At 71.7% G+C, this 89,438-nt stretch carries 69 protein-coding genes and 1 tRNA gene (1 of these 70 cut by a window edge); 30 read left to right on the forward strand and 40 right to left on the reverse strand.

The window, feature by feature from the left end:
- The 4 genes in view from ACFYPH_RS26375 to ACFYPH_RS26390 are tightly spaced (at most 26 nt apart) and all read left to right on the forward strand, a layout consistent with a single transcriptional unit that may run on beyond the window.
- Positions 1 to 373 carry the final stretch of an SIS domain-containing protein gene (locus ACFYPH_RS26375; RefSeq protein ID WP_354858387.1) on the forward strand. The gene continues 377 nt to the left of window position 1, outside the view, so 373 of the gene's 750 nt are visible here — the last part of the coding sequence; its start codon lies beyond the left edge, outside the window; the stop codon is at positions 371 to 373.
- Between the two features lie 26 nt (positions 374 to 399).
- Positions 400 to 1,839, forward strand: coding sequence for an N-acetylglucosamine/diacetylchitobiose ABC transporter substrate-binding protein (gene ngcE / locus ACFYPH_RS26380; RefSeq protein WP_354858384.1), 1,440 nt, complete (start codon positions 400 to 402; stop codon positions 1,837 to 1,839).
- Between the two features lie 18 nt (positions 1,840 to 1,857).
- A complete protein-coding gene (locus tag ACFYPH_RS26385; RefSeq protein ID WP_354858382.1) occupies positions 1,858 to 2,766 on the forward strand; it encodes a sugar ABC transporter permease in 909 nt (302 codons plus the stop codon).
- Positions 2,766 to 3,692 (forward strand): carbohydrate ABC transporter permease, encoded by a 927-nt coding sequence (locus ACFYPH_RS26390; protein WP_354858380.1) that lies wholly within the window; start codon positions 2,766 to 2,768, stop codon positions 3,690 to 3,692. The genes ACFYPH_RS26385 and ACFYPH_RS26390 overlap by 1 nt, the downstream gene beginning before the upstream one ends.
- A gap of 4 nt (positions 3,693 to 3,696) precedes the next feature.
- On the opposite strand, the gene ACFYPH_RS26395 is transcribed toward ACFYPH_RS26390, so the two are convergent.
- On the reverse strand, positions 3,697 to 5,394 hold the full coding sequence (locus ACFYPH_RS26395; RefSeq protein WP_387185568.1) for an ABC transporter ATP-binding protein: 1,698 nt from the start codon (positions 5,392 to 5,394) through the stop codon (positions 3,697 to 3,699).
- A gap of 50 nt (positions 5,395 to 5,444) precedes the next feature.
- Complete coding sequence (locus ACFYPH_RS26400; protein WP_387185572.1) at positions 5,445 to 7,178, reverse strand: ABC transporter ATP-binding protein; 1,734 nt, start codon at positions 7,176 to 7,178, stop codon at positions 5,445 to 5,447.
- Between the two features lie 99 nt (positions 7,179 to 7,277).
- Between ACFYPH_RS26400 and ACFYPH_RS26405 the strand changes: the two genes are divergently transcribed.
- Together ACFYPH_RS26405 and ACFYPH_RS26410 are read left to right on the forward strand one after the other, a co-directional pair.
- On the forward strand, positions 7,278 to 8,987 hold the full coding sequence (locus tag ACFYPH_RS26405; protein WP_387185575.1) for a bifunctional 3'-5' exonuclease/DNA polymerase: 1,710 nt from the start codon (positions 7,278 to 7,280) through the stop codon (positions 8,985 to 8,987).
- Between the two features lie 371 nt (positions 8,988 to 9,358).
- Positions 9,359 to 9,952: an NTP transferase domain-containing protein gene (locus ACFYPH_RS26410; RefSeq protein WP_354858441.1), complete on the forward strand. Its 594-nt coding sequence runs from the start codon at positions 9,359 to 9,361 to the stop codon at positions 9,950 to 9,952.
- 158 nt (positions 9,953 to 10,110) lie between these two features.
- Here ACFYPH_RS26410 and ACFYPH_RS26415 read toward each other — a convergent pair whose 3' ends face one another.
- The 13 genes from ACFYPH_RS26415 to ACFYPH_RS26475 form a co-directional block, all read right to left on the reverse strand.
- Entirely contained in the window at positions 10,111 to 10,488 is a 378-nt protein-coding gene (locus ACFYPH_RS26415; protein WP_354858377.1) for a hypothetical protein, read from the reverse strand.
- 155 nt (positions 10,489 to 10,643) lie between these two features.
- Complete coding sequence (locus ACFYPH_RS26420) at positions 10,644 to 12,053, reverse strand: GH1 family beta-glucosidase (protein WP_387185472.1); 1,410 nt, start codon at positions 12,051 to 12,053, stop codon at positions 10,644 to 10,646.
- Entirely contained in the window at positions 12,050 to 14,290 is a 2,241-nt protein-coding gene (gene yicI / locus ACFYPH_RS26425; protein WP_355067165.1) for an alpha-xylosidase, read from the reverse strand. The genes ACFYPH_RS26420 and yicI overlap by 4 nt, the downstream gene beginning before the upstream one ends.
- The gene (locus ACFYPH_RS26430) at positions 14,287 to 15,168 is read right to left on the reverse strand and encodes a carbohydrate ABC transporter permease (RefSeq protein ID WP_355067166.1); all 882 of its coding nucleotides are present in this window, start codon (positions 15,166 to 15,168) and stop codon (positions 14,287 to 14,289) included. Before ACFYPH_RS26430 ends, yicI begins: the two co-directional genes overlap by 4 nt.
- 1 nt (position 15,169) lies before the next feature.
- Entirely contained in the window at positions 15,170 to 16,138 is a 969-nt protein-coding gene (locus ACFYPH_RS26435) for a sugar ABC transporter permease (protein WP_355067167.1), read from the reverse strand.
- Between the two features lie 67 nt (positions 16,139 to 16,205).
- Positions 16,206 to 17,510, reverse strand: a complete 1,305-nt coding sequence (locus ACFYPH_RS26440; protein ID WP_354858366.1) for an extracellular solute-binding protein — start codon at positions 17,508 to 17,510, stop codon at positions 16,206 to 16,208.
- 86 nt (positions 17,511 to 17,596) lie between these two features.
- Positions 17,597 to 18,646: a LacI family DNA-binding transcriptional regulator gene (locus tag ACFYPH_RS26445; protein WP_355067179.1), complete on the reverse strand. Its 1,050-nt coding sequence runs from the start codon at positions 18,644 to 18,646 to the stop codon at positions 17,597 to 17,599.
- A 177-nt stretch (positions 18,647 to 18,823) separates the two neighbouring features.
- Entirely contained in the window at positions 18,824 to 19,756 is a 933-nt protein-coding gene (locus ACFYPH_RS26450; protein ID WP_387185477.1) for an amidohydrolase family protein, read from the reverse strand.
- Positions 19,753 to 20,562, reverse strand: coding sequence for a metal-dependent hydrolase (locus ACFYPH_RS26455; RefSeq protein ID WP_387185480.1), 810 nt, complete (start codon positions 20,560 to 20,562; stop codon positions 19,753 to 19,755). The genes ACFYPH_RS26450 and ACFYPH_RS26455 overlap by 4 nt, the downstream gene beginning before the upstream one ends.
- A gap of 102 nt (positions 20,563 to 20,664) precedes the next feature.
- Positions 20,665 to 22,299, reverse strand: a complete 1,635-nt coding sequence (locus ACFYPH_RS26460) for a serine/threonine-protein kinase (RefSeq protein ID WP_355067170.1) — start codon at positions 22,297 to 22,299, stop codon at positions 20,665 to 20,667.
- Between the two features lie 118 nt (positions 22,300 to 22,417).
- Positions 22,418 to 24,367: a protein kinase gene (locus ACFYPH_RS26465; protein WP_387185484.1), complete on the reverse strand. Its 1,950-nt coding sequence runs from the start codon at positions 24,365 to 24,367 to the stop codon at positions 22,418 to 22,420.
- A gap of 83 nt (positions 24,368 to 24,450) precedes the next feature.
- On the reverse strand, positions 24,451 to 25,785 hold the full coding sequence (locus ACFYPH_RS26470) for a glycosyltransferase family 4 protein (protein WP_387185486.1): 1,335 nt from the start codon (positions 25,783 to 25,785) through the stop codon (positions 24,451 to 24,453).
- Positions 25,786 to 25,922: 137 nt separating this feature from the next.
- Positions 25,923 to 27,866 carry an amylo-alpha-1,6-glucosidase gene (locus ACFYPH_RS26475; protein WP_387185489.1) on the reverse strand — a complete coding sequence of 648 codons (1,944 nt, stop codon included), beginning with the start codon at positions 27,864 to 27,866 and terminating at the stop codon, positions 25,923 to 25,925.
- 42 nt (positions 27,867 to 27,908) lie between these two features.
- Between ACFYPH_RS26475 and ACFYPH_RS26480 the strand changes: the two genes are divergently transcribed.
- The 3 genes from ACFYPH_RS26480 (at position 27,909) to ACFYPH_RS26490 (ending at position 32,233) form a co-directional block, all read left to right on the forward strand.
- Positions 27,909 to 30,617: a glucosidase gene (locus ACFYPH_RS26480; RefSeq protein WP_355139412.1), complete on the forward strand. Its 2,709-nt coding sequence runs from the start codon at positions 27,909 to 27,911 to the stop codon at positions 30,615 to 30,617.
- A gap of 243 nt (positions 30,618 to 30,860) precedes the next feature.
- Complete coding sequence (locus ACFYPH_RS26485) at positions 30,861 to 31,481, forward strand: TetR/AcrR family transcriptional regulator (RefSeq protein WP_387185492.1); 621 nt, start codon at positions 30,861 to 30,863, stop codon at positions 31,479 to 31,481.
- Positions 31,482 to 31,522: 41 nt separating this feature from the next.
- On the forward strand, positions 31,523 to 32,233 hold the full coding sequence (locus ACFYPH_RS26490) for an HAD family hydrolase (protein ID WP_387185495.1): 711 nt from the start codon (positions 31,523 to 31,525) through the stop codon (positions 32,231 to 32,233).
- 366 nt (positions 32,234 to 32,599) lie between these two features.
- Here the strand turns inward: ACFYPH_RS26490 and ACFYPH_RS26495 are convergent, their stop codons facing one another.
- The 5 genes from ACFYPH_RS26495 to ACFYPH_RS26515 all read right to left on the reverse strand — a co-directional run bounded on the left by ACFYPH_RS26495 (position 32,600) and on the right by ACFYPH_RS26515 (position 34,946).
- Positions 32,600 to 32,917, reverse strand: a complete 318-nt coding sequence (locus ACFYPH_RS26495; protein ID WP_354860947.1) for a hypothetical protein — start codon at positions 32,915 to 32,917, stop codon at positions 32,600 to 32,602.
- 46 nt (positions 32,918 to 32,963) lie between these two features.
- Positions 32,964 to 33,395: a hypothetical protein gene (locus ACFYPH_RS26500; RefSeq protein ID WP_234589839.1), complete on the reverse strand. Its 432-nt coding sequence runs from the start codon at positions 33,393 to 33,395 to the stop codon at positions 32,964 to 32,966.
- A gap of 185 nt (positions 33,396 to 33,580) precedes the next feature.
- Positions 33,581 to 34,006: a VOC family protein gene (locus tag ACFYPH_RS26505; protein ID WP_387185579.1), complete on the reverse strand. Its 426-nt coding sequence runs from the start codon at positions 34,004 to 34,006 to the stop codon at positions 33,581 to 33,583.
- On the reverse strand, positions 33,970 to 34,158 hold the full coding sequence (locus tag ACFYPH_RS26510; protein ID WP_387185499.1) for a DUF397 domain-containing protein: 189 nt from the start codon (positions 34,156 to 34,158) through the stop codon (positions 33,970 to 33,972). Before ACFYPH_RS26510 ends, ACFYPH_RS26505 begins: the two co-directional genes overlap by 37 nt.
- On the reverse strand, positions 34,146 to 34,946 hold the full coding sequence (locus ACFYPH_RS26515) for a helix-turn-helix domain-containing protein (RefSeq protein WP_387185502.1): 801 nt from the start codon (positions 34,944 to 34,946) through the stop codon (positions 34,146 to 34,148). Before ACFYPH_RS26515 ends, ACFYPH_RS26510 begins: the two co-directional genes overlap by 13 nt.
- Positions 34,947 to 35,225: 279 nt before the next feature.
- Here ACFYPH_RS26515 and ACFYPH_RS26520 point away from each other — a divergent pair, with 279 nt between their 5' ends.
- The 6 genes from ACFYPH_RS26520 to malQ all read left to right on the forward strand — a co-directional run bounded on the left by ACFYPH_RS26520 (position 35,226) and on the right by malQ (position 42,196).
- Positions 35,226 to 35,480, forward strand: a complete 255-nt coding sequence (locus tag ACFYPH_RS26520) for a flavin reductase (protein WP_354860951.1) — start codon at positions 35,226 to 35,228, stop codon at positions 35,478 to 35,480.
- Between the two features lie 194 nt (positions 35,481 to 35,674).
- Positions 35,675 to 36,964, forward strand: coding sequence for an ABC transporter substrate-binding protein (locus tag ACFYPH_RS26525; protein WP_354860952.1), 1,290 nt, complete (start codon positions 35,675 to 35,677; stop codon positions 36,962 to 36,964).
- Entirely contained in the window at positions 36,961 to 37,941 is a 981-nt protein-coding gene (locus tag ACFYPH_RS26530; RefSeq protein WP_354860953.1) for a sugar ABC transporter permease, read from the forward strand. The genes ACFYPH_RS26525 and ACFYPH_RS26530 overlap by 4 nt, the downstream gene beginning before the upstream one ends.
- A 1-nt stretch (position 37,942) precedes the next feature.
- Positions 37,943 to 38,779 carry a carbohydrate ABC transporter permease gene (locus tag ACFYPH_RS26535; protein WP_354860955.1) on the forward strand — a complete coding sequence of 279 codons (837 nt, stop codon included), beginning with the start codon at positions 37,943 to 37,945 and terminating at the stop codon, positions 38,777 to 38,779.
- 10 nt (positions 38,780 to 38,789) lie between these two features.
- Positions 38,790 to 39,998: a sn-glycerol-3-phosphate ABC transporter ATP-binding protein UgpC gene (locus tag ACFYPH_RS26540; protein WP_354860957.1), complete on the forward strand. Its 1,209-nt coding sequence runs from the start codon at positions 38,790 to 38,792 to the stop codon at positions 39,996 to 39,998.
- Between the two features lie 173 nt (positions 39,999 to 40,171).
- On the forward strand, positions 40,172 to 42,196 hold the full coding sequence (malQ, locus tag ACFYPH_RS26545; RefSeq protein ID WP_354860959.1) for a 4-alpha-glucanotransferase: 2,025 nt from the start codon (positions 40,172 to 40,174) through the stop codon (positions 42,194 to 42,196).
- Here the strand turns inward: malQ and ACFYPH_RS26550 are convergent.
- Entirely contained in the window at positions 42,178 to 43,299 is a 1,122-nt protein-coding gene (locus ACFYPH_RS26550) for a winged helix DNA-binding domain-containing protein (RefSeq protein ID WP_354860961.1), read from the reverse strand. The two genes, malQ and ACFYPH_RS26550, sit on opposite strands and share 19 nt — an antisense overlap.
- Before the next feature lie 134 nt (positions 43,300 to 43,433).
- Between ACFYPH_RS26550 and ACFYPH_RS26555 the strand changes: the two genes are divergently transcribed.
- From ACFYPH_RS26555 to wrbA, 4 genes are all read left to right on the forward strand, one after another.
- Complete coding sequence (locus tag ACFYPH_RS26555) at positions 43,434 to 43,826, forward strand: hypothetical protein (protein ID WP_354860962.1); 393 nt, start codon at positions 43,434 to 43,436, stop codon at positions 43,824 to 43,826.
- Between the two features lie 76 nt (positions 43,827 to 43,902).
- The gene (locus tag ACFYPH_RS26560) at positions 43,903 to 44,661 is read left to right on the forward strand and encodes a HipA family kinase (protein WP_354860964.1); all 759 of its coding nucleotides are present in this window, start codon (positions 43,903 to 43,905) and stop codon (positions 44,659 to 44,661) included.
- Positions 44,658 to 45,026, forward strand: coding sequence for a DUF3037 domain-containing protein (locus ACFYPH_RS26565; protein ID WP_354860965.1), 369 nt, complete (start codon positions 44,658 to 44,660; stop codon positions 45,024 to 45,026). Before ACFYPH_RS26560 ends, ACFYPH_RS26565 begins: the two co-directional genes overlap by 4 nt.
- A gap of 286 nt (positions 45,027 to 45,312) precedes the next feature.
- Positions 45,313 to 45,930, forward strand: a complete 618-nt coding sequence (gene wrbA / locus ACFYPH_RS26570) for an NAD(P)H:quinone oxidoreductase (protein ID WP_354860967.1) — start codon at positions 45,313 to 45,315, stop codon at positions 45,928 to 45,930.
- Between the two features lie 113 nt (positions 45,931 to 46,043).
- Here wrbA and ACFYPH_RS26575 read toward each other — a convergent pair whose 3' ends face one another.
- Positions 46,044 to 47,975 (reverse strand): anthranilate synthase family protein, encoded by a 1,932-nt coding sequence (locus tag ACFYPH_RS26575; RefSeq protein WP_355066822.1) that lies wholly within the window; start codon positions 47,973 to 47,975, stop codon positions 46,044 to 46,046.
- A 270-nt stretch (positions 47,976 to 48,245) separates the two neighbouring features.
- Here ACFYPH_RS26575 and ACFYPH_RS26580 point away from each other — a divergent pair, with 270 nt between their 5' ends.
- The 3 genes from ACFYPH_RS26580 (at position 48,246) to ACFYPH_RS26590 (ending at position 52,713) form a co-directional block, all read left to right on the forward strand.
- On the forward strand, positions 48,246 to 49,658 hold the full coding sequence (locus ACFYPH_RS26580; protein WP_354863198.1) for an FGGY family carbohydrate kinase: 1,413 nt from the start codon (positions 48,246 to 48,248) through the stop codon (positions 49,656 to 49,658).
- Between the two features lie 95 nt (positions 49,659 to 49,753).
- Entirely contained in the window at positions 49,754 to 52,294 is a 2,541-nt protein-coding gene (locus ACFYPH_RS26585; RefSeq protein ID WP_363939538.1) for a nitrate- and nitrite sensing domain-containing protein, read from the forward strand.
- 5 nt (positions 52,295 to 52,299) lie between these two features.
- Positions 52,300 to 52,713 (forward strand): roadblock/LC7 domain-containing protein, encoded by a 414-nt coding sequence (locus ACFYPH_RS26590; protein WP_197281421.1) that lies wholly within the window; start codon positions 52,300 to 52,302, stop codon positions 52,711 to 52,713.
- 79 nt (positions 52,714 to 52,792) lie between these two features.
- Here ACFYPH_RS26590 and ACFYPH_RS26595 read toward each other — a convergent pair whose 3' ends face one another.
- Positions 52,793 to 54,136 carry a GH1 family beta-glucosidase gene (locus tag ACFYPH_RS26595; RefSeq protein ID WP_354863185.1) on the reverse strand — a complete coding sequence of 448 codons (1,344 nt, stop codon included), beginning with the start codon at positions 54,134 to 54,136 and terminating at the stop codon, positions 52,793 to 52,795.
- Between the two features lie 845 nt (positions 54,137 to 54,981).
- On the opposite strand from ACFYPH_RS26595, the gene ACFYPH_RS26600 reads away from it, so the two are divergent.
- The gene (locus ACFYPH_RS26600) at positions 54,982 to 57,888 is read left to right on the forward strand and encodes a glycoside hydrolase family 48 protein (protein ID WP_355066806.1); all 2,907 of its coding nucleotides are present in this window, start codon (positions 54,982 to 54,984) and stop codon (positions 57,886 to 57,888) included.
- A gap of 285 nt (positions 57,889 to 58,173) precedes the next feature.
- Here the strand turns inward: ACFYPH_RS26600 and ACFYPH_RS26605 are convergent, their stop codons facing one another.
- Positions 58,174 to 58,938 carry a DUF3159 domain-containing protein gene (locus ACFYPH_RS26605; protein WP_387185512.1) on the reverse strand — a complete coding sequence of 255 codons (765 nt, stop codon included), beginning with the start codon at positions 58,936 to 58,938 and terminating at the stop codon, positions 58,174 to 58,176.
- A gap of 83 nt (positions 58,939 to 59,021) precedes the next feature.
- Here ACFYPH_RS26605 and ACFYPH_RS26610 point away from each other — a divergent pair, with 83 nt between their 5' ends.
- Together ACFYPH_RS26610 and ACFYPH_RS26615 are read left to right on the forward strand one after the other, a co-directional pair.
- Entirely contained in the window at positions 59,022 to 59,909 is an 888-nt protein-coding gene (locus ACFYPH_RS26610; protein WP_354858533.1) for a phosphatase PAP2 family protein, read from the forward strand.
- A gap of 8 nt (positions 59,910 to 59,917) precedes the next feature.
- Entirely contained in the window at positions 59,918 to 60,586 is a 669-nt protein-coding gene (locus tag ACFYPH_RS26615; protein WP_387185516.1) for a maleylpyruvate isomerase N-terminal domain-containing protein, read from the forward strand.
- Between the two features lie 116 nt (positions 60,587 to 60,702).
- On the opposite strand, the gene ACFYPH_RS26620 is transcribed toward ACFYPH_RS26615, so the two are convergent.
- Both ACFYPH_RS26620 and ACFYPH_RS26625 read right to left on the reverse strand, forming a co-directional pair.
- Positions 60,703 to 61,566, reverse strand: coding sequence for a DUF1028 domain-containing protein (locus tag ACFYPH_RS26620; protein WP_387185518.1), 864 nt, complete (start codon positions 61,564 to 61,566; stop codon positions 60,703 to 60,705).
- A gap of 38 nt (positions 61,567 to 61,604) precedes the next feature.
- Positions 61,605 to 62,822: a low temperature requirement protein A gene (locus tag ACFYPH_RS26625; RefSeq protein WP_354858540.1), complete on the reverse strand. Its 1,218-nt coding sequence runs from the start codon at positions 62,820 to 62,822 to the stop codon at positions 61,605 to 61,607.
- 154 nt (positions 62,823 to 62,976) lie between these two features.
- Between ACFYPH_RS26625 and ACFYPH_RS26630 the strand changes: the two genes are divergently transcribed.
- Both ACFYPH_RS26630 and ACFYPH_RS26635 read left to right on the forward strand, forming a co-directional pair.
- The gene (locus tag ACFYPH_RS26630; protein ID WP_354858600.1) at positions 62,977 to 63,960 is read left to right on the forward strand and encodes an LLM class F420-dependent oxidoreductase; all 984 of its coding nucleotides are present in this window, start codon (positions 62,977 to 62,979) and stop codon (positions 63,958 to 63,960) included.
- The gene (locus tag ACFYPH_RS26635) at positions 63,957 to 64,748 is read left to right on the forward strand and encodes an SDR family oxidoreductase (protein ID WP_387185521.1); all 792 of its coding nucleotides are present in this window, start codon (positions 63,957 to 63,959) and stop codon (positions 64,746 to 64,748) included. Before ACFYPH_RS26630 ends, ACFYPH_RS26635 begins: the two co-directional genes overlap by 4 nt.
- 53 nt (positions 64,749 to 64,801) lie before the next feature.
- On the opposite strand, the gene ACFYPH_RS26640 is transcribed toward ACFYPH_RS26635, so the two are convergent.
- The 6 genes from ACFYPH_RS26640 to ACFYPH_RS26665 all read right to left on the reverse strand — a co-directional run bounded on the left by ACFYPH_RS26640 (position 64,802) and on the right by ACFYPH_RS26665 (position 75,974).
- Complete coding sequence (locus tag ACFYPH_RS26640) at positions 64,802 to 65,605, reverse strand: class I SAM-dependent methyltransferase (protein ID WP_387185524.1); 804 nt, start codon at positions 65,603 to 65,605, stop codon at positions 64,802 to 64,804.
- Positions 65,606 to 65,847: 242 nt separating this feature from the next.
- A complete protein-coding gene (locus tag ACFYPH_RS26645) occupies positions 65,848 to 68,328 on the reverse strand; it encodes a DUF3488 and transglutaminase-like domain-containing protein (protein ID WP_387185527.1) in 2,481 nt (826 codons plus the stop codon).
- Positions 68,325 to 69,488 carry a DUF58 domain-containing protein gene (locus ACFYPH_RS26650; protein ID WP_387185530.1) on the reverse strand — a complete coding sequence of 388 codons (1,164 nt, stop codon included), beginning with the start codon at positions 69,486 to 69,488 and terminating at the stop codon, positions 68,325 to 68,327. The genes ACFYPH_RS26645 and ACFYPH_RS26650 overlap by 4 nt, the downstream gene beginning before the upstream one ends.
- A gap of 14 nt (positions 69,489 to 69,502) precedes the next feature.
- Positions 69,503 to 70,498, reverse strand: a complete 996-nt coding sequence (locus ACFYPH_RS26655; RefSeq protein WP_354858549.1) for a MoxR family ATPase — start codon at positions 70,496 to 70,498, stop codon at positions 69,503 to 69,505.
- Between the two features lie 27 nt (positions 70,499 to 70,525).
- Entirely contained in the window at positions 70,526 to 73,150 is a 2,625-nt protein-coding gene (locus tag ACFYPH_RS26660; RefSeq protein WP_387185534.1) for a fibronectin type III domain-containing protein, read from the reverse strand.
- 208 nt (positions 73,151 to 73,358) lie between these two features.
- Entirely contained in the window at positions 73,359 to 75,974 is a 2,616-nt protein-coding gene (locus ACFYPH_RS26665; protein WP_387185537.1) for a tetratricopeptide repeat protein, read from the reverse strand.
- Between the two features lie 231 nt (positions 75,975 to 76,205).
- On the opposite strand from ACFYPH_RS26665, the gene ACFYPH_RS26670 reads away from it, so the two are divergent.
- Positions 76,206 to 76,289, forward strand: a tRNA-Leu gene (locus ACFYPH_RS26670).
- A 378-nt stretch (positions 76,290 to 76,667) separates the two neighbouring features.
- Here ACFYPH_RS26670 and ACFYPH_RS26675 read toward each other — a convergent pair.
- Positions 76,668 to 77,738, reverse strand: a complete 1,071-nt coding sequence (locus ACFYPH_RS26675; protein ID WP_363940530.1) for an integrase core domain-containing protein — start codon at positions 77,736 to 77,738, stop codon at positions 76,668 to 76,670.
- Between the two features lie 91 nt (positions 77,739 to 77,829).
- Here ACFYPH_RS26675 and ACFYPH_RS26680 point away from each other — a divergent pair, with 91 nt between their 5' ends.
- Entirely contained in the window at positions 77,830 to 78,444 is a 615-nt protein-coding gene (locus ACFYPH_RS26680; protein WP_387185540.1) for a suppressor of fused domain protein, read from the forward strand.
- A 14-nt stretch (positions 78,445 to 78,458) separates the two neighbouring features.
- Here ACFYPH_RS26680 and ACFYPH_RS26685 read toward each other — a convergent pair whose 3' ends face one another.
- The 6 genes from ACFYPH_RS26685 to ACFYPH_RS26710 form a co-directional block, all read right to left on the reverse strand.
- Positions 78,459 to 78,977, reverse strand: a complete 519-nt coding sequence (locus ACFYPH_RS26685) for a hypothetical protein (RefSeq protein WP_354858559.1) — start codon at positions 78,975 to 78,977, stop codon at positions 78,459 to 78,461.
- Between the two features lie 10 nt (positions 78,978 to 78,987).
- Complete coding sequence (locus tag ACFYPH_RS26690; RefSeq protein WP_387185543.1) at positions 78,988 to 79,746, reverse strand: ISAs1 family transposase; 759 nt, start codon at positions 79,744 to 79,746, stop codon at positions 78,988 to 78,990.
- Positions 79,747 to 80,522: 776 nt separating this feature from the next.
- Positions 80,523 to 80,738, reverse strand: coding sequence for a hypothetical protein (locus ACFYPH_RS26695; protein ID WP_355066824.1), 216 nt, complete (start codon positions 80,736 to 80,738; stop codon positions 80,523 to 80,525).
- Positions 80,684 to 81,334 carry a recombinase family protein gene (locus tag ACFYPH_RS26700; RefSeq protein ID WP_387185584.1) on the reverse strand — a complete coding sequence of 217 codons (651 nt, stop codon included), beginning with the start codon at positions 81,332 to 81,334 and terminating at the stop codon, positions 80,684 to 80,686. The genes ACFYPH_RS26695 and ACFYPH_RS26700 overlap by 55 nt, the downstream gene beginning before the upstream one ends.
- Positions 81,335 to 81,407: 73 nt before the next feature.
- Positions 81,408 to 82,358 carry a Fic family protein gene (locus tag ACFYPH_RS26705; protein ID WP_387185547.1) on the reverse strand — a complete coding sequence of 317 codons (951 nt, stop codon included), beginning with the start codon at positions 82,356 to 82,358 and terminating at the stop codon, positions 81,408 to 81,410.
- A 106-nt stretch (positions 82,359 to 82,464) separates the two neighbouring features.
- A complete protein-coding gene (locus ACFYPH_RS26710; RefSeq protein ID WP_387185550.1) occupies positions 82,465 to 83,595 on the reverse strand; it encodes a LacI family DNA-binding transcriptional regulator in 1,131 nt (376 codons plus the stop codon).
- Between the two features lie 565 nt (positions 83,596 to 84,160).
- Between ACFYPH_RS26710 and ACFYPH_RS26715 the strand changes: the two genes are divergently transcribed.
- Positions 84,161 to 86,869 (forward strand): RICIN domain-containing protein, encoded by a 2,709-nt coding sequence (locus tag ACFYPH_RS26715; RefSeq protein ID WP_387185553.1) that lies wholly within the window; start codon positions 84,161 to 84,163, stop codon positions 86,867 to 86,869.
- Positions 86,870 to 88,137: 1,268 nt separating this feature from the next.
- Here the strand turns inward: ACFYPH_RS26715 and ACFYPH_RS26720 are convergent.
- The gene (locus ACFYPH_RS26720; protein ID WP_387185556.1) at positions 88,138 to 88,635 is read right to left on the reverse strand and encodes a hypothetical protein; all 498 of its coding nucleotides are present in this window, start codon (positions 88,633 to 88,635) and stop codon (positions 88,138 to 88,140) included.
- Positions 88,636 to 89,438 lie beyond the last annotated feature (803 nt).

Consider the following 89,438-nt stretch of genomic DNA (forward strand, 5'->3'; position numbering starts at 1 on the left):
GGTCGAGCTGGCGGCGCTGGTCACCGAGCGCGGTCACCCGTTGATCGCGGTCACCTCGGTCGAGCACACCGCGCGGGTGGCGCCACGGCACCCGTCCGGTCAACGGCTCGCCGACCTCGCCGACGTCGTGCTGGACAACGGCGCGCCGTACGGTGACGCACTGCTGCCGCTCGAGGGCGGCGGCGCGGTCTGTGCGGTCTCCTCGGTCACCACCGCGCTGCTGGCGCAGTTGCTGACCGCTGAGGTCGTACGACGGTTCCATCAGGCCGGGGAGGTACCCCCTATCTACCTCTCCGCCAACGTCCCCGGCGGGGACGAGCACAACAACGCCCTCGAGTCGCGGTACGCCGGGCGTCTCCGGCGCACCGCCTGACCCGAATTCCACAAGGAGAGACGACGATGTCGATTACCCCCGAGCACCCGGCCGCACTCGACCGTCGCACGGTGCTGCGTCGCGCCGCCGCCGTGGGCATGCTCGCCACTCCGGCCATCGGCCTGCTCAGCGCCTGCGCGACGAGCAGCGGCGGTGACAAGGACAACGAGAAGGCCGCCGAAGGCACCAAGAGCGCGACCAACCCGCTGGGCGTCAAGGAGGACGCCCCCATCGAGGTGATCATCTTCAACGGCGGCTACGGCGAGAAGTACGCCACCGACGTGCACGAGCCGCTCTACAAGAAGGCGTTCCCCAAGGCGGAGATCAAGCACCAGTCCACGCAGGCCATCTCCACCGTGCTCCAGCCGCGGTTCGCGTCCGGCAACCCGCCGGAGTTCGTGAACAACTCGGGCGAGAAGCTGATGGACTTCGGCGCGCTGGTCGCCGACGGTCAGCTCCAGGACCTCACCGAGCTGTGGGACGCCCCGTCGGTCGACGACCCGGCCAAGAAGGTCCGCGACACCGTGGTGCCGGGCACCGTCGAGGCGGGCTCGTTCAACGGCAAGCCGTACGTGCTGTACTACGTCTCCACCGTCTTCGGCATCTGGTACTCGGCCAAGCTGTTCAAGGACAACGGCTGGGCGCCGGCGAAGACCTGGGACGACTTCATCAAGCTGCTCACCGCCATCAAGGCCAAGGGCATCACGCCGTACGGCTACGCCGGGGCGAACGCGGCGTACTACCAGTGGAACGTGATCCTCACCCAGGCCGCCAAGATCGGTGGCGTGGAGGTGCTGAAGAACATCGACAACCTGGAGGACGGCGCCTGGAAGCAGGACGCGGTCAAGCAGGCGGCCACGGCGTGGGCCGAGGTCGGGGCGAAGTTCAGCGACAAGAGCTTCGAGGGGCTCAAGCACACCGACGTGCAGCTGCGGCAGAACCAGTACAAGGTGGCCCTGTACCCCAGCGGTGACTGGCTGGAGGGCGAGCAGAAGCAGGACACCCCGGCCGGCTTCGACTACCAGCTCATGCCGGTGCCGAGCCTCACCGCGTCGGACAAGCTGCCGGCCACCGCGCTGCGGGCCACCGCGGGCGAGGGCTACTTCGTCTCGGCGAAGAGCAAGAACCCCAAGGGCGGCCTGGAGTACATGCGCCAGATGCTGTCCACGGCGGGCGCGAAGGGCTTCACCGAGGTGGTCAAGGCCCCGACCGTGGTCACCGCCGGCTCGGAGGGCTTCGCCTTCCCGCCCGGTGTGGCCAGCTCGCAGGCCGCGCTCAAGGCGGCCGGGCAGGACGTGTTCAACCTGTACTTCGACGGCTGGTACAAGGAGCTCGACACCGAGGCGCGCAGCGCCACGAACGAGCTGATGTTCGGCCGGATCAACGCGGACGCCTTCGTGGAGCGGATCCAGAAGCGCGCCGACGCGATCAAGAAGGACAGCTCGGTCGCCAAGTTCAAGCGCTGATCGATCGGAGCTAGGGTCATGCGGCACGGCAAGTATCCATTCGTGATCGGGTTCCTGTTCGCCCCGGTCGCGCTGTACGTGACATTCGTGATCTGGCCGTACGCCCAGGCGTTCCAGATCTCGATGACCAACTGGCGAGGGCTCTCCGCCCCGCAGTGGGTGGGCTTCGACAACTACCGGAAGCTGCTCGACGACGGCGCCTTCTGGAAGGCGGTCCAGCACCACGGCGTACTGCTGCTTGCCCTGCCGCTGATCACCATCGCCATCGCATTGTTCTTCGCCTTCCTGCTCAACGTGGGTGGCAAGAGCAGTGGCGGGCAACGCCAGGGGGTCTGGGGGGCGAAGTTCTACCGGGTGGTGTTCTTCTTCCCCCAGGTCCTGGCGGTGGCGATCATCGCGGTGCTGTTCCAGATGGTCTACCGGCCGAACGAGTCGGGTCTGATCAACGGCGTGCTGATGAAGCTCGGCCTGGATCCGATCCTCTTCCTGGTCAAGCCGAACCTGGCCCTCTGGTCGATCCTCGCGGTGCTGGTCTGGCAGGCCGTCGGCTTCTACGTGGTGCTCTTCTCGGCCGGGATGGCCTCCATCCCGGGCGAGATCTACGAGGCCGCGGAGATGGACGGGGCGAGCAGGGTGACCCTGTTCTTCCGGGTCACCCTGCCGCTGCTCTGGGACACCCTCCAGGTCGCGTGGGTCTATCTGGGCATCGCGGCGTTCGACGCGTTCGCCATCGTGGCCGTGCTCTCGGTCGACGGTGGTGGCCCGGACGGCGCCACCACCGTGCTGGCCATGGAGATCTACCGCAACGCGTTCGTCTACTCGAAGTACGGTTACGCCTCCGCAATGGGCGTGGCGCTGTTCTTCCTCACCCTCACGTTCGCGGCGCTGACGCTGCGGCTCACCAAGCGGGAAAGCGTGGAGTACTGATGAACCCGCAGTCGACGCTGCCGCCGACGCCGGCGGCCCTACCGCCGAAGACCGGCGACCCGTCGCCCTCCGGCCGACGCGGCAAGGGCCCCCGCTCGGAGGTGCGGCTCTTCGCCGGCCTGGGACACATCGCGCTCGCCGTGTGGGCGGTGATCGTGATCGTGCCGATCCTCTGGACCTTCCTCGCCGCATTCAAGAACACCAGCGAGATCTTCAGCAGCCCGTGGACGCTCCCGGCGGAGCTGCGGTGGGAGAACTTCGGCCGGGCGTGGACCAAGGCGCACGTCGGCCGGTACTTCCTCAACAGTGTCCTCGTGGTCTCGTGCAGCACCTTCGGCACCATGCTGCTCGGCTCGATGGCGGCGTACGTGCTGGCGCGGTACCGGTTCTGGGGCAACCGGGCGATCTACTACCTGTTCGTCTCGGGGCTGGCGTTCCCGGTCTTCCTGGCCCTGGTGCCGCTCTTCTTCGTGGTGAAGCAGTTGGGCATGCTGGACACCTACCAGGGCGTGGTGCTGGTCTACATCGCGTACTCGCTGCCGTTCACGATCTTCTTCCTGGCCGCGTTCTTCAAGACGCTGCCGAGTTCGGTGGCCGAGGCGGGGATGATCGACGGCTGCGGGCACACCCGGCTGTTCTTCAAGGTCATGATGCCGATGGCGAAGCCGGGTCTGATCAGCGTGGCGATCTTCAACATCATCGGGCAGTGGGCGCAGTACCAGCTCCCGTTGGTGCTGCTCTCCAACGCCAAGGACAAGTGGGTGCTCACCCAGGGCATCGCCGACATCTCGGTCAACGCCGGCTACGAGGCGGACTGGTCCGGGTTGTTCGCCGCGCTGACCATCGCCATCCTCCCGATGATCATCGTGTACGCGGTCTTCCAGCGTCAGATCCAGGCCGGCCTCACCTCCGGCGCGGTCAAGTAGGCCGTCACCTCTGGCGCTCGTCGGCGTGGGCGTGCCACGAGCGCCAGAGGGCGGCGTACGCCCCGCCGGCCGCGACGAGGTCGTCGTGACTGCCGATCTCGGTGATCCGGCCGTCCGCCAGGACGGCCACCCGGTCGGCGTCGTGGGCGGTGTTGAGCCGGTGCGCGATGGCGATGACGGTCCGCCCGACGAGCACGGCGGCCAGGGCCCGCTCGGTCCGCCGAGCGGTGCTCGGGTCGAGCGCCGCGGTCGCCTCGTCCAGGATCAGCGTGTGCGGGTCGGCGAGCAGCAGGCGGGCCAGCGCCAGTTGCTGGGCCTCGGCCGCGCCGAGCTGCCGGGCGCCGTCGCCGAGCGCGGTGTCCAGACCCTCGGGTAGCTCGTCGTACCAGTCGGCGCCCACAGTGGCCAGCGCGGCGCGCATCTGCTCGTCCGAGGCGTCCGGTGCGGCGAACGCGAGGTTGTCGCGTACCGAGCCGATGAAGACGTGGTGCTCCTGGGTGACCAGGGCGATCCGCCGCCGGCGTTCGGCCGGGTCCAGGTCGGTGACCGGGCAGCCGCCGATGCTGACGACGCCCCGCCGTGGCGCGTCGATGCCGGCCAGCAGCCGGGCCAGGGTCGACTTGCCGGCGCCCGACGGGCCGACGACCGCCAGCCGTTCGCCGGGCCGCACCTCCAGGTCGATGCCGTGCAGCACGTCGTGCCCGTCGGCGTACGAGAACCGCGCCTCGCGCACGACGAGCCGCTCGCCCCGCGAGGTGGCCGTGGTCCCCGGCGGCTCCGGTGGGACCAGCCCGACGCCGAGCACCCGGGCGTACGACGCGAAGCCGCGCTGCGCCTGCTCCGTCCACTGCAACAGCCGGTCCAGCGGGTCGATGGCCTGCTGGAGGTAGAGCGCGGCGGCGACCACCGCGCCGAGCGAGACCCGGTCGGCGGCGAACAGGTAGCCGCCGACGAGCAGGACCATGGCGACGGGCAGCGGATAGCTGGCCTCCACGACCGAGAAGAACACGGTCCGCAGCGCGAGGGTCGCCCGGCGGGCCTGCCACACCCGGGTGACGCGGGTGGTGCCGTGCCGGATCCGGTCGTCGGCCAGCCGCAGCGCCTCGACCGTGCGGGCCCCCTCGGCGGTGGTGGTCAACGCCTCGGTCAACTCGGCCGCCTGGGCACCCTCGGTGAGGTACGCGGAGCTGGCCCGACGCAGGTACCACCGGGTCACCGCCACGATCGACGGCAGCCCGGCCAGCGCCGCGACCCCGAGCAGTGGATGCAGCAGGAAGACCGCCCCGAACAGCAACGTCAACTGCACCGAGGCGATGACGATGGTGGGCACCACGTCCCGGACGGTGGTCCCGACCGTCGCCACGTCGACCGAGCTGCGAGTGGCCAGGTCCCCGGAGCCGGCGCGCTCGACGACCGACACCGGCAGCCCGAGGGTCCGGGAGACGAACTCCTCGCGCAGCTCGGCGACGGCCCGTTCACCGAAGCGGTGGCCGGCGTACTGGGCGTAGCGGGAGAGCAGGGCGCTGACCAGGACACAACCGGCGATCGCGAGTGCCAGTCGGTCCACTGTGGCCACGCCGGCGCCGGCGCTGACCCGGTCGACGATGGTGCCCAGCAGCCAGGGCGGGGCGAGGCCGGCGACCGCGGCGGCGCTGTGCAGCACCAGCACGACGCCGACGGCCCGGCGATGCCGGCTGATCATGTCCCGAAGGGCACGGCGTACGGTGCCGCGGTCCGCGATCGGCAGCCGGGTCACCGGTACGCCTCCTCGGCGTCGGCGGGCCGCTCGGCCATCGGATCGTCGCCGCCCCGGGCCACCAGGTGCCGGTAGCCCGGGTCGTGGTCGAGCATGTCCTCGTGCGTGCCGGTGGCGGTGATCCGGCCTCCGCTCAGGTGCGCGACCACGTCGGCGCGGCCAAGCAGCAGCGGCGACGTGGCGAGCACCACGGTGGTCAGCCCCGCCCGAGCCGTCCGCAGCCGCTCGGCGATCCGCGCCTCGGTGTGCGCGTCCACGGCCGAGGTCGGGTCCACGAGGACCAGCACCTCCGGCTCGGCGAGCAACGCCCGGGCCAGGCGGACCCGTTGGCGTTGACCGCCGGAGAGCGTCCGGGCCCGGGCGTCCAGCGGGGTGTCCAGCCCGGCCGGGAGGGCGTCGACGATGTCGTCGGCCGACGCGGTCCGCAGGGCGGCGCCGAGCCGTTCGTCGCCGACCCCGGGGCGCAGCACGTCACGCAGTGTCCCAGCGAAGAGGTACGAGTCGTGGTCGGCGACCAGGATCCGGGCACGGACCTCGTCCAGGGCGACCCGGGTCAGCGGGAGGCCACCCCAGGTGGTGTCGCTGACGACGTACCGGCCCAGCCGGTCGGCCAGCGCCACGGCGGCCGCCGGGTCGTCGGCGGCCACCGCGGTCAGCCGGCCGGCGCGTACGGTCAGCCCGGTCACCGGGTCGTGCAGGTCGGCGGGGCCGTTCGGCGCGGCCACCGCGTGCGGGTGGCGCGCGTCGGGCACGGCGGACGGCCACCGGCGACCCGGCCCGCCGACGTCGTCCGGGGTGAGCCGGAGCAGGTCGGTGATCCGCCGGGCGGCGACCCGACCCCGGATCAGCTGGTGGCTGCCCTCCAGGAGAAACCAGACCGGCACGATCAGGCTCGCGACGATGCCGTAGACGGCGACGAGTTCACCGACGCTGACGGTGCCGCTGACCACCATCCGGGCCGTCAACCACACCACCGCCGCCAGGAACAGGCCGGGGATGGCGACGGTCGCCGCGTCGATCCAGCTGACGACCGCGCCGACGCGGTAGCCCTCGGCGCGCAGGTCCGCAGAGCGGGCCGCGTACCGTCGGGCGAAGAGATCCCGGCCGCCCACCCCGGCCAGCACGCGCAGCCCGGCCACGATGTCGCCGGACCGGGCGGTGAGCGCGCCCTGCTGCCTCCGGTAGATCGACTCCGCCCGTTCCAGTCGGCGCAGCAGCGGCCCGACGACCAGCGCGACCGCCGGCATACCCACCAGCACGCAGAGCGCGAGCAGCGGTGAGATCGACCAGAGCACTACGGCGATGACCCCGTACGCGACGATCGCGCCGACCCCCGGCCCGGTCAGTGTCAGCACCTGCGCCGACCAGTCGATGTCGGAACCGCCCACGGTGGCGACCTCACCGGCGGCGGAACGGCGGGGCAGCGCAGCGCCGACCCGGGACAGCTGACGCAGCAGCACCTCCGCCGAGCGGGCCTTGGCGTCCTCCCGGATGAAGGTCATCGTGCGGTGTCGCATGATGCCCAGGTACGACAACGCCACCCCCGCCACGACGATCGCCACGACCCACAGGGCCAGGGCGCGGCTGTCGCGGGCGCGCAGGCCGTCGTCGACGGCGCGGGCGATCAGGTAGGGCCGGGCCGAGAGCCCGACCATCCAGGCCGTGCCGAGCAGGCTGCCGCGCAGCACCCGCCAGGGCTGGCACCGGACCAGCCACCACAGGTACCGCATCGGACCGCGGGTGTCGGGGGTGCCGGGGTCGGAGTGTGGGATCTGGGGAGGCACCTGGCCACGCTATCGAGCACCGGGCCGACGCACCGACCTGTTTTCCTGTCGGAGGGGGAAGGCAGAATCACATTCGTGCTGGTGGCGGTGGTGGCGGGCGAACGCGGTGGGGGAGAGCTGCGTCCGCTCGACGCCGCCGGCCGACCCGTCGGCCCGATCGAGACCGTCAGCGACCTCGCGGCCGCGATGGCCGCACGGGAGGCGGCCGAGCACCCACGGTGGGTCTGGGCCGCCGCGGGTGCGATCTACCCGGCGCTGCTGCGGGCCGGGGTGCGCGTCGAGCGGTGCCACGACGTGGAGTTGACCGAGGCCCTGTTGCTCGGGCAGGCCGGCCGTTGGGGTGAGCCCCGCTCGCTGGCCGCCGCCTGGGCCCGCCTGACCGGCGCTCCGGTGCCGGCCGACCCGCCGCCGCGCGCCGCCGCGCCGCCCGGGCACGGCCAGGGTGCGCTCTTCGACACGCTGCCCGGTCCGCCGGGGCCGGGCATCGAGGCACTGACCCGGGTGTACGCCGACCAGCTCGCCCGGGTCGCCACCACCGAGCACCCGGGCCGGTTCCGGCTGCTGGTGGCCGCCGAGTCGGCCGGCGCGTTGATCGCGGTGGAGATGGGCGTCGCCGGGCTGCCCTGGCGGGCCGAGGTGCACGACGCGATCCTCGCCGAGCTGCTGGGGGAGCCGTCCCCGGTCGGCGGGCCGCCGCGCCGGTTGGCCGAGTTGGCGGCCCTGATCGCCGACGCGTTCGGCGTCCGCCAGCTGCACGCCGACTCCCCGGCCGAGCTGCTCAAGGCGTTCGCCCGGGCCGGGGTGGAGCTGCCCAACACCCGGGCCTGGGTGTTGCGCGGGGTGGACCATCCGGCGGTGCCCCTGGTGCTGGAATACAAGGAGCTGTACCGGATCTGGACGGCGCACGGCTGGTCCTGGCGTGAGCAGTGGGTGCGCGACGGGCGGTTCCAGCCGGAGTACGTGCCGGGCGGGGTGGTCTCCGGCCGCTGGGCGACCCGGGGCGGTGGCGCGTTGCAGATCCCCAAGGTGATCCGCCGGGCGGTGGTGGCCGACCCGGGCTGGCGGCTGGTGGTCGCCGACGCCGGCCAGTTGGAGCCCCGCGTCCTGGCGGCGGTCTCCGGCGACGCGCGGCTGGCGGCGGCGGGCGGCGCCGGTGACCTGTACGCCGCGCTCGCCCGGGACTCGTTCGGTGGTGACCGTCCCCGGGCCAAGGTGGCCCTGCTCGGGGCCATGTACGGGCAGACCGGCGGTGCGGCGGTGCCCGCGCTGGCGGTGCTCAAACGCAGCTACCCGACGGCGTTCGGCTACGTCGAGGCGGCGGCGCGCACCGGTGAGGCGGGCGGGTTGGTGCGCTCGTGGCTGGGGCGCACCTGCCCACCCGGCTCGGTCGGCCTCGGTGACCCCGACGAGGGGCCGACCGATCCGGACGCCGCGGCCGATCGGCAGAGCCCTCGGGCGCGAGCCGCCCGGTCCCGGGGGCGCTTCACCCGTAACTTCGTCATCCAGGCCACCGCCGCGGAGTGGGCCTCGACGCTGCTGGCCACACTGCGCACCGAGTTGTCCGGCACCGACGCCGAGCTGGTCTTCTTCCAGCACGACGAGGTGATGGCGCACTGTCCGGCCGAGCAGGCCGAGGCCGTGGCGGCGGCGGTGAGCCGGGCGGGTGAGCGGGCCACCGCGCTGCTGTTCGGTGACACCCCGGTGCGCTTTCCCCTGGATCTGTCCATCGTCGACTGCTACGCCGACGCGGCCTGACCGGCTCGCACTGCGTGGCCGGTTCGGCGAGCGTGGCCGGTTCGGCGGAGGTCATCGCGTGCGATGATCAACTCCACATCGCCGACGTAGCGGCATCCAGGCACCTGGATACCCCCAGGTGGGCGACGTGGAGTCGATCGTCCACCCGGGGGTGCGCCCGTCGGTCGCCGGGCCGTCCGGTGCTGCGGCGGTCGCGGAGTACGCCATCGCAGGCCTCGCCGTCGGTGGTCCGGTGCGTAACGGTTGCACTATTTTCCCTTTTCGCCCCGCCACTCATGCGCGGCCCTCCTCGTTGCAGTGTCCGTAGGAGGGGGCCGGCCGTCACGGTCGATCCCGTGCTTGAGGGGGCGCAGCTGAACCGGATCGCAGGAATGATCATCGCCGCAGGAGGGGGACGCCGCATCGGCGGTCCCGAGGCGCTGCTGCACCAGGGAGAAAAGCCCCTGGTCAACCAGATGATCGACACGATGACCGAGGCGGGCTGCGAGCAGATCGTGGTCGTGCTGGGGGCCGCCGCGGACCAGGTCCGGGAGACCACCGACCTGGGCAAGGCGACCGTTGTGATCAACAAGGCGTGGGGCACCGGGGTCGGCTCGTCCATCCGCGCCGGTCTGGCCGCCATGGACGACGCGGGGATCGAGGCGGTGGTGGTGGTGCCCGTCGACATGCCGGGCCTGACCGCCGCGGCGGTCCGCCGGGTGGCCGCGCTGCCGTACCCGGATGTGCTGGTCTGCGCCACCTACGACGGGCTGCGCGGGTACCCGATGCTGTTCGGCCGCCGGCACTGGCCCGGCATCGCGACCCTGGCCAGCGCCGACGTGGGGGCCCGGCCGTACCTGTTGGCGCACAAGGACCAGATCGTCGACATCGCCTGCGACTCGGTGGCCGACGGCAGCCGGGTCGACAGCCCGGAGCTGATGGCGCTCTACGGGCTCACCGTCCCGCCGCAGCGCGTCGGCGTCTAACAGATCACCACCCCGCCCCGCGCCGATCTTGTAGTTTCGGTTGTGGGAATGCGTTGAATGGGCAGAGTCGGCGCTGCCAGCGACAACGCCGCCATGGAATCCTTCTTCGGACTTCTGCCGAACAACGGAGCAATTGTCAAGACCTGTGGATGGATCGCTCAGGGGACGTAGACGAGGTGCACGCGGTAGCGGTATCCGGGCCCGTGCTCGAAGACGTGGACATCGAGGACCAGGTCGCTCCTGCCTTCTTCTTCGGTCCAGAGGTCGACCAAGCAGCGCCAGTGATCGCCGTACCACAGTGCAACGGACGTGTTCCAGGATTCGTCTGGTGGGGTGATCAGCGTGACCGCGCCGTAGTCGTCGACCGCCTGGAGGCATTGTTGCGAGATTTCGGGCGGAACTGGCTCTACTGACGGCAGAGCTGCGCCGATAACGGCGTCTCGTCGCACCAGCGAGTCCACGACCGCCTTGAGCGCCGGCCGCCAGACCTCTGGAATGGGAACCTCGAGCGAGGCATCCTTCACCGGATCGCCCACCTGTGCCTCCTCTGCGATGCCCACGGATGATTGAGTGATCTTGGTTAGGCTGCGGTACGGATCTTGGCCGGGGTCGGTGCGGCGGTCAGCCCAGGGCAGGGCAGGGCGGCGCTGGGGGCGTGCGGAGCCGGGGCGCGGCGTGGGGAGGCAAGCCGTTACTCCGCGGGCTGGTCCAGCTCGCCGGTGGCGGCCAGTCGCCGGTACCAGTGCGCGCTGTCCTTCCAGATGCGGTCCTGCGTGTCGTAGTCGACCCGGATGATCCCGAACCGGCGGTCGTAGCCGTAACCCCACTCGAAGTTGTCCAACAGCGACCAGACGAAGTAGCCCCGCACGTCCACGCCCTGCTCGCGGGCGTCCGCCACGGCGGAGATGTGCCGGCGCAGATAGTCGATCCGCCGGTCGTCGTGGATCCGGCCGTCGGCCGACACGGCGTCGTCGAAGGCCGCGCCGTTCTCGGTGATCATCAGCGGCTGCCCCGGGTACTCCCGGCCCAGCCGCAGCAGCAGCTCGGTCAGGGCCGGCGGGTCGATGTTCCACCCCATCGCCGTGTACGGGCCGGGCTGCGGCAGGAAGTCGACGTCGTCGGCGCCGACCCACGGCGAGTGCGCCGACGCGCCGTGACCGTCGGCGTCCGAGCGGGCCGAGTGCCCGTCCCAGGCGCGAACCAGGGTGCTGGAGTAGTAGTTGACGCCCAGCACGTCCAGGGGAACGGCGGCCACCTTCTCGTCGCCCTGGTGCACGAACGACCAGTCGGTGACGCCCGCCGTGTCGGCCAGCAGGTCGGCCGGGTACGCCCCGTTCAGCATCGGGCCGAGGAACGCCCGGTTGGCCAGCGCGTCGATGCGGCGGGCCGCGTCGACGTCCGCCGCCGAGTCCGACGCCGGGCGGATCACGTGCAGGTTCAGCGTCACCGACAGCTCTGCGGTCGGGGCCAATTCCCGGACCACCCGGCCGGCCAGGCCGTGCGCGAGGTTCAGATGGTGCACCGCCGCCAGCGCGGCCGCCGGCTCGGTCCGTCCCGGCGCGTGCACGCCCGAGCCGTAGCCCAGGTACGCCGAGCACCACGGCTCGTTCAGCGTGGTCCAGGTGTGCACCCGGTCACCGAGCGCGGCGACGATCCCCGACGCGTACTCCTCGAAGCGCAGCGCCGTGTCCCGCACCGGCCACCCACCGGCGTCCTCCAGCTCCTGCGGCAGGTCCCAGTGGTACATGGTGGCGACCGGGCGGACGCCGCGCTCCAGCAGGCCGTCGACCAGCCGGGAGTAGAAGTCCAGGCCGGCCTGGTTGAACCGGCCGGATCCGCCCGGCTGCACCCGCGGCCAGGAGATCGAGAAGCGGTACGCGCCCAGGCCCAGCTCGGCGATGTGGTCGAGGTCCTGCGGCCAGCGCTGGTAGTGGTCGGCGGCCACGTCACCGGTGTCGCCGTTCAGCGTCCGCCCCGGGGTGTGGCTGTAGGTGTCCCAGATGGACGGCCCTCGGCCGTCCTCGGTGGCCGCGCCCTCGATCTGGTACGCCGCCGTGGCCGAACCCCAGAGGAAGCTCTCCGGAAAGGTGCGTGCCGTCATCGTCCTGCTACCTCCGTCCCGGCGACCACGCAGTGGTACGCCGACGAGTCACCCGCCACCAGTTCCGCGGTGGCCACGCCGTCGCGGAAGCTCACCTCGAACTCCGCGCCCGGCCCCTCGCCGGGCGACGGAATCCGTACCCGTTGCCGTTGCCCCTCCGCCGGAGCGTAGAGGCGCAGTTGCACACCGTCCGCCCAGTCGTAGTCGGGCCGATCGGAGCGCGATCCGAACGGGATCACCGCGCCCGGCCGGGCGAGCACCGGCAGGCTGTCGAACTCGTGCTTCTCGGTCACCCAGGCCGGGCCGGTGAGCTGCGTGCCGGTCACCAGGTGCGTCCACGTGCCGGCGGGCACGTAGAAGGTGACCTGGCCGTCGGCGCTGAGCACCGGCGCGACCAGCACGTCGGAGCCGAGCATGTACTGCCGGTCCAGGTGCGCCGCGGCCGGGTCGTCCGGGAACTCCACGATCATCGGACGCATCATGGGGATCCCGTCGCGGTGCGCCTCCTGCGCGGCGGCGGCCAGGTACGGCATCAGGCTCAGCTTGAGCCGGGTGAAGTGCCGCAGCACGTCGACGGCCTCCTCGTCGTACGCCCACGGCACCCGGTACGAGCCGGAGCCGTGCAGCCGGGAGTGCGAGGAGAGCAGGCCGAAGGCGATCCACCGCTTGAAGACGGCCGGGTCGGGGGTGCCCTCGAAGCCGCCGATGTCGTGGCTCCAGTAGCCGAAACCGGACGACGCCAGGGACAGCCCGCCGCGCAGCGACTCGGCCATCGCGACGAACGTCGACTCGCAGTCGCCGCCCCAGTGCACCGGGAACTGCTGCCCGCCGGTGGTGGCCGAGCGGGCGAACACCACCGCCTCGCCCTCGCCCCGCTCGGTCTCCAGCAGCTCGAAGACGGCCTTGTTGTAGAGGTAGGAGTAGTAGTTGTGCATCCGCTGCGGATCCGAGCCGTCGTGCCACACCACGTCGGTCGGGATGCGCTCGCCGAAGTCGGTCTTGAAGCAGTCGACGCCCATGTCCAGCAGGACCTTGAGCTTGCCGGTGAACCAGCGGACCGCGTCCGGGTTGGTGAAGTCGACGAGCGCCATGCCGGCCTGCCACTTGTCCCACTGCCAGACCGACCCGTCCGGGTTGCGGACCAGGTAACCGGCCTGGCGGCCCTCCTCGAAAAGGTACGAGCGCTGCGCGATGTACGGGTTGATCCAGACGCACACCTTCAGGTCGCGCTCGTGCAGTCGGCGCAGCATCCCCTCGGGGTCGGGGAAGGTCGCCGGGTCCCAGACGAAGTCGACCCAGTGGAACTGGCGCATCCAGAAGCAGTCGAAGTGGAACACCGACAGCGGCAGGTCCCGCTCGGCCATTCCGTCGACGAACTCGGTCACCGTCTTCTCGTCGTACGAGGTGGTGAACGACGTGGACAGCCACAACCCGTACGACCAGGCGGGCACCCGGGCCGGCCGGCCGGTCAGCGCCGTGTACCGGCGCAGCACGTCCTTGGGGGTGGGCCCGTCGATGACGTAGTAGGTGAGGGACTGGCCCTCGACGCTGAACTGGTTCTGCGCCACGACCTCCGAGCCGACCTCGAACGACACGTGCTCGGGATGGTCCACGAAGACCCCGTAGCCGGCGCTGCTCAGATAGAACGGCACGTTCTTGTACGCCTGCTCGCTGGCGGTGCCGCCGTCGTCGTTCCAGATGTCGACGGTCTGGCCGTTCTTCACGAACGGGCCGAATCGCTCGCCCAGCCCGTACACCGTCTCGCCGACGCCGAGGGCGAGCCGCTCGTGCACGTGCCGGCGGCCCTCGCCGTCGGTGACGATGCCGACGCTGCGCGCGGTGGAGGCGGTGATCAACCGGTCGCCGTGCAGGAACTCGACCCGCCAGCCGTCGATGAGCGCCACCCGGGCGGTCAGTTCGCCGGTGGTCAGCGACGCGGTGATGCCGGTGATGTCGACGGTGACCGGGTGCGCGTCGTCGGTGGCCAACCCGAAGTGCGGCTCGCGGGGCAGCCCGCCGCTGTGGTGACCGATGGTCACCCCGACGACGCCGGGGGCGGGGGAGAAGAACCGGACGGTGACGACGGGCCGGTTGAGGGTGTCGCCCCGACCGGTGATCTGACCGGCCGGCGCGAAGACGGTGAAGCCGCGCTCGTCCGGCTCGACCGATTCCACTGTGCCGGGGCGCAGCACGCTGACCCCCGGGCGCAGTTGCCAGTACCCGTCGGTGAACTTCACTTCTCGGCTCCTGCCGTGATGCCGCGCGCCAGAGTGCGCTGGAAGATGAGGAAGAAGAGGATGGCCGGCACCAGGCTGATCAACGCGCCGGCGTTGGTCGTCGGGGCGTCCATCAACCGGTCGCCCTGCAACGACGCCAGCGCGACCGGGATGGTCTGCGTCTGGTTGTCGATGAGCATGACCAGCGGGATGAGGAACTCGTTCCAGGTCCAGATGAAGAAGAAGATGAGGAGTACGGCGAGCGTGGGCCGCAGGTTGGGGAAGACCACCCGCCACAGCACCGTCCACTTGCCGGCGCCGTCGAGCGCGGCGGCCTCCAGCAGCGAGCGCGGGAACGTGCCCAGGACCGAGGCCAGCAGGTACGTGCCGAACGCGCTCTGGATCACCGTGAAGATGATGATCACCGAGAGCCGGGTGTTGTAGAGGCCGATCTCCTTCGCCACGTAGTAGAGCGGGTAGATCAGCGCCTCCTGCGGCAGCATGTTGGCCAGCAGGAACAACCCGACGATCCACAGCCGGCCGCGGACCCGGCCGATGCCCAGGGCGTACGCGTTGAGCAGGGACACGACGACGCCGAGCACCGCCACGGATCCGGCGATGAGCGCGGAGTTCCACAGCTTGAGGGGGAAGTTCACCTCGGTCCAGTACGTCCGCAGACCCTTGGTGTAGAACTCGCCCGGCCAGCTCAGCGGCCCGCCCGACGAGTAGTCGCCGGGCGACTTGAACGCGTTGAGCAGCATGAACGCGAACGGCACCAGCATGACGAGCGCGCCGAGGGTGACTCCGACGAGCACGCCCCAGCGGCTGACGCCGCGGTGGTGCCGGTCGCGGACGGGCCGGTGCGCCGGCGTGGGCACCGGCGTGAGCGTCACGGCCATGTCAGAACCCCCGGTCCCGGCGCTCGCTGCGCGCCTGCATCCAGATGAAGACCACGGCCACCACGACGATGATCAGCGTGAGCACGGTGGAGATCGCGGAGCCGTAGCCGACCTGGAGTTTCTTGAAGAACGTGTAGTACGCGAAGTACGACGGCACGTTGGTGGCGTTCTCCGGGCCACCGCGGGTCAGCGCGAAGATCGGCCCGAACACCTTCAGCGCGGCGATGGTGCAGGTCAGGGCCACCACGAAGGTCTCCGGCCGGATCTGCGGGAGGGTGATCGCCCGGAACCGGTGCACCCAGTTCGCGCCGTCGACCTCGGCCGCCTCGTACAGCTCCGGGTCGACCCGCTGCAACGCCGCCATGAAGACGACCACCGGGTAGCCGATCTGCACCCAGATCATCACCGCCATGACGGCCGGCAGGGCCGTGCCCGGGTCGCCGAGCCAGTCGTGGCGCAGCGCGCCGAGGCCGACCGCGTCGAGCAGGCTGTTGAACGCGCCGTCGGGGCGCAGGATCCAACCCCAGACGATGCCGGCCACCACCACGGGCAGCACCTGCGGCAGGTAGAACGCGGCCCGCAGCGCGGCGGCGGTACGCGGCTTGAACCGGCGCCCGATGACGTCGAAGAGCACCGAGGCGAGCAGCAGCCCGAGCAGGGTGGGCACCACCACCATCGCGACGATCATCGCCATGGTGTTGCGGAACGATGCCCAGAACACCTCGTCGTGCAGCAGGCGCTGGTAGTTGTCGAACCCCACGAAGGTGGGGTCGCCGATGCCCGACCACTTGGTCAGCGACAGGTAACCGGTGCCGACCAGGGGCGCGCCGATGACCAGGACGAACAGCACCGCTCCGGGGAGCAGGTAGAGCCAGTACGCCGCGTTGCGGCCGCGCGGTCCGCGGCGGGGCTTGCGCGGGGAGGGGGTCGCCGTCGGGTGTGGGGCGGCGACGGTCTCGGAGACTGCCATGGAAGATCCTTCCCGGCGGGGCGGGCGGGCACGCCGGTCGTGCCGGTCGTGCCCGCCGCTCGCCGTGTCACTTGCCGGTGATCTCCTTGACGCCATCGGCGTACGGCTTGGCGATCGTGTCGAGCACCTGGTCGGGGGACTTCGACCCGTTGATCAGGCCCTGGAAGCCACCGACCAGCACGTCGTAGTAGCCGGGCACCGGCCAGTCCGGGTAGAAGGCCAGGCCGTCCTGCTTGCTGACCGTGTTGAAGTCCTCGATCAGCTTGCGGTCCTTCGGGTCGCTGATCTTCGACGCGTCAGCGGCGACCGGGACGCCACCGTTGTTGCCGATCAGGTCCTGGATCTCCGGACGCAGGGTGATGTCGATGAAGTCGTACGCCAGGCTCTTGGCCTTGCTGTTCGACGGGACCACCCAGATGTTGCCCGACGAGCCGGCGTTGAGGGTGTTGCCGGGGAAGAGGAACGTGTCCCAGTTGGCCTTCATCTCGGTCTTGAACCGGCCGTACCACCAGCTGCCCGAGACGATCATCGGGGTCTTGCCGGCGATGAACGCGGTGCCCATGTCCTCGGCCTTGAGGCTCGCCGAGTTCTTGGCCACGTAGCCCTTGCGCACCCACTCGGCGAAGGTGTCCGCGCCGTACTTCAGCGGGTCGGCCTTGAAGTCGACCGGGTTCTTGTAGAGCTGGTAGTTGTCGACGAACTGCCGGTCGGCCTTGGAGAGCGCCAACTGGTAGAAGAGCTGCCCGGCCGGGTACTCCGCGCCGGCCATGCCCAGCGGCGTGACGCCCTTGCCGACGAAGGTGTCCATCGCGGCGGTCATCTCGGCCATGCTGGTCGGCACCTTGACGCCGTTGCGGTCGAACAGGTCCTTGTTGTAGTAGACCGTGACGTATTCGCCGTAGTTCGGCACGCCGAACCAGTTGCCCGACCCCATCACGCCCTTGTCGCTGTACCGGGCGGTGGTCTGGAGGCTGGGGCTGAGCTTGCCGGCCCAGCCGCGCTTGTCGGCCTCGGCGCTCAGATCGGTGAGCAGACCCTGCGACGACAGCAGGCCGGCAGTCGCGTTGCCCTTGTTGTACTCCATGATGTCCGGGCCCTCGGACGAGTTGATGATCATGCCGGCGTTCTGCTGGATCTGCTCGAACGCCTTGCGCTCGAAGCGCACCTCGACGCCCGGGTGCTCGGCCTTGAAGATCTCGATCGCCCGGTTCCAGCCGACCCCCATCGCGCTGTTCTCGCTCTCGTAGTGCCAGAGCTTGAGGGTCTTGGCCCCGCTGTCGTCCTCGCTCTCGCCGCCGCCGCACGCGGCCACGGTGGTCGTCGCGGTCGCCGCCAGGGCGATCGCCGCGACGATCCGGCGGAATCGCTGCATTGCTATCCTCCTCGTTGAGTATCGAGCCCGGTACTTCACTGGGTCCGTCGTCGCGTTGCCGCGCGGCGGCGGGCCGTTTTCGCTGGTCAGCCCCCGCCCGTCGGGGACGGTTCGGTGGTGACTCGTGCCGGCCGACGTGGCCCGGCGGTCGATCCCCGGATCTCCAGCGCGCACGGCAGCAGTTGCTGGTGGCGCTCGTGGCCGGGCCCGTCCAGGTGGCGCACCAGCGCCTCGATCGCGATCCGGCCGAGGGTCGACCCGGGCGACGTCATCGCGGTCAGCGCCGGGGTGGCCAACTCGGCGACCTGTGGCGAGGTGACCATCGAGACGACCGAGACGTCGTCGGGAACCGACAGCCCCCGTCCGGTCAGCTCGCCGAGGATGCCGAAGATCGCGGTCTCGTTCATCGCCAGCACGGCGGTCAGCTCCGGCGTCCGCGCGAACGCGGCGGCCAGGGCGGCCCGCCCACCGGCCGCGCTGTCCTCGGCCGGAATCATGACCGGCTCCAGGCCGTGCCCGGTCATCGCCGTGACGAACGCGTCCCGGGTGCGCAACGCGGGACCGTAGCCGCTGGCGAGCGTGGCGGCCGAGTGGTTGACGTAGACGATGTGGCGGTGTCCCAGGCCGACCAGGTGCGCGACGGCCTCCCGCACGGTCTGCTCGAAGTCGATGTCGACGTAGGAGAGCCCGGTGGTGTCGCCGGTGCGCCCGATCAGCACCAACGGCACGCCCGCCTCCTGGAGCACGGTGACCCGCTCGTCGGCGAGCTGCACCTCCATCAGCACGACGCCGTCGAGCATCCGCTGGCTGGCCAGCCGCCGCAGGTCGTCGAGGTTGCCCCCGCCGACCGGTGAGAGCACCAGGTGATAGCCGACGGCGCTGGCCGCGGCGGCGGCGCCGGTGACGAACGCGGTCTCGGTCGCGCCCAGGCCGCGCTCGTCCATCGGCATCAGCAGGCCCAGGATGCGGCTGCGCCGGCTGGCCAGCCCGCGGGCCATGGCGTTGGGCTGGTAGTCGAGCTCGGCCATCGCGGCGAGCACCTTGTCCCGGGTGGCCTGGGAGATCGGCCGGGTGCCGGTGAGCACGTACGACACGGTGCTGACCGAGACCTGCGCAAGGCGGGCGACGTCGTGCATCGTGGCCACCGCGCACCTCCTCCGGCCCGGCGTGGGATCGCTCCCGAATGATCGTCGAAGCGTTTCGACGAAGCGTTTCGACAGACGCTAGGCCACCTGTTACGGCGACGTCAATAGCCGATGTCGAAAACAAGTCGGGCCCACTGGCCCGGCTGGGGCGGCCCCGGCTGGGGCGCTTTACGGCAGGTCGAACAGGGTGGCGGCGTTGTTCCAGCAGACCGCGCGTAGCCAGTCGTCACCGAGGTCCAGCCGGGCCAGCCCGGTCAGCTGGTCGGCGTACGGGTAGGGGATGTTGGGGAAGTCGCTGCCCAGCAGCACCTTGCCGGCGAGGCCCAGGTCGCGCAGTCGGGGCAACTCGTCGGCGGGAAAGGGCACGAACCGGTCGAAGAACGGCGTGAACGCCATGGTGGTGTCCAGCCGGACCCGCTCGTACGCCTCGGCGAGGTCGAGGAAGGCCCGGTAGTCCGGCGCGCCGAGGTGCGCCACCACGGCGGTCAGCCGGGGGTGCCGGGCGAGCAGGTCGGCGAACGGAGCGGGCCCGGTGTGTGTCGTCCCCACCGGGGCGTGCCCGGCGTGCACGACCACCGGCACCTCGGCGTCGGCCAGCGTCCCCCACACCTCGTCCAGTGCCGGGTCGGTGGGGGAGAAGCCGCCGACCTGCACGTGCACCTTGAACAGCCGGGCTCCGTCGGCCAGCGCGGCCTCGACGTACGCGGCGGCGCCGGGCTCGGGGAAGAAGGTCGCCGAGGGCAGGCAGCCCGGGGTGTCCCGAGCGAACTGCAGCGTCCAGCGGTTGAGGTCCGCCGCCATGCCCGATCGGTGGGGGTACGCCAGCGCGCTGAACGCCCGTACCCCGAGGTGGCGCAGGTGGGCGACGCGGTCCGCGTCGCTCCACCGGTAGCGGATCGGCCACTCGGTGCCGACCAGCGGCCCGGCGGCGTCGAAGTACTCCCACACGCGGCGCAGCAGCCTCGGCGGCAGGAAGTGCACGTGCACGTCCGCCAGCCCGGGAAGTCCCAGCGCGCGCCAGAACTCCGGCACCCGCGCGTCCTCGGCCGGCGGTGACGGCGGGCTCTCCGCCGGGGGTGACGCGGGGGCGGCGTGGGTCATACGTCGATGTTGAACCGTTGCAGCACCGATGGCGCGACCAAGCCGGCGGTGGCGAGCACCGAGACCACGGTCAGCACGGCGCGCAGCACGACCACCTCGGTCTTGCTGCCGGTCCGCAGCGCGATGCTGTTGGGCAGGCCGATCATCGTCCACATGCGTCGGCGGATCGGGATCGGCCAGAGGATCGGCACCCCGGCTCTGGTGATCATGTCGCCGAGGATGTGCACGAAGCAGCCCACCCCGACGGCCGTGCCGATCAGGGGGTAGCCCCGCCCACCGGGCAGGTTGGCGAAGGTGAACCAGGCCGCGCCGGCCGACGCGAGCGTCACGATCACCCAGCCGACCCGTTCGGCCCACTCGTCGAAGAGCCCGCGCAGGGCGAGACCGAACATGAAGAACAGGATCGTGATCACCGCCCACTTGCCGTACGCGGCGCAGAGGGCGGTGGTGCCCCAGCCGACCAGCAGCGTGAACGGAAGCGTATGGGTGAGCGTCCGGTGCCCGTTGTTGCGACGCGGATCCTTGCTGAGCTTCGTCGCGTAGTAGACACCGAGCGAGATCTTCTCCATCACCTCGGCGACGAAGAGCGAGAAGACCCCGAACGTACGGGCGACGGTGGCGCCACCCTGGTTGCGGGTCACCTTGCCGGACAGGTCGAGGTCGGGAAAGAGCGCTCCGCCCGCGCACACCGCCGTGCCCACCGCCAGCGCCAGCGGCGACTGGTGGTAGTCGGCGAACTGGTCCAGCGCCCAGGACCCGGCCAGCCATACCGCCGCGCCGGACAGCGCGTGCGACGGTCCCATCATCTCGGCTCACCCTCCCCAGGGATCTTGAGCGCCAAAACTACGCCACTGTAGCCAGCGCCGGTGTCGCAGGGGCGTCAGTCATGCGGTCCACATCGGACAGTGTCAGAGGGTGGGCGTGAAGCTCTGCCGGATCATCACGAAGTATGCCGCGTTGACCTGCCAGTCGAACTCTTTTGTCAACCACGAGACGGTGTAGGCGCGCCCGGCCGAGGTGTTGGCGAGCAGTCGGATGCTGTGCACCCGCTCACCGGCGGCGTTCTCCCAACTGCACTCCCAGAGGGCCCCGCCGTCGAAGACGTCGAGCGCCGAGATGTCCACCTTGCGGTAGCCCGGCAGCGCGCCACCGGCGACGAGCCGCTTCTCCTCGGCCTTCCAGTGCGCCACCGGATCGACCTGCGGCGGCCCCGCCTCGACGCTGAGCACCCGGGCCCCGCTGGGCTCCCGGAAGCAGGTCACCGCCCCTTCGGTCCAGCGTGCCCAGGCCACCGGCGCCGCGATGCGAAAGCCGGTCGGGTCGACGTGCCAGGTCCAACCGTCCCGCAGCCCGTACCGCGCGTCGCTGGGCGGCGACGCCGACGGCACCGGGGTGGCCGTCGGCGGCGGAGGTGCCGCGCAGGCGAACGCGGCCGGTCGGGTGGCGGTCGCGCCACCTCCGGCGCCGGACGGCGGCATCCGCTCGTCCTGGTGGTTGAGCAGCGTCGCCGTGACACCCCCGGCGACGAGCAGGACGGCGGCGGTCGCCGCGCCGCTGAGTGCGATCAGCCGTCGGCGTCGGCCGTTCGGGCGGGCCGTCGGCGGGCGGATCGGCGGCGCCGCGTCGTCCGGCGGACCCGCCGGGCCGACCGGGGTGGACGCTGCCGACCGGCCCGCGCTGCGGACCGCCGCCACCGCCGAGGTGGGAGCCGGCCCGGCTGGCCGGTCGCGGTCGGCGGCCGCGGCGCGCAGCAGCTGCTCGGCCTCGATGGCGGTCAACCGCCGCCAGGGGTCGCGCTGCAACAGGCCGGTGATCACCGGACGCAACGGGCCGGCCCGGCGCATCGGGTCCGGCGGTTCGGTGGCCAGCGCGCTCAGCGTCGCCATCGCGCTGGACCGGGCGTACGGGGACTGCCCCTCGACCGTGGCGTAGAGCGTCGCGCCCAACGACCACAGGTCGGTACGCGGATCCGACACGCCCTCGCGGGCCCGCTCCGGCGCGACGAACTGCGGCGAGCCGAGCACCAGGCCCGGGCCGGTCATCGCCCCGTCCCCGCCGTCGAAGGTCGCCAGCCCGAAGTCGGTGAGCACCACCCGCCCGTCGTCGGCGACCAGCACATTGTGCGGCTTCACGTCGCGGTGCAACACGCCGGCGCTGTGCGCCGCCCGCAACGCCGCGAGCACGGCCAGCCCGATCCGGGCGGTACGTTGTGGACTCAGCGGGCCCTCGGTGTTGATGATCTGCTGCACCGACCGGGATGCCACGTACTCCATCACGATCCACGGATTTTCCCGGTCGTGCACCACGTCGTAGAGACGCACGACGTTGGGATGGTTGAGCCGGGCCGCCGTGCGGGCCTCGCGCATCGTCCGCAGTCGTAGTTCGGCGCGCTCGGCCTCGGCCAGCCAGGATGGCGGCACGACCTCCTTCACCGCCACGTCCCGGTGCAGCATCTCGTCGCGGGCCAGCCATACCCGGCCCATCCCGCCGGTGCCGACCAGGTCGAGCAGCCGGTACCGACCCGCGATCAGCAACTGCTGCACGGTCGCTCCCCCTCGGTCACCCCGAGTTACACGATAGCCACCAACGCGGCTTTTCTCATCCGCTGAGCGGCCTCGATCCACGCCGGACGGAGGGCCGAGCAGGGCCATACGGCGCAGGTCAGCGGGGTGGTCGGAAACTCTCTCGCATCGTCGTCCAGTCCGCGTCGGCGGCCGTCCAGTCCCGGTCGTCGGTGATCCAGCCCAGGGTCCAGCGCTCGTCCGGGAGGACCTCCTGCCGGGCGTGCAGCACCGGGCCGTACGGGGCCGTCCACCGGCACTCCCACTCCGCGCCGCCGCCGCCCGCGGCGAGCCGGATCTCGTCGTAGTTCGGCAGCGCCCCGACCCGGGCCGCGTCGTCGCGGGCCGACCGCAGTCGGGTCAGCGGGTCGGCCTCCGCACCCGGCGCGACGCTCAACGCCCGACCGGTGGCCGGGTCCTGGAAACAGACCACCGCGCCTTCGCGTGAGTAGTGCCAGGTCGCCGGCACGGAGACCCGGAAGCCGGTGCTGTCGGCGTGCCAGACCCAACCCGTGGGTGGCCGCAACCGCTCGCCCGGCAGGGGTGACCCGGCCGCGACCGGCGGCCCCGCGACGTCCGGATGGACGCAGGGGAACGGCGGCGGGGGCACGTCGCGGCCATTAGGCGGCGGGCCGGGCCGGCCGGGGCCACCACCGCCGTACGGCCCGCCGGGCCCGCCACCGCCGTACAGGCCGCCCCGGTCATCGCCGGAGCCCCCGTTCGTGCCGCTGGCGTCGTTCGGACGATCCGCAGGTGTCGCGGTGGACCGCCCGGCGGTGTCGGTCGGGGCGTCACCGGCGACGGCCAGCGCGGTGCCCACGCCAGCCGCGGCGGCCACGAGCAGCGCGGTGACGACCAGCGCGGCCCGCCGCGCCGTCGGCCGCTCGCTCAGTCGTCCGCCCAGTCGCTCGGACGTCGCAGGAGCGGGGGTTGTCGCATCCGCCCAGGCCCGGGCGCTCGGTTCGCCGCTCGGGCGGGCGTCGGTCGCAGCGTTTCCCGGTGGAACGGCCTCGCTGCCGCTGGTGGTGGCGGTCGGGTCGGACTCGGGCAGCGCGATGGTGACGTCCTGGTCGGCCGGTTCCCCGGAGGCGGACGCCGCCGAGGCCGAGGAGCCGGTCGCAGCCGAGGAACCGGTCGAGCCGGTCGAGGCCGAGGAGCCGGTTGGGGCCGGGGAGCCGGTCGCGGGCGAGGAGCGGGTCTGGGCGTCGGCTGCGGCTTCCCGCGAGTGCGTCGGCGGGCTGGGATGGCCGGTGGCGGCGGCGGTGAGCAGCCGGCGGGCCCCGTCGTGGTCGAGGCGGTCGCGCGGGTCGCGGCGCAGCAGCCCGGCGAGCACCGGGGCGAGCGGTCCAGCGTGCGGGGCCGGGTCGGGTGGGCCCGCGGCCAGGGCGCTGAGCGTGGCCATCGCGTTGCTGCGGGCGTACGGGGAGCGGCCCTCCACGGCGGCGTGCAGGGTGGCCCCGAGCGACCACAGGTCGGCGGCCACCGTGGACACCCCCTCGGCGGCCCGCTCCGGGGCGACGTACTGCGGGGAGCCGAGCACCAACCCGGGGCGGGTCATCGCGCCGTCCCCGCCGTCGAAGGTGGCCAGCCCGAAGTCGGCGAGCATCACCCGGCCGTCGTGGGCGACGAGCACGTTCTGCGGTTTGACGTCGCGGTGCAGCACTCCGGCCGTGTGCGCGGCCTCCAGCGCGCCGAGCAGGGCCAGGCCGATCCGGGCGGCGCGGGCCGGCTCCAGCGGCCCCTCGGCGTCGACGACGTCCTGCAGGGTGCGCGACGGGACGTACTCCATCACGATCCACGGGCTGCCCTCGACCGGGACGACGTCGTAGAGCCGGACCACGGCGGGGTGGTTGAGCCGGGCCGCGGCGCGCGCCTCCCGCAGCGTGCGCGAGCGCAGCTCGGCCCGTTCGTGGTCGGCCAGCCAACTGGGCGGTACGACCTCTTTGACCGCGACCTCGCGGTGCAGCATCTCGTCGCGGGCTCGCCACACCCGACCCATGCCCCCGCGACCCACCAGGTCGAGCAGCCGGTACCGACCGGCGATCAGCACCTGCGCACGCTCCTCCTCAGCCGCTGTCCGAGGTACACCCTAACCAGCGGATCGGAAGTCACCTATCGGTCGTCCGACTTGGCTCAGCAGGCGGCGTGGTCGGCGGCGGCGAGCAGATTGCCCTCCGGGATGGCGATCCGGTCACGCCCGCCGGCCAGTCGGGCGGCGGCCCGCCGGGCCTGGAGCGGGCCGTGTTCGCGACGGGCGGTGGCATAGGTGGCGGCGGTGCGGGCCGCGATGCTGGCCCAGCCGTACCGCTCGCCGACCATGCTGCGGGCCCGTCGGGCCACCCGCCGGGCGAAGACCTCGTCATCGAGCAGTTGGTCGACCGCGCCCGCGAGGGCCGCCGGGTCGCTGTGCGGGAACGTCACACCGGTCACGCCGGACTCGACGATCTCGGCGAGGCCGCCGGTGCGGGCCACCGCCAGCGGCGCTCCGGCCGCGGCCGCTTCCAGGGCCACCATGCCGAACGGCTCGTAGAGGCTGGGGACCACCGTCGCGTCGGTCGCGCCGAGCACCGCCGGCAGTTGGGTGGCGTCGAGGAAGCCCGTGAAGCGGACGGTCGAGCCGAGCGCCAGGCGGCGGGCCTCGGCCTCCAACTCGGGGCGGTACGGGCCGTCGCCGGCGATCACCACGCGCAGGCCGGGGTGCCGCTCGCGCAGCCGGGGCACCGCGTGCACGAGGTGCTGCACGCCCTTCTCGTACACCAGGCGTCCGGCGTACCCGACGAGGGGGCCGTCCGCGGCGAACCGTGCGCGGGCCGTGGCGACCGCGCGCGGGCGGGCCCGCCAGGCCCGGTCGTCGACCCCGTTGGGCACCACGTCGACCAGCCCGGTCGGCACGTCGAACAGCGCGCTGACCTGGTCGCGCATGTAACCCGAACAGGTGATCACCCGGGTGGAGGACCCGCTGAGCCAGTGCTCGACCCCGTGGATGGTGCGGTTCATCTCCTCGGGCAGCCAGCCCTGGTGCCGGCCCGCCTCGGTGGCGTGGATGGTGGTGACCAGCGGCAGGTCGAGGTGTTCGGCGAGGGTGGTCGCGGTGTGGGCGACGAGCCAGTCGTGGGCGTGGATGACGTCGTAGCTGCCGGCCTGGGTGGCGCGTAGGGCGGTGCGGGTGAGGGTGTGGTTGAAGGCCATGGTCCAGGCGAGCAGGGAGTTGGTGGCGAGGGGGAAGGTGACGGGGTCTTCGGGTGCGCGCAGGATGCGGACGCCGTCGGCGTATTCCTCCAGGGGTGCGCCGTCGGCGTGGCGGGTGACGACGGTGACGTCGTGGCCGGCGGCGGCGAGGGCGACGGAGAGGGCGTGCACGTGTCGGCCGAGGCCGCCGACGAGCACCGGCGGGTACTCCCACGACAGCATCAGCACCCGCAGCTGACGGGCGGGGTGGATGTCGATCACGTGGGCGTCGGGTGACATGCGGCCCCCTTTGAGTTGTCCCCGGGCGCGCGCCGACCGACACCGGAGTCGGTGTCGCCGTCGCGTCTGGATCGGGGCCAATCCTGCCGGGGCCGAGATAACCAGCGGAGACACCGCCGTTGCGGTCGTGTAAAGCGCTACTGGCCCTTGCGGCGCACCCGCAGCAGCTCGGCCACCGACCACGCCTGGAACGGGCAGCCGGTCGCGGAGTGCGGCGCGACGCCGTCGGCCGTCTCGCTTACCGAGCCTAGCCCATATTCGGTCAGATGGGACTCAATACCGATCAATACGTCATCGACTGACATCTTGCCTCGGCGGCAGGCGTCCACGTACGGCCCGAGCAGCCACGGCCACACCGTGCCCTGGTGGTAGCCGCCGTCGCGCTCGGCCGGGCCACCCCGGTGCCGACCCACGAACTCGGGCGAGTCCGGGGCGAGGCTGCGGGGCCCGAGCGGGGTGAGCAGCCCGGCCGCGATCCGGCGCAGCGTCGGCTCGTCCGGCTCCAGCGGCGCGAACGGCAACGACCAGGCCAGCAACTGGTTGGGGCGCAGGGCGTCGTCGTCGTGCAGGGCCGCCCCACCGAGTGGGTACGCCGGCGCGGGCGCGTCCAGCACGTCGTGCAGCCAGCCGGTCGGGGACGGGAAACGGTCCCGGAACGACGCGGTCGCCTGGGCGTGCCGCCGCCACAGCTCGCCGGCGTCCTGCCCGGCCAGCTCGGTCAGCTCGGCGAGACCGGCCAGCCCGTTGATCCACAACGCGTTGACCTCGACCGGCTTGCCCGTGCGCGGGGTGACCGGCACCCCGTACACGCGGGCGTCCATCCACGTCAGGGCGGTGCCCGGGGCGCCCTGGGCGAGCAGCCCGTCGGCCGGGTCGACAGCGATCCCGTAGCGGGTGCCGGCCACGTGCGCGTCGACGACCGTGCGCAGCGCCGGCAGCAGCTCGTCACCGAGATCGGTGTCGCCGGTGACCGTCACGTGCCGGCTCACCGCGTGCAGGAACCACAGCGTGCCGTCGACGGTGTTGTACTCCACCCGCCCGGTGTCGGCCGTGTTGGCGAGCATCCCCTCGGACAGCGTCGCCGCGTACGCCCGCAGCAGCTCGCGCCCCTCGGCGGCCCGGCCCGTGCAGAGGAACAACCCCTCGTACGAGATCATCGTGTCCCGCGACCAGGCGCCGAACCACGGGTACCCGGCCACCACGTCGACCGCCGCGCCGCCCGGACGGACCACGAACGCGTCGGCGGCCAGCGCGAGCGTCGCGTCCACCTCGTCGGCCGGCTTCGCCGCGGCCACCACCTGCCGGTTGCGTCGCCGGGCCGTCGCCACGATCTCGGCGGCCGGCGGCGGCTCCTCGTCCAGCCGGCCCGCCCAGGCCCGCACCGACACCGTGTCGCCGGGGCGTTCCAGCTCGCCGGCGAAGCGTCCCGCGTACCAGAGGTCCTCGTCCGGGTGCAGGCCCCGGGTGGCCTCCTCGCGGTGGTGCACGCCCAGCCACCACTGCCCCTCCGGCGTCCAGCCGGGCCCGGCGAGCCGGTACGCGCCCTCGACCACCGCGCCGTCCGCGACCGCCTCGACCTGCGGCGTCGGGCCGTCGGCCCGACGCTCGCCGTGCGCGTCGCGCCAGGTGCACGCGGCCGACAGCTCCAGCCGGACCGGACCGCCGGCGACCAGCCGGTGGACGACCGCCACGCAGGAGCGGCCGGGCAGCATGGCCAGCTCCCGCTCGATCACGACCGCGCCGATCCGCCACCGCCACCGGGGCAGCCCGTCGACCAGGTCGAAGCGCTCCAGCAGCTCGAAGCCGCGCGGGTCGACGACGCCGGAGGACCACTCGTGGGCGCCGAGCCGGACCCGGGCACCGGACGGCAGGGTGACCGCCGGGTCGAGGCTGACGAGTCCCACCTGGCGGGACGCGGGAGTTTCGCCCGGCACCACCAGCAGACCGTGGTAGCGGCGGGTCCGCAGCCCACCGACGGTGCCCATCGCGTACCCGCCGATGCCGTCGGGCACCAGCCACTCCCGGCTGGACGCGCTGGTCAGATCGCCGCAGACCTGCGGGCCGAAGTGAATGTCGATCAACTTTCCTCCACCGCCGCCGAGGTGTAACACGCCACGACGAGAATGGCCGCTGTGGTGAAGTACCTCGGCGGCGTCAAAGATGTGCACGTGATCACTGACCGATCGTCCTCCGACGCCTCGCCACCCGACGCTGAGCGGCTCCGGCTCGCCCAGGCCGACTCGGGGGAGCAGGACTGGCGTGCATGGGGTCCCTATCTGTCCGAACGGGCGTGGGGGACGGTACGGGAGGACTACAGCGAGCACGGTACGGCGTGGGACTACTTCCCGCACGACCATGCGCGGTCCAGAGCCTACCGCTGGAATGAAGACGGGATGGCCGGCGTCTGCGACGACCGACAGACCTTCGCCTTCGCCCTGGCGCTGTGGAACGGCAAGGACCCGATCCTCAAGGAGCGGATGTTCGGCCTCGGCGGCGACGGCGGCAACCACGGGGAGGACGCCAAGGAGTACTGGTGGTACGAGGACTCCACGCCCACCCACTCCTGGATGCGCTGGCGCTACCACTACCCGCAGGCCGCCTTCCCGTACGACGAGCTCGTCGCGGTGAACGCGCTGCGCGGCCGGGACGACACCGAGTACGAGCTGGTGGACACCGGGATCTTCGACGACGACCGGTACTGGGCGGTGACCGTCGACTACGCCAAGGCGTCACCGACCGACCTGTGCATGGTGGTGACCGTGGCCAACCGGGGCGATGAGGCGGCGACCCTGCACGTGCTGCCCACCCTGTGGTTCCGCAACACCTGGGCCTGGGGACTGCCCGGCGGCGACCGGATCCCCCGGCTGACCGGGGACGGCACCCGACTGGTCGGTGAGCACCGGGTGCTCGGCCAACTGCTGCTTGAGGGCGACGGCGGCCCGGTGCCGCTGCTCTGCGACAACGACACCAACGCCGAGCGGCTGTGGGGGCTGCCCGGCCGCTCGCCGTACCCGAAGGACGGCATCAACGACCACGTGGTCAACGGCGCCCCCACGGTCAACCCGGCCCGCGAGGGCACCAAGGGCGCGTTGCACTACGTGCTCGACGTGCCGGCCGGCGGTCAGCGCCAGATCCGACTGCGGCTGACCCGTACCGCGTCGCCGCCGGCCGCCGCCCCGCCGCCCCCGGCCGACCTCCGGGACGGCTTCGAGGCCGTGGTGTGGGCACGGCGGGCCGAGGCGAACCGCTTCTTCGCCGGCGTGATCCCGGAGGCCGCGACCGCGGACGAGGCGCTGGTGGCGCGGCAGGCCATCGCCGGGCTGATGTGGGGCAAGCAGTTCTACCACTTCGACGTCAAGCGCTGGCTGGACGGCGACCCGGGCTCGTCGCCCCCGCCGGCCGGGCGCCGGCACGGGCGCAACAGCGCCTGGTGGCACATGACCAGCTTCGACGTCATCTCCATGCCCGACCCCTGGGAATATCCCTGGTACGCGGCGTGGGACCTGGCCTTCCACTGCGTGAGCATCGCCCGGGTCGACCCGGGCTTCGCCAAGGAGCAGATCCTGCTCCTGCTGCGCGAGTGGTACCTGCACCCCAACGGGCAGATCCCGGCGTACGAGTGGGCGTTCGGGGACGTGAACCCGCCGGTGCACGCCTGGGCGGCGCTCAAGGTGTTCGAGATCGACGGTGGCAAGGACTTCGAGTTCCTGGGCCGGGTGATGCACAAGCTGCTGCTCAACTTCACCTGGTGGGTCAACCGCAAGGACACCGGCGGCAACAACGTCTTCGAGGGCGGCTTCCTCGGGCTGGACAACGTCGGGCCGTTCGACCGCTCGGCGGCGCTGCCGGTGGCCGGCGTGCTGGAGCAGTCCGACGGCACCGGCTGGATGGCCATGTACGCCCTCAACCTGCTCGACATGGCCATCGTGCTGGCCGAACATGACCGGACCTGGGTGGACACCGCCACGAAGTTCTTCGAGCACTTCCTCTACATCGCCGCCGCCGCGTACGAGCAGGGGCTGTGGGACGACGAGGACGCCTTCTTCTACGACGTGCTGCGCCTCGCCGACGGCACGAAGGTGCCGCTGAAGGTCCGCTCGGTGGTCGGGCTGCTGCCGCTGGCCGCCACCACCCGCCTCACCGCCAAGACCCTGCACCGGCTGCCGGAGCTGGGCGCGCGGCTGCGCTGGTTCCTCACCAACCGCCCCGAGTACGCCCAGGTGATCGGCACCCGCCGGCTCGGCCCGGACGGCCGCCAGCAGCGGCTGCTGTCCATGGTCGGCCAGGATCAGGTGGTCCGGCTGCTCGCCCGGATGCTCGACCCCGACGAGTTCCTCTCCGACTTCGGCCTGCGGACGCTGTCCCGCGCGCACCTGGACAAGCCGTTCTCGGTCACCCTCGGCGGGCAGGAGTTCTCCGTCGGCTACGAACCGGCCGAGTCGACGAGCGGCCTGTTCGGCGGCAACTCGAACTGGCGCGGGCCGATCTGGATGCCGACGAACTTCCTGCTGATCAGCGCACTACGCGACTACGCGGCGTTCTTCGGCGACGACCTCCAGGTGGAGTATCCGACCCGCTCCGGGGTGAAACGCTCGCTGGACGAGATCGCCGACGACCTGTCCGCCCGGCTGATCTCGCTCTTCACCCAGGACGACTGGGGCCGACGGCCGATCTACGGCGCCGCTCAGATGTTCCAGACCCACCCGGACTGGCGCGACCTGATCGCCTTCCCGGAGTACTTCCACGGCGACAACGGCGCCGGCCTGGGCGCCTGGCATCAGACCGGCTGGACGGCCCTGATCGCCGACCTGATCCTCACCCTGCGCCGCTGACGACGCCCCGCCCCGCCCGCCGCGCCCCGCCCGCCGCGCCCTGCGTACCGCGCATGATCGTGCTCGATCCAGGATGTAGTGGTGTCGGTGGCGTGGTGAGGCGACTCGATCCTGGATCGAGCACGATCATGGAGCGGCGCTCACTCGTGCGGCGCGGCCTCGGCTGCCGATCTGCCGAGGAGGCAACAGTCACCAATCTGTCATGAGGCGGATACGAACAGTGCTGGTCGTTACGCTCGGCCCGTGTCCGTACCTGCCGAGGAGGCAACCGAAGAGGACCGGCGACATCTCATCGTCACGGCCGCCCGCGAGCTGGCCGAGGCTGAGGGTTGGACGGGGCTGAACGGCCGACGACTCGCCGAGCGGGCCAACGTGGACGTCGGCGACCTCTACCGGCATTTCGCCGACCAGGAGGCGGTGCTGGCCGCCGTCGCGGTGCACGGCTTCGCCGAGCTGGCCGCCGCGCTGACCGCCGCCCACGCCGACAACCCCTTCCCGGAGCGGGCCTGGGCGGTGATGGCGACCGCGTACCTCGACTTCGCGTACGCCAATCCAGCTGTCTACGACGCGATGCTCGCGCTGACCCCGGACCTCGCCCTCGGCGCGGCCGGGGTGCCGGCGGCGCCGCGGGCGGTCTTCGCCGCGCTGCGGGCGGCCCTGCTCCCGCTGGCTCAGGGGCGTGATCCGGACACCCTCGCCGAGGTGGGCTGGAGCCTGCTGCACGGCGTCGTGATGCTCACCCGCGGCGGCCGGCTGCGCCCCGAGGCGCAGGAGGAGCGGGAGGCGATGATCACCGAGAGGCTGCTGTGGTGGCCCTGCCCGGCGGACGGGAACTCGCTAAGTGCCCGGGGCGGAATGCCCTAGAGTTCGCGTCCGCACGAGCATGATCGCGAGGAGGTGCCGGCATGACCGCGGACCAGGCGGCCCGTCGACGGGCACAGGTATTGATCTTCGACGCGGACGACACGTTGTGGGAGAACAACGTCGTCTTCGAGCGGGTGATCGACGACTTCCTGGCCTGGCTCGACCACCCCACCCTGGACCGTTCGGAGACCCGGGCGATCCTCGACGACATCGAGCGGGCCAACGCGGTGGCGCACGGGTACGGCAGCAAGGTCTTCCTCCGCAGCCTCGCCGAGTGCCTGGAGCGGCTGCGCGAACGGCCGGCCACCGACGCCGAGCGCCAGGAGATCGACCGGCTGGCCCTGGCGCTGGTGGAGCACCGGGTGGAGCTGATGCCCGGTGTCGCTGAGGCGCTCGACGAGTTGGCCGGCCGGCACGAACTGCTGCTGCTGACCAAGGGCGAACGGGAGGAGCAGCAGCGCAAGCTGGATGCCTGCGGGCTGCTGCACCACTTCGGCGCGGCGCACATCGTCGCCGAGAAGAACGTCGACACCTACCGGTGGCTCATCCGCGAGCACGGGTTCGAGCCGGCCGACGCGTGGATGATCGATAACTCCCCGAAGTCCGACATCCTCCCGGCGCGGGCGGCCGGGCTGAACGCGGTGTTCATTCCGAACGAGAACACCTGGGTGTTGGAGGACGACGAGCTGGACCCGACCGACACCGGCGTGCTGCGACTGGCCGCCTTCCGGGACCTGCTTCGGCACTTCTGACCGTCGAACCCGAACAGCGTCGAAGATCATGGTCGCGTTACGCGCACATGCCGCTTTTTCCCCTTGAGATCAGTCACGTCCCGGACGGTCCCGCAACGCTTGTCCGGCCCGTCGGGATCCGCCTAACCTGGGCCGGCGCTCACGGCCTTTCGGGGTGTGCCGGGGGCGCACCGGTGTCCGGCGGGTGGGCACCGTGGAGCTGAGTGCAGGGCGGCCGGACCTCCCCGCCGGGCCGCGTGGCGTCGTGCCGCGCCCACGCGCGCGGTGGGTGCCGGACCTGTCCGCTCCCCGTCGGACGGCCGGACGTCAGGACCGGGTAGTTGCGGACCCGGTCCTGACCCGGCCACTGCGATCGGTGCCGGCCCGCTAGGCGCGGTGCCGGCCGTCGCCGGTGGGGCGGGCGTCCGGCTCGTCGGACCCGCCGCGGACGATCGAGATCGCCACCCGGCAGAACTCGTCCATGTCCGGGTTGAACCCGGCCGCGATGTCGGGATGCAACCCGGAGCGGGTCTCGTCCAACAACCGCTGGCACACCTGCTCGACCGGCTCGCCGGCGTAGCCGGCGCGAATCCGGTCGGTGGCTGCCTGGAGAGCCGAGGTCAGCTGGTCCTCCAGCGGCCCGCGCAGCTTCTGCTGCACGGGATCGAGCCCGCGCGGGTCGAGCGTGACATGTGGCTCCGACATCGTGCTCCCTTCGTCGGCGTCCGCGATACCCCACCGCGGCCGTCGGTCAAACGCCGGAAGGTACGGCGGCTACCCGCACCTGGTACGAGAAGTCCTCCGCCGGCTCCTCGTGGTACGACAAGCGGCGGATCTGCCGGTCGTCGTCGTAGAGGGCGACATCCACCAGGACGCCGAGGTGCGCCAGGCCGATGGTGGAGACCCGCTTCTTGTCCTGCAGCACCGCGCAGACGCCGCCGAGCAGGGTGCTGGCGTCGGATGTCCGGTGCCCGGGCGGGCAGCGCAGAACCAGGTCCACCTCGATCGGCCCGGGCAACGGCGTCCAGCCGGTGCGCTGGGCCGCGCCCAAGGCGGCCTGGAGCAGGGTGCGGACCCTCGTCGCCTGCCGGTGTCCGGCGGCGAAGATGGACAACGCTTCGGTCTTGACCGGTGGCAGGCCGCTCACCTCGAAGGTCAGGGCGAGAGCGCGGGTGTCCTGCACGACGGCACCTCCCTCATTGGGACGATCCTGCCGAACCGGTGCAGCGGCGGTGGGACGTTCCCGCGATAACCAACCGATCGGGCAGGCTGGGCCGGCCGGAGGCGTGTCGACGTCGGCGGCGAACGCGCTGGCTGCGGCGCTACGGAAACGCTAGTCGACGCCGCCCGCGCTGGGTAGTGGGTCGTTCACCCGGTGGTGCGTGGCGGAAAGGCGCAGAACTCGTTGCCCTCCGGGTCGGCCAGCACCCACCAGCCAACCTCGCGGTCGGGTTCGCGGACCAGCCGGGCGCCGGCCGCGAGCAGCGGCGCCGGCTCCGCCCCCGCCAGCCGCGGATCCAGGTGTACGCGTGTCTCGCCGACCCGAGGCTCGGGCACCTGGTTCACCCAGATCGACTCGGCGTCCGATCGCGCGGAGCGGGGGTCGACGCGGGTGTCGTCGCCGCCCGCGTCGGCGAGCTGGCGGGCTGCAAGATCCGCGCAGTTTCGGTGATGTTGCTGCCTCCAGCGGCCCCGAAGCAGCAGTTTCCGGGATGTTGTGCGGATCTTGCGGCGCGTTGGCCCGGGAGAGTGCGTGGTCAGCGCTGTTTGGCGTAACCGATGAATGCCTTCCAGGCATTCGGGGTGACACGCAGGGTCCCGCCGTCGCGGTCCTTGGTGTCGCGCACCAGCACGACGTACGGCAGGTTGTCGGCGACCTCGACGCAGGCACCGCCGTTGCCGCCGGACCGGGTCGACTTGCGCCAGCGTGGAGTCAGGGCATCCATGACTTCGTCACTTCCTTGATCAGCTCGATTGACTGCCGGCGGGGGAGGGCCTCGTTGCGAACGATCTCCCACGTCTTCGCCAGCTTAGCGACGTCGGTCGACGTGTCGACGATCTGCGCGGTGAGCTGGTTGTCGGCGTAGGTCACCCGTTCGCCGTCCGGCATCTCGGCGATGATGAACTGGCCACCCATCCCCAGGTACATCCCCGCGTCCACCGGGACGACGTGCACCTGGATGTGCTCCTGGGCCGCCAACTCCACCAGGTGCTCGCACTGTTCGAGCATGAGGCCCGGCTGGTCGAGCACCGGCCGGCGCAACACCGCTTCGTCCAGCACGGTGATGAGCTGCGGCGGGCGCGGGCGTCGCAGGATCGCCTGCCGCTCCAGCCGTGACGCGACGATGCGGTCGACGTCCTCGGCGTCGAACCGGCCGCCGGCCAACGTGGCGCGGGCGTACCGCTCGGTCTGGAGCAGGCCCGGCACGTACGCCAACTCGAACCAGCGCAGCGTGGTCGCCTCCCGCTCGAACTCGATCCATTCGCGCAGCCAGGCCGGTTCGGCGTCGAGCCGGCCCAACCGCTCCAGCATCCGCTGGAAGCGCTCGCCGGTCCGGTGGTGGTTGTCGACCGCTCGCATGTACTCCTTCGTGGGCGGTCGCCCGCCCGTCTCGACGGAGCTGACGTGCGAGCCCGAGTAGCCGATGGCTCGGCCGAAGTCGTCCTGGCTGAGCCCTGTCTCCGCCCGGAGTAGCCGCAGTTCCTCCAGCACGTAGTCGGTGACGGTCCCCATCAATTCCCCAATCTCTGCCCAACCCGCATCGGCGTGTCGGTCCCGACCGCTCGCCTGAGTCCATGAGCTGCGCGGATGGCGCGAGCGCGTATCGAAGGTAGTCGAGTCATCGCAGACTGTCACCAATGGCGGGTTCGCTGGTGGCCGCAACGGCGGTGGCGGGCTCTGCCCCCGGGGGTCGCTCCCGTTCCCCCCTTGCGGGAGCGGCCCCTTCCCCATGCGCGAGGAGGCCGATGTGCTGAGCCCGACAGACCACCACGACGAGACACGGTGGTGGTGATGGTGGTTCGTCCGCCCACCCCGCATGTCGCCATGCGTCCGCTGTGGCGGTGCCGCAATTGCGGCCGGGAGTGGCCCTGCCAACCGGCCAAGCTCACCCTGTTGACGGAGTACCGGACCGACCGGACGGGTCTGCTGATCTACCTCGGCACCCTGATGAACGAGGCGACCCACCAGCTCACCCAACTCCACCCGGACCACCCGCCGACACGGATGACCGAACGCTTCCTCTCCTGGGCGCGAGCCCGGGGCTGACGCTTGTCGGTCGGGGCGGGGTGCTCGTCTTGCCCGTTGCGGGCAGGTTTCGCGGCGCGGGGAGTGGGGCAGTGTAGCCGCACGGAGCATCCGGGCCTGGTCATTTCCGCAGCTCATCGGCCCGGAAAGGTCTCGCCGTGCGCCGGGGCACGGATGCCCCTCCCCGGTTTCTCGCCGAAGAGAGGGGGAGAGCGATGACGGACCCCGAAACGGCTCGACACCGGCGTCGGCCGGCTGCCCGGCTTGGCGCCGCGGCCGCCGCGCTGGCGCTGGTCGCGCCGCTGGCCGCGTGCGGCGCCGACGACGGTGGCGGCGGTACGCCGACGATCAACCTGTACTACCCGCCGGAGCAGAACCTGCAGAAGGTGGTCGACGACTGCAACGCGCAGGCCCAGGGACGATACAAGATCGTTTACCGGGTGCTGCCCCGTCAGGCCGACGACCAGCGGGTGCAGATGGTGCGCCGGCTGGCCGCCGAGGACAGCGGGATGGACGTGCTCGGCCTGGACGTCACCTGGACCCAGGAGTTCGCCAGCGCCGACTGGATCCGCGAGTGGACCGGCCAGGAGAAGTCCGACGTCGAGCAGGGCACCCTTGCCGGGCCGCTGGACACTGCCCGCTACGAGGACAAGCTCTACGCCGCGCCGAAGAACACCAACGTCCAACTGCTCTGGTACCGCAAGGACCTGGTGCCGCAGCCGCCGACCACCTGGGACCAGATGATCACGGCCGCCCAGCAGCTCAAGGACCAGGGCAAGCCGTACCAGGTGCTCACCATGGGCGCCCAGTACGAGGGCCTGGTCGTCCTCTACAACACCCTGGCCGAGAGCGCCGGCGGAAAGGTCCTCTCCGACGACGGCAAGAAGGCCGTGATGGACGACGGCACGGTCCGGGCGCTGGAGCAGTTGCAGCGGTTCGCCACGTCGGGCGTGACCTCGCCGTCGTTCAGCAACGCCACCGAGGACCCGGTCCGGCTGGAGTTCCAGTCCGGCTCGGGCGCGTTCCAGGTGAACTGGCCGTTCGTCTATCCGGCGTTGCAGGAGGCCAACCCGGAGCTGGCCAAGCAGGTCGGCTGGGCGCGGGTGCCCGGCATCGACGAGAACACCCCCAGCAAGGTCACCATCGGCGGCGTGAACCTGGCGGTCAGCTCCTACTCCCGGCACCCGGAGCAGTCGTTCGAGGCGGCCCGGTGTCTGCGCAGCCCGGAGCACCAGAAGTTCTCCGCCATCAACGACGGCGTGCCACCGACCATCGAGGCGGTCTTCGACGAGCCGGAGATGACCGAGGCGTACCCCATGAAGGACACCATCCTCGAAGAGCTGAAGGAACCGGCGACCCGTCCGCTGACCCCGGCCTACCAGAGCATCTCGACCGTCATGTCGGCGATCCTGTCGCCGCCGTCGGCGATCCGTCCGCAACAGACGGCCGATGAGCTGCGCGGCGCCATCGCCGACGCCCTCCAGTCCAAGGGGGTCCTGCCGTGAGTGTCAACGCCACGCCGGCCGGCGCGCAGGTGAGCGCCGAGGCGGAACGGGCCACCACCGTCCCCACCCAGCGGGGCGGTCGTCGCCGGCCGCCGTTGAGTGAGAACAAGAAGGCCGAACGGCGACTCGGTTGGCTGCTCTGCGCGCCCGCCGCGCTGGTGATGGTCGCGGTGACCGCGTACCCGATCATCTACTCGGTCTGGCTGTCGTTGCAGCGCTACGACCTGCGCTTTCCCGACCAGCGTGAGTTCATCGGGCTGGAGAACTACGTCACCGTGCTCACCAACGAGTTCTGGTGGACGGCGTTCGGGGTGACCACGCTGATCACGGTGGTCACCGTGGCCGTCGAGCTGGTGCTCGGCATGGGGCTGGCGCTGATCATGCACCGTACGCTTGTCGGGCGCGGCCTGGTGCGGACCTCGGCGCTCATCCCGTACGGGATCGTCACGGTGGTCGCCGCGTTCTCCTGGCGGTACGCCTGGACGCCCGGCACCGGCTACCTGGCGGACGTGTTCAGCGACGGTGCGCCGCTCACCGAGCGGGCCAGCTCGCTGGCGATCATCATGCTGGCGGAGATCTGGAAGACCACGCCGTTCATGGCGCTGCTGCTGATGGCGGGGCTGGCGCTGGTCCCGGAGGACCTGCTCAAGGCCGCCTCCACCGACGGGGCGACCGCCTGGCAGAAGTTCACCAAGGTGATGCTGCCGGTGATGAAGCCGGCGATCCTGGTCGCGCTGCTGTTCCGCACCCTGGACGCGTTCCGGGTCTTCGACAACATCTTCGTGTTGACGGCCGGCGGCAACGAGACCTCGTCGGTGTCGATGCTCGCCTACAACAACCTGATCCGGGGTCTCAACCTCGGCATCGGCTCGACGATGTCGGTGCTCATCTTCATCACCGTGGCGATCATCGCGTTCGTCTTCGTGAAGCTGTTCGGCACCGCTGCCCCCGGCAGCGACGACGGGGAGAGGCGCTGACATGGCTGTCGAAACCACCACCCGGGCGAAGGTGCGCTGGGGTCTGCTCGACGTCCTCGTGGTCGTCTTCGCGATGGTCCCGGTGCTGTGGATCGCCTCGCTGTCGTTCAAGACGCCGGCCACCCTCACCGACGGGAACTTCATCCCCCGGGAGTGGACGCTGGACAACTACCGGACGATCTTCGACACCGACCAGTTCGTCCGCGCGCTGATCAACTCCATCGGCATCGCCCTGATCGCCACGCTCATCGCGGTGGTGCTCGGCGCGATGGCCGCGTACGCGATCAGCCGGCTGGACTTCCCCGGCAAGGGGTTGCTGGTCGGGGTCTCCCTGCTGATCGCGATGTTCCCGCAGGTGTCCCTCGTGTCGCCCCTGTTCGAGATCGAGCGTCAGCTCAAGATCTTCGACACCTGGCCGGGACTGATCCTGCCGTACATCACCTTCGCGCTGCCGCTGGCGATCTACACGCTGTCGGCGTTCTTCAAGCAGATCCCCTGGGACCTGGAGAAGGCGGCGAAGATGGACGGCGCCACCCAGGCACAGGCGTTCCGGCGGGTGATCGCGCCACTGGCCGCGCCCGGCCTGTTCACCACGGCGATCCTGGTCTTCATCTTCTGCTGGAACGACTTCCTGTTCGCCATCTCGCTGACCTCCACCGAGCGGTCCCGCACGGTGCCGGCCGCGCTGTCGTTCTTCACCGGCGCGTCGCAGTTCGAGGACCCCACCGGGGCGATCTGCGCCGCCGCCGTGGTGATCACCGTACCGATCATCCTGTTCGTCCTCTTCTTCCAGCGCCGCATCGTGTCCGGCCTGACCTCCGGCGCAGTCAAGGGATAGGTGAGTAGTCATGGCTGACATCGTGCTCGACAAGGTGAGCAAGAGTTTCCCGGACGGGACCGTCGCCGTGCAGGACGTCGACCTGGAGATCGCCGATGGCGAGTTCGTGATCCTGGTCGGCCCCTCGGGCTGCGGCAAGTCCACCACCCTCAACATGATCGCCGGGCTGGAGGACATCAGCTCCGGCGAGCTGCGCATCGGCGGCCAGCGGGTCAACGACAAGGCCCCCCGGGACCGGGACATCGCGATGGTGTTCCAGTCCTACGCGCTGTATCCGAACATGACGGTGCGGGAGAACATGGCGTTCCCGCTGCGGCTGGCCAAGCTGGACCGGGAGACCATCAACGCCAAGGTCGACGAGGCGGCCAAGGTGCTGGAGCTGGTGCCGCTGCTGGACCGCAAGCCGGCCAACCTCTCCGGTGGGCAGCGTCAGCGGGTGGCGATGGGCCGGGCGATCGTCCGCCAGCCCAAGGCGTTCCTGATGGACGAGCCGCTGTCCAACCTGGACGCGAAGCTGCGCGTGCAGATGCGCACGGTGGTGTCCCGGTTGCAGAAGCAGCTCGGCACCACGACCGTCTACGTCACCCACGACCAGACCGAGGCGATGACCCTCGGCGACCGGGTGGTCATCATGCGGGGTGGCGCGATCCAGCAGGTCGGGCCTCCGCAGGAGCTGTACGACCACCCCCGCAACCTCTTCGTGGCCGGCTTCATCGGCTCCCCGTCGATGAACTTCCTGCACGCCGCCGTGCAGGACGGCAGCCTGCACACCGCGCTGGGCGAGGTGCCGCTCGGCGACCGGGTCCGCCGCGAGTTGGAGGCGGCCGACGCGCCCCGCGAGCTGATCCTCGGCGTACGCCCCGAGCACTTCGAGGACGCCGAGCTGGTCGACGAGGACACCCGTCGCCGGGGTCTGGAGTTCGAGGCGCCCGTGGAGATCGTCGAGTCGATGGGCTCGGACAAGTACGTCTACTTCACGGTGGAGGGGGAGCGGGCCAGCGCCGCCGAGTTGGAGGAGCTGGCCGCCGACGCGGGCGGGGGCGACTTCGCCGGCACCGGTGGCAACCTGGTCACCCGGTTGTCGGCCGAGTCTCCGGTCGCGGAGGGACAGTCCCGCCGCGTCTGGTTCAACCTGGAGAAGATCCACCTGTTCGACCCGACCAACGGCCGCAACCTCACTCTGCACGAGGGCAGGTCGGCCGGCGCGCTCGCCGACTGACGGCCCGACCCCGCCGCCAGTCCCGCCGATCTTGCAGTCTCCGTTGTCGACCTGGGTCGAATGTCCCCTGTGCCGCGACAGGAACTGCAGGATCGGCGGGGGCAGGGTGCGCTGCGGTCGGCGGGTGGGCGTGGCAAGGTGGTCGAAGGTCGCATCGTGAGGCGGGGGGCGGGATGGACCGACGACTGGCCGCGCTGGCCAAGGCGTACGGCGTGTCCACCTGGTACGAGGACTGGCGGCACCGTCGAGTCGAGGTCGCACCAGAGAGCGTCGTGGGCGTGCTCGGCCTGCTCGGCGTGGACGCCACCAGCCCAGCCGCCGTGGCCGACGCGCTCGCCGCCGCCCGCGCGGTCGATTCGACCGCGTTGCCGGCGACGGTGGTGCTGACCCAGGGCACAACCCGGGCGCTGCCCGGCCCGGGCGTGGTGACCCTGGAGGACGGCGGCCGCCGCGACGTCGACGGCGAGTTGCCGGAGGACCTGCCGCTGGGCTGGCACCGGTTGGGCTGCGCCGGCCGCGAGACGACGCTCGTGGTGGTGCCCCGTCGGCTGCCCGTGCCGCCGCGCACCTGGGGTTGGATGCTCCAGCTCTACGCGCTCACCTCGGAACGCTCCTGGGGCATGGGCGACCTCGGCGACCTGGCCGAGTTCACCGGCTGGGCCGGTGCCACGGGCGCGGGGCTGGTGCTGCTCAACCCGCTGCACGCGGTGGGACCCGCGCACCCGGTGGCCGCCTCACCGTACTCACCCGCCAGTCGGCGCTTCGTCAACCCGCTCTACCTGCGCGTCAGTGACACCGCCGCGTACGCCGCGGCAGACCCGGCGACCCGGGCGGTGGTGGACGCGCTGCGCCCTGACCGCGGCGACCTGATCGACTACGACGAGGTGTGGAGCGCCAAGCGGCACGCCCTGGAGCTGCTGCACCCGTACGCCCAGCCGGTCGACCTGGCCGCGGACCCGGCGCTGGCCAGCTTCGCCACCTGGTGCGCGCTGGCGGAGCGGCACGGCAACGACTGGCGTGCCTGGCCGGCGGAGCTGCACCACCCGGACGCCCCGGCGGTCGCCGAGCAGCGTCGGCAGCTCGCCGACCGGGTGGCCTTCCACGCCTGGCTGCAACACCTGTGCGACGAGCAGCTCGACGCCGTCACCGCGGCGGCCCGGGCGGCCGGGATGCCGGTCGGCGTGGTGCACGACCTGGCCGTCGGCATCGACCCGGGCGGCGCGGACGGCTGGCAGCTCGCCGATGTCCTGGCCCAGGGGGTGCGGGTCGGCGCCCCACCGGACGACTTCAACCAGCTCGGCCAGGACTGGGGCCTCGCCGCATGGCGGCCGGACCGGCTCGCCGAGACCGGGTACGCGGCGTACCGGGACATGCTGCGGCGGACCCTGCGGCACGCGGGCGGCCTACGGGTCGACCACGTCGCAGGGCTGTGGCGGCTGTGGTGGGTGCCGCCGGGCGCCAGCGCCGCCGAGGGCACCTACGTCCGATACGACGCCGAGGCGATGCTCGGCATCCTCGCGCTGGAGGCCCACCGGGCCGGCGCGGTGGTGGTCGGCGAGGATCTCGGCACGGTCCAACCCGCCGTGACCCGGGGTCTGCGGGGGCGCAACATGCTCGGCTCGACCGTGCTGTGGTTCGCCCGGGACGACGACGGCACCTTCGTCCCGCCGGCCCGCTGGCCGCGTAACGCGCTGGCCAGCATCTCCACCCACGACCTGCCCACCGCGCCGGGCTTCCTGACCGGGGAGCACGTCCGTGTCCGCGACGAGTTGAAGTTGCTCGGCACCGACGTGGCGGTCGAGCGCGCCCGGGCCGCCGCCGACCGCGAGCGGCTGCTGGCGATGCTGCGCGACGAGGCGCTGCTGCCCGAGCCGGCCGACCCGGGGTCGACGCCCGGCGGCGAGCCGGGCCCACCCGACGACGACGTGGTGGTGGCAATGCACGCGGCGCTCGCGGCCAGCCCCACCCGACTGCTCGGCGTCTCCCTCTACGACGTGCTGGGTGAGGTGCGCCAGCCCAACATGCCGGGCACGGTCGACGAGTATCCGAACTGGCGGCTGCCGCTGCCGGCGACCGTGGCGCAGATCCGCGCCGACCCGAGGGTGACGCGGGTCGTCGACCTCCTCACCGCCGCGCGTCCCCGATCGACCGCCCCGCGCCGGTCCGAGACGAGCAGCCCTCAGGCCGACCAGTCGTAGCGGGCGGGCAGCCCGAGGAAGTCGGCGTACCGCCCCAGGGCCTGCTCCACCCGGGCTCGCTCGCCGGCGTCCAGCGTCGTCAGCGGCCGGATCGCCACGGTGACGGCGGCCCGGCCGAGCGTGCGCTTCCAGACGCCCACCACCCGGCCGGCGCGGACCACGGTCGCCTGGAAGATGCCGTTGTTGCCGGGCACCACGGCCGCCTGGTGCGCGGGGTCGAGCATCAGCGTGCGGTCCCGGTAGCCGAGCAGGTACTCGTCGAAGCCGGGCAGCGCCAGCACGTCGGCCTGCGGCGCGCGCGCACCGGCCAACGCCGTGTCACACAGCGCCGCGTCCACGTGCATCGGCTCGCCGTCGACGAGCACCGTGCTCAGCAGTTCGCCGGCGGCTGCCAGGCCGCGCCGCGCGTCGGTCAGGGTGAGGCCGCTCCAACCGGCGAACTCGCGGGCGGTGACCGGCCCGTGCCCGCGGACGTAGCGGTGGGCGAGCAGGGCCAACGCCTCGTCCCGATCCAGGTGGCGTTGCTCCGGCGCCCACTCGTCGAGCAGGGCGAAGGTCTGATCTGTGCCGACGTTCGGCGCCACGCAGGTCACCCCGCGCACACTCGCGTACCAGAGCAGGTGGTAGCCGCGCTGGCCGTCCGTCGACAGGCCCGCCGCGCGAAGGGCCGCCAGGCACTCCGCCCGCGTGAGCCGGCGCCCGCCGACCAGCGCGGCGCCGAGCACGTCCAGCGCCCGGTCCGCGTCGGCCTCGGTGAGCCCGAGTTGCGTTCGACGGGTCGCGGCGCCGGCCAGCGAGCGGACGCCGGTCAGCTCCAGCATCCAGCGGGTGTCGGCGGGAGGAACGAGGTGCACGGTGCCCCGCATCGGCCAGGTGCGCAGAGCTTCGCGGCGCTCCAGCGCCGCCTGCACGTCGGACCTGGTCCACCCCGGCAACCGGGCGCCCAGCGACCACAGCCCGCTCGCCAGATCCTGCGCCTGCATCGCGCCGAACCACTCGACCACCTCGGCCACCGCGCCGGGCCGGATGCTCGGGTGCGGTCGCAGCAGGAGGCTCGTCATCCGCAGACCGAGCGCCTCGGACGCGGTGAGTTCCGTGGTCATCGGACTCCCTTTCCCGGAGGTGGCTGCGTCAGGGTAGGGCACCCGGCCGACAGTGCCTCGTGTGCATAACCACCTGAGCAGCGGGAAGGCGGCCCCCCGGAAGTACGCGAGCCGCGCGTACGGAGGGGAGTCTCATGACTGCCGCAAGCGAGCCGGCCCGGGGTGCCGGCGTACCGGCCGGGTCTCGGAGCCACCGGGGGGAAGCCAACGCGAAGACCAGTGCGGCCGCCACCTTCGCTCTGGTGTTCGGCGTCGCCGGCCTGTTCAGCGTGTTGACCGCCATCCTCGCGTGGCTGGGGCTGGTGCTCGGCATCATCGGAATCATCCTCGGCATCGTCGGGCTCAAGATGGCGCAACGACCCGGGGTGACCGGCCGCGGGGTGTCGATCGGCGGTCTGGTGCTGAGCATCCTGGCGGTGCTGATCGGCCTCGGCCTCGCCGCGGGCATCACCACCTTCGTCAACAACGAGAACGCGGTGGACCGCCTCCAGACGCAGGTCAACAAGCTGCGCGACAAGCTCGACTGACGCGGGCCGCCCCGACGGGGAGCACGTTCGACGACGCGGGGCGGGTCGCGACCCGGGCCCCAGTAGGGTGGGCGACGTGCTCCGCCAGGTCAACGCCATCCGCTACGTCACGCCGCTGCGCGAGGGTGGCTCGCTGCCGGGCGTCGTGGAGGCCGACGACCTCGGCACGTACGTGGCGAAGTTCTCCGGCGCCGGGCAGGGGCCCAAGGCGCTCATCGCCGAGGTGATCTGCGGTGAGCTGGCCCGCCGGCTGGAGTTGCGGGTGCCGCCGCTGGTGGTGCTCGACATCGACCCGGTGATCGGGCGGGCCGAGCCCGACCAGGAGGTGCAGGAGCTGCTGCGCAACAGCGGCGGCGCCAACCTGGGGATGGACTTCCTCCCGGGAGCGCTCGGCTTCGACCCGGTCGCACACCCGGTCGATGCCGTGCTGGCGTCCCGGGTGCTCTGGTTCGACGCGTACGTGGAGAACGTCGACCGGAGCTGGCGCAACCCGAACCTGCTGGTCTGGCACCGGGAGCTGTGGCTCATCGACCACGGCGCCGCGCTGTACTTCCACCACAACTGGCCGCGCGCCGACGCCGCCGTGCACCGGGCCTACCGCGCGGACGATCACGTGCTGGAGCCGTACGCGTCGCGGCTGGCCGAGGCCGACGCGGAGCTGGCGCCCCGGGTCACCCCGGAGCTGCTGCGGGAGGTGCTGGCGCTGGTGCCGGCCCAGTGGCTGACCGCCGCCGACTTCGACTCGGCCGACGCGGCGCGGGAGGCGTACGTGGCGCACCTGTCGCGGCGGGTCGCCCGCCCGACGGACTGGCTACCGGCGGGGAGCGTGGCGTGAGGCATCCCTTCGAGTACGCCCTCATCCGGCTGGTGCCCCGCATCGAGCGCGGCGAGCAGATCAACGTCGGGGTGCTGCTCTACTGCCAGCAGCGCGACTTCCTGGCCGCGCGGACGCACCTGGACGCCGACCGGGTCCGCGCGCTGGCATCCGACGTCGATCTGCCGGCCGTGGCCGCGGTGCTCGACTCCCTGGACCGGACCTGCTCCGGTGACGGGCCGGCGACCCGGATGCGGCTCGGTGAGCGGTTCCACTGGCTGGCCGCGCCCCGCAGCACGATGATCCAGGCGGGCCCGGTGCACACCGGTCTCACCGCTGACCCGGCCGGCGAGTTGGACCGGCTGATGGCGGCGCTGGTCCACTGAGCGCACCGGCCGGGAGGTTCGGGAAGAGCCCCTGATCGCGCTGCGCCAGCGTCGTTGCCAGCGGAGCGCGATCCCCCGTTCAGGCGCCCGGTGCCATCCGGCGGCAGGATCGCGCCGGCACCGATGGCATCAGGATGGCCGCCCGCGCGGGCGGCCGGGCCGCAACGACCGGGAACTTGCGGAAAACTTGAGCCCGGACGACCGGAAGGCCGCTGTCGGCGTCGTTTGTCACCGCACCTGGGGGGTAGTCGCGGGAGCTGACCCGAGACGAGAAGGGGACAATCTGATGGCTGCCCAGACCAAGGTAGCGGTGATCTATTACAGCGCCACCGGCATCACGTACCAGATGGCGCAGGCCACGTGCGAGGCCGCCGGGGAGGCCGGCGCCGACGTGCGCCTGCGCAAGGTGCGGGAGCTGGCGCCGGACGAGGCGATCCGCTCCAACTCCGGCTGGCAGGCGCACCACCTGGAGACCCAGGACGTGCCCGAGGCGATGATCGACGACCTGGCCTGGGCCGACGTGGCGATCTTCGGATCCCCCACCCGGTACGGCATGATCGCCGCCCAGCTGAAGCAGTTCATCGACACCACCGGTCCGCTGTGGGCGCAGGGCGCGTTGGCCAACAAGGTCTACGCGGGCTTCACCTCGACGGCGACCTCGCACGGAGGGCAGGAGACCACCCTGACCTCGCTCTTCAACGTCTTCTACCACTGGGGTGGTGTCGTGGTGCCCCCCGGCTACACCGACTCCAGCCAGTTCATCGCCGGCAACCCGTACGGCGCCTCGCACACCAGCAACAACGGGGAGATCGCCCCGGACGCGGTGGCGCTGGGCGCCTGCGCCCTCACCGCCCGCCGGGCGGTGCAGATCGGCGCCGCGCTCAAGCAGGGCATGGGCGGCTGACAGATGGTGCGACCGGTGGCGCGGGCGGGGGCTCTCGGCCCGCTCGCACCACCGGTCGCACCAGCCCTACCCCACGGGGGCGGTGGCTATGCCGAGCGGACGCGGCCGGTCGGCTACGCCTGGTGGGCCGGGCCGGTCGGCGATGCCTGCCGGGCCGGGCGTGGCGCCGGCAACAGATCGGCCAGCAACTCGGTCAGCACGGTCAGCCCGTCCGGGCTGAGCACCGACTCCGGGTGGAACTGCACCCCGGCGAAACCCTGCCCGCGCAGGGCGTGCACGGACCCGTCGCGCGCGTCCCGGGCCAGCTCCACCGTCCCGTACGCGGTGTGCAGCCGGTCCGCCTCGGCCCGCGCGGTGAACGAGGAGTAGAAGCCGACCCGGCGGGCCCGGCCGAACAGGGCGACCTCCCGTTGCAACCCCTGATAGGGCGCGTCGCGGCGGTGCAGGGGCAGCCCCAGCAACCCGGCCAGCACCTGGTGCCCCAGGCAGACCGCGAGGGTGGGCCGGCCGGTCGCCAGCAGCCCGTCCAGCAGCTTGCGCAACGCGGCCATCTTCGGGTCGTCCGAGCTGCCCGGGTCGCCCGGCCCGGGCCCGGCCACCACCAGGTCGTACTCGTCGACCGGGCCACCTGCGTGCCACGGCCGCAGGGTGACCGCGAGACCCAACGCGCCCAGTTGGTGCGCCAACATGCCGGTGAAGGTGTCCTCGGCGTCCACGATCAGTGCCCGCAGACCGACCAACCCGGGCAGCCCCGGCGCGTCCGGCGCCCGCTGGTCCAGCCAGAACCGGGCCAGCGGCGTGTTCCGCGCGGCGAGCGCGTCGCGTACCGCCGGGTCGTCGGCCAGCCGCACGACCGGCCCGCGGTCGCCGGCGGGCGCCGCCGGGCCGAGACCGAGCGCGGCCAGCACTCCGGCGGCCTTGGCGTGCGTCTCGGCCACCTCGCCGGCCGCCGTGGAATGCCGGACCAGGGTCGCGCCGACCGGCACCCGCAGCCGGCCGGTGGGGGAGATCTCGGCGGTACGGATCAGGATCGGCGCGTCCAGCGTCTGGCGACCGGCGTCGTCGTGACCGAGCAGGGCCAGCACGCCCGCGTAGTAGCCCCGGCCCCGGCGCTCGTGCCGGGCGATCACCCGGCAGGCGTTCTCCATCGGGCTGCCCGTCACGGTGGGCGCGAACATCGTCTCCCGCAGCACCTCCCGCACGTCGCGGGTGCCCCGCCCGGCGAGCAGGTACTCGGTGTGCGCCAGGTGGGACATCTCCTTGAGGTACGGGCCGATGACCTGGCCGCCGTGCTCGGCGACGGTCGCCATCATCTTCAGCTCCTCGTCGAGCACCATGTAGAGCTCCTCGACCTCCTTCGGGTCGGCGAGGAACCGCAGCAGCGCTTCCCGGTCCGGGGCGTCGCCGCCGGGCCGGAAGGTGCCGCTGATCGGGTTCATCATCACGAGCCCGTCGTCGACGCTGACGTGTCGTTCCGGGCTGGCGCCGACCAGGGTCCGGGTGTCGGTGTGCACCACGAACGTCCAGTAGGCGCCGCGCTCGGCGACCAGCAGCCGGCGCAGCGCGGCCAGCGCCGCCACCAGCGGGGCGCCCTGCACGCTGGCGTGCAGGGTGCGGTGGATGACGAAGTTCGCGCCCTCGCCGCGGCCGATCTCCTCGGTGAGCACCCGCTGCACGATCCGCGCGTACTCCTCGTCGCTGACGTCGAACGCGGCGTCGCGGGTGCGGACCGGCTGGTCGGGCAGCGCGGCCAGGGCCTCGGCCAGGGGGATCCGCCGGTGCTCGCGGACCTGGAGGCACTCCAGCGGGGCGTCGTCGTCGACGCAGGCGAAGCCACGCTCGGCGATCTGCCGGAACGGCACCAGGGCCAGCGTCCGCGCCCCGGGCGCACCCGGCGACAGCGGGATGTCCGCCAGGCGGTCGACGGTGGCGACGACGCCGGTGAACAGTTCCAGCTCGTCGGCGCCCTCGCGGCGCAACAGCGCGAACGGGCCGGGGTCGTCGCCACGGGAGATGGCGGCGAGCAGGTCGGTCAGGTGGGTCAGGCTGGTCATCGTGGTCTCCGTGGGCCGGGCGCCGCCAGCGGTGGCGGCCATCCGGGCCGGGAGATCCGGCGGCCGCCTCGTGGCGGCCGCGTGGATGGAGCTACGCGCGGGGGGTGGCCGCCGGGTCGGCGGGCCACCAGGAGGTTGGGTGCGCGAGCATGCGGTCCACCTTACGCGGCCGCGGGCCGGCTCGGGACCCCTTCGGGCGTACCGGTGTGCCCGGCCGGACCTCCGTTCCCGCGCGGCCGGCACCGGGTAACTTGACCGGCGATGAACATTCTCGCGCTCGACCTGGGCACCTCCTCCGTACGGGGGCTGGTGCTGGACGGGGAGACCCAGCCGCTGCCCGGCGCCCTGGCCCGGCGGAAGGTCAACCTCGCCCTCGGTGACGACGGCACCGGCACGCTCTCCGGCCCCGACTACCTCGCCTGTCTCATCGAGTGCCTGGACGAGCTGGCCGAGGCGGGGCACCTGCACGACGTCGACCTGGTGGCGACCTCCGCGCAGTGGCACTCGGTGCTTCCGCTGGACCGCGACGGCACTCCGCTGGGCCCGGTCGTCACCTGGTTGGACACCCGGCCCGCGCCGGTCGGCGACACGTCCGGCCCGGCCGACCCGGACGCCTTCCACCAGCGCACCGGCTGCTGGTGGCACCGCTCCTACTGGTCGGTGCGCCTGCCCTGGCTGCGGGAACAGTCCGGCACGCCGATCGCCCGGTTCGTCGGCCTGCCGGAATACGTGCTGGGCGAGCTGCTGCAGGCGGCGCCCATGTCGGTCTCCCAGGCCTCCGGCACCGGCCTGCTCGATCTGAGCAGCCTGCGCTGGGATGAGGAGGCGTTGACGCTGGCCGGTGCGCGACCGCGCGACCTGCCGACCCTGGGTGAGCTGGACTGGCACGGCCGGCTCCGGCCCGACCGCGCCCGCCGCTGGCCGCAGCTGGCCGAGGCCCGGTGGGCGCCGCCGGTGGGTGACGGCGGGGCGTCGAACGTCGGCTCGGGCTGCGCCGACCCGAGCCGGGCCGCGGTCACGGTGGGCACCTCCGCGGCCGTACGCCTGATGCAGCGGATCCCGGCCGGAGAGCCGCTACCACGACTGCCCGAACGACTCTGGCGCTACCGGGTCGACCACGACCACGTGGTGACCGGGGCGGCGTACTCCAGCGGTGGCAACCTGTTCGCCTGGGCGAACAGGGAGCTGCGACTGCCCCACGGGGATGAGCTGGACGCGGCGCTGGCGTTGGTGCCGGCGGGCGGCGGCCGGCCGACCGACCCCCGTTTCGGGGGCGACCGGCCGCCCGGGTTGGCGCCGGCCGGCTCGGGCGAGCTGCGCGGCCTGAGCTTCAGCACCACGGCGGTGGACATCCTGGCCGGGTTGATGCAGGGGCTGTGCGAGCTGGTCGCCGACGATCTCGCGGTGCTGGAGTCCACGGTCGACAAACCGGTCGGGGTGGTGCTGGGTGGCGGCGCGGTGGCCGCCTCGGTGTGGTGGCGGCAGGCGTTCGCCGCCGCGCTCGCGCCGCGACCGGTGTCGCACCAACGCAACCCGGAGATCGGTGCCACCGGCGCCGCGTTGGTCGCGCTGGGCCGCTTTGGTGCGGCGGCCGAGCTCGCCGACATCGGCCAGACGGATGAGCTGGTCTTACCGACCACGACAGGACGATCCCACCCGCAGTATCCTTCCTGAACTTTCGCCCTGCCCGGGCCGTTGACAGCGCTACCGAGCCTGGTTGGATGGACTGCGCTCCCCGGGTCGCGGTGGACGCGGCAGGAGGAGGCAGGGTGGCGGGAGGTCCCGATCCGGCGACCGGCGGGGTGTCGAACCACCGCCGGCGACGCTTCGACGTCCGCGTCGTTCCGCATCGACGCCGCTCGCCGTTCCGGCTGCGGGACTGGCGGATGAGCACCAAGCTGGCCACCGTGCTGGTGGTGCCGTCGGTGGCGTTCCTGGTGCTCGCGGGCGTGCAGACCAGCGCCCTGGTCGGACGGACGACCGCGCTGAACGACTTCTCCCGGCAGGTCGGCATCGGCCGGCAGATCACCGCAGTGGTGCACCAGCTCCAACAGGAGCGGGACCGTTCGGCGGGTGAGCTGGGCGAGCTGCGCCGCGGTGGCGACCGGCAGGCCGCCGCCACCGCGCTGCGACCGTTGCAGGCGGCCTCCGACCGGGCGATGGCCGACCTGAGCCGGGCGGCCGGGCCGCTGGCCGATGCCGACGCGTCCTGGCGGGTGGCCTTCTCCGAGGCGCAGGAGGCGTACGACCAGGTGATCGACATCCGGCCGGCGATCCCGCCGGCGGTGCTCAGCAACGACACCATCCTGAGCAACTACCACCGGGCCGTGGGTGCGCTGCTGGACCTGCTCGCCGAGCCGACGCCGGGTCAGGACCGGGCGGCGCTGAGCGACTCGGTGCTGCGCTACGTGCAGCTGGCCCGGGTCAAGGAGCTCTCCTCCCGCGTCCGCGCCCAGCTCTACGCCGCCGCCCGCGCCGGCCGGTACGGCACGGAGGACCGGGTGGTCCTCACCGACCTGCGCGCCCAGCAGTTGACCGCCCTCGGCGCGTTCCGGGTGGCCGCCACCACGGATCAGATCCGCCGGTACGACGAGACCTCGGTGAACCCGCTGTTCCTGGTCGCCACCCAGCTGGAGGAGCGCAGCCTGCCGGCCGGGAACGCCGCGCCCGAGGTGCTGCCGTCGGAGCAGTGGTGGTCGGCCAGCCAACAGCGCCAGGAGTTGCTGCGCCAGGTCGAGGCGGGGGTGCTGGACGACGCGGTGCGCCAGGCCGACGACGCCAGCAGCGGCCAGTTGCGGGCCACCCTGCTGGTGGTCGGCGGTGTCGTCGCCGTGCTGCTGGTCGCCCTGCTGATCTCACTGCTGGTGGGGCGGTCGGTCGCCCGGTCGATGCGGCTGCTGCGCAGCCAGGCGCTGCGCATCGCGCAGGTCGAGCTGCCGGACGCGCTGGATCGGCTGCGGACCGTCACCGGCGGGGTGCCGAGCATCGACGTCGCGCCGGCTGTGGTCCGTTCGCTCGACGAGATCGGTGAGCTGGCGGAGGCGTTCGTCGCGGTGCACCGCAGCGCCGTGACCGTCGCCGTCGAGCAGGCGCTGATGCGTCGCAACGTCAATGCGATGTTCGTCAACCTGGCCCGCCGCAGCCAGGTGCTGGTGGAGCGCCAACTGGAGCTGCTCGACGACCTGGAGCGCGAGGAGAGCGACCCGGACCAGCTCGGCAACCTGTTCAAACTCGACCACCTGGCCGCCCGGATGCGCCGTAACGACGAGAGCCTGCTGGTGCTCGCCGGTACGGACTCCACCCGTCGGTGGAACCGTCCGGTGGGTCTCGGCACCGTGCTGCTGGCCGCCGCCGCCGAGATCGAGCAGTACCAGCGGGTCCGGCTGGATTCGGTGGGCGAGGTCAACGTGGTGGGGCACGCGGTCGGGGAACTGGTGCACATGCTGGCCGAGCTGCTGGAGAACGCGACCGCGTTCTCCCGTCCGGACACGGTCGTGCTGGTGACCGCCCGGGTCGAGGCGTCGGGCGCGTTGATCGAGATCGTGGACGACGGCCTGGGCATGAGCCCGACCGCGCTGGCCGAGGCGAACGCGGTGCTGGCCAGCCCGCCGGCCGCGGACGTCGCGGCGGTCGAGCGGATGGGCCTGTTCGTGGTCAGCCACCTGGCGAGCCGGCTGGGCGTGCGCGTGCAGCTCGACGCACGCCAGAGCGGCCTGGTCGCGCGGCTGGTGCTGCCGGCCGCCCTGCTGGCTCCGGCCGGTGCGGTGGAGCTGGATCCGCCGGCGCCGGCCCGGATGCTGGCGGCGAGTGCGGCGCGGGGCGCCGCGGCGCAGCGGATGGCGGGGGCGCCCCGGTCGGCTGGTGCCCGTGGGCCGGCCGTCGCGCCGCTGGACCTGCCGGTGGCCGGTCGCCCGCCGGCTGCCACCGTGCCGCGCCAGACCCGCTCCGTGCCGGTACGAGCCGAGGACGTGTTGGCTCCGGCCGCCCCCGATGACGGCGGCGGCTGGTGGTCCCGGCAGGGGCCGACCGGGGCGGCGGCCCCCGGCCCGGCCGCGCCGCCCGCCACTCCGGTGACGGCCGGCACGAACGAGCGGGGCCTGCCGGTACGCGTGCCGATGGCGCAACTCTCCGCGGTCACCCGCCCGGCCCAGCCGGAGTCGGCGCCGGCGCGCGCCGAACTGGACCCGGAGGCGGTCGGCGGCATGCTTTCCCGGCTCTACAGCGGGGTACGGCGTGCCGAGGCCGAGGACACCACCGAGATATCGGTGCCACCCTCGTGGGGGCACGACGAAGGAGGACGACGACAGTGACGACGTTGAGCCAGGAGGCACGTGACCTGAGCTGGCTGGTGAGCGCGTTCGCAGAGCGGGTGCCGGGTGTGGCGCACGCGGTGGTGGTCTCCTCCGACGGGCTGCTGGTGGCGATCTCCGACCATCTGCCCCGCGACCACGCGGACAAGCTCGCCGCGGTGACGTCCGGGCTGATGAGCATCACGGCGGGCGCGGCGCAGATGTTCGACGGCGACATCGTCAAGCAAACGGTGGTCGAGATGGGCCGGGGCTACTTCCTCGTGATGCAGGTGCGCGACGGATCGATCCTGGCCACGCTCGCGGCCGGCGACGCGGACATCGGCGTGGTGGGCTACGAGATGGCCCGGCTGGCGAAGCAGGCGGGGGAGATGCTCACCCCTGCCCTGCGGGCGGAGTTGCAGCAGGCGCTGCCCCGCTGAACGTTGCCGACCGTGACCCGGACGGTCACCGGCTCACCCGGAGCCGAGCCGTCCGGGCCCGGCCGTCCGGGCGGCCCGCTCAGAAACCGCCCTCGGCGATGACGGAGCGGTACCAGTGGGCGCTGCGCTTGAGCACCCGGCGCTGGGTGGCGTAGTCCACGTAGACCAGGCCCCAGCGTTGGTCGTACCCTTCGTCCCACTCGAAGTTGTCGAGCATCGACCACACGTGGAAGCTCTCCAGCGGCACTCCGGCGCTGATGGCGCGGTGCGCGGCGGCCAGGTGGTCGCGCAGGAAGGTGATCCGGCCGCTGTCGTCGACGGTGTCGTCGGCGGCCAGGGTGTCGGGGGTGGGCAGGCCGTTCTCGGTGACGGTGAGCGGGATCGGGCCGTAGTCGCGGGTGACCCGGGTCAGGATGTCGTACATCCCGTCGGGGTAGATCTGCTGCCAACCGGCCTCGGAGGTCGGCCACCGGTGTTCGGTGCTGCCGTCGGCCGTGACGTAGATGGGCGTGTAGTACTGCACGGCCAGCAGGTCGACCGGCGACGAGATCACCGCCAGGTCGCCGTCGCGGATGCCGCGAACCATCCGGCTCTGCGGGCCCAGGTCGGCCAGCACGTCCTGCGGGTAGCTGCCCTTGAGCAGCGAGTCGAGGTAGAGGCGGTTCTCGTAGCCGTCGTAGAGCTGGGCGGCGGCGCCGGCCTCGGGGGAGTCGTCGGTGGGGTAGCAGGGGTGCAGGTTGAGCGCGGGGCCGATCCGGCCGGTGCCGTTGGCGGCGCGCAGCGCGCGGACCGCGAGGCCGTGGGCCAGTTGCAGGTGGTGGGCGACGAGGTAGGCGGCGTCCGGGTCCTGCCGGCCGGGCGCGTGGTGGCCCATGAGATAGCCGTTCTGGACGACGGTCTTGGGCTCGTTGATGGTGAGCCAGACCGGCACCCGGTCACCGAGGGCGGTGAACACCGCGTCGGCGTAGTCGGCGAAGCGGTGGGCGGTGTCGCGGGACTCCCAGCCGTCGGCGTCCTGCAACGCCTGCGGCAGGTCCCAGTGGAACAGGGTGGCCATCGGGGCGATGCCGCGCTCGTGCAGGCCGTCGAGGAGGCGGCGGTAGAAGTCGAGCCCGCGCTGGTTGGGCGCGCCGGTGCCGTCGGGCTGAACGCGGGGCCAGGAGATGGAGAAGCGGTAGCTGCGCAGACCCAGGTCGCGCATCAGGTCGAGGTCTTCGGCGTACCGGTGGTAGTGGTCCGCGGCCACGTCGCCGGTGTCGCCGTTGCGGGTACGCCCGGGGACACGACTGAAGGTGTCCCAGACCGACTCGCCGCGGCCGTCCTCCTTGGTTGCGCCCTCGATCTGGTAAGCGGAGGTGGCCGCGCCCCAGCCGAAGTCGCGGGGAAAGCGCAGCGGGCCGGCGGGCCCGGTAGGTATCGACATGGATTCTCCTCGTGGATACGGGGCCGCCGCCGAGATTCGGGAGCGCTCCCAGAATAGGCCAGGAGCGGCCGGCCCCGTGAGCCGGCCGTCACGGCGGCCGGACATGGCGGGTCGAGGCGGGTGAGGGCCCCGGACAGCGAACGAGGCCGACCGGGCGGCGCTTGGCGCCTGTCCCGTCGGCCTCTTTTCCCATTGTGTACGGGGGTTTAGTGTGGGGACGGGGGAGGGCAACCCCCGTCCCCACCGTAACTGCACACACACGGGCGGAATTTGGGTCCTGCCGTGCGTGTCGCGCGGGAGCCGGGCCACGCGAGTGGCTCTGGTTCCACCTCCCTCCCTGTGGCGGGATGATGGCTGACGGCGGCGTCCGGGCTGGCCCGCCGTCGGCCTTCGGGTTGGTTCCCCGGGGCCCGCCACGAGGACGGTCCCGGTGATCTTCCAGTTGGAACCTTTGTCGATGGAAGCGCTCCCATCGACCGATGTTGCGACTGTAACGCCCGTCACGCCTTTGTGAAAGACCCAAAACGAGATCGAAACAACTGGGTGATCCCGTCCCCTGTGCGCTTGTTGTGGGAGCGCTTCCATGGCACACTGTCGATTCAACGCGACAGGAGCCAGATCGCGTGGGCGCGGGTCCGCCGAGGGCAGCCGGCAGCACGACTTCCGGTCACGGCACCCGAGCGCAGCCGGCGGGACCCCCTCCCGCGCGGGCCGCACCGCCGCACCCCGGCCGGGCCCGGGGCAACCACCTTCCCGGCGCCTCGAATCCCCCGCGTACCACCACACCCGCGGGCAGGCGCCTCGCCGGGGATCATCCCGGCCTGGTCCGAGGAGACACCGCGCACATGAGACAACTGGCACGACGCCGCCGAGTGGCGATCCTCGCCGCCGCCGCGCTCGCCATCGGCGGGGTGACCCTGCCCGCCGGCGCCGCGCAGGCCGCACCCGCCTGCGACGTGGTCTACGCGACCAACGACTGGAACACCGGCTTCACCGCCAACGTGACCATCAAGAACCTGGGCGACGCGGTCAGCAACTGGACGCTCAAGTGGACCTTCCCGAACAGCAGCCAGCGCGTCACCCAGGGCTGGTCGGCCAGGTTCAGCCAGTCCGGCAGTGAGGTCACCGCGACCAACGAGTCGTACAACGGCAACCTCGGCACCGGGGCTTCCACCACCATCGGCTTCAACGGGTCCTACTCGGGCAGCAACCCGAAGCCCACCTCGTTCACCCTGAACGGCACCTCCTGCAACGGCACCCCGGCCAACCAGCCGCCGACGGTCTCCCTCGCCCTGCCGAGCGGGCCGTTCACCGCCCCGGCCGACGTGCCGCTGACCGCCACGGCCAGCGACCCGGACGGGACGATCAGCAAGGTCGAGTTCTACCGCAACGGCCTGCTGATCAACACCGACACCACCGCGCCGTACACGTACACGCAGGAGGACCTGCCGGCCGGCAACTACACGGTGCAGGCCAAGGCGTACGACAACGCCAACGGCATCGGGGTCGCCGAGAAGGCGTTCACCGTCGGCGCCGCCAGCGGCCCGACGCTGATCGCCACGCCGTCCGCGGTGAGCGTCAACGAGGGTGGCACGACCACCTTCAACCTCAAGCTCAGCGCCGCGCCGACGGCCAGCGTGCCGGTCACCCTCACCCGCAGCGGAGACACCGACGTCACGGTCTCGCCGAGCACCGTCACCCTGACCCCGAGCAACTGGAACACCGGGGTCACCGTCACGGTCGCCGCGGCGGAGGACACCGACACCGTCGGCGGCACCGCCACCATCACCGCGTCCGCCACCGGTCTCGCACCCCTGGCGGTCACCGCCACCGAGATCGACAACGACACCCCCGGCGGCGACAACGCCTACATCAAGAAGTTCCTCGCCCAGTACGGCAAGATCAAGAACTCGGGCTACTTCAGCCCCGAGGGCGTGCCGTACCACTCGGTCGAGACGCTGATCGTCGAGGCGCCGGACTACGGCCACGAGACCACCTCGGAGGCGTTCAGCTTCTGGATCTGGCTGGAGGCCCAGTACGGCCGCGTCACCCAGAACTGGGCGCCGTTCAACAACGCCTGGACGGTGATGGAGAAGTACATCATCCCGTCGCACGCCGACCAGCCCACCGCGGGCTCCGCCGGCACACCGCAGTACGCCGCGGAGTACAACCTGCCCAGCCAGTACCCCTCGGCGCTGAACCCGAACATCTCCGTCGGGCAGGACCCGCTCCGCTCGGAGCTCCAGTCCACCTACGGCACCGGCGACATCTACGGCATGCACTGGTTGATGGACGTCGACAACACCTACGGCTTCGGCCGCTGCGGTGACGGCACCACCAAGCCGGCGTACATCAACACCTTCCAGCGGGGCACCCAGGAGTCGGTGTGGGAGACCGTCCCGCAGCCGTCCTGCGACACCTTCAAGCACGGCGGTCAGTACGGCTACCTCGACCTGTTCGTCAAGGACACCGGCACTCCCGCCAAGCAGTGGAAGTACACCAACGCCCCGGACGCCGACGCCCGTGCCGTGCAGGCCGCGTACTGGGCGCTGACCTGGGCCAAGGCGCAGGGCAAGCAGGCCGACGTCGCCGCCACCGTGGCCAAGGCCGCCAAGATGGGCGACTACCTGCGGTACGCGATGTTCGACAAGTACTTCAAGAAGATCGGCAACTGCGTCGGGGCCAGCACCTGCCCCGCCGGCAGCGGCAAGGACTCGGCGCACTACCTGCTGTCCTGGTACTACGCCTGGGGCGGCGCGTACGACACCAGCCAGAACTGGTCCTGGCGAATCGGGTCCAGCCACAACCACTTCGGCTACCAGAACCCGTTCGCGGCCTGGGCGCTGACCAACACGCCGGAGCTCAAGCCGCAGTCGTCGACCGCGGTCGCCGACTGGACCAAGAGCTTCGACCGGCAGCTGGAGTTCTACACCTGGCTGCAGTCGTCCGAGGGCGGCATCGCCGGCGGCGCGACCAACAGCTGGGACGGCAGCTACGCCCAGCCGCCGTCGGGCACCAGCACCTTCTACGGCATGTTCTACGACGTCGACCCGGTCTACAACGACCCGCCGTCGAACCAGTGGTTCGGCATGCAGGCGTGGTCGATGCAGCGGGTCGCCGAGCTGTACCTGCAGACCGGCAACGCGAAGGCCAAGGCGCTGCTGGACAAGTGGGTGCCGTGGGCGATCGCCAACACGACGGTCGGCACCAACTGGTCGATCCCGTCGGACATGAAGTGGACCGGTCAGCCGATCACCTGGAACCCGTCCAGCCCGCAGCCCAACACCAACCTGCACGTCGAGGTGATCAGCAAGGGCCAGGACGTCGGCGTCGCCGCCTCCTACGCCCGGACCCTGATCGCGTACGCGGCCAAGTCGGGCAACGCGGCGGCGAAGACCACCGCCAAGGGCCTGCTGGACGCGCTCGACGCCGCCAGTGACGCGAAGGGCGTCTCCACCACCGAGACGCGTGGCGACTACAAGCGCTTCGACGACACCTACGACGCGTCCACCGGGCAGGGCCTCTACGTCCCGCCGGGCTGGACCGGGAAGATGCCCAACGGCGACGCCATCGCCGCCGGCAAGAGCTTCCTCGACATCCGGTCCTTCTACAAGAACGACCCGGACTGGCCCAAGGTGCAGGCGTACCTGAACGGTGGTGCGGAGCCCAGCTTCAACTACCACCGCTTCTGGGCGCAGGCCGACGTGGCCATGGCGTACGCCGACTACGGGACCCTGTTCCCGAACGGCTGAGAGCCACCCGGGGTGGGTGGAGTGCCCCGCCCACCCCGGGGTTCGGCCGGGTCCGGGGGAACGATGGGACCCGGCCGGCGGACGGCCTGACACCCACGGTCAGGCCGGGGTGGGCCGGTCATCTGGCCAACGCAGCGGGTCGACCGGCCCACCCCACCGCCCGGACTGAAGACTGCCGCGAAAAAGCCCAGAAATTCGGGCTGTCGCGGGATCACACCAATGAGGATGACGGAGTAACGTACGTCACCGGAGAGGCCGCTCCCCCCGTGGCGGCCTCTCCACTTTTTATGCCCGCCGGGGCCCCTTCCCGGCCGGCTCGTCGGGCCGGATGTCCGGGTCGCCGGTGACCGGGTGACGCAGCCCCGGGTGCCCGGTCGGCAACGACCGGCGCAGCACCACCCAACTCACCGCGAGTGCCGCCGCGACCAGCGGCCAGGTCAACGCGATCCGGGCCACCACGAGCGCGAGCACCTGCCCACTCAGGTACAGCGGGACGAACACCGCCACCCGCACCACATAGGTCGCCGTCCACACCCAACTCGCCCGGCCGTACCCGCGCAGCAGCGCCGGATCCCGCCGCCACCGGGCCCGCTGGCCCAGCGCCGCGCCGACCAGCACGCCCAGCAGCGGCCAGCGCACCACGATGCTCACGGCCCAGGCCAGCGCGCTGGCGGCGTTCGACAGCAACTGGATCAGAAAGAAATTCTCGGCCCGGCCGGTCCGCACCGCGATCAGCGCCGCGACGCAGACGGCGAGCAGCCCGATCAGCACTGAGCGCGGCCGGTCGCCCCGCCGCAGCCGTACGCCGGCCACCACGACGCCCACGGCGAGCGCCGCGCCCACCCCGGCCCACAGCGACTCGCCGCCGATCAGCCAGCCCAGCGCGAACGCCACCGGCGGCAGGGTGGCGTCCACCGCTCCCCGCCGCCCACCCAGCAGGTCCGCCAGGGACTCGGCCGGGGCCGCTCCGCCGGCCTGCCGACCGGCCGTCGTCGCCCGGTCCGGGCCGGGCTCGACCTGGCCGGACTCCCGCTCCGGTGTGCCGCCCACCGCCACCTCCTCGCCTCCGCCTCAACCTAACCGCCGGGAGCCGGTGGGCCACCGGCCGACCGGCCGGCGCCGGCCGCTACGGTGTGCGGATGCGCGCGACGGCACGGGGTTGGACCGCGGTCTGGTTGGTCGTACTGGCGCTCGTCCAGGCGGCCGCCTTCCTTGCCGTCTGGCGGGTGGCCGTGCACACCGAGATCGGTCAGTGGGTCGACACGGTCGCCCTGACCGGCAACGAGATCGGCCACGACCGCATCGACGGGCCGGTGGACCGGATCCTCAACGCGATGTCGGTGGTCTCCCTGCTCGCCGCCACCGCGATGATCGGCTTCATCGCGCTCATCCGGGGGCGGATCGCCCTGGCCGTCACCGCGACCCTGCTCATCGCCGGGGCGAACGTCTCCACCCAACTGCTCAAGTACGGCCTGAGCCGGCCCGACCTCGGCCTCGACCCGGAGCGCGCCGCGGTGGGCAACAGCCTCCCCAGTGGGCACACCGCCGTGGCCGCGTCGGTGGCGGTCGCGCTCATGCTCGTCCTGCCGCCCAAGGTGCGGGCCGTCGGCGCCTTCGTCGGCGCGAGTTACGCCGCCATCGCCGGGGTGGCGACCCTGTCCGCCGGTTGGCACCGACCCAGCGACGCGGTCGCCGCCTACCTGGTGGTGGGCGTCTGGGCGGCGCTGGCGGGACTGGTCCTGCTGATCACCCAACGCGAGCAGGCCCAGATCGCGCCCGGTGACGCCCACCGCGTCGCCGCGGTCGTGCTCGGTGTGGCCGGCGTGCTCGCCCTGATCGCCTCCGGACTGGCCCTCACCTGGCTGGTGGACCTGCGCGGGACCGGCCCGGAGGAGTTGAGCCGCCGCCCGCTCTTCGTCGGGTACGCGGGCAGCGCCGCCGGCATCGCCGGCACAATGGCGCTGGTGATGGCGCTGGTGCTGACCGTCGTTCACCGGCTGGTGCCCCGGGTCAAGGGTTGAGCCGACCGGTGGACCCGGTTCGCGCGGCGTTCCGTGCCGAGTGCGTACGGCTCACCGAGATCCTGGCCGAGGTGGACGCCGTCGACCTCGACCGGCCCACCCCCTGCCCGCCGTGGACCGTCCGGGAGTTGCTCGCGCACGTGCGCACCGGCGCCGGACGGCTGGCCGACATGCTCGCCGCCCCCGCCCCGCCGCGCGCCGAGGTGGACGCCGCCCGGTATTTCGGCGCGGCGAAGTTCACCCCGCAGGTGGACGCCGACCGCATCGCCGGCGGCCGCCGCGACGCGCGGCAGGTGCACCGGGAGGCGTTGGCGACCGGGTTCGAGCGGGCCTGGCGGGCCGCCGACGCGGCGGTCGCCGTGGCCCCGCCCGATCGGGTGGTCCGGACCCGGCACGGCGACGCGATGCTCCTCACCGAGTTCCTGCGGACCCGGGTGGTCGAGGTGGGCGTGCACGGCCTGGACCTGGCGGCGGCGCTGGACCGCCCGCCGTGGCTCACCCCGCGTGCGGCCGCGGTGATCGCCCAACTGCTCACCGCAGGGCGACCCGCACCGGCCGCGTTGGGCTGGGACCGGCTGACCCTGATCCGCAAGACCACCGGCCGTGCGGCACTGACCGTCCCGGAACGGGCCGCGATCGACGCCGCCGGTTTCCGCTGGCTCGCCTTCGGCCGCTGACCCCGACCGCCGTCGCGAGTCGCCCGCGCTGGCCCGTCACCGGGTGCCGCTGACGCCGCCCCGGCCGGTCAGCCCGCCGGACGAGGCGCGGGAACGTGCGGGGCCGGCCCGGTCGGTCAGCCCGCCGGTCGGGGCGCGGGAACGTGCGGGGCGACGCCCCGCAGGTGCGTGAGCACCACCGGGTCGATGCGCCCCGGCACCAACCGCTCCTCCAGGTTCTCCAGCCCTGCCCAGGAGACCAGCGCCGCCTCCGTCCCGGCGTCGCCGACCGGGTGACCGAGCGCGGTGAGCAACGTCGCCACCTCGTCGGCGACCGCGCCGCTCAGGTCGAGCAGGGTCGCCGGGTCGGGCCGACTGAACAGCATGGTGTGCACGGCCAGCAGCCGACCCAGCTCGGTGACCGGGTCCGGATGGTCGTCCACCCGCAGGTCGATCAGCACGTCGCTGGTGCCGCCGTACCCTCCGCCGCGCTCGACCACCAGCAGGCCGGCGCTCTGCCGGCCGCGCCGGTCCCCGCCGGCCTCGTCACCGGCGCGCAGCGCCGCGACCAGCCGCTCGGCGAACGGCAGCGCCGAGGAGGCCAGCCACGCGTCGCCCAGCGCGTCGACGACCTCCGGGCCGGTGAGGACGTTGCCCTGCGCGGCCCAGCCGTCGCCGGTCCGCCCGCCGGCCCACGGGTGGCAGGCCGGGCCGGTCCAGCTCGCACCCGGGCCGCTGACGCCCACCACGCCGAGTTGCCGGTGCTCCCGCTCGGCGTCGGCGGCGATCAGGCCGGCCACCACGTCGGCGGCGGCCACCCCGGTGCGGAGCAGCGTCAGCCCCTGCGGGCGGTAGGCGAGGTTGACGTGCGCCTGGGTGGCCAGCGCGCCGACCTCGGCCTGCGCGGCCGGCACCAGCGCCCCGGCGGCGAGGAACTTGCTGGCCACGACGACGCCGTGGCGGCGGCCGTCGGCGGAGCGGGCGACGAGGGAGAAGGTCACCCGCCGAGACTAACCGGCTGTTGGGCGTACGCCGACGGTCAGAACGGGGTCGCGGCGGCCTCCGGCGGCGCGCCCCGCGCCCGGCGGGCGTCGGCGACCGCGACGCCGCCCAGCACGAGCACTCCGGCGGCCAAGGCGGCCAGCCCCGGCAGGAACAGCAGCGGTACGACCACCGCCGCCAGCACCAGGATGGCGATCCACCGCGACGGGGAGACCCGCCCGAACACCTCGTACTCGAAACGGGCCCGGCCGGCCAGGAACAGCGCGGGTCCGCCGAGCACCATGGCCAGCCACGCCCCCGGGGCATGGCCCAGCGGATGATCGATGATCAGCTCGTAGCCGACCGCCGTGGCGGCCAGGCCGACCACCATCACCAGGTGCGTGTCGGCCGCCGAGCGGCCGATGTTCGCCGGGTGGCGGGCCGTCATCACGGCCTCGCCCAGGATCTGCCCGGCGCGCTGGACGTAGATCCGCCACAGCATGATCGACGTGGCCACCGAGAGCGCGAAGGCCCACGCGTGCCCCGACTCGTACGGGCCCTTGCTGTACGCGAAACCGGCCACCAGGATCGTCTCGCCCAGCGCCACGAGAAAGAACTGCTGGTACCGCTCGGCCAGGTGCTCCCCGGCGATCTCCCACTTCGAGACCGTCGACCGGCCCAGGCCCGGCACCGGCCAGCCGCACCGCGCCGCCAGGTACTCGATGAGCAACGCCAGCGCCCAGAGCATCACCTGCCCGTTGATGGGCAGCAACGCCCCACCGATCCAGAACACCCCGCTGACGGCGAACACCACGGTCATCCGCACCTTCAACCGGCGGTACGGATGCGGTCCCAACGCGATCGACAGGATCAGCGGCCGGGTCACCTGCGCGACGACGTACGCTGTCGCGAACGTCAGCCCGGTCTCGCTGAACGCCCGGGGGATCGCGACCCCCATCACCATGCTGGCCACGAGCGCGGTCAACACCACGGTCTGCAGCGGTGCCCGGTACGGGTCGTAGCGGCTGGTCGTCCACGCGGTGCCCTGCCAGACCGCCCAGAGCGCCAGCAGCAACAGCAGCGTCTTGCCGCTGCCGGTGACCGCCGGCCAGCCCAGCTGCGCCGGGCTCTCGGTCAGGTCCTCGAACGCACGCGCGGAGATCCGGGTGAGCGCGAAGACGTAGACCAGGTCGAAGAAGAGCTCCAGGAACGTGGCCCGACCGGGCGCGGTCGCCGCCGGGACCGGCTCCAGGTGTCCCGCCGCCCTGGAACCCATGGTCAGCGGCCTGCGCCGGTGCTCCGGTCCACCTCGAAGTCGTAGCACCTCGGCCGGCACGCGCGGCCGCGAACCGGCGATTCTGCCCACTTCGGGGATCTTGCTCGCAGGCCCCGTCAACGGGCACGATCGATCGGTGACGAATCGATGGGGCATGACGGTGCCGTTGGGCGGGATCCCGCTGGCCGATCACCAGGCGGTCTACGCGACCCTCGATAGCGCCGGGTTCACCGACGTGTGGTCCTCCGAGGTCGCCGGGACCGACGCGTTCACCCCGCTGGCCCTCGCCGCGGCGTGGCAGCCGCGGCTGCGGCTGGGCACCGCGATCACCCCGGTCTTCACCCGCGGCCCCGGGCTGCTCGCCATGAGCGCGGCGGCGCTCGCCGAGGCGGCCCCGGGCCGGTTCGCGCTCGGCATCGGCGCGTCCTCGCCGGTGCTCGTGCGGGACTGGAACGCGGTGCGGTTCGACGAGCCGTTCCGACGTACCCGCGACGTCCTGCGGTTCCTGCGCGCCGCGCTGCGCGGTGAGACGGTGGACGAGGTCTACGACACCTTCACGGTGCGCCGGTTCACCCTCGAACGGCCACCGGCGGTGCCGCCGCCGATCCTGCTCGCCGCGCTGCGCCCGGGCATGCTCCGACTCGCCGGCGCCGAGGCCGACGGGGTCATCCTCAACTGGCTCAGCGCCGAGGACGTGCCGCGGACCCTCGCGGAGTTGGGCGAGCGGCGTGCCGGCTTTGAGGTAGCCGCCCGGATCTTCGTCTGCCCCACCGAGGACGCCGCGTACGCCCGCACGCTCGGCCGCCGGCTGATCACCAGCTACCTCACCGTGCCGGCGTACGCCGAATTCCATCGCTGGCTCGGCCGCACCGAGGCGCTGGCGCCGATGTGGGAGGCCTGGGCCGCGGGGGACCGGCGTGCCGCCAGCGCGGCGGTGCCCGACGAGGTCGTCGACGCCCTGGTGCTGCACGGCTCGCCGGAGCGGTGCCGAGCCCAGGTCCGCCGCTACGCCGACGCCGGCGTGGACGTGCCGGTCCTCGCGCTGCTGCCCACCCCCGAGGTGACCGCCGGCAGCGCCGCCGCGCTGATGACCCTCATCGCCCGGTTGGGCACCGAGCCCGTGGGAGCGTCCCAGTGAATCTGACCGACCGGATCGCGGTGGTCACCGGCGGCGCCGGCGGCATCGGGGCGGCACTGTCACGGCGCTTCGCCGCCGAGGGCGCCGCCGCGGTGGTCGTCGCCGACCTGGACGCCGAGGCGGCCCATGCCGTGGCCGAGGGCATCGGCCCGGTGGCGCACGCCGCCGCCCTCGACGTCACCGACGAGGCCCAGGTCCGCGCGCTCGTCGACGACACCGAACGGCGCTTCGGCCGCATCGACCTGTTCTGCGCCAACGCGGGGGTGACCACCGGCGGGGGAATCGAGGTCGACGACGCGGCCTGGGATCGCGCGTGGCGGGTCAACGTGCTCGCCCACGTCTACTCGGCCCGCGCGGTGCTGCCCGGCATGCTCGCCCGCGGCGGCGGCCACCTGCTGCACACCTGCTCGGCGGCGGGCGTGCTGACCGCGGTGGGCGACGCCGCGTACACCGCGACGAAGCACGCCTCGGTGGGCTTCGCCGAGTGGCTCGCCATCACCTACCGGGACCGGGGCATCCGGGTCAGCGCCCTCTGCCCGCAGGGTGTGGACACCCCGATGCTCGCCGACGGCATCGTCGAGGGCCACCTGGGCGCCCGGGTGATCGCCGCCTCCGGAGAGGTGCTCACCCCGGACCAGGTCGCCGAGGCGACCATCGCCGGGCTGGCCGAGGAGCGGTTCCTCATCCTGCCGCACCCGGAGGTCGCCGACTACGCCCGCCGCCGCGCCGAGGACCCGGACGGCTGGCAGGCCGGCCTCCGCAAGCTGGTCCGCCGACTGACGGCCTGACGGTCTGGGGCGTGTGTCAAAGTCCTCGTCGAGCCGAAGCTTTGACACACGTCCTAGCGGCCCGGAACGCGCCCGGCGGCCAGGAGGTGCGCGCTCGATCCGATCAGCGCCGGCTCGGTGCTGTAGACGCGGGCCAGATCCAACGCCGCGGAGAAGACCGTGTCCTGCGCCGGCCCACCTGCCGCAGCCTCCGCCGCCGTCCACGCCGGGCCCTCCACCCCGTGTACGACGACGTCGGTCAGCCCTGCCGCCGAACACTCGTCGGTGATCTCCTCGACCCGATGGAAGTACGCGTGGGTGAAGCCGGTCCGTGGATCGTTGGTGCCGTCGGTCAGCAGGTTCCTGGCCTCGTCGAGCAGCCGCTCGTCGAGGCGTGCGGTGGCGGCGAAGTCCAGCGGACCGGCGAAACGGGAGATGACGGCCGCCACGATGAGACCGCCGGGGCGGGTGACCCGGACGGCCTCCCGGAGCGCCTGGAGCCGGTCGGCGCCGTCCACCAGGTGGTAGAGCGGCCCCAGGAGCAGCGCGGCGTCGTACGCGTCGTCGGCGTCGGGAAGCGCTCGCGCGTCGGCGACCCGTGCCTCGACGGGTGGCTGCCCGCCGCGTGCCTGCGCGACGTGACTCGGCACCAGGTCGACGAGACGGACCTCGTAGCCGGCAACGGCGAGGGCCCTCGCGTACTCGCCGGTGCCTCCGCCGATGTCCAGGACACGGGCACCCGGGCCGGGCAGGAGATCCCGCAGGAGCTGCGTCGTGCGGATCCACTCCAGTCGTGCCTGCGGGCGGGCGGAGAGCCGCTGGTCCTCGCGGTAGCGCAGCGTGTAGTAGTCGACGATCTCGCTCGTGTGCTGATCCACCCCCTGATGCTCGTCGTTACGCCGTACCCGCCGCCACCGTGTTCCGCTCCGGCATGCGGCCGCTACCTCGGCTGCGGGAGCGCATTCACCTCTGTCACGTCCCGCTGGTCGCCCGGGCCCCCGGGTGACAGCCGTGGCCGCCGACTACGGCCGCCGCGCCCGGCTCCGCTCCCCCCGATCCGCCACCGGTGATCAAGAGGTTCGCGTCAGGAACGGGTCCTGAGATGACGCGAACCTCTTGATCACCGCGGGGGGCGGCGGGGGTGGGAGTGGGGGGACCGGCGGGTTTGGCGGAGGGGGGAGGGGTGCACGGACCAGAGCAGGCGGCGCCACCAGGGGCGAGCCGCGCGCAGGTTGGCGACGTAGACCGTGGCCACCTCGGCGGCGCGGGCCGCCTGATCGGCCGCCGCGGCGCCGGGGGCGAAGCCCACCTGATTGAGCAGGGTCGCCAGCTCATCGACGGCCGGCTCGTCGCCGGGCACGCCGCCGCCGGACACGCCGCTGCCGTTCGCGTCGCCTCCGGGTGCGCCGGCTCCGACCCGGCCGCCTCTGGTCGTGCCGGCTCGGGCGTCGGCCAGGGTCTGCCGGGCCTGCGCGGCCACCTCGGTCGCCGCCAGGTCGTCGCCGACCGGGCGGCCGGCCAGTCGCAACGCGTCGGTGACCTCCCGCCAGGCGCCGGCGATGCGCTGGTTGGGGTCACCCCCCGCCAGTCGCTTGCGGGTGAGGGAGCGACGCATCGCCAACAGGGTGAGCAGCAGCGCCCCCACCACGAGCAGCAGACCACCGCTGCCGCCCGCGACCAGCACCGGCGTGGACACGCCACCTCGTGCGGGCGGCCCGTCGGGAGCGGCCACCGGCTCCGGCGACGCGGTCGGCTCCACTGTGGGCGCCGGCGCCTCCGACGGCGGCGGGTCCTCCGGGGTCGGGCGGAAGTCCTCCTCCACCGGCCTCGGCTCGTTATCCGGGCGGGGCAGCGGGTCGAACGCCACCCACCCCAACCCGTCGAAGAGCACCTCCGGCCAGGCGTACGCGTCACCGGCCCGCACCGGCCCCTGCCCACTGCAGGAGAAGCCGACCACCACCCTCGTCGGCAGACCGGAGAGCCGGCCGAGCACCGCGAACGCCGCCGCGAACTGCTCAGACGTTCCCCGCTGCCCGCCCCCGTTGCGCGGACCGAAGAGGAAGAAGGCCAGGTTCGGGTATGCGTGCCCGCTCGGCGCGTCGGCCACCACCCGGTAGTGCTCGGCCAGGAACTGCTCGATCGCCGACGCCCGCGCGTACGGGGCGCCGTTCTCCTCGGCGAGCTGCGCGGCCAACCGGCGCATCGGGTCGGGCACCCCGTCGGCGACCCGCAGCACCCGGGCCACCTCCTCGCCGGCCGGCACGTTCGCGGTGGCCAGCAGGTTGTTGTCCGGGCGTTCCCGGGCCGACGTCACCGTGTACCGCAGCCCCGGTGTCAGTCCCTCCGGCCTGATCAGCGTCCCCGTCGCCGGGTCGTACGCCACCCGCGCCCCGCTGACCTCGCGCGGCGTCGCCACGGCCGGGAGCAGCCGGCCGCTCAGCTCCGCCACGGTGATCTCCTGCCGAACGGTCTGCACCGTGCTGTCCCGGGCCGGCGCGGTGGCCGGCAGGATCCGCCCCGCGTTGCGGTACGTCGCACCGACCCGCCAGGTGATCCCGTCGTAGTCGCTGAGCACCGCCAACCGGATCTGTACGCTGCGGCCCGCCTTCGGGTCGTCCGCGTCGCCGGTCGCCGTCGGGTCGTCCGCGCCGCCGGCCGGTGGGGTGGCGCCCACCGTGCTCACGTCGAGGAGCTTCTGCTCCGGTCGCAGCGCCCACCCGGAGATCCGGATCAGCGGGTTCTCGTCGAGCGTCTGCACCTGCGGTGGCTCCACGTACCGGCGCGGGTCCACCGGCCGCCCGTCGACCTGACCGGCGACCACCGGGCCGAGCAGCGCGACCAGGCCGATCACCAGCGCGACGCCGAGCGCCGCCGAGGCCGCCAGCCGAAGTCGTACCGCCGCGCGCATCCCCGGGGCGAGACCGGCCGTCGGGTCACCGCCGGCCGGCGGCGTACCCGTCGGCGCGGCGAGCCCGACCGCCGCGACCGCGACGAAGGCAACTGTCGTCCCGATCGCCGGTTCGGCGTTCGGGCCGACCACGTAGAGGGCCGCGGCGTAGAGCCCTGCCGCCGGCAGGTAGCCGAGCAGCACCCGGCCGGTGCGCAGCGCCACCTCCGCCCCGGCCAGACCGGCCAGCCACGCGGCCACCACCGGAACCAGCACCGTGTCCGGTGTGGGCTCCACCGGAATCATCGCGGTGAGCAGCCGGGGAATGCCGTTGCGTGCGGCGTCCGCGCTCACCTCCAGCAGGCTGCCCGGCAGGTCGGCGCGGGCGGCGGCCAGCCGCAACGACCACAGCGTCCACCCGGCCAACGCCGCCACCGACACCGGTGCGACGAGCCAGGACGGCAGTCGTCGGGCGGCGACGCTGACCAGCACCGAGCCCACCGCTGCGCCGATCACCAGCCGGGTCAGCAGGTCGCCCGCGTACACCCGGCCGAGCACCACCCCGGCGAGCGCGGTGAGCGTGATCAGCGCCAGCGGCACGGCGGCCGCCCGCAGCGCGCGTACCACAGGCCCGGTCGCGCCGCCGGCTGCCGACGGCGCCTGCCGCGGGTCCGTCGCCACGTCCGGCGCGCGCTGCGGCTCGACACCCGTCACCACCGGCGCACCCCGTCCCACTCGGCGGCGAACTGCGCGCCGTCCACCGCGTCGACCACCACCAGGCCGGCCGTGCCCGCCGGCGTCGGCTCGGCCGCGCCGAACACCCCGACCACCACCGACGGGTACGCGCCGCGTAGCGCGCCGACATGTCCCAACCCGTCCCGCCCACCCGGGCCGGTCAGGAAGATCAGCGTGTCGCCGAGCCGGTCCTGGCGCAGCCGGGTGGTGACCGCGCGCAACGCGTCGTCCTCGTCGGACAGGTCGGCGGCGGCGAGCCGGTCCAGGGGCCCGACCTCGGCGTCCCCCGCCGGGCCGCGCTCGATCAGCTCCGGGCCGACCAGCAGCATCACCACCGGCAGGTCCGCGCGGTGCGCGGCGGTGACGACCGACGCCGCCGCCTCACACGCGGACTCGAACGACTCGGCCACCCCGTCGGACCGGTGCGGATGCGCGGCAGAGCGGTTGTCCAGGAGGACGACCAGGCGGGGCAGGCTGGTGTCCACGTTCTCGCGCACCATCAGCTCGCCGACCCGGGCGCTCGTGCGCCAGTGCACCCGACGCAGCTCGTCACCCACCACGTACTCCCGCAGCGAGTCGAACGTGATCGACCCGTGCGGCACACCGTCCACCCGGCCGTCGAGGCTGCGCCCCGCGCCGGTGGGCACCGCCGTGAGCGGATGGACCCGGGGATGCACCCAGACCGGCGTCGTCTCGCCGTACGGGCGGGCCAGCGCCACCAGACCCAACGGGTCGCGCCGGGTCACCCGCAGCGGACCGACCGGCACCACCCCGCGACGGTCGGTCGGCACGTCGTAGCGGACCTCGGTGTCCCGACCGGGTCGCAGGCGCAGCAGCGGCACCGGCACGACACCGCTCCCGCACCGGTCCTCGGCCAGCAGGTTCGCCGAGCGCAGCCGGCCGGCGTTGCGGACGGTCAGCGTCATGCTCGCCGGCTCCCCGCGCGCGACCCGGTCCGGGTCCGCCCGGCGGCCGACCACCAGCCGGGGCCGCCAGGCCGCGGTCAGCGCCGCGTAGCCCACCGCCGCGCCGGCCGCCGCGCCGAGCAACGTCAACTCGGGGTACGCGAAGCGGAACCCCAGGCCGAGCAGGACGACGGCGGCGACGAGCAGCCCGATTCCGCGGGCGGTGATCCCCATGGCGCTGCTGCCGGTCAGCCCTGCACCGGGGCGGGCTGCCCCGACGGCAGCGGCACCGGCACCGAGGCGATGGCCTGGCGCAGCACCTCCGCGGCGGTCACCCCGCGCACCTGCGCGTCCGGGGTCAGCAGCAGCCGATGCGCGAACACCGGTTCGGCGAGCGCCTTCAGGTCCTCCGGCATGATCCAGCCCCGGCCGTCGATCAGCGCGTACGAGCACGCCGCCCGGGTCAACGCGATCACGCCCCGAGGGCTGACCCCGACGCGTACCTGCGGATGGGTGCGGGTGGCGGCGGCCAGCCGGACCGCGTACGCGTAGAGCGGCTCGGCGATGTGCACCCGACGGGCCATCCGGACCATCTCCCCGACGGTCGCGGTGTCGGTGACCGGGGCGAGCGCCTCGGGGGAGCGGACCGTCGCACCGCGCAGCACCTCGACCTCGACCGCCTCGTCCGGGTAGCCGACGGACAGCTTCACCAGGAAACGGTCGAGCTGCGCCTCGGGCAGCCGGTAGGTGCCGTCCATCTCGACCGGGTTCTGCGTGGCGACCACCAGGAACGGCGCCGGCACCGGGTGCCGGACACCGTCCACCGTGACCGTGCGCTCCTCCATGACCTCCAGCAGCGCCGACTGGGTCTTCGGCGACGCCCGGTTGATCTCGTCGGCGATCACGATGTTGGCGAACACCGGCCCCGGGTGGAACTCGAAGTCCCGGCTCGCCTGGTTGAAGATGGTCACACCGGACACGTCCGAGGGGAGCAGGTCTGGCGTGAACTGGATGCGCCGCCACTGACCCTTCACGGTCGCGGCGATGGCCCGTGCCAGGGTCGTCTTACCGACCCCCGGCACGTCCTCCAGCAGCACGTGACCCTGGGCGAAGAGCGCGGTCAGCGCCAGCCGGACCACCTGCGGCTTGCCGAGCACCACGGCGTTGACGTTCTCGGCCAGCCGGGCAGCCAGGGCGGCGAAGCCCTGCACCTCCGGCTGGGTGAGCGGCTCGTGGGTGTTCACGGTCGGCGGTGCTCCTCGGCTGGTGGTTCAGCAGGTGGGCAGGACGTTGATGTTGTCGCCGCCCTCCAGGTTGAGCCAGGCCCAGGGAATGTAGTTCTTCCCGCTGTACTCGACCTGCACCCACCAGGTGCTCTGCTTCTGGTTGTTGTAGATCCACGAGTCGACGTTCTCGCCGGACTTCTTGCAGTACGCCTTCAGTCGGGTGCCGGGCTTCGCCCAGCCGGCCTGCTGGTCGTTGTCCTGCCGGGTGACCTTGAAGATCTCGTTTCCGTTGCGGCCGTCGACGTCACTGTTGCAGTACGTCCGCTGGTCGCCGTCGGGCCCGTTGTTGCACGTCGCGATCCCGTACAGCGGCTCGGTGCTCTCAGCCCTCTGCGCGGTGCCCTTGCCGGCGGCGTTGCTGGCGGTGACCGTGAACGTGTACGCCGTGCCCGGCGTCAGCCCCGTCATCGTGATGCTGGAGCACGCCCCGGCCTTCGCCGGCTCTCCCGACGTGCTCAGCGAGCAGGTGGCCGTGCCGCCGCCCGCGTCCACGGTGAACGTGACAGTCGCCGACGTGGCCGTCGCCGACGAACCGGTGACGGTGACCCGGGGCGCGGCGACCGTACGGGCCGTGGCGGTGGCCTCCGGACCGGGCCCGGCCTCGTTGACCGCCTTCACCTTCACCGTGACGTTCTGGCCGTTGCCCAGCCCGGTGACGGTGGTGCGGGTCTCGGTCACCTCGCTCGTCCTGCCACCGACGTCCACCAGGTACTTCGTCACCGGCCGGCCGTTCGCCTCGGCCGGCGACCACTGCACGGTGACCGCGCCGGGCTGGTCGGCGACCGTCCCGGCCTGCAGGTCGAGCGGCCGGCCCGGCGCCGCGAACGGCACCACGGTGTTGCTCACCGGCGACGCGGCCGAGCCGGCACCCTTGTCGTTGACCGCCACGACGGTGAACGCGTACTGGGTGCCGAACTCCAGCTCACCGGCCGGCACCACCAGCTCCGTCTTCGTCGACTCGCCGGCCGGCGCGTTCGTCCCCGCCGACGTGGCCGTCACCGCGTACTTGGCGATCTTGTTGCCCTGCCCGTTCGCGGCCGGCCACTTCACCACCACCGTGCCGTCCGGCCGCTCCTGCGCCGTGACGCTGGCCGGTGCATCGGGCACCGCCGCGGTCGGGGTCACCGGGTTGCTGCTGCGCGCCGGGCCGTCACCCTTGGCGTTGACGGCGTGCACCGCGAAACGGTACGTCTCGCCGTTGGTCAGCCCCTTGACCTCCACCGAACGCTGGTTGGCGCCCACCTCCAGGCGTTGACCGGCACCCTGCACGACGTACTTGATGATCTCGGCGCCGTTCGCGGCAGCCGGCCGCCAACTCACCCGAGCCTGGGCGTTGCCGGCGGCGGCGGTGACGCTGCGCGGCGCGCTCGGCTTGCCCACGCGGGGCTTCTTCGGCGGGGGCGGCGGCGGGGGAGCCGGCGGCGGGTCACCGCCCAGCACGTCGTTGGCGTACTTGTCGACCTCGCGCACCTGGTGCTTGTCGTCCACCACCCGGGCCGTCGCCGAGTCGGGCGAGTTGATGAAGAGGTGGTTTTCCCGCACCTCCATCTCCAGTGGCCCGTTCGCCCTGCCCTTGATGGTGTCGACCAACTGGCCGCCCGCGTCGAAGGAGTAGATGGTGCCGGTCGCCTCGTCGGCGCAGTAGAACCGGTCGGCCCAGGCCACCGCCGGGCTCAGCCGGTCGCCGCTGCCCGGCACCGTGAACGCCCGCTCCTCACCGACGTCACCCACGACCAACACCCGCCGCTCGGCCGGTACCGTCACCGGCACCCGCGGACCGGAGGTGCGGGTCGGCATCGCCGCCGGGCCGGGCAGTGTCAACGGCGTCGGGCGGACCTCACCGCGCTGCACCCGCACCAGCCGGGCGGCCGTGCGGTCGAGTACCGCCACCCCGTCGTCCAGGGTGGAGACCACCAGCTCGTGGCTGGCGTCGGCCACGTCGTACGTCTCGACCCGTTCGGGGCTGAGCCCGCCACCCGCCGGCGCGGCCGAGGCCGGCGCGGACGGCAGCTTCGCGGCGGTGATCGCCGAGACGGTGCCCTCGCTGGGCACCGCGATCCAGAGCCGGCCCTCGCCGTCGAACGTGCCGCCGGTGATGCCCGGGGGATAGCGCACCGGCTCGCCGACCGGGCTCAACGACCGCGGGTCGAGCTGCCGCACGATGCCCTGCACGGCGTCGACGACGAACGCCGCGTCCTCGTGCAGGGCGACGCTCACACCCAGGCCGGGGGTGGTCGGCGTGGTCGCGGTGAGCTGCAGGGTGGCCAGGTCCAGCGAGCTGATCTGCCCGGTCTGCAGATCACGCAGGATCAGCAGCCGATCGGTCTGGGCGACCTGCATCGGATGCCGGCGGGCACCGGGAACCTCGGTGCGGGTGTCCACCCGGGCGGTGACCCCGTTGACCCGGGCCAGCTCGCTGCGCACCGCGCTCCACAGCCACGAACTCGCGTCGTAGTTGGCCACCGCATTGTCCGCCGCACCCAGCCCCAGGACGGTCAGCCCCATGGCGGCCAGCAGTGCGGTGACCGTGCCGACCGTCACCAGCCCGCCGCGCAGTCGGGACCGGGAACGGGGGGCGTCGGTCCGCTCGGCGTCGTCGATGCTGGCCACAGCCGGCTGCCTTCCCTGAGTCGTGGCAGGTGGCGTACGCCTCGCGGCGACCCCTCCCCTGAGCCGGGTGCCATCATATGGCCCGGCCGGGAACGGGGGAACCCGCACCGTCACCCCTGTGGATACCGAGCGTGCGCAGTGGACGCCCAGCTCAGCTCGACGATCGCGAACCCGACTGTGTCGACTCGGCGGCGTGGACCGCTCGCGATCAGCTTGGCGGCGTGGACCGTTCGCGGTTGGTGCAGACCTGGCTCGACGTGGCGAAGCTGGCCGTGGAGTAGACCGCGAGCACCGTGAAGCAGTAGTCCACCCGCGAGCTGAGCCCGTTGACGGTGTGGCTGGTCCGCCCCGGTTCCACGGTGGCCATCACCCCGAGCGCCAGACCGGCCCGTCCGCCGGCGACCATGAACGGCACCGCCCCTCCGGACGGGTCCGTCCAGGTCAGGGTGATCGTCACGACGTCGTCGCGCAGCTTCAGGTCACCGGGAGGGGGGCCGGTCACCGCCGGTGCCGCCGTCACCGCACCCCCGGTCGGGGGCGGCGCGTCGTCGCGGTTCAGCACCACCGCACCCAGGCCGGCGACCGCGACCAGGGCAACCCCGGCCGCCACCGCCGCACCGATCAGCGTCGCCCGGCTGCGGCCCGCCGAAACACTCTCATCGGCGTACGCGGCCGAGTAGGTGTCCTGCTGGTACCGCTGCCCCGGGTACACCTCGTGGCTCTGCTGATAGGGCTGCCCCGGGTACTGCTGACCGGACGGGTACTGCGCGGCGGGCGGGTGCGTGAGGGTGGCCGGCGGCCCGTAGGTCACGGGCGTCAGGGACGCCGCCGTCGTGTCCTGCGGCGGGGCCGGTGCCGGCCCGACGGCCGGGAACACCTCCGTGGACGCGGACGCGAACCCCGACGGCTCGCCCTGCACTGTCGACATCGTCGCGCTCGCGACCAGCATGCTCTCGCCGCCCGCTGTGGACTGGCCGTCCATGGTGGTCGCGCTGCTCGGTGTCGCCTCGCTGTCCGGTGTGGTCTCTGCGGTGTCCGTACGGGACGGGTCCTTGGGGTCGCCGCCAGCCGTGGGCAGCGGATGCGGGGGCGCGCTGCTGCTCCAGGGCGGGGCGGTCAGTCCCCAGGGCGGCGCGCTCACCGGCGGCGCGGAGACGGGCTGGCTGTGGCCGGGCGGTCCGGACACGGGGTAGGGGTGGGCGGGTGGTCCGGATACCGGGTAGGGGTGGGCGGGTGGTCCGGAGATGGGCTGGCTGTGGGCGGGTGGTCCGGACACGGGGTAGGGGTGTGCGGGTGGTCCGGAGATGGGCTGGCTGTGGCCGGGTGGTCCGGACACCGGGAACGGCTGCGCTGGTGGTCCCGACACGGGGTAGTTCTGGAGGGGCGGCGCGGAGACGGGTGGTCCGTAGCCGGGTGGTCCGGACACCGGCTGGGCGTGGGCCGCCGGTGGGCCGGAGGCGGGGTGGGGCTGGTCGGGCGGTCCGGAGACGGGTTGACCGTGGTCGGGCGGAGCCGACACTGGATGCGAAGGGCCCACGGCCGGTGCGGAGGCTGGGCCGACGTGCGCGGGCGGCGCGGAGACCGGCTGCGGCGCGGTGGGCGTCGCGGCGACCGCGTGGTGCAGGGGTGGCCCGCTCACCGGGCGGGAGGGCGCCGCGCCTGGAGTCGTCGGGATCGCCCCGGAGCGCCCCGGCCCGTCAGTCGTGCGGGTCGACCCGCTCGGCCCGGTCGCTGCGATCCGGGCGGCCTCCTCGGCCAGCAGGGGCTCGATCTGCCGTACCTGAATGGTCGGGTCGGCCCACCGCGGAGCCGGCGGTTGGGGTGCCGACGGCGTGGCGGAGGGCTGCGCGGCGGCTGCCGGGGCCGGGGTCGCGGGGTGGGCCGGAGGGTGAGCCGGAGCCGCGGCCGCCGCCGCGGAGAGCGGCGCCTCGACGACCGGGTGGGTCGGCTGATCACTCGTGCGCTGACGCGGCGGTGCGGGTGGTGGCTGCTGCCGGACGTACGGCGTCGGCCGGCCGACCGCCCGAGACAGCGGCGCGACCGGTGGCCGGGGCGACGCCGCCGGCTGCTGCTCGGCCCGCTGGCGCGGCGGCACCGGATGGGTGGGAGTGGCGGGCGTCGGCGACATGGCGGACGCAGGCGGTATCGGACGGGCGGGGCTGGCTGGCGTCGGCGACATGGGGGACGTGGCCGGTGCCGGATGGGCGGGGGTCGGGGGAGGCGGTGGGGCCCAGGGCGAGGGGGGAGCCGGACGGTCGCCTGCCGCCGGGCGCATCGCGGCCAGGGTCGCCAGGGACAACGTCGGGCCGGTCAACGCCGATCGGGCGCCAGAGTCCGTCGTCGTGGCAACGGCGGCGGACGTCGGCGGCCCGACGTCCGGCCGGTTCGGGCCAGGGTTGGCCGCGCCGAGGTAGTCGCGGGCAGCGCGTACCGCCGGGTGGTGCTCACCGAGCACGGCGGGCCCGGCGCTGGCGACGCGCGTGTAGTTGCGGCGAGCCTCGTGCCTGTTGCCCAACTCCTCGGCAACCTCGGCCAGTTCGAAGGCGAGCGCGAGCATCATCGGCTCGGAATGGTCCCAGCGCCGCTCGCCCGCCGCGAAGGCCTCCTCCAGCACCCGGCGGGCGGCAAGTGGGTCGTCTGCCTCACGGTGCAAGCGGGCCAGCAGGTGCGCGGTGTGCAGCGTCTCGGGATGGTCCTCGCCGTACGGCGGACGGGCGGACCCGACAGCGTCCGCGAGCAGCTGCCGGGCAGTGCCGAGGTCGCCCTCGGTACGCAGTGCGAGGGCCCGTTGCTGGATGGCGGCCAGAGGAGAGGGATGGGACACAGGGCAATGCTGCCCGTCACCGGGCCGCCGACGCTACCCGGGCTCACGCCCGATCCCGCTTCGGTGACCTCGCGTGACGGGTGTGAGCAGGGGCGGGAGGACGACCCGGCAGGGACCAGTGGGCGATGTGCATGATCCACGAGTGCCGTGTACAGTAACTCCCCGTGCGGCTCGCCGTGCCGACCTCGGATGGAAAGATCATCTGGGCGGCGAGGTAGGCTGAACGAGCAGGTCCGGGTGGCGGAATGGCAGACGCGCTAGCTTGAGGTGCTAGTGCCCGTATAGGGCGTGGGGGTTCAAGTCCCCCCTCGGACACGAGTACGTCTCATATGTGCGACGTAGACGTAGCGGTGGTCAAGGATGCTTGACCACCGCCGAAACCCATCCGATGTAGCGTCTGGCGCTACTCTCAGTGATCAGCGGCGGGCGAGCCCCGCGCTGACGCGCGGCGGCTCTTCAGTGATCCCCGCCGTTGTCCTGCCGAGTCCGGCACCGGTCGTGGGCGTGGCTCCTGGCACCCCTGCGGCAGCCATGAGGTGTCCTCCGCTACCGCTTCCGAGTCTTGCAGTCACTCGAAGCCGTACAGCCCTCTATGGACTGGCAACGCTCGATTCGCGTGGTCGGATCGCCGATCGGTCCTGTACTGTGCCAAAACTGTGCTTCGCATTCGTGACCTGGGGATTTGCGAGTGGATCAAGCGGCTCGGCGGTATTCGTTGATCGCGCCACCGAGAACCCGTCGCCGGCGGATCGGCCTTTCGATCGCGATGACCGCGCCGGGGTCGTAGTCGGGTGGATGCTGGTTCAGGCTCTGGTGTGGCCGGTGCCGGTCGAAGTGGTCCTCGTAGGCGCGGAGCACGGTGCGGGCGTGCTGTTCGTTGTAGATCAGTACCCGGTCGGTGCACTCGGCCCGGACGCTGCGCACGAAGCGTTCCGCGAAGGCGTTCGCCCGAGGCGTACGTGGAGGATTCTTCACCACCTTGATGCCTTCGGCGGCGAACACGGCGTCGAACGACGCGGTGAACTTGGCGTCGCGGTCGCGGATCAGGATCCGGAACCGTGTCATCCGATCGCCGAGGTCCAGCACCAGGTTGCGGGCCTGCTGGGTAGTCCAGCCAGCAGTCGGATGTTCGGTGACGCCGAGGATGTGCACCCGCCGGGTCGTGATCTCCATGACGAACAGCACATACAGCCGCCGCAGCGTGACGGTGTCGATATGGAAGAAGTCGGTAGCCAGCAACCCGGCTGCCTGAACGCGCAGGAACGTCCGCCAACTAGTGTCGATCTCACGCGGGGCGGGACCGACCCTCGATCCGGCGAGGATGCGACGGATGGTGCCGGCGCCGACCCGATGGCCGAGCCCGACGAGTTCACCTTGGATGCGCCGATGCCCCCAGCCGGGATTCTCCCTGGCCAGCCGCAAGACCAGGTCCCGCAGATCGTCGCTGATCGGTGGTCGTCCGGGACGGTTCGGGTAGGTCCAACGCCTGCGGACCAGGCGGCGGTGCCAGGCCAGCAGGGTGGCCGGGGTGACGATCCGATGTTTCCACAACTCCCGCGGCAACGCCCGGACCAGCGCGGACAACACCGCCCGCTCCGGCCACGACAGCCGCGGCCGACCGACCTGACGCCGCAATACCGCCACCTCATGGCGCAGCACCAACAGCTCGGCGACCATCGCCGACTCGCTACGCGTGGCCCGCGGCAACCAGCCGAACACCCGCACCGCACTCAGGTACAGCAGCCGAACCAACACGCCTGCCATGATGCGTCACCGTCGCGAAACAACAGCTCACGCGCTGTGCGACGAGTTTTGGCACCGTACAAGCCTAGGGAGCGAACAGAATGGGGCGATCATGGTGAAGTTTGGCCGCCAGAAGGCGGAACCGCAGGACGTCGAAAGTCATCTCCGCCAATTTCTCGGCAAACCCTTCAGCACCCTTAATGAGGCTCTTCCTGATGGGGCTGTGATTCGTCTTCACGGATTCGCCGAGGTGCCCAACGACGGCCAGGTGACCATGGTCACGGATGGGTTGGCCAGCCTCGCCCGCCAGCACGGCTGGGCTCGTCGGGACGGTTATGCTCAAGAGTTGCTCTTCGTGTTGGACGGCCAATTCATGGGCCCCGATATGTTGGATTTTGTGATGTCCTGCGCGGCGCGTTACGCGCAGCAGGGGCGACTCCTTTCGTGGGACGAGCCCGTTCGCCTGGACGTCGACGTGCCGTCCAGCTCCGGGATGAGGTTTCTCCTACCTACCCCGGCGGCCCTCTTCGAGGAAAATTTCCAGTTCGCAACCGGCCCTACGGGCGAAACCAACTTTTGCCTGTTGGTACCGGCCTACGAGGTGGAGGCTGACCTTCTGGCGTCCCGAGGGCCCGAGCATCTCTTTGATGTCCTTGATGAACAGGACGTCGACGTTTCCGACCTTCGACGGTCGGCACTGCGTATTCGTGGGCACGGCCTCACGTAGGAGTCACGGCCCGTTCATTCGTCATCTCTGATCTTCTCCCTGGCGTCGCACTGGGTTGCCACGGCTCGTTGACGAAGGAGGGCGCTCCCATCCGTCGCACCGGCCCCAACCCAGGGCCCCGGCAAAGTCGTCAGGTGATGCCGAGCAGTGCCAGCGGGCGGGTGCTGTCGCGGGCGTGATGCCGGTTGGCGGCGGCGATGTTGGCTATTCCGGCGGTGCGCAGGGGCACCGATGGCGGCGTTGCGTAGGGCGGCCATGACCTCGGGCCCGGTCCCGGTGCGGATCTGGCAGCGATCGTCGTCGTAGGTGACGTCCCGCACCCAGTGGTCTTTGTTTTCGATCGACCAGTGGCCGCGGATCCATGCGGCCAGTTGCGCCGGTCTCGCTTGGTGCACGCGCAGGTCGGTGATGGCGTAGACGGTCTCGGTGGTGAAGCGTTTCGGCTGGTCCAGGCGCCGCCTGCGGCGGCGGATCTGCAGCGCTTGAGCGGCGTGTGGGAAGTCGATGCCGGTGGAGACCGTCAGGACCTTCAAGGTTCGGATCTCACGGCGGCCGTGCCCACGGGCGGTGTCGCGGGTGGGCGTCGGGAACGGCCCGCCAGGGCAGGCCGGCGAGTTGGGCATGCAAGCTCGGCTGGTTGCCCTTCACGGTCAGGATCCAGTGTGCGCCGCGTTCGGCGAGGTAGTCGACATGCCCACGCTGACAGTGCAGCGCGTCGGCGGTGATCACGGTGTCGCGCAGGTCGCCGATCTGGTCGAGCAGCGGCTGAAACCGGGTGATCTCATTGGTCTTGCCGTCGACGTCGGTACTGGCCAGGACCACGCCGACAGCCTGATCACAGGCGGCCATCACATGCCGGGCCGCGTTGTCGGCGGTGCGCGAGCCGCGCAGGGTTTTGCCGTCGACCGCGATCGCTCGCCGGGACGTCGACGTGCCGGCAGCAGACCGGCCGGCAAGCCAGACGCTGACCGCCGCGGTCAGTAGCTGCGGGTCCATGGCCTGCAATAGCCGGCGGATCATCGCCTCGGAAGGGCGTCGATCCGGGGCCATGCCCAGCGCGAGCGCGGTCGTCGCCGGCACGTCGGCGATCCACTCAGCGATCGCGGTGTACGACCGGTGGCCGGCCACCACCGCGCACACCGCAGCAGTCACCACCACCGTCAGCCGGTGCCGGACACCGCGACGGGCCCGCGGATCAGGCAGATCGGCCAGCGCTGCAAGCAGCCCGCCAGCGGCTTCGGACACGGTCAGAGCCGGTGCACACGACACCGACGAGATCAGCGATGATGGCAGCGCGGGCATGACTCACTTCGGCGATCAACACGGCGTAGGAACCCTGATGATCTTCCGATACGTGCCGATCGACAGTATCTATATCGGTGACCGGGTTTCTGCAGTAGACCCAGAGACGGGCGCGGTGACCGCCCAGTCCGTTGTGGATGTCTACGTAGGTAACGGAAGTCGCCACATTGTCGACCTCGACGTCGATGACAATATTCCGGGTAAGCTGCGGGCTACCGCCGAGCATCCCATACGCCCAGGTGAACATCGGCCACGCTCCAGACCGCGATACCCTCAGCATGTGCTGGCCCGTGATCAACGCAGCCCTGAACGACTTGGCGGCCACCGCAACATGACACCGAGGCTGCGGCTCACCGCTCGACGTACTCGACATGCCTCAAGAGATCCATGCGCCAGCAGGCCCAGCCCTTGTCGGCCGGGTGACCATCGCAGACCTCCAACAAGGGCGGTGAATTCGTGCATTGAACCGCGAAGAATCCGGGTGCTATGGCTGCCAACAGGTCGACCCGCTGAAGCGCACCAAAGGCAGAGATGCTTAGCGGCGGCTCGCCGACGCCTGATGATTGAGCGGCCACAGGGGATAGCTGCACTTTCATCCTGGCTAGTCGATGACGGAGCGAGTCGCCGCGCATGTTCAATATGCTATTCGCGCTCACGCACGGTGATCTGGATTGTGGGATCGATCCAGGCCTGGCCGTACCGTAACCTATGAGCATGCGCACCCTGAGTGGCGCACGGGTGATACGTACAGGAGTTCGAATCCCCCCTCGGACACGTTATTTCCCCACGAAGCGTGATTTCTCTTCGCGTTTCGAGCGATCCCCGTCCCGTTGGGCGGGGATTTTTGCTGCGCGGGGCAGGACGCTCGTCGGGGCGGTGAGCGGGAAGACCTCCGTGTCAGTTTCGATGGTCCAGGCGTCGTGGTCACACACGATGATCATGTTGTTGAGCCGCAGGTAGCCGGCGACGCTGTCTGGATCCTGGTCGCGCATCGCCGGGTGGTGCCGACGCAGGCAGCTGTGGTGTCGAATCCTGTCCAGGAGATGGTCTCTCGGACGTAGAGGGTCTTCTGTCGTCTCGATGAGGTGGGTCGGGTGCAGGTGTTGCCGTGTCGGCGGCGGTAGCCGGCACGGTCGTGGACCCAGTGGGAGTCCATGATTCGGCCGCACACGCCGCAGCAGATCACTCCGGCCAACACATAGCAGCGGGGGATGCCGTCGGCTGGGGTCGGTGCGCTGTGGATTGCCTGGACGGCGACGAAGTGTTCTTCGCTGACCAGCGGAGTATGCGCGATCTCGCGGGAGATGACCCAGTCAGTGGAGGCGCTCCACCGTTGGATCTCGTGGTGTCGATCGAAGGTTCCCTTGTCAGGGAGGGCATCACGGTCGGTGCGTTGACGGTTCCAGACCTGCCGCCCGGTGTAACGGGGGTTGGCCAGGATGGCCGCGACAGTGGTGAGCATCCATTGGCGGCCGCTGCGGTGGGGGTTACGCGCTGGGTCGGCGCCGGACGGGCACAAGACGCCGTTGTCGTTGAGGGCGCGGGCGATGCTGGCCACGCTCCGGCCGGCGAGCCGCTGCTCGAAGATCTACCGTACGTGGGGTGCGGTGGCAGGGTCGGGCGGCTGACCGGCGCGGACTCGCAGTGCCGGGGCTTGCGCTTCACCGTCGGTACGGGTCGATGATTTCCTTTGGGCGCAGCGCGGGGGCGGCGAGGTCGCGGAGTGTCGGCGAGGTGAGGTAGAACCTGCCTCGGGTCTCGCCGTGCTGTTCGAGCATGTCCGCCCGGACGAGGGTGCGAAGGTCGCGGGTTGCTTGGTCGTCGGTGAGGTTCTCGTCGCGTTGATAGAGGGTGCGGCGTACTCGACCGCCGGTCGCGGCGAGGTGTAGGGCGCTAACAACCCGCTCGGGCAGCCCGTTGCGCCGGACCCAGGTGTCCAGCAGTTCCCAGAGCTGCGCGGCTTGGTCGAGGCGTTGCCGGACCAGTTGGGCTTGTTGGTGGTGGGCGCTCAGGCAGAATCGGATCCACTTGCTGGTGTCGTTGTCGGGCTGCCAGGTCGGGCCGCCGACCTCACCGAGCGCGTCGTAGTAGGCGTAGGTGTTTCGGCCGACGCCGAGCCACTCCTCGATGGAGGAGAACTCAGGGGCGAGGACGCCGTCGCGGGCGAGTACGAGGGTGTGGAGGCACCGGGACATTCGGCCGTTTCCGTCCCGCCAGGGATGGATCTTGACCAGGTTCAGGTGAGCCATGGATGCCCGGACGAGCAGCGGTGTCTCCGGTTCGCCGTCGGCCAACCAGTCGATCAGCTCGGAGATCAGCGACGGGACGTCGTCGGCGTCTGGCCCGGTGTAGACGCGTCGGCCGGTGTGCGCCTCGTCGGTGTGGATGTCGCCTGGACGGTAGCGGCCCGGCCACTTGCTGAGGTCATGGCGGAGCATCATGAAGTGCAGCGCGTTGAGCAGCATGTGCTGCCAGGTGAACTCGCGTGAGCGGGCGAGTTGTTGCACGTAGGTCAGGGCGTCCCGGTAGCCGGTGATGACCTCCCAGGTTTGCGGGCTCGTCTCTACCGGTTCGTCGCCGGCGACGGCCGCGGCGGCGTCGTCCAGGGACACCTGGTAGCCCTCGATCGAATTCGAGCCCTGGATGGCGCCGCTCCTCAGCGACGGCCGGTGCGGGCCTCGGGTGACGTGCCGCCGTAGGTGGACAGATCGACGCTGATCAGGGCTGGGTGGATGGGACTTCACTGCCGGCGGGCTGACCGTGCGGGCCACCGTGGGCATGGGGGATCGCTCGGCGGCCACGTCCCGGGATCGGCCGGGGCGGTGGCGGCGCCGTCGAGGCGCGGACGACGAGCTCGACCGGTTGGTCGGCCGCCGGTGGAAGCTCGACGTCCGGCTTCTCGATGACCTGTACCAGCAGCGCGAGGCCCTGCCGCGTGACCTCGTCGAACGGCTGCCGCACGGTGGTGAGCGGGGGAGTGACGTAGGCGGCGACCGGGATGTCGTCGAACCCGACGACGCTGATGTCCTCGGGCACCCGGCGCCCGGCCTCGAGCTGCGCGCGGATGAGACCGATCGCCATGTCGTCGTTCGCGGCGAACACCGCGGTCACGGTGCCGTCGCCGGCCAGTTCCCGGCCCGCCGCGTAGCCGGACGCGGCCGACCAGTCGCCCTCGACGACCGGCGGCTCGTCCGCGCCGTGGGCTCGCAGCCCCTCGCGCCAGCCGGCGAGACGGTCCCGTGCCGAATACCACCGCTGCGGGCCGGCCAGGTGATGGACGGTCGCGTGCCCCAGCTCCAGCAGGTGCTCGGTCGCGGCCCGCGCGAGCCGGCCCGCGCCGACCCTGGCGGTCACCACCTGCGGCGCGGCGAAGGTGGGCGGCGCGCCGAGGACCAGGACCGGCACGTCGACGCTGATGAGGCCGACGCCCTCGTCGATCGGCTCGGAGATGACGACGCCGTCCACGCCCTGGCCCAGCAGCGACGTCAGGGCGCTCGCGATGCCGCCCGGGTCGCCCTCGATCGTGGCGGCCACCCGCAGCGTGTAGCCCACCTCCCGGACCGCCCGCTCGATGCCCATGAGCCACGACGCCGGCCCGTACAAGGCGCTGCCGAGCGTCACCACGCCGATCGACCGGGTCCGCCCGGAGGCCAGCGCCCGGGCCGCCTGGTTGCGCCGGTAGCCGAGCTCCGCGGCGGCGTCCAGGACCCGCCGGCGCACGTCGGCCGAGACATACTGCTCGTCGTTGAGGACCCTGGACACCGTCTTTTGGGAGACGCCGGCCAGCCGCGCGACGTCCACGCTGCGCGGCGTCGGAGGGCTTCCACCCGGCCTCGCCAGTCGCGTCATGGCACCTCCCGCCGCCGGCCATCGTCCTCTATGATTGCGCTGTCATGTCTACGCAGTCAGACGCTCGCCATCAAGATCCCGTAACCCGCCCGTGACGCTGGCGAAGCACGTTTCTTACCAGCACCCTAACCCCAGTTTCGAACCGAACAGGTCAGGCCGGGCCGCCCGCCGACTTCACCGAAGACGGCAGTGCTGCTGTCCACGCCTTCGGCGTGTCACGCGGCCGGGCGCCGCAGAGGCGAATCGGTTCGCTACTCGATCGGCGCCGCGTCGGTGGGCCGGCGACACGGAGTGCCTGAGCGCGATGCCCTAGCACTCCGGAAGGGTCGTACTATCGGCGGCCACTCGAAGCTTGCGAGGCGTCAGGAGCAGGGAGTAACCGTCTTGAAACCTTGACTTTACGCTCGATGCACCCATTAATACGTACCTATGTATTTGGCCGCAACCACCCTTCCCGGGTGGTCGGCGACGCCGGCAGCTTTGTCGAATCGATTCGAGTATCGGCCTTGAGGCTGTGCCCTGAACCGGTGTTGCGGAGTTGGCGGATGAGTCACAGGAGGTAACCGTGCATCGTACGAACGTCCGCTGGGGTGGCCGATTGTCGGCGTGGGCCAGAGGGTTGGCCGCGACCGTGGCGCTCGCCCTGCCCCTGACGCTGGGTGGCCTGACCCTGGCGCCCCCCGGGTCGGCCCTGGCCGCGCCGGTCGAGACGCAGAGTGTCGCGGCCGCCGGACCTGACGGTGTGGCGGCCGGTAACGCCGCGATCACCTCGATCGACCTGAGCGGGACCTGGGGCTTCACGCCCGCGGGCCGGGCGGCGACCACGATCGCGGTGCCCGGTGGCGGCTGGTACAAACAGGGCTTCACCGACGTGAACGAGGCGGTGTACTCGCGCAGCATCACCGTGCCGGACTCGGGGCAGCCGCAGTCGACCTGGATCGAGTTCGGCGCCGTCAACCACCAGGCGACACTCTCCGTCGACGGCCGCGTGGTCGCCACCCAGACGACGGCGTTCACCCCGTCGAACTTCGACATCAGCGCATACGCGGCGCCCGGCACCACCCACACGATCACGGTGAACGTGAAGGGCCGCGGCGCGTTGAAGGCATCCAACGGCCGGTACCTGGTGCCCGACGCCGCCACGTGGTCCGAGGCGATACCGCAGGGGATCTTCGGGTCCGCGTTCCTGCGGGTGTACCCGGCGGTGTACGTCAGCGACACATTCGTGCGTACGTCGGTGGCGAACAAGACGCTGACCTACGACGTGACGGTGCGGAACACGTCGGGCAGTTCCCGGTCGGTGACGTTGACCGGGTCGCTGTCGTCCAGCAACGGAACGGCTTTCAGCTACCCGGCACTGCCCAGCCGTACGGTCACCGTGGCGGCCCGCTCGACCGTGATCGTGACCGTCGGGCCGGTCGCGTGGAACCTCGACAGCACCTCGTACTGGTGGCCCAATGTGCCGTACCGGTCGGGGTACCGGGCGCAGTTGCACGGGCTGACGGTGCATGCCGTCACCGACGACGGCCGGACGAGCGACGCCGAGTACCGGTTCGGGTTCCGGGAGGCTACCCAGAACGGTGACTACTACTACCTCAACGGCGTGCGCGTGAACTTCCGCGGCGACAACCTCCAGGGTGGCGACTATGACCGGATCAACAACGGCGGCAAGGGCGACGCGTACCACACCCTGCCCGGCTTCCTGCCCCCGTCGTCCGGCAACGGCGGCTGGCCGCAGGCGGTGGACAACTACCAGCGGCTGAACTACAACGTGGTGCGCATCCACCAGGAGCCCGGGAGCCCGTACATGTTGGATGTCGCCGACGAGATGGGCCTGATGATCATCGACGAGGTCGCGATTCGCGGCTCCCAATCCTCGCAGGAGTGGCAGAACTCCGTCGGGCGCGACAACATGGTCAACCACGCCCGTGCGCTGGTCCTGCGCGACCGCAACCACCCCGCGATCATCCGCTGGAGTCAGAACAACGAGCCGAACCAGAGCGGCCAGGATTCCGAACAGTTCGAGAAGGACCTGTACGCGGCGATGAACGGCGCCGACGGCACCCGGCCGATCATTGTCGAGGTGGGCGTCGGCGGGAATGTCAGCCTGTATCCCGGGATGACGTACGCCAACTTCGCGGTGATCCCGCACTACGTCGACGGCTTCGGCAGGTACGGGGAGGGCCTGATCACCGTGAATGGGCGGCCCGACGGCGAGGGCGAGTTCATCTGGCCGGCATGCAACAACAAGCAGGGCTTCGAGTGGTTCGCCACGGCAACCCTGGCCAAGCGCGGCAAGGGCGCCACCGACCTGCGCCCCTACACGCTGCTGTCCGCCTGGGCCAGCGTGGTGCCCGGCGTGCGGTCCACCGACTTCACCCCGGAGGAGGGCGGTCGCCCCATCTACGGCGCCGACAACCTGCCCGACCCGTGGAGCAACCCGCAGATCCAGCGCGTGCAGGCGGCGTTCAACCCGGTGGCCGCGGTCGACCTCCCCTACTGGTCCGCCTCCGGCAATTCGGACTCGAACGGCACCTTCCCGCTGCCGCAGGCGGTACCCAGCTACGCCCGAAACGCCACTGTGACCCGCAACATCACCGTCTTCAACGACGACGTCACCAACACCTCGGTGGGCTTCACCTGGACCGCCCGGCTCGACAGCCCGACCGGCACTGTCGTCGCGTCCGGCAGCACCACCCTGACCATCCCACTCGGCTCACGGGTCACCCAACCGGTGTCCTTCACCGCCCCCGCCACCGGAAGCCGGGTGTACCTGCAGCTGTCGACCGCGAAGTCCGGCAGCACCGTCTTCACCGACGCGGTCGAGTACCTCAACCTCAGTGGAAGCGGCGGAACCGGGCCCGCAGCAGGCACCTACCGCATCGTCAACCGCAACAGCGGCAAGCCCCTCGCCATCGCCGGCAACTCCACCGCCGACGGCGCCAAGGCGGTCCAGCAGAGCGGCACCCCCACGTGGACGATCAGCACCACGCAGGACGCCTACACCCTGCGCTACACCGCCTCCGGAAAGGTGCTGGACGTCAACGGCGGCAGCACCACGGCGGGCCTGCAACTGCAGCAGTGGTCAGCCAATGGCGGCACCAACCAGATGTGGTACCTGCGACCCACCGGTGACGGCTACTACACCATCGTCAGCCAGGCCAGCGGACTGGCAGCCGACGTTTCCGCCGCCTCGACCAGCGACGGGGCGCAGGTCGTGCAGTGGACCGCCAACGGCGGGACCAACCAGCAGTGGCAGTTCGTAGCCTCCTGACCAGTGGCAGAGGTGAGTGTCAAGTTCGGCCGCCGGTAACGGGCTGCCGATTGTCGCGCCGACTCGGGGGCACGGTTTGTGCCTCCGAGTCGGGCGCGATCCCATCATGGTGGGACACGAGCTACCGATCCGGACAGACGCGGGCCAGGTCCGCTCGCTACCCGTACGTGAGCCAGGCCCGGGCGTCGCGGCTGAGTGCACGGACGGTCGAACGCGCGTACTGGCAGTTGGAGTCCGCTGGCTACTCCCGAACCATCTTGCGGACGCAGCTGAGCCACCGAGATCAGCGATGACTACATGCTCTACATCTGGCGCGCTCAAGAGGGACGGCCTCTCGGCGTACTTGACACACCTCGTGGGGTAGTGCGCAGCATGTCGTGGCAAGACGCCCTCATCATCGCCTACGACGACGGCACGATCATGAGCTGGGACGTACGCAATAACCCCGCGCAGGTTCCGGCTGAAGGCAGTGAGCACCGTGCGCTCAACAGCGAACGATATGGCTTGCCGCCAAAGCCAGTCGACTAAAAGTTCACCAGCGTGCAAAACGGCTCTCGTGGTGGCCCGCCGATGTCAGACAGAGAGGCCGTAGCGGACTGAATCCAACTTGATGGCTGCACACTTACACATGGTTATGGCGGTCAGTCTTGAGTCAGCCCTGGCCGTACCGTAACCTATGAGCATGTGCACCCCAGGTTGGTACACATATGATGCGTACAAGAGTTCGAATCCCCCCTCGGACACGAACCATAACCCCACGGTGCGCGCTGAGATCCACTGCAGCGCGCACCGTTTGCGTTTCGGTCTCGTAGGTGAGTCGGAGTCCGAGTTGCCGGTGGACCTCGGCTTTGTCGTCGGGGTCGGCTTCGCGCAGCACGGTGGCGATGTCGCCGAGCGCGGTCACCAGGGCCGAAATCTCTGCTCGGCTCATCCGGCGCGGGGTGGTGCCCGCGATGGCGCGTTCGGTCTGGGTCTGCGCGATCCGGGCGGTGACAACCGCCGGGTCGGCGCACTGCGTGCCTCGGGCGGCGTGGTGTGGGACAACCGACGGTATGGTTCCCTGTACGTCATCGACGCACCCGGGCTACGTCAACAGCTCCGCCGACAAATCCCCGTGGTGCACGTTGGCCAGGTTGACGCGGTTGATGCTGTCCGCCTGGCCTTCCCCGACGTTCGGTGGACCGTGGTTGCTCTTACCTGTCCCCGAGACGTGGCGGAACGAACGAGTCGTCAAGGTGAGCTTGACGCCGTAGGGCGTGGCGGTTCGGTCACCGGGGCGGCTCGACGTCAACCAACTCGGCGTCCAGCAGATCGGCTGCATCCTCGACGATGGCCACGAATTCCTCCGGTGGGATCCTGGCGACGAAGACCTTGCCCAGGTCATCCGGAAAGGGATGGTCTGGCCGCCAGAACGCGAAGCCGATCACTAGGTCGTCGTCAAGGTAGGCGTACATGGAGACGTTGTCGACGGTCTCGCCCCACTGCATGAACCAGAACTGCTCCCGAAACTCCGTGTCGTCTGCGTGGAGCAGCCGGAAGATCTCCTCCGGCGTGCGGCCCGGGAAGGGACAGGGCTTGACGTCGCGTCGGCGCACCTGCGCCGCGCTCGACCGCATAACGCGGATGAAGAACGGGAGGAAGGCGTAGTTGTCCTCGGTGGGCAGTCTCTTGCCAGCCGCCCAGAGGTCGACGACGCGGATTTGGTGCGGCTCGACCTCGCCGATCTCCAACGCGAACGTGGCCCGGTCACCGAAGCGTCGTGTCATCAGCCCACGGGCGCAGTCATAAGGAAGGCCGTGCCTGACGGGGTAGCTTGCCATCCCTCGGCCAACGCCTTGCGGACAATCGCAGCGACCGCCGACGGGAGAACGGGCACGGCCGACCCGCCAATCCAGTTACTTGGATGGTCCTGAGGCATGCTGACCAGCAACACCCTGGCCTTGCAATCGACCTGTTCTACAGCGACAGCGAGCGGTCGCTCACACAGCCCTTGGACATAGGTTGGTTTGCCGCGCACTCGCCACCTGTAGGTGACCCCGTCAACAGTTATGAGTCGAGAGCCCTTCTTGACCAACGACATGACAACCCTCCTCGACGCCAGATGGCCGTGCCCGTAGCATGCCCGATGCGGCGGTCAGTATGGGGTAGCGCGGGACGCGACCAGCGAGGCAGACACGCTGCGTGCCGCCTGCCCCAGAATGTCTCTATGCGTCGTTTAGATCAACGCGGTTTCCAAGCTGAGCGTGGGCCGCGGCCCTAGTCACCTTGCTTGGGCTGGAAGTAGCGCTGATTGATCCGTGCAGCGCCGCCGGGCTTCCCAACCAGAATCTGACGCCCCTGCGTGAGGGTAGCCGTAGACCTGCTGAGAGGCTGCCGGGCATAGCAGGTGCCGCAGAACGCACGGATATGCGAATCGGGCTTGCCGCACGGTACCTCCGGGCACCAGGTCAATTACCGCTGGTCCAGCCCGCTCATGCCGATGAGGGTGTCGGCGCGAACTTCGCTGCCGGTTCGAGTTGCGCTGTGGACTCATGCTGATGCGGTTCTGTAGGTCGAAGCCCGAGTACCG

The sequence above is a fragment of the Micromonospora sp. NPDC005252 genome, assembly GCF_042872475.1.
In the GTDB taxonomy this organism is placed as follows: Bacteria; Actinomycetota; Actinomycetes; order Mycobacteriales; family Micromonosporaceae; genus Micromonospora.

Coding starts and splice junctions, on each gene's coding strand:
- ngcE (WP_354858384.1), top strand. CDS start 400: ATGTCGATTACCCCCGAGCACCCGGCCGCACTCGACCGTCGCACGGTG.
- ACFYPH_RS26385 (WP_354858382.1), top strand. CDS start 1,858: ATGCGGCACGGCAAGTATCCATTCGTGATCGGGTTCCTGTTCGCCCCG.
- ACFYPH_RS26390 (WP_354858380.1), top strand. CDS start 2,766: ATGAACCCGCAGTCGACGCTGCCGCCGACGCCGGCGGCCCTACCGCCG.
- ACFYPH_RS26395 (WP_387185568.1), bottom strand. CDS start 5,394: ATGATCAGCCGGCATCGCCGGGCCGTCGGCGTCGTGCTGGTGCTGCAC.
- ACFYPH_RS26400 (WP_387185572.1), bottom strand. CDS start 7,178: ATGCGGTACCTGTGGTGGCTGGTCCGGTGCCAGCCCTGGCGGGTGCTG.
- ACFYPH_RS26410 (WP_354858441.1), top strand. CDS start 9,359: ATGATCATCGCCGCAGGAGGGGGACGCCGCATCGGCGGTCCCGAGGCG.
- ACFYPH_RS26420 (WP_387185472.1), bottom strand. CDS start 12,053: ATGACGGCACGCACCTTTCCGGAGAGCTTCCTCTGGGGTTCGGCCACG.
- ACFYPH_RS26430 (WP_355067166.1), bottom strand. CDS start 15,168: ATGGCCGTGACGCTCACGCCGGTGCCCACGCCGGCGCACCGGCCCGTC.
- ACFYPH_RS26435 (WP_355067167.1), bottom strand. CDS start 16,138: ATGGCAGTCTCCGAGACCGTCGCCGCCCCACACCCGACGGCGACCCCC.
- ACFYPH_RS26440 (WP_354858366.1), bottom strand. CDS start 17,510: ATGCAGCGATTCCGCCGGATCGTCGCGGCGATCGCCCTGGCGGCGACC.
- ACFYPH_RS26445 (WP_355067179.1), bottom strand. CDS start 18,646: ATGCACGACGTCGCCCGCCTTGCGCAGGTCTCGGTCAGCACCGTGTCG.
- ACFYPH_RS26450 (WP_387185477.1), bottom strand. CDS start 19,756: ATGACCCACGCCGCCCCCGCGTCACCCCCGGCGGAGAGCCCGCCGTCA.
- ACFYPH_RS26455 (WP_387185480.1), bottom strand. CDS start 20,562: ATGATGGGACCGTCGCACGCGCTGTCCGGCGCGGCGGTATGGCTGGCC.
- ACFYPH_RS26470 (WP_387185486.1), bottom strand. CDS start 25,785: ATGTCACCCGACGCCCACGTGATCGACATCCACCCCGCCCGTCAGCTG.
- ACFYPH_RS26480 (WP_355139412.1), top strand. CDS start 27,909: ATGGCCGCTGTGGTGAAGTACCTCGGCGGCGTCAAAGATGTGCACGTG.
- ACFYPH_RS26490 (WP_387185495.1), top strand. CDS start 31,523: ATGACCGCGGACCAGGCGGCCCGTCGACGGGCACAGGTATTGATCTTC.
- ACFYPH_RS26495 (WP_354860947.1), bottom strand. CDS start 32,917: ATGTCGGAGCCACATGTCACGCTCGACCCGCGCGGGCTCGATCCCGTG.
- ACFYPH_RS26510 (WP_387185499.1), bottom strand. CDS start 34,158: ATGGATGCCCTGACTCCACGCTGGCGCAAGTCGACCCGGTCCGGCGGC.
- ACFYPH_RS26515 (WP_387185502.1), bottom strand. CDS start 34,946: ATGGGGACCGTCACCGACTACGTGCTGGAGGAACTGCGGCTACTCCGG.
- ACFYPH_RS26520 (WP_354860951.1), top strand. CDS start 35,226: ATGGTGGTTCGTCCGCCCACCCCGCATGTCGCCATGCGTCCGCTGTGG.
- ACFYPH_RS26525 (WP_354860952.1), top strand. CDS start 35,675: ATGACGGACCCCGAAACGGCTCGACACCGGCGTCGGCCGGCTGCCCGG.
- ACFYPH_RS26535 (WP_354860955.1), top strand. CDS start 37,943: ATGGCTGTCGAAACCACCACCCGGGCGAAGGTGCGCTGGGGTCTGCTC.
- ACFYPH_RS26540 (WP_354860957.1), top strand. CDS start 38,790: ATGGCTGACATCGTGCTCGACAAGGTGAGCAAGAGTTTCCCGGACGGG.
- malQ (WP_354860959.1), top strand. CDS start 40,172: ATGGACCGACGACTGGCCGCGCTGGCCAAGGCGTACGGCGTGTCCACC.
- ACFYPH_RS26550 (WP_354860961.1), bottom strand. CDS start 43,299: ATGACCACGGAACTCACCGCGTCCGAGGCGCTCGGTCTGCGGATGACG.
- ACFYPH_RS26555 (WP_354860962.1), top strand. CDS start 43,434: ATGACTGCCGCAAGCGAGCCGGCCCGGGGTGCCGGCGTACCGGCCGGG.
- wrbA (WP_354860967.1), top strand. CDS start 45,313: ATGGCTGCCCAGACCAAGGTAGCGGTGATCTATTACAGCGCCACCGGC.
- ACFYPH_RS26580 (WP_354863198.1), top strand. CDS start 48,246: ATGAACATTCTCGCGCTCGACCTGGGCACCTCCTCCGTACGGGGGCTG.
- ACFYPH_RS26595 (WP_354863185.1), bottom strand. CDS start 54,136: ATGTCGATACCTACCGGGCCCGCCGGCCCGCTGCGCTTTCCCCGCGAC.
- ACFYPH_RS26600 (WP_355066806.1), top strand. CDS start 54,982: ATGAGACAACTGGCACGACGCCGCCGAGTGGCGATCCTCGCCGCCGCC.
- ACFYPH_RS26625 (WP_354858540.1), bottom strand. CDS start 62,822: ATGGGTTCCAGGGCGGCGGGACACCTGGAGCCGGTCCCGGCGGCGACC.
- ACFYPH_RS26630 (WP_354858600.1), top strand. CDS start 62,977: ATGACGGTGCCGTTGGGCGGGATCCCGCTGGCCGATCACCAGGCGGTC.
- ACFYPH_RS26650 (WP_387185530.1), bottom strand. CDS start 69,488: ATGGGGATCACCGCCCGCGGAATCGGGCTGCTCGTCGCCGCCGTCGTC.
- ACFYPH_RS26675 (WP_363940530.1), bottom strand. CDS start 77,738: ATGGCAGGCGTGTTGGTTCGGCTGCTGTACCTGAGTGCGGTGCGGGTG.
- ACFYPH_RS26680 (WP_387185540.1), top strand. CDS start 77,830: ATGGTGAAGTTTGGCCGCCAGAAGGCGGAACCGCAGGACGTCGAAAGT.
- ACFYPH_RS26690 (WP_387185543.1), bottom strand. CDS start 79,746: ATGCCCGCGCTGCCATCATCGCTGATCTCGTCGGTGTCGTGTGCACCG.
- ACFYPH_RS26695 (WP_355066824.1), bottom strand. CDS start 80,738: ATGCGCGACCAGGATCCAGACAGCGTCGCCGGCTACCTGCGGCTCAAC.
- ACFYPH_RS26710 (WP_387185550.1), bottom strand. CDS start 83,595: ATGACGCGACTGGCGAGGCCGGGTGGAAGCCCTCCGACGCCGCGCAGC.
- ACFYPH_RS26720 (WP_387185556.1), bottom strand. CDS start 88,635: ATGACACGACGCTTCGGTGACCGGGCCACGTTCGCGTTGGAGATCGGC.